The organism is Bacteroidota bacterium (assembly GCA_018816945.1).
Lineage (GTDB): Bacteria > Bacteroidota > Bacteroidia > Bacteroidales.
This window is the reverse complement of record JAHIVC010000015.1, coordinates 1-115,343: the sequence shown is the minus strand read 5'-3', so window position 1 is coordinate 115,343 and position 115,343 is coordinate 1. Positions and strand designations below refer to the sequence as shown.

98 protein-coding genes and 1 tRNA gene (1 of these 99 running past the window's edge) are annotated in these 115,343 nt (G+C 36.2%); 46 read left to right on the top strand and 53 right to left on the bottom strand.

All coding sequences use genetic code 11. The features are described 5' to 3' along the window. Both KKG99_02950 and rseP read left to right on the top strand, forming a co-directional pair. Positions 1-398, top strand: partial view of a 1-deoxy-D-xylulose-5-phosphate reductoisomerase gene (locus tag KKG99_02950; GenBank protein MBU1011940.1) — the final stretch only. Its footprint begins 760 nt before the window's first position; only the last 398 of its 1,158 coding nucleotides appear in the window; its start codon lies beyond the left edge, outside the window; it ends in the stop codon at positions 396-398. An 11-nt stretch (positions 399-409) separates the two neighbouring features. Beyond that, complete coding sequence (rseP, locus tag KKG99_02945) at positions 410-1,735, top strand: RIP metalloprotease RseP (protein MBU1011939.1); 1,326 nt, start codon at positions 410-412, stop codon at positions 1,733-1,735. Here the strand turns inward: rseP and KKG99_02940 are convergent. The 5 genes from KKG99_02940 to KKG99_02920 form a co-directional block, all read right to left on the bottom strand. Continuing rightward, the gene (locus KKG99_02940; protein ID MBU1011938.1) at positions 1,728-2,771 is read right to left on the bottom strand and encodes an ABC transporter ATP-binding protein; all 1,044 of its coding nucleotides are present in this window, start codon (positions 2,769-2,771) and stop codon (positions 1,728-1,730) included. The genes rseP and KKG99_02940 overlap by 8 nt on opposite strands. Beyond that, positions 2,772-3,590 (bottom strand): ABC transporter permease, encoded by an 819-nt coding sequence (locus KKG99_02935; GenBank protein ID MBU1011937.1) that lies wholly within the window; start codon positions 3,588-3,590, stop codon positions 2,772-2,774. Positions 3,591-3,594: 4 nt separating this feature from the next. Further along, positions 3,595-4,845 carry an alginate export family protein gene (locus tag KKG99_02930; protein MBU1011936.1) on the bottom strand — a complete coding sequence of 417 codons (1,251 nt, stop codon included), beginning with the start codon at positions 4,843-4,845 and terminating at the stop codon, positions 3,595-3,597. Between the two features lie 30 nt (positions 4,846-4,875). Beyond that, complete coding sequence (wtpA, locus tag KKG99_02925) at positions 4,876-5,841, bottom strand: tungstate ABC transporter substrate-binding protein WtpA (protein ID MBU1011935.1); 966 nt, start codon at positions 5,839-5,841, stop codon at positions 4,876-4,878. Between the two features lie 157 nt (positions 5,842-5,998). Continuing rightward, complete coding sequence (locus tag KKG99_02920; GenBank protein ID MBU1011934.1) at positions 5,999-6,892, bottom strand: YitT family protein; 894 nt, start codon at positions 6,890-6,892, stop codon at positions 5,999-6,001. A 403-nt stretch (positions 6,893-7,295) separates the two neighbouring features. Here KKG99_02920 and KKG99_02915 point away from each other — a divergent pair, with 403 nt between their 5' ends. The 19 genes from KKG99_02915 to KKG99_02825 all read left to right on the top strand — a co-directional run bounded on the left by KKG99_02915 (position 7,296) and on the right by KKG99_02825 (position 32,633). Continuing rightward, entirely contained in the window at positions 7,296-8,261 is a 966-nt protein-coding gene (locus tag KKG99_02915; GenBank protein MBU1011933.1) for a PorP/SprF family type IX secretion system membrane protein, read from the top strand. An 88-nt stretch (positions 8,262-8,349) separates the two neighbouring features. Beyond that, a complete protein-coding gene (locus tag KKG99_02910) occupies positions 8,350-9,720 on the top strand; it encodes an SUMF1/EgtB/PvdO family nonheme iron enzyme (protein ID MBU1011932.1) in 1,371 nt (456 codons plus the stop codon). 23 nt (positions 9,721-9,743) lie between these two features. Continuing rightward, positions 9,744-10,799: a gliding motility protein GldL gene (gldL, locus tag KKG99_02905; GenBank protein ID MBU1011931.1), complete on the top strand. Its 1,056-nt coding sequence runs from the start codon at positions 9,744-9,746 to the stop codon at positions 10,797-10,799. A gap of 40 nt (positions 10,800-10,839) precedes the next feature. Then, a complete protein-coding gene (gldM, locus tag KKG99_02900; GenBank protein MBU1011930.1) occupies positions 10,840-12,447 on the top strand; it encodes a gliding motility protein GldM in 1,608 nt (535 codons plus the stop codon). Between the two features lies 1 nt (position 12,448). Continuing rightward, positions 12,449-13,294, top strand: a complete 846-nt coding sequence (gene gldN / locus KKG99_02895) for a gliding motility protein GldN (GenBank protein MBU1011929.1) — start codon at positions 12,449-12,451, stop codon at positions 13,292-13,294. A gap of 85 nt (positions 13,295-13,379) precedes the next feature. Next, on the top strand, positions 13,380-15,485 hold the full coding sequence (recG, locus tag KKG99_02890; GenBank protein ID MBU1011928.1) for an ATP-dependent DNA helicase RecG: 2,106 nt from the start codon (positions 13,380-13,382) through the stop codon (positions 15,483-15,485). Positions 15,486-15,648: 163 nt separating this feature from the next. Then, positions 15,649-18,117 carry a phenylalanine--tRNA ligase subunit beta gene (gene pheT, locus KKG99_02885; GenBank protein MBU1011927.1) on the top strand — a complete coding sequence of 823 codons (2,469 nt, stop codon included), beginning with the start codon at positions 15,649-15,651 and terminating at the stop codon, positions 18,115-18,117. Between the two features lie 120 nt (positions 18,118-18,237). Then, positions 18,238-19,458, top strand: a complete 1,221-nt coding sequence (locus KKG99_02880) for a sigma-54 dependent transcriptional regulator (GenBank protein ID MBU1011926.1) — start codon at positions 18,238-18,240, stop codon at positions 19,456-19,458. A gap of 4 nt (positions 19,459-19,462) precedes the next feature. Continuing rightward, entirely contained in the window at positions 19,463-19,975 is a 513-nt protein-coding gene (locus tag KKG99_02875; protein ID MBU1011925.1) for a hypothetical protein, read from the top strand. An 11-nt stretch (positions 19,976-19,986) separates the two neighbouring features. Continuing rightward, positions 19,987-20,745 (top strand): hypothetical protein, encoded by a 759-nt coding sequence (locus KKG99_02870; protein MBU1011924.1) that lies wholly within the window; start codon positions 19,987-19,989, stop codon positions 20,743-20,745. An 18-nt stretch (positions 20,746-20,763) separates the two neighbouring features. Next, entirely contained in the window at positions 20,764-21,114 is a 351-nt protein-coding gene (secG, locus tag KKG99_02865) for a preprotein translocase subunit SecG (GenBank protein ID MBU1011923.1), read from the top strand. A gap of 138 nt (positions 21,115-21,252) precedes the next feature. Further along, positions 21,253-21,531 (top strand): co-chaperone GroES, encoded by a 279-nt coding sequence (locus KKG99_02860; GenBank protein MBU1011922.1) that lies wholly within the window; start codon positions 21,253-21,255, stop codon positions 21,529-21,531. A gap of 25 nt (positions 21,532-21,556) precedes the next feature. Next, positions 21,557-23,200, top strand: coding sequence for a chaperonin GroEL (groL, locus tag KKG99_02855; protein MBU1011921.1), 1,644 nt, complete (start codon positions 21,557-21,559; stop codon positions 23,198-23,200). Positions 23,201-23,457: 257 nt separating this feature from the next. After that, the gene (locus KKG99_02850) at positions 23,458-24,780 is read left to right on the top strand and encodes a hydroxymethylglutaryl-CoA reductase (GenBank protein MBU1011920.1); all 1,323 of its coding nucleotides are present in this window, start codon (positions 23,458-23,460) and stop codon (positions 24,778-24,780) included. 17 nt (positions 24,781-24,797) lie between these two features. Continuing rightward, positions 24,798-25,727 carry a GHMP kinase gene (locus KKG99_02845; protein MBU1011919.1) on the top strand — a complete coding sequence of 310 codons (930 nt, stop codon included), beginning with the start codon at positions 24,798-24,800 and terminating at the stop codon, positions 25,725-25,727. A 3-nt stretch (positions 25,728-25,730) separates the two neighbouring features. Further along, positions 25,731-26,798 (top strand): diphosphomevalonate decarboxylase, encoded by a 1,068-nt coding sequence (gene mvaD, locus KKG99_02840; GenBank protein ID MBU1011918.1) that lies wholly within the window; start codon positions 25,731-25,733, stop codon positions 26,796-26,798. After that, on the top strand, positions 26,788-27,780 hold the full coding sequence (locus KKG99_02835; GenBank protein ID MBU1011917.1) for a mevalonate kinase: 993 nt from the start codon (positions 26,788-26,790) through the stop codon (positions 27,778-27,780). The genes mvaD and KKG99_02835 overlap by 11 nt, the downstream gene beginning before the upstream one ends. 354 nt (positions 27,781-28,134) lie before the next feature. Then, positions 28,135-31,158: a TonB-dependent receptor gene (locus KKG99_02830; GenBank protein MBU1011916.1), complete on the top strand. Its 3,024-nt coding sequence runs from the start codon at positions 28,135-28,137 to the stop codon at positions 31,156-31,158. A 32-nt stretch (positions 31,159-31,190) separates the two neighbouring features. Then, on the top strand, positions 31,191-32,633 hold the full coding sequence (locus tag KKG99_02825) for a RagB/SusD family nutrient uptake outer membrane protein (protein MBU1011915.1): 1,443 nt from the start codon (positions 31,191-31,193) through the stop codon (positions 32,631-32,633). Between the two features lie 73 nt (positions 32,634-32,706). Here KKG99_02825 and KKG99_02820 read toward each other — a convergent pair whose 3' ends face one another. The 17 genes from KKG99_02820 to KKG99_02740 form a co-directional block, all read right to left on the bottom strand. Beyond that, entirely contained in the window at positions 32,707-33,195 is a 489-nt protein-coding gene (locus KKG99_02820) for a histidine phosphatase family protein (protein ID MBU1011914.1), read from the bottom strand. A 5-nt stretch (positions 33,196-33,200) separates the two neighbouring features. Next, positions 33,201-34,427 carry a dipeptidase gene (locus KKG99_02815; GenBank protein MBU1011913.1) on the bottom strand — a complete coding sequence of 409 codons (1,227 nt, stop codon included), beginning with the start codon at positions 34,425-34,427 and terminating at the stop codon, positions 33,201-33,203. A gap of 156 nt (positions 34,428-34,583) precedes the next feature. Beyond that, positions 34,584-35,585, bottom strand: a complete 1,002-nt coding sequence (gene aroF, locus KKG99_02810) for a 3-deoxy-7-phosphoheptulonate synthase (GenBank protein ID MBU1011912.1) — start codon at positions 35,583-35,585, stop codon at positions 34,584-34,586. After that, positions 35,563-36,360, bottom strand: coding sequence for a tryptophan synthase subunit alpha (gene trpA / locus KKG99_02805; protein MBU1011911.1), 798 nt, complete (start codon positions 36,358-36,360; stop codon positions 35,563-35,565). The genes aroF and trpA overlap by 23 nt, the downstream gene beginning before the upstream one ends. 1 nt (position 36,361) lies before the next feature. Further along, positions 36,362-37,537, bottom strand: a complete 1,176-nt coding sequence (trpB, locus tag KKG99_02800; GenBank protein ID MBU1011910.1) for a tryptophan synthase subunit beta — start codon at positions 37,535-37,537, stop codon at positions 36,362-36,364. After that, positions 37,527-38,156 carry a phosphoribosylanthranilate isomerase gene (locus KKG99_02795; GenBank protein ID MBU1011909.1) on the bottom strand — a complete coding sequence of 210 codons (630 nt, stop codon included), beginning with the start codon at positions 38,154-38,156 and terminating at the stop codon, positions 37,527-37,529. The genes trpB and KKG99_02795 overlap by 11 nt, the downstream gene beginning before the upstream one ends. Next, positions 38,153-38,956: an indole-3-glycerol phosphate synthase TrpC gene (trpC, locus tag KKG99_02790; GenBank protein ID MBU1011908.1), complete on the bottom strand. Its 804-nt coding sequence runs from the start codon at positions 38,954-38,956 to the stop codon at positions 38,153-38,155. Before trpC ends, KKG99_02795 begins: the two co-directional genes overlap by 4 nt. Next, on the bottom strand, positions 38,956-39,942 hold the full coding sequence (trpD, locus tag KKG99_02785) for an anthranilate phosphoribosyltransferase (protein MBU1011907.1): 987 nt from the start codon (positions 39,940-39,942) through the stop codon (positions 38,956-38,958). Before trpD ends, trpC begins: the two co-directional genes overlap by 1 nt. Positions 39,943-39,979: 37 nt before the next feature. Further along, positions 39,980-40,540 carry an aminodeoxychorismate/anthranilate synthase component II gene (locus KKG99_02780; protein MBU1011906.1) on the bottom strand — a complete coding sequence of 187 codons (561 nt, stop codon included), beginning with the start codon at positions 40,538-40,540 and terminating at the stop codon, positions 39,980-39,982. After that, on the bottom strand, positions 40,537-41,952 hold the full coding sequence (locus tag KKG99_02775) for an anthranilate synthase component I family protein (protein MBU1011905.1): 1,416 nt from the start codon (positions 41,950-41,952) through the stop codon (positions 40,537-40,539). The genes KKG99_02780 and KKG99_02775 overlap by 4 nt, the downstream gene beginning before the upstream one ends. A gap of 47 nt (positions 41,953-41,999) precedes the next feature. Beyond that, entirely contained in the window at positions 42,000-42,170 is a 171-nt protein-coding gene (locus KKG99_02770; GenBank protein MBU1011904.1) for a hypothetical protein, read from the bottom strand. A gap of 437 nt (positions 42,171-42,607) precedes the next feature. After that, positions 42,608-42,826, bottom strand: a complete 219-nt coding sequence (locus KKG99_02765) for an RNA-binding S4 domain-containing protein (GenBank protein MBU1011903.1) — start codon at positions 42,824-42,826, stop codon at positions 42,608-42,610. Between the two features lie 104 nt (positions 42,827-42,930). Beyond that, positions 42,931-43,362 (bottom strand): hypothetical protein, encoded by a 432-nt coding sequence (locus KKG99_02760; GenBank protein MBU1011902.1) that lies wholly within the window; start codon positions 43,360-43,362, stop codon positions 42,931-42,933. 199 nt (positions 43,363-43,561) lie between these two features. Beyond that, positions 43,562-44,038 carry a flavodoxin domain-containing protein gene (locus KKG99_02755; protein MBU1011901.1) on the bottom strand — a complete coding sequence of 159 codons (477 nt, stop codon included), beginning with the start codon at positions 44,036-44,038 and terminating at the stop codon, positions 43,562-43,564. 55 nt (positions 44,039-44,093) lie between these two features. Further along, entirely contained in the window at positions 44,094-45,380 is a 1,287-nt protein-coding gene (locus tag KKG99_02750) for an aminotransferase class V-fold PLP-dependent enzyme (GenBank protein MBU1011900.1), read from the bottom strand. A gap of 10 nt (positions 45,381-45,390) precedes the next feature. Next, positions 45,391-46,029 carry a DUF1080 domain-containing protein gene (locus KKG99_02745; GenBank protein ID MBU1011899.1) on the bottom strand — a complete coding sequence of 213 codons (639 nt, stop codon included), beginning with the start codon at positions 46,027-46,029 and terminating at the stop codon, positions 45,391-45,393. A gap of 179 nt (positions 46,030-46,208) precedes the next feature. Continuing rightward, on the bottom strand, positions 46,209-47,081 hold the full coding sequence (locus KKG99_02740) for a hypothetical protein (GenBank protein MBU1011898.1): 873 nt from the start codon (positions 47,079-47,081) through the stop codon (positions 46,209-46,211). Positions 47,082-47,353: 272 nt separating this feature from the next. On the opposite strand from KKG99_02740, the gene KKG99_02735 reads away from it, so the two are divergent. Further along, on the top strand, positions 47,354-50,380 hold the full coding sequence (locus tag KKG99_02735; protein ID MBU1011897.1) for a hypothetical protein: 3,027 nt from the start codon (positions 47,354-47,356) through the stop codon (positions 50,378-50,380). Between the two features lie 60 nt (positions 50,381-50,440). Here KKG99_02735 and KKG99_02730 read toward each other — a convergent pair whose 3' ends face one another. Then, a complete protein-coding gene (locus KKG99_02730) occupies positions 50,441-51,226 on the bottom strand; it encodes a PhzF family phenazine biosynthesis protein (GenBank protein MBU1011896.1) in 786 nt (261 codons plus the stop codon). Positions 51,227-51,344: 118 nt separating this feature from the next. On the opposite strand from KKG99_02730, the gene KKG99_02725 reads away from it, so the two are divergent. The 3 genes from KKG99_02725 to KKG99_02715 all read left to right on the top strand — a co-directional run bounded on the left by KKG99_02725 (position 51,345) and on the right by KKG99_02715 (position 54,178). Beyond that, the gene (locus tag KKG99_02725) at positions 51,345-51,893 is read left to right on the top strand and encodes a hypothetical protein (protein MBU1011895.1); all 549 of its coding nucleotides are present in this window, start codon (positions 51,345-51,347) and stop codon (positions 51,891-51,893) included. Positions 51,894-52,157: 264 nt separating this feature from the next. Then, positions 52,158-53,780: an adenine deaminase gene (gene ade, locus KKG99_02720; GenBank protein ID MBU1011894.1), complete on the top strand. Its 1,623-nt coding sequence runs from the start codon at positions 52,158-52,160 to the stop codon at positions 53,778-53,780. A gap of 98 nt (positions 53,781-53,878) precedes the next feature. Continuing rightward, positions 53,879-54,178 carry a metalloregulator ArsR/SmtB family transcription factor gene (locus KKG99_02715; protein ID MBU1011893.1) on the top strand — a complete coding sequence of 100 codons (300 nt, stop codon included), beginning with the start codon at positions 53,879-53,881 and terminating at the stop codon, positions 54,176-54,178. 2 nt (positions 54,179-54,180) lie between these two features. Here KKG99_02715 and KKG99_02710 read toward each other — a convergent pair whose 3' ends face one another. The 3 genes from KKG99_02710 to gpmI all read right to left on the bottom strand — a co-directional run bounded on the left by KKG99_02710 (position 54,181) and on the right by gpmI (position 58,252). Then, on the bottom strand, positions 54,181-55,995 hold the full coding sequence (locus KKG99_02710; GenBank protein ID MBU1011892.1) for an Ig-like domain-containing protein: 1,815 nt from the start codon (positions 55,993-55,995) through the stop codon (positions 54,181-54,183). 94 nt (positions 55,996-56,089) lie between these two features. Beyond that, on the bottom strand, positions 56,090-56,653 hold the full coding sequence (locus tag KKG99_02705; GenBank protein ID MBU1011891.1) for a polysaccharide deacetylase family protein: 564 nt from the start codon (positions 56,651-56,653) through the stop codon (positions 56,090-56,092). Positions 56,654-56,728: 75 nt separating this feature from the next. Further along, positions 56,729-58,252, bottom strand: a complete 1,524-nt coding sequence (gpmI, locus tag KKG99_02700; protein MBU1011890.1) for a 2,3-bisphosphoglycerate-independent phosphoglycerate mutase — start codon at positions 58,250-58,252, stop codon at positions 56,729-56,731. A gap of 90 nt (positions 58,253-58,342) precedes the next feature. On the opposite strand from gpmI, the gene KKG99_02695 reads away from it, so the two are divergent. Continuing rightward, entirely contained in the window at positions 58,343-59,068 is a 726-nt protein-coding gene (locus tag KKG99_02695) for a serine/threonine protein phosphatase (GenBank protein ID MBU1011889.1), read from the top strand. 481 nt (positions 59,069-59,549) lie between these two features. Here KKG99_02695 and KKG99_02690 read toward each other — a convergent pair whose 3' ends face one another. From KKG99_02690 to KKG99_02655, 8 genes are all read right to left on the bottom strand, one after another. Next, the gene (locus tag KKG99_02690) at positions 59,550-59,900 is read right to left on the bottom strand and encodes a hypothetical protein (GenBank protein ID MBU1011888.1); all 351 of its coding nucleotides are present in this window, start codon (positions 59,898-59,900) and stop codon (positions 59,550-59,552) included. A 243-nt stretch (positions 59,901-60,143) separates the two neighbouring features. Continuing rightward, positions 60,144-60,653, bottom strand: a complete 510-nt coding sequence (locus tag KKG99_02685; GenBank protein MBU1011887.1) for a YceI family protein — start codon at positions 60,651-60,653, stop codon at positions 60,144-60,146. A gap of 189 nt (positions 60,654-60,842) precedes the next feature. Further along, positions 60,843-62,165 (bottom strand): M24 family metallopeptidase, encoded by a 1,323-nt coding sequence (locus KKG99_02680; GenBank protein MBU1011886.1) that lies wholly within the window; start codon positions 62,163-62,165, stop codon positions 60,843-60,845. Positions 62,166-62,314: 149 nt separating this feature from the next. Beyond that, complete coding sequence (locus KKG99_02675; GenBank protein ID MBU1011885.1) at positions 62,315-65,164, bottom strand: AsmA family protein; 2,850 nt, start codon at positions 65,162-65,164, stop codon at positions 62,315-62,317. Between the two features lie 177 nt (positions 65,165-65,341). Continuing rightward, on the bottom strand, positions 65,342-66,208 hold the full coding sequence (locus KKG99_02670) for an AraC family transcriptional regulator (protein MBU1011884.1): 867 nt from the start codon (positions 66,206-66,208) through the stop codon (positions 65,342-65,344). Between the two features lie 180 nt (positions 66,209-66,388). Then, positions 66,389-68,545: a methylmalonyl-CoA mutase gene (scpA, locus tag KKG99_02665; protein ID MBU1011883.1), complete on the bottom strand. Its 2,157-nt coding sequence runs from the start codon at positions 68,543-68,545 to the stop codon at positions 66,389-66,391. A 57-nt stretch (positions 68,546-68,602) separates the two neighbouring features. Then, positions 68,603-68,959, bottom strand: a complete 357-nt coding sequence (locus KKG99_02660; protein MBU1011882.1) for a four helix bundle protein — start codon at positions 68,957-68,959, stop codon at positions 68,603-68,605. A 57-nt stretch (positions 68,960-69,016) separates the two neighbouring features. After that, a complete protein-coding gene (locus tag KKG99_02655; GenBank protein MBU1011881.1) occupies positions 69,017-70,882 on the bottom strand; it encodes an acyl-CoA mutase large subunit family protein in 1,866 nt (621 codons plus the stop codon). 183 nt (positions 70,883-71,065) lie between these two features. Here KKG99_02655 and KKG99_02650 point away from each other — a divergent pair, with 183 nt between their 5' ends. After that, positions 71,066-71,554, top strand: a complete 489-nt coding sequence (locus KKG99_02650; protein ID MBU1011880.1) for a thioredoxin family protein — start codon at positions 71,066-71,068, stop codon at positions 71,552-71,554. A 417-nt stretch (positions 71,555-71,971) separates the two neighbouring features. On the opposite strand, the gene KKG99_02645 is transcribed toward KKG99_02650, so the two are convergent. The 3 genes from KKG99_02645 to KKG99_02635 form a co-directional block, all read right to left on the bottom strand. Beyond that, positions 71,972-74,098 carry a S9 family peptidase gene (locus tag KKG99_02645; protein MBU1011879.1) on the bottom strand — a complete coding sequence of 709 codons (2,127 nt, stop codon included), beginning with the start codon at positions 74,096-74,098 and terminating at the stop codon, positions 71,972-71,974. 108 nt (positions 74,099-74,206) lie between these two features. Continuing rightward, positions 74,207-74,566, bottom strand: coding sequence for a cupin (locus tag KKG99_02640; protein MBU1011878.1), 360 nt, complete (start codon positions 74,564-74,566; stop codon positions 74,207-74,209). Position 74,567: 1 nt separating this feature from the next. After that, on the bottom strand, positions 74,568-76,178 hold the full coding sequence (locus tag KKG99_02635) for an AbgT family transporter (GenBank protein MBU1011877.1): 1,611 nt from the start codon (positions 76,176-76,178) through the stop codon (positions 74,568-74,570). Positions 76,179-76,302: 124 nt separating this feature from the next. On the opposite strand from KKG99_02635, the gene KKG99_02630 reads away from it, so the two are divergent. Both KKG99_02630 and KKG99_02625 read left to right on the top strand, forming a co-directional pair. After that, positions 76,303-76,542: a zinc ribbon domain-containing protein gene (locus KKG99_02630; protein MBU1011876.1), complete on the top strand. Its 240-nt coding sequence runs from the start codon at positions 76,303-76,305 to the stop codon at positions 76,540-76,542. Between the two features lie 113 nt (positions 76,543-76,655). Next, a complete protein-coding gene (locus tag KKG99_02625) occupies positions 76,656-77,624 on the top strand; it encodes a DUF4097 domain-containing protein (protein MBU1011875.1) in 969 nt (322 codons plus the stop codon). Positions 77,625-77,834: 210 nt separating this feature from the next. Here the strand turns inward: KKG99_02625 and KKG99_02620 are convergent, their stop codons facing one another. From KKG99_02620 to KKG99_02610, 3 genes are all read right to left on the bottom strand, one after another. Continuing rightward, positions 77,835-80,486: a hypothetical protein gene (locus tag KKG99_02620; protein ID MBU1011874.1), complete on the bottom strand. Its 2,652-nt coding sequence runs from the start codon at positions 80,484-80,486 to the stop codon at positions 77,835-77,837. Between the two features lie 427 nt (positions 80,487-80,913). Continuing rightward, a complete protein-coding gene (locus KKG99_02615; protein MBU1011873.1) occupies positions 80,914-82,515 on the bottom strand; it encodes a C69 family dipeptidase in 1,602 nt (533 codons plus the stop codon). A 15-nt stretch (positions 82,516-82,530) separates the two neighbouring features. Then, entirely contained in the window at positions 82,531-82,980 is a 450-nt protein-coding gene (locus tag KKG99_02610) for a GNAT family N-acetyltransferase (protein ID MBU1011872.1), read from the bottom strand. A gap of 98 nt (positions 82,981-83,078) precedes the next feature. Between KKG99_02610 and KKG99_02605 the strand changes: the two genes are divergently transcribed. Further along, complete coding sequence (locus KKG99_02605) at positions 83,079-84,980, top strand: amidophosphoribosyltransferase (protein ID MBU1011871.1); 1,902 nt, start codon at positions 83,079-83,081, stop codon at positions 84,978-84,980. 85 nt (positions 84,981-85,065) lie between these two features. Here the strand turns inward: KKG99_02605 and KKG99_02600 are convergent, their stop codons facing one another. The 7 genes from KKG99_02600 to KKG99_02570 form a co-directional block, all read right to left on the bottom strand. Further along, a complete protein-coding gene (locus KKG99_02600; protein MBU1011870.1) occupies positions 85,066-85,470 on the bottom strand; it encodes an HIT family protein in 405 nt (134 codons plus the stop codon). A gap of 17 nt (positions 85,471-85,487) precedes the next feature. Further along, on the bottom strand, positions 85,488-85,961 hold the full coding sequence (greA, locus tag KKG99_02595; protein MBU1011869.1) for a transcription elongation factor GreA: 474 nt from the start codon (positions 85,959-85,961) through the stop codon (positions 85,488-85,490). A gap of 200 nt (positions 85,962-86,161) precedes the next feature. Continuing rightward, a complete protein-coding gene (locus tag KKG99_02590; protein MBU1011868.1) occupies positions 86,162-86,641 on the bottom strand; it encodes a hypothetical protein in 480 nt (159 codons plus the stop codon). A 120-nt stretch (positions 86,642-86,761) separates the two neighbouring features. Then, positions 86,762-89,260 (bottom strand): bifunctional UDP-N-acetylmuramoyl-tripeptide:D-alanyl-D-alanine ligase/alanine racemase, encoded by a 2,499-nt coding sequence (locus KKG99_02585; GenBank protein ID MBU1011867.1) that lies wholly within the window; start codon positions 89,258-89,260, stop codon positions 86,762-86,764. 6 nt (positions 89,261-89,266) lie between these two features. After that, entirely contained in the window at positions 89,267-90,346 is a 1,080-nt protein-coding gene (gene pdxA, locus KKG99_02580) for a 4-hydroxythreonine-4-phosphate dehydrogenase PdxA (protein MBU1011866.1), read from the bottom strand. A 135-nt stretch (positions 90,347-90,481) separates the two neighbouring features. After that, a complete protein-coding gene (locus tag KKG99_02575; protein MBU1011865.1) occupies positions 90,482-91,915 on the bottom strand; it encodes a leucyl aminopeptidase family protein in 1,434 nt (477 codons plus the stop codon). Between the two features lie 22 nt (positions 91,916-91,937). Further along, entirely contained in the window at positions 91,938-93,176 is a 1,239-nt protein-coding gene (locus KKG99_02570) for a 3-deoxy-D-manno-octulosonic acid transferase (protein ID MBU1011864.1), read from the bottom strand. 385 nt (positions 93,177-93,561) lie between these two features. Here KKG99_02570 and KKG99_02565 point away from each other — a divergent pair, with 385 nt between their 5' ends. The 5 genes from KKG99_02565 to KKG99_02545 are packed head-to-tail and all read left to right on the top strand — an operon-like array spanning position 93,562 to position 98,853. After that, positions 93,562-94,692, top strand: a complete 1,131-nt coding sequence (locus KKG99_02565; protein MBU1011863.1) for a DegT/DnrJ/EryC1/StrS family aminotransferase — start codon at positions 93,562-93,564, stop codon at positions 94,690-94,692. A gap of 3 nt (positions 94,693-94,695) precedes the next feature. Continuing rightward, positions 94,696-95,271, top strand: coding sequence for an N-acetyltransferase (locus KKG99_02560; GenBank protein MBU1011862.1), 576 nt, complete (start codon positions 94,696-94,698; stop codon positions 95,269-95,271). A 34-nt stretch (positions 95,272-95,305) separates the two neighbouring features. After that, the gene (gene galE, locus KKG99_02555; protein MBU1011861.1) at positions 95,306-96,322 is read left to right on the top strand and encodes a UDP-glucose 4-epimerase GalE; all 1,017 of its coding nucleotides are present in this window, start codon (positions 95,306-95,308) and stop codon (positions 96,320-96,322) included. A gap of 2 nt (positions 96,323-96,324) precedes the next feature. Beyond that, positions 96,325-97,383 carry a dTDP-glucose 4,6-dehydratase gene (gene rfbB, locus KKG99_02550; GenBank protein MBU1011860.1) on the top strand — a complete coding sequence of 353 codons (1,059 nt, stop codon included), beginning with the start codon at positions 96,325-96,327 and terminating at the stop codon, positions 97,381-97,383. A 45-nt stretch (positions 97,384-97,428) separates the two neighbouring features. Beyond that, on the top strand, positions 97,429-98,853 hold the full coding sequence (locus tag KKG99_02545; GenBank protein ID MBU1011859.1) for a B12-binding domain-containing radical SAM protein: 1,425 nt from the start codon (positions 97,429-97,431) through the stop codon (positions 98,851-98,853). Between the two features lie 62 nt (positions 98,854-98,915). Here the strand turns inward: KKG99_02545 and KKG99_02540 are convergent, their stop codons facing one another. Continuing rightward, positions 98,916-99,335 carry an Hsp20/alpha crystallin family protein gene (locus tag KKG99_02540; GenBank protein MBU1011858.1) on the bottom strand — a complete coding sequence of 140 codons (420 nt, stop codon included), beginning with the start codon at positions 99,333-99,335 and terminating at the stop codon, positions 98,916-98,918. A 235-nt stretch (positions 99,336-99,570) separates the two neighbouring features. Between KKG99_02540 and KKG99_02535 the strand changes: the two genes are divergently transcribed. Then, positions 99,571-100,638 carry a flippase-like domain-containing protein gene (locus KKG99_02535; protein MBU1011857.1) on the top strand — a complete coding sequence of 356 codons (1,068 nt, stop codon included), beginning with the start codon at positions 99,571-99,573 and terminating at the stop codon, positions 100,636-100,638. 20 nt (positions 100,639-100,658) lie between these two features. On the opposite strand, the gene KKG99_02530 is transcribed toward KKG99_02535, so the two are convergent. After that, positions 100,659-102,164 carry a glutamine synthetase family protein gene (locus tag KKG99_02530; GenBank protein MBU1011856.1) on the bottom strand — a complete coding sequence of 502 codons (1,506 nt, stop codon included), beginning with the start codon at positions 102,162-102,164 and terminating at the stop codon, positions 100,659-100,661. A gap of 143 nt (positions 102,165-102,307) precedes the next feature. Between KKG99_02530 and KKG99_02525 the strand changes: the two genes are divergently transcribed. Next, positions 102,308-103,366 (top strand): TerC/Alx family metal homeostasis membrane protein, encoded by a 1,059-nt coding sequence (locus KKG99_02525; protein MBU1011855.1) that lies wholly within the window; start codon positions 102,308-102,310, stop codon positions 103,364-103,366. A gap of 3 nt (positions 103,367-103,369) precedes the next feature. Here the strand turns inward: KKG99_02525 and meaB are convergent, their stop codons facing one another. Further along, positions 103,370-104,470: a methylmalonyl Co-A mutase-associated GTPase MeaB gene (gene meaB / locus KKG99_02520; GenBank protein ID MBU1011854.1), complete on the bottom strand. Its 1,101-nt coding sequence runs from the start codon at positions 104,468-104,470 to the stop codon at positions 103,370-103,372. A 174-nt stretch (positions 104,471-104,644) separates the two neighbouring features. Between meaB and KKG99_02515 the strand changes: the two genes are divergently transcribed. The 8 genes from KKG99_02515 to KKG99_02480 all read left to right on the top strand — a co-directional run bounded on the left by KKG99_02515 (position 104,645) and on the right by KKG99_02480 (position 111,286). Then, positions 104,645-104,717 (top strand) — tRNA-Lys (locus KKG99_02515). Positions 104,718-104,988: 271 nt separating this feature from the next. Continuing rightward, entirely contained in the window at positions 104,989-105,174 is a 186-nt protein-coding gene (locus tag KKG99_02510) for a CsbD family protein (GenBank protein ID MBU1011853.1), read from the top strand. A 183-nt stretch (positions 105,175-105,357) separates the two neighbouring features. Continuing rightward, positions 105,358-106,200, top strand: a complete 843-nt coding sequence (locus KKG99_02505; protein ID MBU1011852.1) for an ABC transporter permease — start codon at positions 105,358-105,360, stop codon at positions 106,198-106,200. Next, complete coding sequence (locus KKG99_02500; GenBank protein ID MBU1011851.1) at positions 106,197-106,979, top strand: ATP-binding cassette domain-containing protein; 783 nt, start codon at positions 106,197-106,199, stop codon at positions 106,977-106,979. The genes KKG99_02505 and KKG99_02500 overlap by 4 nt, the downstream gene beginning before the upstream one ends. Positions 106,980-107,016: 37 nt before the next feature. Beyond that, on the top strand, positions 107,017-107,979 hold the full coding sequence (locus KKG99_02495) for an MCE family protein (protein ID MBU1011850.1): 963 nt from the start codon (positions 107,017-107,019) through the stop codon (positions 107,977-107,979). A 68-nt stretch (positions 107,980-108,047) separates the two neighbouring features. Then, complete coding sequence (locus KKG99_02490) at positions 108,048-109,877, top strand: hypothetical protein (protein MBU1011849.1); 1,830 nt, start codon at positions 108,048-108,050, stop codon at positions 109,875-109,877. 122 nt (positions 109,878-109,999) lie between these two features. Next, a complete protein-coding gene (locus tag KKG99_02485; protein ID MBU1011848.1) occupies positions 110,000-110,893 on the top strand; it encodes a YihY/virulence factor BrkB family protein in 894 nt (297 codons plus the stop codon). A gap of 168 nt (positions 110,894-111,061) precedes the next feature. Then, positions 111,062-111,286 (top strand): GlsB/YeaQ/YmgE family stress response membrane protein, encoded by a 225-nt coding sequence (locus tag KKG99_02480; GenBank protein MBU1011847.1) that lies wholly within the window; start codon positions 111,062-111,064, stop codon positions 111,284-111,286. Positions 111,287-111,348: 62 nt separating this feature from the next. Here the strand turns inward: KKG99_02480 and KKG99_02475 are convergent, their stop codons facing one another. From KKG99_02475 to dinB, 3 genes are all read right to left on the bottom strand, one after another. Then, entirely contained in the window at positions 111,349-111,894 is a 546-nt protein-coding gene (locus KKG99_02475) for an FMN-binding protein (GenBank protein ID MBU1011846.1), read from the bottom strand. Further along, positions 111,885-113,066, bottom strand: coding sequence for a hypothetical protein (locus tag KKG99_02470; GenBank protein ID MBU1011845.1), 1,182 nt, complete (start codon positions 113,064-113,066; stop codon positions 111,885-111,887). Before KKG99_02470 ends, KKG99_02475 begins: the two co-directional genes overlap by 10 nt. Positions 113,067-113,270: 204 nt before the next feature. After that, complete coding sequence (gene dinB / locus KKG99_02465; GenBank protein ID MBU1011844.1) at positions 113,271-114,482, bottom strand: DNA polymerase IV; 1,212 nt, start codon at positions 114,480-114,482, stop codon at positions 113,271-113,273. Positions 114,483-114,681: 199 nt separating this feature from the next. Between dinB and KKG99_02460 the strand changes: the two genes are divergently transcribed. Next, a partial coding sequence (locus KKG99_02460; GenBank protein ID MBU1011843.1) for a helix-turn-helix domain-containing protein occupies positions 114,682-115,343 on the top strand: 662 nt, incomplete at its 3' end.

Sequence of the window (115,343 nt, the reverse complement as noted above, 5' to 3'; positions counted from 1 at the left end):
GCTCGATTAAAGCACAAATGGGATTGCCCGACATGAAACTACCTATACAATATGCGCTAACATATCCCGAACGATTTCATTCAAATTTCCCTCGCCTCGATTTTATGATACAGTCTGAATTAACATTTCAACAGCCTGATTTAAAAATTTTTCGTAATCTTGCACTCGCTTTTGATGCATTAAAACAGGGAGGGAATATGCCATGCATACTCAATGCTTCGAATGAAATTTTGGTTTCATTGTTTCTGAAGGATAGAATTGGGTTTTTACAAATGCCCGATATCATTGAAAAATGCATGACTAAAGTAGATTTAATAAAAAATCCTTCATATAGCGATTTGGCAGAAAGTGACAAAATTGCAAGGAAAACAACATTAGAATTAGTGAAAAGCATCTAAAAAAACATTAAATGGACATCCTAATAAAAATATTACAATTATTACTCAGTTTATCAATTCTGGTAATCTTTCATGAATTTGGTCATTTTATCTCCGCAAAAATATTTAAAACAAGGGTTGAAAAATTTTATCTCTTTTTTAATCCTTGGTTTTCGATTTTTAAGTTTAGAAAAGGTGAAACTGAATACGGCATGGGCTGGCTTCCGTTGGGTGGATATGTTAAAATATCAGGAATGATCGACGAATCGATGGATAAGGAAGCCATGAAACTTCCACCTCAGCCGTTCGAGTTCAGATCAAAACCAGCCTGGCAACGACTTATTATTATGTTAGGAGGGGTAACTGTAAACATATTACTGGCAATTGCTATTTATGTAGTGATGCTTGCTTATTGGGGCGAAGAATACCTCCCAACTTCTGAAGCTAACAAATATGGAATCGTTTGTGATTCGATCGCGATAGAAATGGGATTGCAAAATGGAGATAAGTTTCTTTCTATCGACAATGAACCTGTTGAGGATTTTCTAAAAATCCCCATAACATTAATTCTCAATGAAGCCCAATCGGTGCAAGTTGAGCGCGATGGAGAAATTATGAATATTCAAATTCCAAAGGGATTTGTTGGAAAAATGATTAAACGAAAAACAGCAGATTTCCTTTATGTCCGCTTTCCTTATGAAGCAGGAGGATTCATCAAAAATTCTGCAGGACAAGCAGCAGGAATAAAAATTGATGATAAGATTATAGGAATTAATGGTCAAAGCTTTCCCTATTTCGATCAGTTTGCGAATGAACTCAAAAAATACAAAAATCAAATTATTAATATTACTGTAATCCGAGAAGCTGATACACTGGCATTAGAAGTAAATCTCCCTGAATCGGGACAGATTGGGGTTTATGTCAAACCACTTTCTGAATACTTTACATTATCAGAAAAAAAATACAATATCATTAGTGCTGTTCCGGCAGGTATTGCAAAAGCTTATAATGGCATTAGTGATTATTTGAAACAATTAAAATTACTTTTCTCACCTGAAGTTAAAGCTTATGAATCGGTTGGTGGGTTTATTACCATTGGTAGCATTTTCCCAAGTACCTGGGATTGGGAAAATTTTTGGCGACTCACTGCATTTCTTTCAATTATGTTAGCCATTCTGAATGTATTACCTATTCCTGCACTTGATGGTGGCCACGTAATGTTTTTACTTTATGAAATTATTGCCCGCAGAAAGCCTAGTGATAAATTCATGGAATACGCTCAGGTAGTTGGAATGGTTATCCTATTTGCATTGTTGATTTTCGCAAATGGAAATGATATCGTAAAACTTTTTAGATAATTGGAAGGAATTTAATTTTTTCCGGATTAATGCTGGCCCATACCTCATCTCCAATTTTTAATTGAAGAATTTTAAATGCCGGATGATTAATAAACGATGTCAGGTTAATTTCTGAAGCAATACTTATTTCATTTCCTTTAAAATTTGGAATAATGTCTATAATTTGACCCTTAAAAAGATTTGAAATTTTACCAGTTGGTTTTTCCTTGCTAATTTTCACATCCGTACTGTTAAACATAATAAATCCTTCTGAAATTTTTTCCTGAATGGGAATATCCACCAGAATCATATTTTTAATCATTGTTTGGTTTTGGCTGATCATTTTTGATTTAAAGAAATTCCTGATTCCCCTAAAGCGAGCTACAAATTCAGAAACCGGATTTGCAAATACCTCAAATGGATCACCTTGTTGAATGAGTTTGCCATCCTGAAATACAGCAATTTTTTGAGCAAGTGAAATAGCCTCTTCATAATCATGTGTTACATGGATAATGGTTCTCCCCATTCTATTTAGCTTACGTAATAAGGCCCTTAAATCATCCCTCAGTTGCACATCCAAAGAAGAGAATGGTTCATCAAGCAGAAGGCATTTTGGGTCACGAATAAGTGTACGGGCTAATGCCACTCTTTGCGACTCTCCTCCCGACAAAGTGTTTGGTTGCCTATCGAGCAAATGACCAATACTTACAAGTTCGGCTGCTTCTTTTACTTTTTGATGAATGATTTCTTTAGGGTATTTTTTCTTTAAAGAATAAGCAATATTATTAAATACGTTTAGATGCGGAAAAACTGCATGATCCTGAAAAACATATCCTACATTTCTATCCTGAATTTTTTTGCGGGTGATATCTTCTCCATCCAAAAATACTTGTCCAGTATTTGGTTGTTGCATTCCGGCAATACATTCAAGTAGAAGTGATTTCCCAGCTCCCGACAAACCCAGAATCACATAATATTCACCTTTGTGGATATTCAAATTAACATCCCTTAATGAAAATTCGGGGAAAAGAAGTGAGATATTTCTTAATTCAAGCATTTAATTTGCATTATTTTTTAACAAGGTATTTTTTTGATTTTGCTTTGATCTGTTTTGAACTAAGAACCTCAACGCAATGAAAAAGACCAAACAAACCAGAATAAATAATATTGCGACTGGTCTGGCATATTTTAATCCGAATGAGGTGTATCGTTCATAAATCAAAACAGGAGTTATCATAGGATGATAAGCAACTATTACAACTGCTCCAAATTCGCTCAGTCCACGGGCAAACATCATGATAAATCCGGACAAGATATAACGCCATGCCAGCGGTAAAGAGATTGTGAAAAATACACGTACAGAATTGGCACCTAAGTTTTTTGCCGCCTGTTCCAACCGAATTGGTATTGAGCCAAATCCGTCACGAGCTGCATTAATCAAAAAAGGAATGCTCACAAATGCCATTGCCATTGAAATTCCAATAGGATGGCCTACAAAGTCTAACCCAACACTTGAAGCCATTTGCCCAAATACCGAATCTCTGGAAATAAAACCTAATACAGCGATCCCGGCCGCCGAGTGAGGAATTACGATAGGTAAATCGATAATTCCTAACACTAATCGCTTTCCCGTAAATTCCTTTCTGGCAAGTACATAAGCCAACGGAATGGCAAAAATTGCACAAAACAAAGTACCTCCGAATGAAGCCGACAAGGTAAGCCAGATGCTTTTAACAACTTGTTCGTCCTGAGTAGTTTCAAATATTTTTGCAAGCGGAGTATCAAGCAGTAAACCTGCCAAAGGCGCAATAATAAACAGGAGTATGATTGCTCCCAATAAACTCAAAACAAGGCTAAAAGAATCCGTTCGGATCATTCATTTAGTTTTTAAAAAACACTGGTTTAAAGGTAAGCATTGTTACAAAATAATAACCATTTTTTACGGCATCTAAATCACTACCTTTTGCAACAGCCAATGAATTCGTCGCAATCATCATCCCAAAAATATTTGTAATATTAATTTCTGGTGAAATCTTGATCGAACAACTTAGGTCAATTTCCGAACCTAAATAACCATGGTAATCTACTCCTTCATTTTGAAAGTTTTTTGGTGTTTTGAAATAGTGATAATCAAAATTAAGTTCAAGTTTATTATTAATTACAGCAATATACTTAAGATAGATATCAAACAAGCCCATTCCATTGATTGAATTTGAACCGCCAAAATAATCCATCAAACCGTTAAAAGAATGCTTGCTTCCGTATAAAACCTCAAATCCTTTGTCTGATCCTTCAATTATTTTTGGATTTCGGTTTCCAGATTGCAATTCAAATCCTGCCATCAAAGTGCTTTCTTTATTTAGATGATAATAAATATCCAAATTGGCCAGGTATGCATTTACTTTATTCCCATTTTGTTTTTTCCCTGTCTGATAAAAGAAACGTGCATCAACATCCGTTTTTTCAAGTTTTGCCTTAGATATTATTCCTGTTGTTAGTCGTGTATTAATTTGAACGCCGACATCATCCTTTCGCAGTCCTTCAACGATTGTTAAATTCGAAAATGTAAACTTTTGCATTTTACGACTCAACCATAAAATTCCAAGGTTTTTATATTGCTTATTAAATAATAGGTAAGGTGATTGATAATAAATATCGCCGGATTGATTAAAAGCGCCTATCAAATCGAGATCCCAATTTGTGGATTTGTACGATACTTTCATTGCGTCATGCTTTGCCCCAACCTGAAGCCAGTTTGTTGATGCAATCAATCGCTCGTTATCATATTTTAAGACTTGCCTTCCGATTTTAATTTTTATTGATGAAGCTGCATTGAACTCAAGCCAGGCTTCGTGCAATCCAATATTGACTTTATTTGTATTTATTTGCTCCTCTCCCCAAATCCTCACATCCTGAAAAGTAATCTGGGTAGTGTATAATTTTGTTTGATAACTGACACCTAACCTTGTTCTCTGACTGACTAACAAAGCCGGATTTGCATCCATTGGCATCAGATTTTTATAGCCGTCCCTGAATTCAAGTCTTGGGCGTATTTCACCCTCCATTTTAAATTGAGCAAAGGCCAAAATGTTTAACAATATTAAAGCTGTAATCAGATAAGTTTTTTTCATATATCAAAATTGAAAATTAGTTGCTGTGAGTCATTTCTTTAGGGCATATTTTTTTAATGATACCGGGATGTTTTGAAATGAATCACTATATGAAGGAACTATCGATGGTTGTCCATTTTTTTCCATAATTGCCATTCCTTTATCCGATAATAGGAAGTCGACAAATTTTATAGCAGTACTTTTATTAGGTGCATTTGTTGGAATTGTTATTCCATAAACCATTGGCTCACCTATTTGGGTAATAATACTGCCGGGCTCTCTACCGGAAAGGTCGACTGTTACAGATGAATATTCTTCAGTAAATTTGGAAGATTTTAAATTAATTGCATCCGGAAGTGTCAAATATTTTAAACCATGTTGCTCCGCAATTGAACGATAGATAAAGATAAAATCTACCGTATTTGTTTCAAAAAGAGCGAGTAAATCTGTTTCCTTCGGACGAATGTACTGCTGATCTTTGGCCATAAGCTTTGAAGCAAATCCCGGGATATTATAATACTTTTCAGCTAACTTTGCGACTAATACGGTTCTATATCCGCATGGATCTGCATTTGGTTCCGATCTACCATATTTTATTTCATCATTCAATAAGATATTAAACCAGTTTGTTGAATCAATTTTCCGAAACGATTGCTCTTCATCATGATAAACGATCACCATCTCGTTACTGGCAAAATGAATGTTCCAACTTGCATGATCCGGAATTAATAATTGATCGATAACTGTATAATCGGCAGATGCCATTACATCACATTCCTTTTTTAAATCGGTTATTTTGCGCGCACAATCCCTACTCCCGGCTGCTTCAGTCAATATACTTATCTCCGGGTATTCTTTATTAAATAATTCGATCACTTCTTTAAGGGGAACAGACAAACTACCCGCATGAAAAATTATCAGTTTATGATTATTATTAGTCTGTTGTTGCCCACAATTGCTCAGGATCAATAAGAGAATAAAAAAACAACTTATATATTTAATCTTTACATAAATCATCATCTCAACTTAATTAATTATTCGGCAAACCTGAAGAAAACAAATCGCAAACAATATTAATCATTTTACAATTTCAAAAAGTAGAAATATTGAATTTCAGTAACGTTTAAGAATTTATTTTCTTTAAATAAAAGTTTTAAAAAACACAGATTATAGTTTAAAAATCTTGTCTGTCGCTAAGTGATTTAAACCCTTTTCCAAGAATCTCATTTGCGTTTATTACCGTAAGAAACGCTTCCGGATCAGTAGCGTGGATAAAGTCCTGTAAAATTGCCAGTTCCCTTCTGTTTACAACAACATAGATGATGGTTTTCTCCTGTTTATTATACATGCCTTCACCTTTGATATAGGTTCCACCTCTATTTAAATCATTGATGATTTTATCGCGTATCAATTCGTATTTATCGGAAATGATAAGAAGCGTTTTATCATAACTTATTCCCTGTAGCACAACATCCACTACTCTTCCTGTAATAAAAATTACGATCAATGAATACAGGGGGATCTTCCAATCTTTAAAAATGATCAACCCAACAATAACAATTGCCGAATCAACCATAATCAGTAATTGACCAAGGGGTAGCTTTGTATATTTACTAATAATCATTGCTACAATATCCGAACCTCCTGATGTTGCCTTAGCTTTGAAAATTAAGCCAAGCCCGAACCCGATAACGACTCCTCCAAAAATTGAAGACAAAAGTGCGTCATCTTCAACAAGCGGCTCAAAACCATACAAGTAAGTAAGGCCGTCAACAAATGCAGCTGTTAGCACAAAACCAACTACTGTTTTAACACCGAATCGTGGGCCCAATACTTTAATTCCAATTATGGTTAATGGGATGTCGAAAAGTAAAGCCACCAAACCAACTGGTGTACCAAACATATAGTGCAACACAATTGAAATCCCATAAACCCCACCCGGAACAATTTTATATGGAGTAATGAAAAGAACAAAACCTGCAGCAAGGATAAAGGATCCTATGATGATTAAAAAATAATTAATCAACCACTGCTTCGAAAACAGTTTTTCCTTGATAATAAAAGTCATATGTATATTTTTTGATGGGTGAAAAATGGCGACAAAGGTAAAAGTTTTTTAGTTAGAATTTATTCCATCTAAATAAAAGAAATTACCCGACTCATTAATTTTGATACTGAGTCTCCATCGTAAAATCCCTGATATCCAAGACAATATTTCGAACCCGAACATTAAAGTGCATAATTGATCCTATTGATCATACTTTTAATGTTGATAGATCGTTTGAAACAATCAGTAATAAATCGAGGATTTTTAAGATTACCAAGCATTATTTTTGATGTAACCTATCAACCTTGAAACCGTTAAAGCACTTAATTACTAACAATACAAAGTTTATACAATTCATTGGTTTGAATATTTATATTTAGGATTATTACTATTTTCGTTCGTTACAAAACCTTTTTTTGACTAGATGCTTACAATTAGCCGCATAATAATATCAATCACTCTTTTACTTACAATGAGCTTGGCAAATGCGCAACAGGCGTCGATGTTGAGTCAGAATATGTTTTCATTTCCTTTTATAAATCCTGCTTATGCAGCTATTAACGAATCAATATTTGCCACTGCTTTTACCCGACAACAATGGATGGGTTTGAATGATTCTGAAGGAAATCATATAGCTCCAGTCACCTATTTAGTAGCGGTAAATGTCCCATCAGCGTTACTAAAAGGAGGATTGGGACTCAGTGTCTCTGAAGACAAACTTGGGTTTTTTAAAGATGTTTCAGTAAATCTACAGTATGCCTATAAGATTGAATTGAGTCAGGGTATTTTAGGGATTGGTGGACAGTTATCGGTAATTAACCGAAATATTAATTTTGGCAAATTTATAGCTATTGATGAGAATGATCCGGTTATTTCTGGAATCGGTGACAATATAAGCTCACTTTTAGCAGATGTAGGCCTAGGAGCTTTTTATAAAGTTTCCAACAAATATTATTTAGGACTGTCAATGATTAATTTACTTGAAACCAAAGGTGCTTCGTTCTCGGAAACCGGCGCAGGGCAGCCTGTACTTGATCGAACGGCATATTTAACCGGTGGGTATGAGTTTGAAATTCCAAACAAACCAGAGTATCGAATTATCCCTTCAATATTGATAAAGTCAAATTTTTCTTCTACACAAATATCAATTAGCAGTTTGCTGCAATACAATAATAAATTCTGGGGGGGCGTTACTTACAACATGCAGACTGCTGATGCTTTTGCAATTTTATTGGGGATGCAAAATAAAAATTTTAGAATTGGTTATGCTTATGACTTACCTTTGTCTTCAATAAATCCTTTAGGGAGTCACGAGATTATGGTAAGTTATAGTTTTGATATAGATGTTGACAAAAGAAGAGATGCATATCGAAACACAAGATTTTTATAATTAATATTATTAATTTACAGACAGTTATTATTTTAACTAAAATATTAATGTGGATTTTTCGTTTTAGATCAAATACTAAAGATAAAATATGAAAAAAATACTTCTTTTTATAGCGGCACTTATTGTTCTGGTGAGTTGTAGTGACAAGGGGAATGGAGAATTAGTTGGCGTTAATAGAAAATCAGGAACTTTCTATCAGCCCGACCCTTACGGAATGGTATTCGTCCCTCAAGGAAGCTATACCATGGGTGCCGGCGATGAGGATATCACATATGGTCAAGTTATTGAACCTAAAACCGTATCCATCTCTTCATTCTTTATGGATGAAACTGAAATCACAAATAATGAATACCGACAATTTGTAAATTGGGTACGTGACTCAATTGCCAGAAGGATGTTAGGTGATATCAGGCCCGAAGATTATCTGATTGAAGAAGATCCTGAAACAGGCGAAGTATATGATCCTCCATTTTTAAATTGGGACACTGATATTGAATGGCAAAGCAGTGATCAGGAGGTTCGTGATGCCATCGAGAATATTTATTTACCAGAACATGAACGTTATTTCAGAAAAAAACAAATTGATTCAAGAAAACTCAATTACGAATATTATTGGGTCGATTTGCAGGCTGCCGCCCAAAAAGATTTTAGTACACCCGGCAATTATCTGGATGCCAGTTTGGCCAACCGGCCACAAGGGCTTCGCGACCGTTCTGTTTATGTCAAACGAGAATCTATCAATGTTTATCCCGATACTTTAGCATGGATCCATGACTACACCTATTCATTTAACGACCCGCTAACCGAAAGATATTTCTGGCATCCTGCCTATGATCATTATCCTGTAGTTGGAGTAAATTGGCTTCAGGCAAAAGCATTTTGTGTGTGGCGAACCGAATTGTATAATAATAGTGGTGCCGGCAAAAGAAGGGCTTCGGTGGGTGCCGAATTCCGATTGCCAACAGAAGCAGAGTGGGAATGGGCCGCACGAGGAGGAAATGAGCTAAGCCCCTATCCATGGGGAGGACCATATACCCGGAATGAAAAAGGATGTTTTCTTGCAAATTTCAAACCTATCAGAGGTAATTATATTGACGACGGAGGATTAAGAACCATCATTGTTGGCCATTATCCGGCCAATGACTGGGGATTATATGATATGGCTGGGAATGTAGCCGAATGGACCAACAGCGCCTATGATCCTGCATCATATAACTTCTCCTGGGACATGAACCCGAATTATACATATAACGCGAAACCGGATGATTCACCTGCAATGAAAAGAAAAGTAATCAGGGGTGGCTCGTGGAAAGATATCGCTTATTATTTAAGGGTAACAACGCGGGCCTATGAATATCAAGATACAGCTAAATCATATGTAGGTTTCAGAAGTATTCAACCTTACTTAGGTCGTAATAAAGGAGATAATCCGGCAAAAGCATCAAATGTTTATAACTAATTTTAACATAAATACAGATAGAAATGGCAATTATTAATCAATCTTTAAGAACAAAAGGTTATATAGCGGTTAGAGGCAGGTATTTTAAAAAATTCCTAGCTCGAGCATACGGAATAGGTGCATCGGTTGTAATTTTAGGTGCACTTTTTAAAATTAATCATTATGCCTATGCAGATGAAATGTTATTGGTAGGTCTTGGCACTGAAGCCCTAATCTTCCTTTTATCTGCATTCGAACCACCACATGTTGAACCTGACTGGAGTTTAGTATATCCGGAATTAGAAGCTTTTTATATTGGAGATGGGATTGGTAAAAGAACGAAAAAGGAAAACTACACCCAACAACTCGACAATCTTTTAAAAGATGCCAATATCGATGCTCAACTGATTGATAATCTTGCATCAGGGTTGCGTAATTTAAGCGATAATACTTCAAAATTAAAAGATGTAACCAACGCTTCATTTGCAACCAATGAATATGTTGACCGGATGCGTTCCGCAACCTCTTCAATGAGTGATTTATCTGAAACTTATAAAAAAACAGCCAACTCATTAGGTCGCGATGTTCAGGTAAACGATGAATTTTCAGCTAATGTGAAACAAGCATCTTATCAGGTTTCGGAATTGACAAAATCCTACAGTGCAGCAAATGAATCGATAAAAGCCGATATCTCATCGGTTAAAGGATTTTCAGAAACAGTCAGGGATGCCAATGATTCTGCTAAAGGACTTGCAGATAATTACAAAAGATCATCTGAAATTATTTCAAAATCTGCTGATGCACTTGATTTTTCAGATATTGAAGGTTCATTATACAACCAGCAACTGAAAAAGATTTCAGAGACCATGTCTTCTTTAAATAAATTTTACGAGATGCAATTGCAAAGCTCAAACCAACAAGTTGAGTCTTCTGCAAAACTTCATGAAACCATGAATCTGTTCCTGGCTAACCTGAATGAATCAGCCAATGGGATGATTGCATATAAGAAAAACATGGATGAACTTAATCAGAAGATGGCAGCATTAAATAGTGTATATGGTGGCATGTTATCAGCGATGAATCCTAATGCTTCACGTTAACAATTGTTTATCTAGTATTAATTTATATCAATAAACTGATATGGCAGCATATAAGGAAACCCCGAGGCAGAAAATGATCGCGATGATGTATTTGGTGCTTACAGCCCTGTTGGCACTGAATGTTTCAAAGTCGATGTTAGATGCCTTCATCGTTGTTAACGAGAGCATGGAATCGACCATTGGAAATTTTTCAAATAAAATTGAAGATGTTCATGCAGAGTTTAATAAACAATACAAACTTAATCCTAATAAAATAAAACCTTTTTGGGATAAGGCCCAAGAGGTGAGAGCAAATAGTCAGGAATTGATCCAATTTATTGACAGTTTAAAATATGCCCTTATTATTCAATCTGAAAACAAAATTAAAACCGTTGAAGAAGCTAAGAGTACTCCACTGAAAGAGATAAAATCAAAGGATAGTTATACCGAACCAACACGGTTCTTTTTTAAGAATTCGGCAGATGGATCAAAAGGTGCTTCCGGTATGCTCAGAATAAGAATTGATGAATTCAGGAAACAGACCCTTGCATTAATGAACGAACCTGAAGATAGCGACCGCATCGGATTATTAACAAAGGGCCCCTATTACGATGCAGATGGCATGGAGCAAAGCTGGGAACAACATAATTTTTATTATACCATTCTGGCAGCAGACGTTACCATCTTGAACAAATTAATTGGGGAAGTTCAAAATGCCGAATTTGATGTTACCAGTTATCTTTTCTCTTCGGTAACTGCTGAGGATTTTAAATTTGATGACATAACAGCTAAAGTTATTTCTAAAAATTCTTACATTTTGAAAGGTCAGCAATATGAAGCAGAAGTTTTTGTTGCTGCCTACGATACCAAACAAAACCCCGAAGTTTATGTTTTGCAAGGTGTCGATGAAATCAATGAAAGCAATATTAGTCGTGCCAATCAACTTGGAGGTAAAGATGGAGTAGTTAAACTTAATTTTACTAGCAGTGCAGAAGGGACTCATAAATACGCCGGGCTTATCAGGATTGTAAATCCCGAAGGTGATAAAGTTGATTATCCTTTCAAGAGTGAATACATTGTTGGACCTCCTTCATTAACGGTTGCTGCCATAAAGATGAATGTATTTTATATTGGCGTTGACAATCCTGTTTCAATTTCAGTTCCGGGAATGGCCGACGAGCTTATAATTCCAACTATTTCAGCTGGTAAATTGAATAGAAATCCAAATGGGCCTGGTTGGGTTGTTAGAGTAGAGACAGGAACTACAAAAACAGTGATTAGTGCAACTGCAAACTATAATGGTACCCGTTTAAATATGGGAAGCAGCGAATTCAGAGTAAAAAGAGTACCTGATCCGGTTGCTAAAATTGCCCGTCAGAAAGAAGGGTCAATTGATAAAAATACTTTGATAGCTGCGGCTGCCATCATTCCTTCAATGGATGATTTTGAATTTGACTTAAATTTTATAGTCAATTCGTTTACAATGGTAACCATGTTAAACGGTGACTTTGTTCCAAAAACAACTCAGGGCAATCAGTTCTCAGCAGAAATGATTGAAATGATCAGAAACGCAAGAAGAGGACAAAAGTTTTTCTTTGAAAACATTCAAGCTTCAGGACCCGATGGATCAAAAAGAACTTTAAATCCTATCAATTTAACAATTAATTAAGATGAAAAATATTATTTCATTATTCGTTTTAGGTTTCTTACTCACCATTGTTTTACAAATCAATGCGCAAGTAATAAATGAAACACCTGTCGATGGTTTATTTCCCGATGATGGTATCATTGATGTAAAACCTACGCCACTGCCATCAATCCGCATGGCTGATGTAATGTGGCAAAAAAGAATTTGGAGGGTGATTGATTTTCGAGAGAAGATGAATCAGCCTTTTTATTTTCCTGTTGAGGCACATGGAAACTGGAGAAGTTTTTTCCAAATTGTAATCGACGGTCTTAAGGAAGGTGAAATTACGGCTTATGATATTTCTGCCACGGACGAGTTTCTTGCTCCCATCACTTATAATGAGGTGGTTGCCCGTCAAACCAGTGCTGTGAATATGGTATTGTCGCGACCTTATCCTCCTTATGATGAATATGATACTACAATCTACACCACATTTGATCCCAGCAAGGTTATGCAACTAAGAGTTAAAGAAGATTGGTATTTCGACAAACAAAGATCCCAAATGATGGTTAGGGTTATCGGTCTTTGTCCGGTGATGATGGAAGAACGTGACGGCAAAGAAATTCCTCAACCTTTATTCTGGATTTATTTTCCCGAAGCCCGAAATATTTTGGCCAAAGCACAAATGTACAACCGCTTCAACGATGCCGAAAAAAGAACTTATGATGAAATTTTCTGGAAACGGATGTTTTCAAGTTATATCTATAAAGAATCAAATGTTTTCGACCGCCGAATTTCGGAATACGCCGAAGGCATTGATGCACTGTTCGAATCGGAGCGAATTAAAAACGAATTGTTTACCTTCGAGCATCAGCTCTGGGAATTTTAAGAACATACCTAAAAAACTCCTCCATTGAGAGGGGTTTTTTTTTGATAGCTAAATTCATAAATTTGTTTTGTAAAGTTTCCTTTGAATGTCATATAGTTTCCTTGATACCCCAATTGAATACCTGAAAGGTGTAGGCCCTCAAAGAGCCCAATCTTTGAGGCTGGAACTGGCAATTAATACCTTTGGCGACCTATTAAACTTTTACCCGTTTCGTTATATCGATAAGAGTAAAATTTACAAAATCAGGGATATCTCAAACACAAATACCCTCATTCAACTTAAAGGAAAAATTTCCAATATCCAGCAAATTGGCCAACAACGGGCTGCACGCTTAACAGCGATTCTTTCCGACAATAGCGGTTCCATCGAGCTGGTTTGGTTCCGTTCGATCCGATGGATTAAAGAAAGTATCAAAGAAAATAATGAATATATCGTTTTTGGGAAACCTACTTTGTTCAATAACAAATATAATATTGCCCATCCCGAAATTGAGCCTGTTGAAAAAGAAGACGAAGGATTGGGTGAAAGTTTGCAACCTTATTACAATTCAACCGAAAAACTTAAGGCCAAAGGATTAGGAAATAAAGCCATCGGAAACCTTACCAGGAATTTGCTTATCCGGTCTGAGGGTGTTCTTCGCGAAACTTTGACAAAGGAAATCATCAACAATCTGAAATTAATTTCGCATGAAGAAGCCTTACTAAACATCCATTTCCCCAAAAACCCTCAGCTACTTTCGCGAGCACAAAGTCGTTTAAAATTTGAAGAACTATTCTTTATTCAACTAAAACTTTTACGTCATAAAATTAACCGTACACAAAAAATTAAAGGCAATGTATTTACAAATGTTGGTAAATACGTAAATGACTTTTATGCCAATAATCTGCCCTTTGAACTGACGAATGCTCAAAAGCGGGTCATTAAAGAAATTCGTACCGATTTAGGTTCGGGCAAACAAATGAACCGCCTTTTACAAGGGGATGTGGGCAGCGGAAAAACTCTCGTGGCTCTAATGTCGATCCTAATTGCCCTCGACAATGGATTTCAGGCCTGTATTATGGCACCTACTGAAATTCTGGCAACTCAGCATGCTAAGAGCATACAAGCCATGATCAACAAATTGAACATCAAACTTGCACTTTTAACGGGTTCAACAAAAACTGCCGAACGAAAAATAATTCATGAACAATTGCAAAGTGGTGAACTGAATGTGCTCATTGGTACGCATGCTTTAATTGAAGATGCCGTAAAATTTAATAATCTGGGCTTGGTAATTATTGATGAGCAGCATCGTTTTGGCGTGGAGCAACGCGCAAAACTTTGGCGAAAAAACAATGTTCCGCCTCATATTTTAGTGATGACTGCCACTCCTATACCCCGAACTTTAGGAATGACTTTGTACGGTGATCTTGATTTTTCCGTCATTGATGAGCTTCCACCCGGACGAAAAGCCATCAAAACCATCCACCAATATGATTCGGGAAGGTTGAAGCTATTTGGGTTTTTGAAAAAACAAATCAAACAGGGCAATCAGGTTTATATTGTTTATCCCTTAATCAACGAATCGGAAAAACTTGATTTAAAAGATTTAATGGATGGGTACGAAAGTATTAGCCGCGATTTTCCGCTCCCTGAGTATGCCATCAGTATTGTGCATGGCAAAATGAAACCTGCTCAAAAAGAATACGAAATGCGGCGATTCATCAAAGGCGAAACCCAGATCATGGTTTCTACAACTGTAATCGAAGTAGGGATTGATATTCCCAACGCCTCGGTAATGGTCATCGAAAATGCCGAACGTTTTGGCCTGTCGCAGCTTCACCAGTTAAGGGGCAGGGTTGGAAGAGGTGCCGACCAATCGTATTGCATTTTGATGTCGGGTTATAAATTAACTGCCGAGGGCAAAAAAAGGCTTGAAATCATGGTAAACTCAAGCGATGGATTTGAAATTGCCGAAGCCGACCTGAGGCTGAGGGGCCCCGGTGATTTACAAGGAACACAGCAAAGCGGTGTGTTGGATTTAAAAATTGCTGACCTCATTAAAGATGAAAAAATCTTAAAATATGCCCGAAATCTTGCCAATGAAATTCTGGATAAGGACCCTAATTTAGAAACTCCATCGAACAAACCCTTAAAAAATCAACTGATCCAAATGTTTAAGAATAAACCAAACTGGGGCTTAATTAGTTAAAGTTCTGCAGGGTGACACCCCATTCATACTGCCAATAACTTAATTTTAATAAAAATGTCATCTGTTTCTTTTGTTAATGATCTGGTTTCCGATTCATTAAATAATTTCATCCATAAAAAGGAGAAATTCCTTACTTTTACCGACCTAAACAAAATTAATTTCAATGAAGATTTCTTATAACTGGCTTAAACGTTACGTCGACTTTGATATTGAGCCTGAACAATTATCCGTTTTACTTACCGATTGCGGTCTGGAGGTTGAAAGCTTCGAACGAATCCAGTCGGTAAAAGGCGGATTAAAAGGGGTTGTGATTGGTGAGGTAAAAACTAGGATCCAGCACCCAAATGCTGACAAACTATCCTGCACAACTGTTGATATCGGGGGCAAAGAACTTTTATCCATCGTTTGCGGAGCGCCGAATGTTGCCGCAGGTCAGAAAGTACCGGTTGCCACAGTTGGCACCATGATTTACATGGGAAACGAATCATTTGAAATCAAAAAATCAAAAATACGGGGTGAAACTTCCGAAGGGATGATTTGTGCCGAAGATGAACTTGGGCTTGGAACAGAACATGCCGGAATCATGGTTCTCGATCCAAATGCTAAAATTGGTTCACCTGCAAAAGATTATTTTGGAGTTGAGGAAGATTATGTTTTTGATATCGGGCTTACTCCCAATCGAGCCGATGCCACTTCGCATATTGGCGTTGCAAGGGATTTGGTTGCGGTATTAAATAATAATTACCCCGATCATAATTATAAACTTAAAATACCATCGATTGCCGATTTTAAAGTTGATAACGAGACCCGAAAAATCGAAATTGTTGTTGAAGATACTCAGGCTTGTCCCAGATATACAGGCATTACAGTAAGCGGATTAAAAGTAAAACCTTCTCCGGCATGGATGCAAAACCTTTTAAAAACACTCGGGCTGAAACCCATAAATAATGTGGTTGATATCACCAATTTTATATTGTTTGAAACGGGCCAACCACTTCATGCTTTTAATTCAGAAGCTATTCAAGGCAATAAAGTGATCGTTAAAAAACTGAAAGAAGGCACAAAATTTATTACCCTTGACGAGCAGAAACGATCCTTAAATCAAAACGATTTGATGATTTGCAATGCGACCGAAGGCATGTGTATGGCCGGAGTTTACGGAGGATTGGGTTCCGGAATTACTGCCACAACAAGCAATCTGTTTCTTGAAAGTGCTTATTTTGATCCGGCAACCATTCGGAAAACTTCAAAATTTCATGGATTGCAAACCGATGCTTCATTTCGTTTTGAGCGCGGAACTGATCCAAATATGACAGAATATGCATTAAAAAGGGCCTGTCTGTTATTTAAAGAATTGGCTGAGGGACAGATCACTAGTAATGTTGTTGATATATATCCTTCCCCCATCCAAAAATGGACGGTTGAAATCAAATATGCAAATGTTGATCGACTCATTGGTAAATGTATCGACCGATCGGTGATTAAACGCATTTTAGTGAATCTGGGTATCGAAATTATTGATGAAACCGAGCTTGGATTGAATTTGCTCATCCCGACTTACAAAGTGGATGTTACCCGTGAAGCAGATGTCATTGAAGAAATTTTAAGAATTTACGGGTATAATAATATTGAATATTCCGAGAGTCTCAATTCTTCACTTTCTTACAGCGACGAGCAAGACCGTAAAGAACTTTTACAGAATCAAATTTCGGCCTTTTTGTCGGATAACGGGTTTTTTGAAATCATGAATAATTCCTTGATCAATTCAAAATATTTTAAAAAACAGGAAGTATACAAAGCCGAAGAGAACGTAAAAGTTTTAAATCCGGTAAGCGGTGATTTAGATGTATTGCGTCAGAGCCTCCTTTTCGGTGGTCTTGAATCGATTGAATATAATCAGAACCGTAAAAATCCGGATATTAAGTTTTATGAATTCGGACAAATTTATTCAAAATCAAATGCTGAAATCAATTCGGCAAATGCGCTTGATAAATTTCATGAATCAAAACATCTGGCAGTTTTTGTAAGTGGCAAAGTAGCTCCCGAAAATTGGCTGCAAGAATCACGTCAAGTTGATTTTTATTCTTTAAAATTCTTCGTTCATCAAATTCTGAAACGCTTGGATGTTAATCTTTCCAACATTCAGGTTAATGAAAATATCGATGCACTTTTTGAATATGGACAAACCATTCAACTAAACAATAAAGAGATGGTTACCTTCGGTTCCTTATCGAAAAAAATATTGAAACAATTTGACATTAAGCAAAAGGTGTTTTATGCTGATTTCAGCTGGGATCAACTTTCAAAAGCTGTCCGCAAATCCAAGATTCAATTCTGCGAAATTCCAAAATTCCAGGAAGTTCGTCGTGATTTGGCACTCATGCTTCATAAAGAAGTTACATTCGAATCGCTTAAGGACCTTGCTTTTAAAACAGAACGGAAACTTCTAAAATCTGTTTCACTATTCGATATTTATGAAGGCGATAAAATTGAAAAAGGTAAAAAATCATATGCCCTGAGTTTTACTTTACGCGATGAATATCAAACATTGACCGATAAGGTAGTTGACAAAGTCATGAATAAACTAATGCTTGCATTCGAGCAACAATTGAATGCAAGCATCCGAAAATAAATTAAAGGGCTAAACCGTTAAGTTAAAGCATGTTTTTGATTAGGGAATGTTTTTTCCCTAACTTTGCATATCGCGGTGTTCAATCATTATGAGCGTTCATCGAAAGAAATTTTTTAATAAATGGAGATTCAAGCACTAAAACAACGATTCGGGATCATAGGGGTTTCTCCTCTTTTAGACAGGGCAATTGATGTGGCCCGACAGGTTGCTCCTACTGATATCACTGTTTTTATTACGGGTGAAAGTGGCACAGGGAAAGAAGTTTTTCCTCAAATCATCCATCAATTAAGTTCACGTAAACATGGTCCTTACATTGCCGTAAACTGCGGTGCTATTCCTGAAGGCACCATCGACTCAGAATTATTTGGACATGAAAAAGGTTCATTTACGGGTGCACACGAATCGCGCAAAGGATATTTTGAAGTAGTTAACGGTGGCACCATTTTTTTGGATGAAGTCGCTGAACTTCCGCTTTCGACTCAAGTTCGGCTTCTACGCGTTTTGGAAACGGGCGAATTTATGAAAGTCGGTTCTTCAAAAGTGATTAAAACCAATGTACGGGTTGTTGCGGCCACAAATGTTGATGTTCCGAGGGCCATCAACGAAGGAAAATTCCGTCAGGATTTATTTTACCGACTGAACACAGTTCCGATTTTCGTTCCGCCTTTACGTGATCGTAAAGATGATATTTTTCTATTATTCAGGAAATTTGCGGCCGACTTTGCCGAAAAATACAGAATGCCTGCTTTGCAATTGGATGAGGAGGCAGTTACGATTCTGACCAATTACCGCTGGAATGGAAATATTCGCCAATTAAAAAATACCGCAGAACAGATCTCAATCATTGAGAAAGAACATTTTATCAATGCTACAATCCTCCAAAAATATTTACCACACGGTGTTGGAAGTGATTTGCCGGTTCTTTACAAAACAAGCAAGGAAAAGGAAGATTTTTCGGAACGTGATATTTTGTATAAGGTGCTTTTTGATATGAAAAAAGACATCAATGACTTGAAAAAAATAGTACTCGACATTGTTGAAAATGGAGAAATTAGCAGTGCTGAAAATAATGCCAAGCTCATTAAAAAATTATATCAGGATGACAATGATTCGTTTGAATTGAATAAAATTGAAATTCAACAAAGGGTAGATGAAAATATAAATGAACCCATTCAGCATTCAGAGTTAGTCGAAGAATCCTTATCGCTTCAAAAAAGGGAAATTGAAATGATCAGGCAAGCCCTTGAAAAGCACAAAGGAAAAAGAAAAAATGCAGCCGATGAATTGGGGATATCTGAACGTACACTTTACCGAAAAATCAAAGAATATAATATAAAATAGACCGATGCTAAACAAAAACATAACACTTTTGCTTCTAGCTTTTATTGTCTTATCTTTAGGGAGTTGCGGAATATATTCATTCAGCGGGGCATCAATTCCTGCGGAAGCAAAAACCATCAACATTGCTTATTTTGAAAACAAAGCGACCCTTGTAGAACCATCTTTAGGCCAGATCTTAACAGACAAATTAAAAAACCGTTTTTCATCTCAAACGCAATTAAACATAACTGAATCGGGTGGTGATTTGCAAATTGAAGGAACCATAACTGAATATAAAACAGAACCACTGGCGATCCAACCTGACCAAACAGCTGCTTTAAACCGTCTGACTATCACCCTTGAAGTTAACTTTGTAAATTTTTACGATCCTTCAAAAGATTTTAAAAGCAGCAAGATAACCCGTTATGAAGATTATCCAAGTTCAGAAAACTTTGTGGATGTTCAGGATGCATTAATTGATGTTATTGTTGAGGCTCTGGTTGATGACATTTTTAACGCAACTGTTGTAAATTGGTAACATTTCATACGATGAAAAGAGAACAATTTATTGAGTATTTAAACAAGCCATCCAGGCTTAATGCAGAATCTGCAGTTTTACTTCAGCAATTATCAAAGGATTATCCCTATTGTGCTTCCATTGAAACCCTTTTAAGTTTAAATTTTTTCAAAGAGAGGAATATTCAATTCGAATCGCAACTTGGTAAAAATGCTGCAATAGTAGCTGATCGCAAAATGCTTAAAATGCATATTGATCTACTTAGCGATAAACTTGAAAATGTGGAATTTCCGGATGAGTTTATTGAAAAAGTTAAAGATGTACAAGCTGACGTTATCGATAAGGAACTTGACGAAAAAATAAAACGGGATTCGATAAAGATTCAGGAATTGAAAGCCAGAATTGAAAAGAAGTTAGCCGAAATTGAACGTGCAAAAGAAGAAGCTAAGGGCAAACCTATAATTCAAACTGAAACAAAACCAACAATAGAAATAGAAAGATTAAAAGATGAGAACAAATCAAAAAGCCGGGATGAACTCATCAATCAGTTCATTTATACCTCTCCAAGCATAACCCGTCATCAATCTGCATTCTACAATCCTCTTGAATTAGCACAACAAAGTATTGTCGACCAGGAAAATATTGTAAGCGAAACACTCGCCAAAATTTATTACGATCAAGGCTATAAAGTGAAGGCAACTAAAATTTATCGCAAATTAAGCTTGAAATATCCGGAAAAAAGCAGTTACTTTGCAGCCCAAATTGAAAAAATAGAAAAAGAAATTCAATAACCTGAAAAATAAAAAACAATGGGCACATATATTCTAGTATCGGTTCTAATTCTGATCACCTGCATCTTATTGATCTTGGTAGTTCTTGTTCAAAACTCAAAAGGAGGAGGTCTTGCTTCAAACTTTGCAGGATCAAATCAATACATGGGCGTACGCAAAACAGCTGACTTTCTAGAAAAGTCCACCTGGACACTGGCCATTGTATTATTATTTCTGAGCTTATCCACCATATTTGTTATCCCACGATCTACTGAAACACAAAACTTAGTTGATACGGAATTAAGGGACCAGATTAACAATACACAACCAGCTAGTTTGCCGGTTCAAGATTATCAAGCTCCACCACCTCGTGAAGAGGAGAAAAAATAAAAGATTCTTATCTTAAAGAAAATGTCAGATTGTCATAAAAATCTGACATTTTTTTTTGAATATCGACTTGGCACAGAATATGCAAATGACTTTGGACGTATTGAAATAATATTGCAAACATATAAACTAATAAAAAAAATGGGAAAATTAAACATTAAACCTCTGGCAGATAGAGTTATCATCGAGCCTGCTGCTGCTGAAGTAAAAACAGCGGGTGGTATCATCATCCCCAACACAGCAAAAGAAAAGCCTCAAAAAGGTATCGTACTGGCCGTTGGCCCAGGTAAAAAAGATGAACCAATGACCGTTAAAGTAGGTGACAATGTACTTTATGGAAAATACAGTGGAACAGAAATAGTGGTTGAAGGAAAAGACTATTTGATTATGCGCGAATCCGACATCGTTGCTATCGTTTAATTATTAATTTTAAAAATCAGTAAAAATGGCAAAAGATATTTTATATGACCTACCCGCAAGAGATGGGTTAAAAAGAGGTGTTGACGCACTTGCAAATGCAGTTAAGGTTACTTTAGGACCTAAAGGCCGTAACGTTATCATCCAAAAATCATACGGTTCACCCGTTATTACAAAAGATGGTGTTACTGTTGCAAAGGAAATTGACATGAAGGACCCTGTTGAAAACATGGGTGCCCAAATGGTAAAAGAAGTAGCTTCGAAAACCAATGATCAAGCCGGTGACGGCACAACTACCGCTACTGTTTTAGCCCAGGCCATTGTTGCCAAAGGCTTGAAAAATGTTACTGCCGGCGCAAATCCAATGGATTTGAAACGTGGTATTGATAAGGCTGTTATTGAGGTTGTAAAATCTCTTAAACAACAAACCAAACAAATTGGCGACAGTACTGAAAAAATTGAACAAGTTGCATCTATATCGGCTAATAACGATGGTTCCATTGGCAAACTAATTGCTGAGGCGATGAGCAAAGTAAAAAAAGAAGGTGTTATTACCATTGAAGAAGCAAAAGGAATTGAGACCTATGTTGATGTTGTTGAAGGTATGCAATTTGATCGAGGATATATCTCTCCTTACTTTGTAACCAATACAGAAAAAATGGAAGCTGTTTTCGAAGATCCTTACATTTTGATTTATGATAAAAAAATCAGTGTAATGAAAGATTTGCTTCCGATTCTTGAGAAATCAGTTCAAACCGGTCGTGCACTTATTATCATTGCCGAAGATATCGACGGAGAAGCTTTGGCTACATTGGTTGTAAATAAAATCAGAGGCTCATTGAAAGTTGCAGCTGTTAAGGCTCCAGGTTTTGGTGACCGCAGAAAAGAAATGTTGGAAGACATTGCCGTTCTAACAGGAGGAACCGTTATCTCAGAAGAAAAAGGTTATAAATTGGAAGATGCAGATCTTTCATTCCTAGGAGAAGCCGACAAAGTTTCAATTGATAAAGACAACACTACCATCGTTAACGGTAAAGGTGAAAAAATCAATATCGATGGACGGGTAAATCAAATCAAAGCTCAAATCGAAACAACAACTTCCGATTACGACAAAGAAAAACTTCAGGAAAGATTGGCAAAACTTGCCGGTGGTGTTGCAGTTATTTATGTTGGTGCTGCAAGTGAAGTTGAAATGAAAGAGAAAAAAGATCGTTTCGACGATGCATTGAATGCAACCAGAGCGGCTATTGAAGAAGGAATTATTCCAGGTGGGGGTGTTGCTTACTTACGAGCAATCGAATCGATCAGAAACTTAAAAGGTGCTAACGACGACGAAGAAACAGGTATTGCAATTATAATGAGAGCCCTGGAAGAGCCACTTCGCCAAATTGTTGAAAATGCAGGAATGGAAGGATCTGTTGTTGTACAAAAAGTTTCGGAAGGAAAAGGTGATTTTGGTTTCAATGCAAGAACTGATGTTTACGAAAACTTGTATGAAGCAGGTGTTATCGACCCTACTAAAGTAGCACGTATTGCTCTTGAAAACGCAGCATCTATTGCCGGAATGTTACTTACAACCGAATGTGTTTTGGTTGAACATAAAGATGAAAACGCTGCACCTGCTATGCCAATGGGTGGCGGAATGCCAGGCGGTATGGGTGGAATGTACTAACAAACCCCAAAATAAGATAGCAAAAAGCCGTTCAGTTTTTGGGCGGCTTTTTTATGTATCTCCAGAAAATAAAGACTAGTAAAATTTAATACAAATGATATTAGAATGCTATTAACCATAAGCCTTCGAAAATAAGACTGGCATTGAACAATCGAAAAACCTTATTTAGAAACGTTCCATCATTATAATAAAACAATTATCTTTGCATCCGAAAATAAGCATATATATTAAATTAGCATAAAGACAAAAATCAATCTATGTATCTTAACAATACAATCAAAGGATTTTCGAAGCTTACAAAAGATGAAAAATTGGAATTGGTGGCCAGTTATTTCCCGGATTCAAATCTGGCAATAAATGAGCTTAAGACTTTTTGGCATCCCGACAAAAAAACACAAAAACTTTTTGATGAGTTTAGTGAAAATACCATTTCTAATTTCTACATACCATTTGGAATCGTACCCAATATGATGATTAATGCTAAAAATTATATGGTACCTATGGTGATTGAAGAAAGTTCGGTAATTGCAGCTGCATCAAGTAGTGCAAAGTTTTGGGCAGAAAGAGGAGGCTTTAAATCAAAAATAATTGCAACTGAGAAAATTGGACAAGTTCATTTTTTATGGAATGGGAACATTGAAAAATTAAACAAACATTTACCTTCATTAAAGGAAGAACTAATTCAGGGAACCAAACACATTACTTCCCGCATGGATGAAAGAGGCGGTGGAATCACAAATATTGCAATAATTGATCTGACTCCTGAACTAAAAAATTATTATCAGTTAAAAGCAACATTCGAAACTAAAAATTCAATGGGTGCTAATTTTATCAATTCGTGCCTCGAAGAATTTGCGCAGATCTTAAAAAATTACATTTCTAATAATCCTGACTTTAGTCCGGAGGAGAAAGAATGCAATATCATCATTTCGATCCTTTCAAACTATACCCCCAATTGTTTGGTTGAAACTACGGTTGAATGTGAAGTCAAAAGACTGAAAAATGCTGATATAGACATGTTACCCGAGGTATTTGCGCAGAAATTCGAAACAGCAGTTAAAATTGCACATATCGACACTCATCGCGCAACCACTCATAACAAAGGTATTTTTAACGGAATTGATGCCGTAGCTTTAGCAACAGGAAACGATTTTCGGGCAATTGAAGCGTGCGGACATACTTTTGCTGCCCGATCCGGAAAGTACAAAAGTCTTACTGATATTATAATTGACAATAATCATTTCAAATACTCGCTGACAATTCCTTTAGCACTTGGCACAATTGGCGGTTTAACAACATTGCATCCGCTTGCAAAGCGCTCATTACAATTATTGGGAAATCCAAATGCCGAAGATTTAATGATGATTATGGCATCTGCAGGACTGGCGAATAATTTCGGTGCCATCAAATCTTTGGTTACAAAAGGCATTCAGCAGGGCCATATGAAAATGCATTTGTTCAATATCCTGAATCAATATCATGCCACGGAGGTGGAAAAATCAGAAGCAAGAGAATTTTTTAAGGAAGAAAAGGTATCCGTTAAAAAAGTGAGTGACTTTCTGGCAAGCCTTCGACAATAATTACATCTATCGAACCCGTGCAACAAGAATATTTCTATTCGAATGGAAAACTACTCCTGAGTGGCGAGTACCTTGTTCTTTATGGGGCAAAGGCATTGGCTCTTCCATTAAAATTAGGCCAAGATTTGATGGTTGAACATTTTCCAATAAGTGAGCAAAAAACTATTAGATGGAATAGTTTTGAAAACAACAAATTATGGTTTGAAATGGAAGTATGCGTCGATGACTTTTCCATACAAAAAAGATCAGATTTGAAGATTGCCAATCAATTGCTCAATTGCCTTCTACAAGCCAAAAAATTAAATCCTGATTTCCTGAAAGAAGAACAAAATCTCAAGATTCGCACAAATCTTGATTTTAATAAAACATGGGGACTGGGAAGTAGTTCTACCCTTGTGAATAATATTGCTGGTTGGGCTAAAGTCGATCCTTTCAAATTATTAAACCTGACCTTTGGAGGTTCGGGATATGATATCGCTTGTGCATCGGCTGATCAACCTATTTTTTACCAACGAACTGAAAATGAAATCTCCGTTGAAAAAGCTGCGTTTGATCCAATATTTAAAGATTATATATACTTTGCTTATACAGGCCGAAAACAAAATACTTCAAAAAGTGTTGTAGATTTTAGAGAGTTGGATAAACCTTCATCCAACATGATTAGTGAAATATCACAAATGGGTGAAATCATGGCACATACAAGTTCTTTAGATGAATTTAGCAGATGTATTCAATCTCACGAAAATATAATGTCTTCGATTCTGAAACTCAAACCAATAAAACAAGAACGGTTTAAAGATTTTGATGGAGAGATTAAATCGTTGGGAGCCTGGGGTGGAGATTTTATGATGATGGCTTCGAGCAAAAATGATTTTTCATGGATAAAAGCGTATTTTCAAAAGAAGGGATTAAACACTATTTTTAAATATTCTGATATAATTAAATAGCAAATGGATCATTTAACGAAAACGGAAAATTCTGTAAAATGGCAAAGTCCATCAAATATTGCCATCGTTAAATATTGGGGTAAAAAAGGAATTCAAATTCCTATTAATCCATCTATAAGCTTTAGCCTTTCGAATGCTGTTACTGAAACAGAAATAGTTTACACAGCCAAACAAAGTTCTAACGAAGTATCATTAGATTTTTATTTTGAAGGTATTAGAAACCATGCTTTTGAAGATAAGATTTTAAAATATTTAACTCAAATTAAATCCGAATTTAAACTGCTCACGCAATATCATCTCAGCATTAAAAGCAAAAACACTTTTCCACATTCCACCGGAATAGCATCATCGGCATCATCAATGAGCTCAGTGGTATTATGCCTTCTTTCCATTGAACATAAAGAAAAACAACTTTCGAAAGATGAGTTTTTAAAAAAGGCGAGTTACTTTTCACGGCTAGCCTCCGGCAGTGCTTGTCGATCGGTTTATGCAGGGTTTTCTTTATGGGGAAAAACAGGTGCAATTCAATCTTCATCTGACGAATATGCGATTTCTTTATCTGAGATTCATCCTGTTTTTTATGATCTTCAGGATTCGATCCTGATTGTGAGTTCTAAACAGAAAAAAATATCGAGTAGCGCCGGACATCAATTAATGAGCCTCCATCCCTATAAAGAAGCACGAATTGAACAGGCGAATCAACACAGCACCCAATTAATTAACGCATTAAAACTTGGCGATTTTGAATCCTTTATTCGAATTTGCGAAACAGAGGCTCTTAGCCTTCATGCTTTGATGATGACATCAAACCCTTCCTATATGCTGATTGAAGCAAACAGCTTGAAAATTATTGAAAAAATCAGGCATTTCAGAAATGAGAGCGGGTTTGAATTATGCTTCACTTTAGATGCAGGGCCAAATATCCACCTATTATATCCTAAATCAAATAAAGAAGAAATAACCAAATTTATCAAGTCAGAATTATTAGTATATTGTGAGTCGGATAATTGGATAGTTGATGAAATGGGCAAAGGCCCGAAGGAACTGAATAAAGCATATTATGAACGATAAGAGAGAAGTTTTTTACGCCAAAATAATGCTATTTGGCGAATACAGTGTGATTTGCGATTCAATGGGATTGACTATCCCATATGCTCATTTTAAAGGCGAACTAAGTTTTATCAACGAGGATAAATATACCGATCTTGAGTTTGCTTATGAATCGAACCGTCAATTAAAAAAATACAGTTTATATCTTCAAAATTTAATGGATGCCCGAGAATTAATCTTTGAATTTGATTTAGCATCATTTAAAAAAGACATCGGCAAAGGATTATATTTTGAATCGAGCATACCACAAGGATTTGGGATAGGCAGTTCCGGGGCCTTATGCGCGGCCTTGTACAACGAATACGGACAGAACAAAATCCCAAATAGTCGTCACATATCAAAAAAAGAAATTTTAAACTTAAAAAAAATATTGGCACAATTAGAATCCTATTTTCACGGAGTTAGCTCGGGTATTGATCCATTAAATTGTTACTTAAAGCACCCAATCATCATTCATGGAAAAGCTAATCTTTCCACCGTAGGAATTCCTCGAAATAAATATAATGAAAAGGGGGCAATTTTTCTGATAAACACAGGTCAGGCTGGCATGACAGAACCGCTTGTGAAACTGTTTTTCGAGCAATGTAAACAGCATAGTTTTTATAAATCGATAAGAGATGAGATGATCCCGTTTAATAATAATTGCATCAAATCGCTTATTAAAGGGGAAACAAAAGAATTTTTCAAAAATCTTCGGGGCTTATCAAAGTTTTTACTTAAAAACATGGAACCAATGATCCCCGATACTTTTAAGGAAATATGGAATATTGGTTTGGATACTTCCGCATATTACTTAAAATTATGTGGATCAGGTGGAGGTGGATTTCTTCTTGGGTTTACCGAAGATCTTGAAAAAGCAAAATTCGAACTCAGAAAACATAATGTTGAGCTTATACCTGTATATAAAAACGAGAAGCGGATTGTTTCAACGAACAATATCTAAATACTGAAATACTAAACGAGCAATTCAATCTGGCACTCTTTCACAATAAATAATAATACTGTTATAGTTCTGTGCATAGTTTTATTTTACTCCCCTATCAATTTAATCTACTTGGTTATGTAAAACCAATTTTGGTCAGTAATTATTACTTATGGATTATTTAATTATAAATACTGAATTATAATGAAATACCATTATATTAATGGCTACATGAGGTTCTTAATTGAAAAAGTAGTTGCAATTTACTTTTTATTTAATAAATTTGCCTTACAAAAACATCTTCGAAATATCAATAATCATCAACAAACATCAATATATTATCTATTAAATTATTACTAACTTAAAAATCAACCCATGAAAAAAATCTTCTTTTTACTTGCATTTTTTGCATTCGTAGGTTCACAATCCTTGTATGCGCAAAATCGGGTAATTTCAGGAAAAGTTACCTCATCCGAGGATAACTTAGGTATACCCGGAGCAAATATTATTGTTAAAGGGATGCCTACCATTGGAACAACGACTGATGTTCAAGGACAATTCAGTTTAAGTGTTCCACAAAATGCAACTACACTTATTTTTTCCTTCATTGGGATGACAGCACAAGAGATTGAAATTGGAAATCAATCTGTCATAAATGTAGTGTTGAATCCATCAATGGCCAGTCTGGATGAGGTTGTTGTTGTAGGATACGGAACTCAAATTAAACGTGATTTAACAGGTTCCATTGTAAAAGTAAATACAGAAGAGTTGAAAAATATTCCAGTACCTAGCTTTGAAGAAGCAATTCAGGGTAAAACTTCTGGCGTTTTTATTGAGAAATCAAGTGGTAAACTTGGTGAATCAATTAAAATGAGAATTAGGGGGTCATCTTCTGTTTCTGCTGACAATCAGCCATTATATGTCGTTGATGGAATGCCAATTACTGCAACCAGCCAAGGTGTTGGTAATAATCAACCAACAAGCCCATTGGCAGACATTAACTTTGCCGACATAGAATCAATTCAAATTTTAAAGGATGCTTCTGCAGCAGCAATCTATGGTTCAAGAGCCTCAAATGGGGTTGTATTAATTACCACAAAGACAGGAAAATCAGGAAAAACCAATTTCAGCCTCGATTATTCAGTTGGGTTTAGCGAGCCATCAAGATTAAGGGAATGGTTAAACGCTGAAGAATATCTTGATTTATTTACTGAGGCTATTCACCGTTCCCCTGATTATGATCCTAATACTGGATTATTATGGGATTGGTTAGATGTTCCCGGATTATTCAACCGTTACGTTAAAGGATGGGATGGTGGACATGATACTGATTGGCAAAGTCTTGCTTTTCAGAACGCCGGATCACAAAGATTAAATTTTTCCACAAGTGGCGGTAATGAAAAAACTACATTTTATGCAGGTTTTACCTATGATGACCAAACTGGTATTTTATTAAAGAATGATTATAACAAAATTAGTGGAAGAGTTAGCATTGACCATCAAGCTTCTGACAAACTAAAATTTGGCATTACTACAAATACTGTCAGATCTGAAACAAACAGAGTTGCTAACGACAATGCATTTGCTACTCCGCTTCAATTAGTAGCCCTATCACCAATGCAACCAGCTTATGATGAGAATGGAGAATTATTCACAAGAACAATCTATTATAATGGATTAATTTCAGCCAGAGATTCGCATGAAAACACCGTTGTTTTCAGAAATTTCTCTAATGCTTATGCTGCCTATCAAATTACACCTGAACTTTCATTCCGTTCTGAATTTGGATTAGATGTTCTGGAGCAAAGAGAAAATAACTTCTACGGAAGGCTTACTATTGGTTCCGGACCAGCAGGTGAAGGTGAAGCCAGAACTGTTAGGGTCGCAAATTATAATACCAATAACTACTTTTCATACGCAAAAACCATTAATGAAAAGCATGAAATTTCTGCTACAGCCGGTATGTCATTTCAAAAATCCAATACCGATGTTCAATACATCTACGCAATTGGATTCCCAAGTGATGATTTCCAAACATTGGCCAGTGCTACTGAAGTAACTAGTTTTTCAACAACTAAAACTGCTTATAGTTACTTATCCTATTTCCTCCGAGCAAATTATAAATTAAGTGATAAATATTTAGTGGCACTTAGTGGTAGAGTTGACGGTTCTTCTCGTTTCGGTAAGAATGCCAGATATGGTTTCTTCCCAGCAGCTTCAATGGGATGGATTATTTCTAACGAAGATTTCCTTATGGATCAATCCACCATTAGTTTCTTAAAACTAAGAACAAGTATTGGGGTTACAGGAAACTCTGGCATTGGTGATTTCGACCACTTAGGTTTATATCAAGGAGTTAATTATGCTGGCACCCCCGGTATCAGACCAACTCAATTAGAGAGCCCTGATTTGGCTTGGGAAACAACCACACAAATGGACATTGGTATTGATTTCGGGTTATTTGACAACCGTGTAACCGGTGAAATTGATTATTACATCAAAAAAACATCAAACTTATTATTAAACAGAACCCTTCCAGGAACCTCAGGTTTCACCTCCGTAACTGAAAATATTGGAGAACTAAATAATAGAGGATTTGAAGTTGCACTACATTCTAATAATTTAACCGGTGTGATCAAATGGTCAACCGACTTTAATATTGGTTTTAATAATAACGAAATTGTAAATATCAATGGACCTGACATTATTGTTGGCGTTAACCGAGTAAGAGAAGGCGAACCAATGGGCGTTTTTGTAATGACCAAATATGCCGGAGTTGATCCAGACAATGGAGATGCACTTTATTATATTGATGAAACCAGTGACGCTACGACCAATAATTATGGCTCAGCCCAAAAACAAGTTGTTGGTTCACCAAATCCTGATTTTACTGGTGGGATGACTAATACTTTGTCTTATAAAAACTTTGATCTATCCTTTACCTTTAACTTCGTTTATGGTAATATGATATACAATGGTGGGGGTCAATATCAATCAGCTAATGGTGACTGGTGGGATAACCAAACCAAAGATCAATTAAATTTCTGGAGAAACCCAGGAGACATTACAGACGTTCCTGAAGCCAGATTTGCTTCAAGCAACGGAACCAGAGAATCATCCAGATATTTATCAGATGGTTCTTACTTAAGGTTAAGAAATGTAACTTTTGGATATAACTTACCAAAAAGCATAACATCTAAACTTAAACTGGACAGAGTCAGGTTATATGTAACAGGTGTAAACCTCTTAACTATTACGAATTATACAGGATGGGATCCTGAAGTAAATTATACGGGGACCGGAAGAACAACTCAAACCTTTAATATTGCGCAAGGAAATGACTTCTATACTGTTCCTCAGGCTCGTACGATTACTTTTGGTGTAAACGTAGGATTTTAATTATTATCATAAAAAATCTAAAAAAACTAGATATGAAAAACATAAAATATCTCATTTCATTATTTGCAATAATGTTAATGATGGTGGTGGTATCCTGCGACAAGCAACTGGATCTTAAACCACAACAATCAATCGATACAGAAACAGCTCTCGCCACTTCGGCTAGTATTGAAACACTATTGGTAGGTGTTTATCAAAATATGAGAAGTGCAAGTTTATGGGGTGGCAACTTTAACGAATTTAGTGAATTAACTGCCGCAACTACAGATATGCATTTTATTGGATCATATGCTCAACCCGAGGAATTTTTTGATAAAGAAATCATCGCCGATAATACTTACTTACGTGGTAACTGGAATCAAGCATATTATGTTAATAATATGATCAATACAATTTTATCTGGCTTAGAAGTTGTAAATGAGAATATCAGACCAAGAATTGAAGGAGAAGCCAAACTTGCAAGAGGTTGGTTATTGTTTGAAATGACCAGACTTTATGGCAAACAATTTGATTTTACTTCACCTGCAAACAATAATACAAACTTAGGTGTTCCAATAGTACTTACTCCTACGCTTGTTGCTGCTGATGCCATTAATGTAACCAGAAATACTGTTTCGGAATGTTATACACAAGCAATTGCAGATCTTACTGCTGCAAAAACACTCTTAGCACCTTATGGACAAAACGGCACAAATCTATCTACCTATGCCGCAAGTGCTGTTCTTGCAAAAGTTTACCTACAACAAGGTAATTATGCTGCTGCAGCAACTGAAGCAAGCAGGGTAATCGAACAAGGAGGTTATAATCTGATGGCAACCCCAAGACTAGCTCATAACAATGCAGGCAATGTTGCAGAAGATGTTTTTGCATTCCAAAATAACACGGCTAGTAATGTAGGCACACTTGCTGTTATGTATGCCAGCTTAAATGACGCTGGCCGAGGTGATTACGAAATACGTGATGGATTCCTCAATATATTTGAACCGGGTGATTTACGCGGAAGTTATCAAGGGCCGGACGATATGGAAGACTCATATACTCACGCAGATGTAAGTTCCATGTATTATTATGGAGTTGGAGGTATTCTTAACTTTGGTGGAACAAATACGATTAAGTGGGGCAACTACTATACGAACTTGCCAATGATTCGTTTGGCTGAGATGTACTTAACCCGTGCTGAGGCTAATTTTGAAGCCGGAACATCGACCGGAGCAACGCCTCTTGCCGATATCAATAAGATAAGGGGACGTGCAGGACTGACAACTCCACTTACATCAGTCACCCGTGATATCATCAGAATGGAACGTTATAAAGAATTATGTTGGGAAGGATTCAGATTGCATGATTTGAAAAGATGGCATATAAACATTGGGTCGATTAATTACGATTCATGGGCTATAATTATGCCAATACCATTAAATGAATTAGAAGCCAATCCAAACTTACAACCAAATCCCGGTCAGTTAACTCCTTAAGATTAACTGAATCATAAACTAAAAAAGGTGCAGAATTCCTGCACCTTTTTTAGTTTTACTGAACATGAATATCTTAGTTTAAGTGAAGAAGTTCAACTCTTCTCAATGTTTTTGTTACTTCAACAATATATAAATTTCCAAAATTATCATCCTCTATATCTTTATATTTTTCCTTTTCTATCAGTTTATTCACAAAAACAGGAATCGTGTTGCTATGCCCAACAATAAGTACGGTTTTGCCTTCCGTCTCTTTTAAAAATTGTTTAATATCAATTTTAGTAGGATGATAAAGAGTAATTTCCAGATTTTGGCTTTGAGCAGTTGGTTGAGAAGTTGCAATTGTTCTTAAGTAGTCGGTTGAATAAACTGCATCAAACTTGATATCTTTAAAAATTATTGCCCAATTTTCGGCTCGTAAAATTCCCTCCTCTGTCAATTCAGGATTTGGATTATCCACAACTTGCTTTTCAGCATGTCTGATTAAATAATAAGTACTTACCTTTTGCGAAAAAGAACTAGTTATAATCAGCAAAAAGCAAAAGGCTAATATTACTTTTCTCATTTTGTTTAAATTTTATTTTGCGATGCATGATCAATTACTCTTTGCCAGAAATTCAGGAAATTTAATCCCAGAATTTTATCAACATCTTCTGCACTATAACCACGTTTCACTAATCCTACGATCAGATTCGGATAACCCGAAACATCTTTCAACCCTTCGGGCAAACTATCACCCACACCTTCAAAATCAGAACCGATACCCACATGATCAAGCCCAACAAGCTTTACTACATAATCAATATGATCTATTAATTCATCGATACTTGCATATGGATATGGATATTTCTTATAATAATCCCTGTTAAATGTTTCTGCTTCCTCACTCTTGTAGTTTACTCCAGTATTGTGAAGGAATTCATCAAATGCCAGATGGTATTTATCCCGGAAAATATTTGCATCTGGTCTAAGGAACCCCGAACCAAATGGGATCCCAATCACCCCTCCTTTTTCGGCAATCATCCTGATCATTTCATCCGTTAAATTACGCTCAAAACCGGGTGTGTAAAATCTAACACCTGAATGAGTTGCTGCAACCGGGGCTTTTGAAACTCGCATTATTTCATAAAATGAGCTGTCGGATGCATGGGATACATCAATAATCATCCCTATTTTATTCATCTCATTCACCAACTGTTCTCCAAATTCGCTTAATCCATTCCAAATTCTGATTGAGTCGTATGATGAATCGCAGATGTGATTGCATTTGCCATGAACAATGGTGACATACCTTATCCCCCGATCATAAAAATATTTTAAATTATTTAAATCTCCCATCAATGGTGCTCCATTTTCTAATCCCAAAGGAATAGCCATTACCTTGTTTTTAAAATTGATTTTTACATCTGCTGGTGAAAGTGCTTTTGCCAGCTTATTCGCATTTTTTGCAAACAGCTGATCTAAAAGATCGAGCTGATGATTTGCATTTTCCATGGCTTCAACTTTTCCCTCAAGTTCAGGAGAAACATAAACGGCCAAGAATGGTGCATCCAAGCCCCCTTTTTGGGCTTTCAGATAATCAAAATTGCTTGCATTTTCGAGTTTTGAAACATCATCAAACTCCTCAAAAAGCCAATTCGGCAAATCAATGTGAGAGTCGATGATGATCGATTCTTGGGCAATTTTATTGGCCTGCTCTTCAATACTTAATTTTTTATTTTGAGAACATGAAATAAATATGGTGGTTGTGACCAGAACAAATGTAACTTTACGGAAAAGGGTAAGTGCAAATTTCATAACTGATATTTTAGGTTTTTGAATAAGTACGAAATTAAAGAAATTAAGGGTTCTACCTGAACCAAATACCAATAAATCGATCAACTGCTGAATCTTTGCGTTAAATCATTTGCGAAAACAGTTCAACAAAACCCCAATAATAATCCCCAATCACCTCTACGTCAAATCACTTAACATCCTCACTTTAGTGACCAAAGCTTCAAATTCTTCAAAATTCAAGGATTGAAAACCATCGCTGAGCGCATTTTCAGGTTGACGATGAATTTCAAGCATGAGGCCATCCGCACCTGCAGCAATGGCTGCTAATGACATGGGTTCAACAAATCGCCGGATTCCGATTCCATGCGAAGGATCAACGATTACGGGTAGATGCGTTTTTTCTTTTAGGATGGGGACAGCGTTTAAATCCAGGGTATTTCGGTATGCTTTTTCGTAGGTACGAATGCCCCTTTCGCATAAGATCAACCGCTCGTTTCCACTTGAAAAAACATACTCTGCCGATTGCAGCAATTCATCAATACTCCCACTAATTCCGCGTTTGATCAATACGGGCTTATCCACTTCGCCTAAGGCCGAAAGCAGATTAAAGTTTTGGGAATTTCTTGCACCGACCTGAAATATATCAACATAAGGATACATCTGTTCAACCTGGCTTACCTGCATCACCTCCGTAATAATTTTCATCCCTGTTTCACGTGCAACAGCATGAAACCTTTTCAAGGCTTCGAGACCATGCCCCTGAAAGCTATATGGCGAGCTCCTAGGCTTAAATACCCCTCCCCTGATAATTCCTACGCCATTCTTTTTAAGTATGCTTACCATGTCCCTGATCTGATCTTCACTCTCAACAGTACATGGACCGGCCATGATGGTTTTAGATCCATTGTTGATTTTGATTTCATCACCCAAATTAATGGTGGTATCACTCACTTTCCACTTTCTACTTACCAGTTTATAATCTTCATTTACACGATGCACATCTGCCACCCCTTTTAATTGACCAAACATTCGAATATCAACCTCATTCTTACCGATACATATCAGGTAGTTATTTTTCTGTGTCTTCACTTCTGTGGATTGAAAACCCAATTCGTTTATCCTCCTTTTGATCGCTAATTTGCCAGCTTCGGATAGATTATCCGTTAATTGTATGATCATTTTTTAAAATTGATTTGATGTAAGTGTGAATGTTTTGTTCAATTGATCCATCTTCAGAAATTGCTTTTATGAATGAACTCCCAATGATGGCGCCTCTGGTATATTTGCAAGCTTGTAGGTAAGCATTTCTGTTATTGATGTTGAAACCTGTCAATATGGGGTGTTTTAATTCCATCTTTTCGAGTTTTTCAAGAAATGCTGTTGAATCGGAAATTCCGTTTTTCGACCCGGTTGTACTTGCCGAAGAAACCGCATAAATAAAGGCGGTTGAATTTTGATCGATTTCCAAGATCCTGTCCTCGGATGTTTGTGGGGTGATCAGTAAAATATGATGCAACCCATATTGTTCAAATAATTCCTTCAATTCTGATTTGAAAATAGCCAAGGGTAAATCTGGGATGATAAGCCCGGAAATCCCGACCTCCAGACATTTCTTACAAAATTTTTCATTTCCGAATTGAAGTATCGAATTATAATATCCCATCAACAAAAGCGGAATTTTTACAGTTGTTTTAATCTTCAGGAGTTGATCGAAAAGCAGTTTAAGAGTCATCCCATTATCCAATGCTTTTTGTCCACTCTGTTGAATTACCGGGCCATCGGCTAATGGATCGGAATAAGGAATTCCGATTTCCATCAAATCAACACCTGATTTCTCACAATTCATGATGATCTCGCCAGTATCCTTTAATGACAGATATCCGGCTGTTACGTAGATGCTCAGCAAATTCCTTTTGTCAGATTCAAGCAGTGAACTTAGTTTGTTATTTTTCATTTTAATCTTGTATTAAGTCTAACCTTTGATGATATACATCCATGTCTTTATCGCCTCTTCCACTTAAATTCACCACAACAATATCATCTTCTAAGGGCTTAATTTTTTCAAGGGCGGCAAGGGCATGTGCACTTTCAAGGGCAGGAATAATTCCTTCCAATCGGGTTAGTAAATATGCCGATGCCAAAGCTTCTTCATCAGTTGCATTTTTATATTCAACCCTGCCACAATCATTCAAATAGGCGTGAACCGGCCCTACCCCCGGATAATCCAACCCTGCAGAAATGCTGTATGGTTCCACAACTTGTCCGTCCTCAGATTGCATTAAGATGGATTTGCTGCCATGCAAAATGCCGGCACGCCCCAACTTCAAGGTAGCAGCAGTTTTTCCGCTTTCCAATCCGAGACCGGCAGCTTCAACTCCAATCAATTTCACTTTTTCATCTTTCAGAAAAGCATGAAATGCACCTATGGCATTGCTACCACCGCCCACACATGCTAAAATATAATCAGGGCTTTTGAAGAGCTGATTTTTGATTTCAATTCCGATAACCGACTGGAAAAGCCTTACCATTTCAGGATATGGATGAGGTCCAACTACCGAACCAATCAAATAATAGGTATCCTCGGGATGGTTGATCCAATCGCGGATAGCCTCGTTGGTTGCATCTTTCAGGGTTTTTGTACCACTATGTACCGCTCTGACTTCAGCCCCCAACATGCGCATTCGCTTTACATTTGGTGCCTGCCGATCCATGTCGACTGCTCCCATGTAAACAATGCATTCCAGTCCCATTAAAGCGCAAACGGTTGCCGCAGCAACGCCATGTTGTCCTGCTCCCGTTTCAGCAATAATTCTTTTCTTCTTCATTTCATTGGCCAACAAAATCTGACCAATGGCATTGTTTATTTTATGGGCACCCGTATGGCACAAATCTTCTCTCTTCAAGTAGATTTTTGTGTTGTAATGCGCTGACAAACGCTGAGCATAATACAAAGGAGTTGGCCTGCCAACATATTCTTTGAGCAATTTATTAAAATTGCTTTGGAAGGGATGAGTATTGACAAGCTTTTTAAATGCCAGTTTAAGCTCATCAATATTTGGAACAAGCAATTCGGGGATAAAAGCCCCGCCAAATTCCCCATAAAATCCAGTTTCACTTACATTAAAATTCATCTCTAATCCGCTTTATAAAAAGGTTTATCATTGTTACATCTTTTAATCCCGCTTCAATTTCAAAGCGGCTGTTCACATCAATGGCATATAAATATTCACTTTTGATTTTTTTAATTTCATCCAGATCATCTAATGAAATTCCGCCACTTATAAAAAATGGAAGCTTAAGATGATATCGATTTAACAGATCCCACTTAAACTTTTTGCCGGAACCTCCATATTCACTCGTTTTGGTGTCGAATAAAAAGAAATCACAGCAATCGACATAAACTTGTAAATTTCCAAAATCAAAATTTTCATTTATACCAAAAGCTTTAACAACAGCGTACCCAGCATTTTCCAATTTTTCACAAAGCTCAGGGCTTTCATCGCCATGTAACTGAACGGTTGTAATTTGAAATTCACGGCAAATTTGTTTGATCGCATTAAATTCTTCATTTACAAAAATCCCCACTTTTTGTATATTTCCTGAAATTGTTGAAAGCTGCATGGCATTCAAATCGTGAACGGCATATCTTGGTGATTTTTCGTAGAAAATAAACCCCAAATAATCGGGATTTAAATCTGCGACTGCCTGAATATTCTCAGTATACTTCATTCCGCAAACTTTTATTTTCATCCGGCTTCCTCCAGTTTTTTAAGTAATTTGATAAAGGCTGCACATTTCAGGTGCGGATTGGCCGATTGCATAAAATGTTCTCCCATTAAAAAGCCTTTAAATCCATGAGATTTGAGTTGGATAATATTTTTCGGATCGTTGATCCCGCTTTCGCTTACTTTAATAAAATCATTGGGAATAACCTTTGCCAAATCGATAGAAGTTTGGATGTTAACACTAAAATCATTCAGGTTTCGATTATTGACACCTACCAGTTTTGTGAACTCATTTGGATATTTTTGAGCCTGTTCTTTGCTATGAACTTCAAGCAAAACTTCTAATCCCAATGTATTGGCAAAGGCAGCCAGCTGCTTTGTTTCTTCCGGACTCAAAACCGAGGCGATCAAAAGAATGGCATCTGCACCAATGCTTTTGGCTTCGATGATTTGATATTCATCAAAAATAAAATCCTTTCTCAAGATCGGGCAATAGTTGAACTTACGGGCGATGGTCAAATATTCACACGATCCGCCAAAAAAGTTTTGATCGGTCAGAACCGAAATGGCCGAAGCCCCGGCCTGCATATACCCGATGCTGATTTTTTCAATATCTACATATTCGTGAATCATTCCCTTACTCGGTGATTTCCGTTTAATTTCTGCAATGATTCCTGCTTTATCTTCCCTTAAAAGATATTTTGATAACGAAACCATGGGTGTTTGGAAATAAACACTTTTTTCCAATCTTTTTGTTGGGAAGAGTTCTTTCTTCTCCTTTAACTCAATTTTCTTGAATTCAATTATTTTATCCAGTATTGTCATCACTTAATTAAAGTTTTAAAGCAGTTTAAAGCATTACCCGATTCGATTGATTCTCTTGCCATTTGAAAACTATCAGCTAAGGGCAGTTCGGATTTTGCACAATGGATTGCAAATCCGGCATTCGCAACAACCACATTTTTATGGGCTTGAGTTGTATTATTATTTAACACATCCATAAATATTTTGGACGATTCCACAATGGTATCACCCCCATAAATCTCATGAGGTAAAATCGAATTAAGATGAATATCCTGAGGACTTAGGATTTGCTCCTTATCTGCTGAAATTAATTTGAATTTACCCGTTAAAGAAATTTCATCATAACCATCCAACGAATGAATGATATAATACGCATGATCGGTTTGTTGGTATAAATAGTTGTACAAACGAGCCAGTTCGAGCGAATAAACACCAACGATTTGCTTTTTGGGTTTGCTTGGATTTACCATCGGACCCAACATATTGAAAAAGGTTTTAATTCCCAGCTCACGTCGAATTGGAGATACAAATTTCATGGCCGGGTGGAACAAAGGGGCATGTAAAAAGCAAATTCCGGATTCTTCAATTTGCCTTTTTAAAATACTTTCTTCACTTGTAAATTTATACCCGAAATACTCCATTACATTTGAAGAACCGCAACTTGAACTCACCCCATAATTCCCGTGCTTCGAAACTTTGATTCCTGCTCCGGCAACCACAAAAGAAGCCAGTGTTGAAATATTAAAGGTGTTTTTACGATCTCCTCCCGTTCCGCATAAATCAATGGGATCAAATTCTGATAAGTCAATTGACAAACTCAAATCAAGTAGTGCATCTCTGAAACCTGAGAGTTCCTGAACAGTAATACTGCGCATTTGATAAGCTGATAAAAAAGCTGTGACCTGGCTCTGATTATAAATTCCTTCGGCAATATCAGTCAGAATATTTTTAGCCTGAGAATAATCCAAGGTTTGGTGTTCGAATAACTGATTTAAAATATCTTTCATACGTAAATAACTTGTTTTTTTGGTTGTAAAAATTTAATTAATGATTTAGAAAATTTTGAATGATTTGCTTTCCATTGGGGGTCATGATACTTTCGGGATGAAACTGCACGCCCCTCACATCGTATGTTTTATGCTTTAACGCCATGATTTGTCCATTTGCATCGGTAGCGATGGTTTCTAATTCTGAAGGTAAATTTGGATCGACAACCCAGCTGTGATAACGACCTGCCATGAATTTCAGTGGAATTTGCTCGAAAATATAATCATTCATAACAAGCTCAATTTCAGATACTACTCCATGATATACCTGCTCAAGATTAATCAATCTGCCCCCGAAAACTTCGGCAATGGCCTGTTGCCCTAAACAAACGCCAAAAATGCTTTTTCTTGGTGCAAACTCTTTGATAACTTGCTTTAGAAAACCTGCATCATTGGGAACTCCCGGCCCGGGCGATAGTATGATTTTGTCGTACTTGGCAATTTCTTCCAAACGGAATTTGTCGTTTCTAATAACATCTGGGATTACCCCAATTTCTTTAACAAGATGAACCAAATTGTAAGTAAACGAATCGTAATTATCGATGATCAAACAGTTCATATTTCTTCTGCTTTTACAATTGCTGCCCTTACTGCAGCAATCTTGTTATTAACCTCGTTTAATTCATTTTCCTCCTGGCTTTCCACCACAATTCCGGCTCCTGCCTGATAAATCAACTGGTTGTCTTTACTCAGAAAAGAACGGATAATGATGGCATGGTTATAATCTCCGTTCAATCCGATATAGCCAACTGCTCCTCCATAAAACCCACGTGAATGATTTTCATAGCGATCGATCAACTGCATGGCTTTGATTTTTGGGGCTCCACTTAAGGTTCCTGCAGGAAAGGTGTCGGCCGCCAACTGAATGGTATTACTATCTGGATTTATCTTCCCTATTACTTTGCTTACCATGTGTATCACATGCGAATAATATTGGATTTCGCCATAAACTTCAACCTCAACTTCACTTGAATTACGGCTCAAATCGTTTCTGGCCAGATCGACCAACATTACGTGCTCGGAATTTTCCTTCACGTCCAGTTTAAGCTTTTCGGCATAAATCCGGTCTTCTTTTTCCGAATCCTGACGTCGGTATGTCCCTGCAATAGGGTGTATTGCAGCTATGCCATCACGAACCGTTAACTGTGCCTCGGGCGATGAACCGAATATTTTATAATCGCCATAATCAAAATAAAACAAGTAAGGAGAAGGGTTGATGGCCCTTAATGCGCGGTACACATTAAATTCATCACCCCTGAATTTTTGTTTAAATTCCCTTGACAAAACAATTTGGAAAACATCCCCGATCCGGCAATGCATTTTGCCTTTGGAAACCAAATCCATGTATTCCTCATTTGTCAGATTCGCTATTTCCTCTCCATCAATTTTAAATGGGAAGCTTGCATAATTCCTATTTTCGATAAGCTGCTGAACATCTTTAATCGTCATTGCTGAATGAGTATAACCTAGAGGTCGATGGTCAAAAATGTACAGTTCATTTTTAAAATGATCAAATACCAATATAAAACGGAACTGGCTATAAATCATCTCCGGTATTTTCTTGTATGCTATTTCTTTTGCTTCTAGTTTTATATCCTCAAAATACCTGATCGAATCGTAGGCAGTATAGCCGAAAATACCGTTATCGCTAAATGGGAATTTTGATTCTGTTTCTGCGAATTGCGAAACAAAATTCTTAAGCAGTTCGACAACAGTATTCTTTTCATTCAAATTGAATTCGATAATCTGCGTGTTCAGCTGAAATTCATAGGCCCTGTTTCCATCCACCTTAAAGGTAAACTGAGGTTCGCAACAAATGTAACTGTAGTTGTTTTCCTTGCTGTGATAATCCGAACTCTCGAGCAATAATGAATTTGGGAATTGATCTCTCAATTTCAAATAAGTGCTGACCGGTGTAATGGTATCGGCTAGGAGTTTTTTGTAAATTGTGTTAAATTTTATTTTACTCATTTTTTAAATTAATTTAATAGCTATATAAGGATATTTGGAAATTCCTCCTACAATTGAATTTCTGTAAGTGGAGGATAAATATCAATAAATGTCAGTTCGAGCCCGTCGAGAACTGTTCCCAAACTTTTAACCACATCTCGACAAGCTCGATGTGACATTTGCTGCATCCCTAAACTTTCCGACAATATCATTCCATTATTTTTGATTTTAAATTTCACAATCATTTTAAAAAAAAGTCTTGTATCATGAAAAAAAAAGACCCGCCGAAATCGGCAGGTCTTCATTATTTTTTTTGATATTAAATAATAGTCTGTCTATTCAGCACTCACCGAGTATTGAAAGACCACCACCAATTATTTAATACTATATTTTTCATTCTTATCTGTTTTCTGTCGGCAAATGTATGAAAATTATTTTTGTATAAACAAATGAATTTTAAAATTCTTCTCTTTTCTGTTCAATCGTATATTAATTATTATGCAAATTGAGCGGAGTTAGTATGCGACATTCAATGGATATACAATAGAAATACAATCGCAATACTTAAGTTGGAAAATAATCTGTTAGATTTAATATTGAAGCAATGAAATCAATTTTCAATTAGCACAACTTGTCCCGAAAACGTCGTGGATCTTCAAATTATCAAATTGATCACTTAGCCAATCACTACTTCATTCCCGTTAAAAAATACTTTATCACCAACACGCAGTTTGCAACGTTTTCGAAATTCAACCGCTTCATTCACCATTACCTCCCCGGCCTCAATCCGGATTTTGGCTTCTCCACCGGTTTCGACCCAACCCAAAAATTTAAGCAGCTTATTCAGTTCAATGAATTCGTGACCAATCAATTCAAACCTTTCTGTTTTTTTCATTTTGTATAAGTATGCTCATCCGGAATCAAATCTTTTATTCGATCGTCTGAATAAATAATAAGATTAAAATACTTGAGAAATAATCTGGCTGAATTGATATTTTTTTATAAAAAATTAATCTTTTTAATGTCTTTGATATTCAGCCTTACCAAGCTCCCATATTCTTTGCTCTTCCCTTCGATGGTTAGTAAAATGGTTTTTGTTTTAGACCCTTTTTCTTTAAAACTTGTCTTGATCCAAATTTCATCCATCTGGCCGTTTTCCAATGCTACCATTGCTTTACGGAATTGTCCTTTTTTCTTCTTCTCTAATTGGATACTTTTGATCTTGTCAAATTTCAGTTTAAACTCTGCCTTATTCTGAAGACATTGAAATTCAAAACCTCCATAGCCTCTTACTTCTACAAGATGATAACTTTCCCCTTTTAAAGTAGTAATTGTTACTTCATATTGATTGCCCTGAGCTATGGAAATATTTGATAGCGAAATTATAGCAAAGATTGACAACAATGCCGATTTAATTGCGAACTTCCTCATACTATAATATTTAAGATTTATAATTTAAAGGTAATAATTAATTTATGAATAATCAAAATACTTAGTTGGGAGAATCACGGGTATGAAACCCCAAAGTCCCGAACACTCGGGAGAAAAAAATTCAGCAGCAGAGATGCGCGGTATTATACCTTCCGACTTCGTCGGAATTGTTCGATCTCTTATATAAAATCAATCATTTTTAGACAAACTCACCTGCCAATTCCTTAATTTTTTGCTCATCAATTTTGGAAATATTTTCTTTAATCCCTGCTATTTTCTTAACAATCGCTTTCTCCAAAAAATTCATTTTATCGAATAAAAATTCACCACCAATAATTTCATTTTTGATGGAGTGCATCCGTAAAATTTCGGGAAATGCGTTATTAAATTGTTCTATAGCCTTTTCACCTTCTTCCATGCAACATAAAAATAAGGCAATTTCCTTCTTTAGCAAAGATTCCAGATTTGATTCACAAAAGCTTTTCATCCGCCTTTGAATCATACCGGCATGAATTGATCCACCCAGTATTATTTTATTGTATTGTGAAATATCAGGGTTTTTATTGGCCCTTAAATCAATGTGGTGAACTTCCTCACTATTAAGCAGTTTGTGTAACTTCAAAGCAACAGTTTCCGTTGTACCATGCTTGGAAATATAGATAATTGCAATCATCATTAAATTTTTTCGGTTATTTATGGATTACTCTGTATTAAAAGAGCAGATAAATGTATTAATTTAAAGTCGATATATGCTCCAATCCCTTAATTAAATAATCAATATCACTCTTTGTTATATAAATTGCCAGTGAAATTCTCAGGCCATTTAACCCAAAACCTGTCATCGGCCTGGTATCAATACCATAATTATCAAATAATTGCTTCTTAACAAAATTAACATCTTTACCTACAATTTCTAAATTTTGAATCGCAGATGAAAGCTCATCTTTTACCGGAGACTTGAATTTAAATTTTGGATTATCTCCAATTTTTTCCCTTAAATATGCTTTAAGTTCGTACGATCTCCTTTCAATTTTTTCACGCCCTATTGAGTTGTGAAATTCTATTGCTGTTCCCAATCCTAATACATCAGGTAAATTTCGTGTATTATAGTTTTCCAACCTCCGGATAGTAATATCCTTATGTCCATTGGCAACAATGAGTGGCTTTAGTAAATGCTGGCTTACCTTTTTGGCATAAAAGATTCCAATTTCCTTTGGTGAAAATAACCATTTATGCGTACTTGCAGTATAATAATCACAACCCAGGTCTTGCAAATTTACTTGAATCATCCCGGCTGCCTGAGCACCATCAACTGCCACATAAATACCTTTTTGGTGAGCCATTTCACTTACCTCCTTAATTGGTAAAATCATGCCATTTGTGTTTAATAAGTGACAAATTGATATGATCTTCGTTTTTGGAGTAATGGCCTTTCGGTACATTTCAACGATTTCTTCAACTGAATCAGGGAGAATTGGCAATACAATTTGCACTAATTTAATACCCTTCGATTCTTGCCATACCTGCCACGGAATCGTTACGCTTGTATGTTCATGATCAGCCAATATAATTTCGTCACCGGGTTTCAGGTCAAAACTCTTGGCAAGCATATTAAAGCCTTCCGTAGTATTATGGATAAGTGCAATTTCTTCTGGAGATACTGATAATAGCTCAGCAGATTGACTTCTGACTTTTTCTACTTCTTCCTTCCAGCCTCCCCACATGTATTTTGATGGAAATTCATCTAAGGTCGTCCTGAAATTACAACTTGCTTCTCTCACAATTAATGGAGATGGGCCTAATGAACCATTATTAAAATATTTTAATCCTTCTGCAAAAGGAAATTGTTCTTTTACCTGTTCCCAATAACTTTCATCAGACTTTTCTGAAGAAAGAATTGCTGATAAGTTGTCAAATGGCAAACTGCTGACATTCTTGCCAAATGCAGAAAACATTGCTGCTCCAGCAAATCCGGTGATTGAAGCTTTTAAAAAATTTCTTCTTTTAATTTGTGTCATAACAAGAGGCTTATTTTGATTTTTTAATGACAAGATTTTTGAAAGCTCCATCTGAATTATTACCGGCCCACAAGCCAATCCATCCGGTCTTTCGATCACTTAACTGCTCAATTTCCAATGATGCAATCTCAGAATTATTTACATAAACTTTCACTTGAGGGTATACAATTTCAATCTTCGCATGAAACCAATCATTCGGATCAGGTACAGGAATTACAGGATTCTCATATTGTTCAGGAAAATTACTTCGTAAATAACTCCAAGTTTTTTCCGGATGTGAAATATATTGAACAGAATGGCTATTTCTTTCTGGCGATTTAAAATTAAATGGTCTGAAATAGATTCCATCGTATGTCTCTTCATCAAGCCCATGAAAGGCAATGCCCACAAAACTTCTTCCTTGATGATCTGAACCCTTAATATCAAGTTCGATCACTCCATCACCAAAACTCAAATCTTTCACCCAAACAACACCATCCAAAGGTTGAGCATTAAACTGAATTGCATTTTCAGTCTTGTCAAAATTTACTATTCGATTATACACATTCCAGATTTTTTTATTATTTACTGAAGATAAGTCAGGAATTATTTGAGCATTTAAATGTCCGATCAGAACAAATGGCAATAAAAGGAAGACAAATCTTTTCATTAGGTTCATAAGTCTAAGGATTTAGGTTATCTGTAAAGTTCCCTAATTTTTATTTAATCTCCAATAAATCAGCCAAAGATTCACGAGTAATATTTGAAATCATGAATATGCAACAAAAAAAGGGCTATCCAATGAATATGATTGGTTGGCCCTTTGATGTAAGCTATGGAAATGTAAGCTTACTGATTCATTTCATTCTTTAAAAGGATCGTATAAGCAGTGGCCATTTTTTGTGCCATCTCTATCATCGTTTTATTATATTTATCGAGATCAATTTCACCTTTATCCTTTAAGAAATCTGTATCACCAATTAATCCTTTGTTTGTAAGAAACAAGTCTCCCGAATTTTTAAACACGTAGGATTTCTTTCCTTGTCCTGCATTAACCTCATCAAGACCTGACTGAACTTTGATATTAATAAAGTCAAGCGTTGGGGCATTTTTTTTTCCTATTCCAAATTTAAAATTGACGCTCAGTGAAGCTTGGCAATCGGTTTCCATGGCAATTCTGGGAACCATATTATTAATTTTTACAATCGCGCCAATTTTTAAAGTTTCACTGAACATGCCCATTCCTGAAACAGATCGTTTAATCCCTTCCGTGGTCACCGATTTTTTGGTAATTCCTCCCGAATATGCCCTGGTTTTCCTTTCCTCTTTAAGGCCTAAGGCAATATAATTTTCATTATTGAGAAGTACTTCTTTATCTAATACTTCTATTCCGTTATCGGTAAATACTTTCTTAACGATTTCATAGAGTTCATTGGTCAGTGATTCATAGTAATCACCGCCAATTTCAACAGTTTGTGTACGCTTATAGAGTGGGCCGCCACTCCATCTGCTTTCCATCGGGCCGGGAGCTGTTTCTTTGGAGGTGATATATTCTCCATAAAATTCTACAAACATTACTTTTTTCACTCCATTTTTAAGGAGTAATTTTGCATTTAGCTTTGCGAGTTTCTCTGCTTCATTAACACTCATATCATCCTGACATATCCCAGCGAAACTAAGCAGAAAGCTGATGCACATCATGCATAAGATCTTTTTTTTCATTGGTTTCTGGTTTAGGTTAATAAATGATAACTGTAATTAGATAATAGAAATTCCAGGCTATTAAAATAAGCTATAGTATTTTTACAAACTTCGTATGTTCCGATTCTAAATATATAAACTATAATAAATAAATTCAAGGATTATTTTTTACTGTGCTTTTATTTCGTAATTTTTAACCATCAAAAATCACAATATTTAAACTTATGAAAAAATATTTCCTCCTTATCGGTTTATGTATTTCTGTTTTTTCTGTGCACGCTCAAAAGCTCGACATGGATTTATTAAACGATTTAAAACCAAGAAATATTGGTCCTGCTGGAATGAGCGGGCGAGTAACAGCAATTGATGTTAACTTGTCAAACACCAATATTATTTATGCAGGCACTGCTTCAGGCGGATTATGGAAATCAGAAAATGCCGGAACAAATTGGACACCAATTTTTGAAGATAAAAAAGCAGCCTCAATAGGGGCTATTGCTATATTTCAAAAAAATCCCGATATCATTTGGGCAGGAACCGGTGAAGGGAATCCAAGAAACAGTTTAACTGGCGGGTACGGACTTTATAAAAGTGTTAACGGTGGTAGAACCTGGAAGGAAATGGGATTGGAAAACACTCGTCATATTCATCGAATTATCACCCATCCGGAGAACCCGAATATTGTTTATGTCGGAGCAATCGGAAGCCCCTGGGGCCCACATCCTGAAAGAGGAGTTTTTAAAACAACCGATGGTGGAAAAACCTGGGATCAAATTTTATTTACCAACGATCAATCCGGGGTAGCTGATATGGTGATGGATCCTTCAAATCCGGATAAAATATTTGTTGCCATGTGGCAGCATCATCGCCAACCTTGGTTTTTTAAATCAGGCGGTGAAGGCTCCGGACTATACATGACCATTGATGGTGGAGAAAACTGGAAACTACTTTCAGAGGAAGACGGACTTCCTTCGGGAGAGATCGGACGAATCGGGTTAGCCATAAGCAGAAGTAATCCAAAATATATTTACGCATTAGTTGAATCTAAAAAAAATGCCATATACCGATCAACGGATGGTGGTTATAAATGGGAAAAACGAGGGGATAAAAATATTGGTGACCGCCCTTTTTATTATGCTGATTTATTTGTTGATTCAAAAAATGAAAATAGGGTTTACTCATTGTACAGTTTTGTCAATGTGAGTGAAGACGGGGCTTTGACCTTTACCGATCAAACTGCTGAAAGTATCCATAGTGATCATCATGCCTGGTGGATCCATCCTAACGAACCTTCTTTTATGATTGATGGTAACGATGGTGGAATGGCCATTACACATGATATGGGCAAAACCTGGAGATTAATTTCGAATCTTCCTGTCGGTCAGTTCTATCATATCGATGTTGACAATGAACTTCCATATAATATTTATGGTGGGATGCAGGACAATGGATCATGGGTGGGCCCGTCTTACGTTTGGAGCAGACAGGGAATTATCAATAATTATTGGGATTATCTGAATGGCGGGGATGGTTTTGATGCTGTTCCTGTACCCGGAGATGCACGATACTGCTATTCAATGTCACAGCAAGGTCATTTATCAAGAAATGATATTCTGACCGGGGATTCTAAAAATATTCGTCCTGTTCATCCTGAAGGAATTGACGTGCGTTTTAACTGGAATGCAGCCATTGCACAAAATCCATTTGATCAGAATAGCATTTATTTTGGAAGTCAGTTTTTACACAAAAGTAATGACCGTGGAGAGAACTGGGAAATCATTAGTCCTGATTTAAGCACAAACGATCCTGAGAAACAAAAACAACATTTAAGTGGTGGAATAACTTATGATGCCACAGGAGCAGAAAATCATACAACCATCATTTCCATAGCTCCCAGTCCACTTGACGAAAAGGTAATTTGGGTGGGAACAGATGATGGTAATCTGCAACTGACGACTGATGGTGGAGAAACATGGGTCAATGTTTATGGCAAAATTAAAGGTGCCCCGTTAAATGCTTGGATTCCTCAAATTCATCCATCAAAATATAATGCTGCAGAAGCATTTGTTATCGTAAATAATTATCGACAGAATGATTACAGCACTTATGTTTATCATACCAAAGACTATGGTAGAAAATGGGAACAAATTGCTGACAACTCAGAAATATGGGGATATGCACTGAGTTTTGAACAAGACCCAATTGAACCAAAGCTAATGTTTTTAGGTAGTGAAATGGGACTTTATATAAGTATTGATGCCGGAGATAACTGGACTAAATGGACTCATTCTTATCCCACAGTATCTACCATGGATCTGAAAATTCATCCCCGCGAGTATGATTTGGTCATCGGTACCTTCGGTCGATCAATTTGGGTATTGGATGATATTCGACCTTTAAGAAAGCTTGCTCAGGATGGTACAAATATTTTTGAGCAGGAACTGGTTGCATTTGATCTTCCTACCGCAATTATGGCTAAGCCAAAAGTTGCACCTGGATATCCGGTTTGGATGCGACAATATGCCGGTGACTCCTATTATGAAGGCGAAAACAGACCAATGGGGGCAATGATTAGTTTTTTCATCAAAGAAGCAGATGAAAATGAAATGGTAAATATTGATATTATTGATTCTAATAATGACACCATTCGCACATTATCAATAAAGCCAAAAAAAGGGATTAACCGAACATACTGGGGCTTTGATACCAGAGGTTTTAGAATGCCTGGCAGGCCAGCCCCCAAGAATGCAAGAACACAAGGTGGAGGCCCCATCACTTTGCCTGGCACTTATACTTTAAATTTGAAATATAAGGATGCAGAAGCCTCAAGTACCCTGATGGTAAAAGCTGATAATCGGTTAGACATTGATGCGGATGCAATGATTACAAATCGGAAAAATCTTGATCCTTTTATTGCCATGGTTGATGAATTAAATACAGCACTCGATAAACTTAAAGAAATTGAAAAGAAAATTGATATCGTTAACAAACTTATCCCTAAAGAAAGCAGTCCAAACATCGATAGTTTAAAATCGATCGAGAAAGAAATTGGTATCACCATTAAGGAACTGAACGAACTCATGTATGGCCCTAAAGACGTTCAGGGAATTTATAGTAACCCAAAAGAAATTTCAAATAAAATATGGCCAGCATTTTCGGGATTAATGGCAGCAACCAAGCTTAACAGCAACCAAAAATACGCCATAGATCAGGCTGAAAAAGCGATGGCTGAATACACCGGCCAATTAAATAAATTCTTTGACAATGGATGGAAAAAATATCAGGATGCAGTAAAAAAAGCAGAGATCACCATTTTTTAAAAAATAATAGGCGCAGCTACAAATTTAGTTGCGCCTATTATTTTCCTTTATAATACTTAACTAAAATTCAATTTCTCCGATTAAATAAGTAACCGCATGCCCACTTATTTTTACCCGATCACCATCCCAAACACATTCCAATTCACCTTTTCTTTTGGATAATTGCTGTGCCTTTAAAGCAGTTTTATTAAGCTTATTAGCCCAATATGGAGCAAGTGTAGTATGTGCTGAACCTGTAACAGGGTCTTCATCAATTCCAACCTGTGGCGCGAAAAAGCGTGAAACAAAATCAACTATTTCACCTTTGGCACTAACGATGATACCTCGTGCTTTTATCTTGTTCAGTAGCCTAAAATCAGGCTTCAATAACTCTATCGTACTTTGCGCATCAAAGATCAACATATAATCAGTTTTGCCTTTGTACGTTTCAATAGGCTTGCATCCTAAAGCCTTCACCAGTATATCAGGTGTAGCTACTTTCTCTATTTGATCAGCAGGAAAGTCTAATTCTATTTTTTTCCTGTCTTTTCGCACTATTAATATTCCTGATTTTTTGGTGTCAAATTTTATAGTTGAAGATTTATAATGATAATACTTAAAAAGAACATGTGCTGCAGCCAAGGTTGCATGACCGCAAAGATCAACTTCCGTGTTGGGAGTAAACCATCTTATTGCATAATTCTTCCCCTCTTTCACTACAAAAGCGGTTTCTGCCAAATTATTCTCAGCAGCGATTAGCTGCATTGTTGATTCATCCAGCCAATAATCCAAAATGCAAACAGCTGCAGGGTTACCCCGAAAAACCTGATCTGAAAATGCATCAATCTGATAGATTTTAATTTTCATTTCTATTTTTTTAAAAAAGTACTTTTTACTACAATATCTTTTGTTAAATTACAAAAAAAACTGTAAAATCAAATCAGAAAATTTTATCTTCACTCCTAAAACCAAATTAGATTCAATCATGAAAAATGTTAAATATCTCATCCCCTTTATTATTATAATTATGATAACATCAAGTGGTTGTAAGAAATTAGCCAGTTTATTGGATGTTACTTTTAATACGGAATATTCCGTGGAATTAGATGCAATAGTTCTGCCCAAAAATGGGTTAAAACAGACAGAAGGAGTATTTAGTACTTCTGCAACTATTGATCCCAATAGCAATGCCGAATTTTTAAAATACGCCCATAAAATAAAAGATATTGAAATAACTTCCATTTCAGCAAAGGTTTTAAGTATTAGCAAGCCTGTGATCATTGAAACGGCAAGTATTTCTATTTTTTCAGAAACAAAAAATACTTCATGGAATTTCACAAATGAACTTATAAGTTTAGGAAAAGTTTTAACCCTGGGCAATGAATCCAACCAATGGATAAAGGTTCAAGATATTCTAGGTGATAAAAATATATTTACAATCTTCGTTGACGGGCATACAAATGTTGATGATGTAGAATTCACAATTGAGGTTACAATTAATGCCACAATAACTGCTAATCCTTTAGGAAATTAGAAGGTTTGAAAACTTTTTACCATTTTAATCCCTTTAACATAAGTTTATTAGCTTATTCCAATAAAAAATTTAATTTTTTACATGCGACATTTTATCATTAATGGTATAAAGTGATGTAAGACAATTTTACTTATTCTTACATCATAGGTAATTACTAAAAAGGCATTCTGAGGGAGAATGCCTTTTTTCTATTTAGTTCGATTTCCTCACATTCTATCCTTATCCACTTATTTTGTAGATTTGTTACAATCAATAACGAGTAATATGAAAATACTATCAGGGAATATTGTGGATGTCGTTTCACAAAGAATTTTTCAAGGAAAAATATCAATTGAAAGCAACCGCATCATAAACATATCTGAAGAACCGGTTAATGAAACCCAATTTATTTTACCGGGTTTGATTGACGCCCATATCCATATCGAAAGTTCAATGTTATCTCCTTCAGAATTTGCAAGAATAGCAGTTATACATGGCACTGTTGCCACGGTTTCTGATCCTCATGAAATAGCAAATGTCCTTGGAATTGAAGGTGTGGATTACATGATTAAGAATGGAGAGAAGGTTCCCTTTAAATTCTTTTTTGGCGCTCCAAGCTGTGTGCCTGCCACTAGTTTTGAATCTGCCGGAGCTGTTTTGGGTGTTCAGGAAACTGAAGAATTATTAAGTCGTTCTGAAATAAAATACCTTTCTGAAATGATGAACTTTCCAGGTGTGCTTTTTAACGATAAGGAGGTTGTCTCCAAACTATCAATCGCTAAAAAATTTAACAAACCGGTGGATGGTCATGCACCCGGATTAAGCGGTGCCGATCTCAAAAAATATATAAGTGAAGGAATCTCAACCGATCATGAATGCTTTACCGTTGATGAAGGACTTGAAAAAATCAAACTTGGAATGAAAGTGCTGATAAGAGAGGGAAGCGCCGCAAAAAATTTCGATATGCTCATCCCGCTCATCACTGAATATCCTGATCAAATTATGTTTTGCTCTGATGATAAACATCCAAATGATTTATTAAAAGGTCACATAAATCTACTTATTAAGAGAGCAATTGTATTTGGTTACGATCCAATCTTAGTATTGAGAAGTTGTATTTACAACCCCGTGAAACACTATAATTTAGAAGTCGGGTTGTTGCAAAAAAATGATTTGGCAGATCTAATTATTGTTGACAACCTGATCGACTTTAATGTTTTGCAAACCTACATTGACGGGAGTTTAGTAGCAGAGAATGGTAAATCATTTATTAAAGAAGTAATGGATAGTGCCCCAAATCATTTCAAAGCAAAACCTATTAAAACTTCTGATATTGAGATAATGGCTCAAGCTGGCAATATTAAAGTAATAGAAGCCATTGAAGGGCAATTAATTACTAAAAAACTTGAATTTAGCCCTCTTATTAGAAATAATAAAGTAGTGAGTGATACTTCCCGTGATATTTTAAAAATAGTTGTCCTTAACCGTTATGAAGAAAGTGTTCCGTCAGTAGGTTTTATAAAAAACTTTGGATTTAAAGAAGGTGCAATTGCCTCAACAGTGGCTCATGATAGTCATAATATAATTGCGGTAGGCGTAAATGATTCTGAAATTGTCAAAGCCATAAATTTGTTGATTAAAAATAAAGGCGGCATTTCTTTAATCAATACTGATAAAGAAATTTTTTTACCACTTCCGGTTGCAGGGATAATGTCAAATAATAATGGTTTTAAAGTTGCAAAAGATTATGATCAACTCGAACAGGAAGCAAAACTTCTGGGTTCAGGGTTCAAAGCTCCGTTTATGACGCTTTCATTCATGGCATTGCTAGTGATACCCGAACTTAAGTTAAGTGATAAAGGTCTTTTTGATGGCAATAAATTCGTATTTACCTCATTATTTTGCTAGTGTAGCGAACAAACAAAGTTTTCATTTTATGATATATATACATATTTAGTTGGAATTGATGTATATTATTTCATAATTTTGTCAAAAACATTAAAACTATGGGAAACTTATTAATCGACATCAACAAACTAGAAATGGCTGCCAGTAAACTACGTGCAATAGCTCATCCAATGCGAATTGCAATACTAGATTTACTCAACGATAGCCCAAAATTAAGTGTGACTGAAATTTACGAAAAGTTAAAAATTGAACAAGCCTCGGCATCTCACCACTTAAACATCCTAAAAAATAAAGGTGTTTTAGTCTCAAAAAGAGAAGGCAAAAAGATTTTTTATTCTTTGAAAAATATTAGCTTAACTGAAATTATTGAATGCATCAATCGTTGTAACGAAGATTAGCATTATTTCAATTCCCAGTTTTGCTCTGTCAGCCAATTTGCTCTCACGTCAAATTCAGTATTAAATACCAGGATTTTTTCGGCTTGCCTGTGCATCATATAATTACCTGTGTCCCAGCGGCCATTTTTATTCTCATCTAAAATGGCCCTTAATTTATATTTCGCTGGTAAAATGTAGTCGAAGGTGAGAGGTTCATTTGGTTTAACAATTTTCTGTCCAACTACTAAATCTTGAGCATCCATAAGCTGAACTATCCATTGTTGGGTTGTATCGCTAAGTATAGTTTTAATGACAATAGTAGCATATTCTTCCTTTTTACGTGTTTCGAACTCAAGGATGATGCTGTCATTTATTCTGCCCTTAACATCCATCATAGCAGAGTCAGGAATGATAAGTTTGTATTTTACTTTATCATTCAGCACACGATCAAAGGAGAAAATTCTTTTCACTGAATTTGAAAAAACGATTGGAGGCGTTCCAACTAAAGTATCTTCAAACCAACTAACTCCCGAAAAATCATAATTTACCAAAGGATATTCACTTTCAAAAACCAGATTTTTATTTAGACCTATCTTGCCAGCTGAAATATTAGTATTGAAACTCAAGCGTTGAATCTTGGTTGTATCAATCTTTGCATTCGGATTTACCTTATTTAGAACAAAATCCAAAGTATCAAGTATTCTTGAATCGGCTACAAATTCAACTTGAAGTGAATCCGGCATATCAGGATGCACCCAACACAAAATAGTATCATTTGTTCTATTCGTTTCTAATTGATTCCACGATGAGATTGGAAAGAAATTTAAAGGGTTAATCTGGAATTCGCTACATGGGTATTTAAGTCGAAAAGTTATAAGTGAACCCTTTGAAACCGAAGATTCAATGATCTGCTGTGTAGAATCGACCTCAATAAACATAAACAACTCTATTGGTTTATAATTTGGATTGACATTCTGTTGAGGAATTAACGTGTTTGCGGTTGAATCAGAGCCACTGAGTACCTCTCTTTTTGATAATCCAATTTCCGCATCTTTAGCTTTTGGCTTTTCAAATTTGGTACTGTCCATTTTCACTGAGTCAGTTGCTGATTTATAAACCTTTCGCCCTAAAAAAGCAGGTATGATAAGGGTATCTGAAAATGCAATTTCCTCATTGGGCAGATCGTAAAGATAATTGCTGTTTTTATCAGAAAGGGCCACTATCTTATAGGGTATATTTCTTAAATTATTTAATTCAAACTCACCCTCTTTATTCGTTCGTGAAACATATACGGGACGGCTTAAAATTGGAAGTGAATCGTTCGGGATACTATCAACATCCGGAATGTATAATAAAACCGCAACCCCATCTTTGGGTTTCATGTCTGCAGCATCCATCACTTTTCCCTTCACTGCCATTGAGTCCAACAGAGTACCTGTAGAAAAAACATATTCAAAGTTCTTGATTGGGTTCGACTCTGTAATGTCAACAATCGCATCCCCAAAGAAGAAAGTATAGGTTGTACTATCTCTTAATTGCTCATCAATTTCAATTATGACAGATTTGCCTTTTATTTTGATGCGAGGTGTTTTTGATAAAGGAGGCGAAATCATTAACTGATTGGTTAAATTATTTAGCTTAACATATTCGTTGAAACTAACCGCTAATTGCTTGCCATTAAACAGGGTTGAATAATTTGGTGGATCCATTTCAAGAATTCTGGGCGGTGTTTCATCTTTTGGACCTCCTTGTGGAGCAACAGGATTGGCACACTGAGTTACAATAAATGCCAACGAAAGCATAAAAATGATCAGGTATATTTTTTGAAGTGTGTTCAATATTCTTTAAATATATTTACAAAGATGTGAAAAAATCCGTTAGTATTAAGTCGAAATATTATCCGTATCTGATTTAAATCGTCCATCCTGCTAATTATACCAGTTCATCATTAATGGTCGAAAATTCAAATCCTTTTTTTTGATAATAATCCAACACCCTTGGCACAGCATAAAGCATTTGGCTTGAGGCTTTCATACTATCATGAAATACAATGATTGATCCGGCTTTGGTATGTTTTAGCACCGTAGATAAGCATTTTTCCTTGCTTTGCTTTAGGTCAAAATCACGACTTAATACCGACCACATGATAATTTTGAATTTATTTGAAATTAGATTTGCTTGCTCCTTTGTGATCCTCCCATAGGGTGGCCTGAATAGTTTTGAATTAATTATCTCTTGTGTTTTACTTATCGAAGCAATATATTCACCGATTTCTGCTTTTTTCCCGTTCAGGTGATCCCAGGTATGGTTCCCAATCTGATGCCCTTCCTTCCGGATTCGATCAAATAAAATCTTATTCTCCACAACATTTTTACCTAAACAGAAAAACGTTGCTTTTGCTCCATAATCCTTCAAAATATCTAACAGTACATCTGTTATATCAGGGGTTGGGCCATCATCAAATGTGAGATAAATCTTTTTGTCATAGTCAGGCATTTCCCAAATTAACTGCTTGGGATATAAATGCCGAATTAAACCAGTCGTATTAATATGGAGTTTCAACTGATGATCTTATATTAAACTTGAACCGGTCATGTTTGTCGGTTGTTCAATGCCTAGTATCTTTATAATTGTTGGAGCCAAATCAGCTAAAACACCATCTTTGATTACAACATCACCTTCGCCAATTAAAATACATGGCACCGGATTTAATGAATGTGCCGTATTAGGAGTACCATTCTCATTTAATGCATGATCAGCATTCCCATGATCAGCTGTTACAATAATACTATAATCATTAGCCTGTGCTGCTTCAACGGTTTTTTGCAAGCATTTATCGACTGTTGAAGCTGCCTTTAAAATAGCCTCATAAATACCGGTGTGGCCAACCATATCGCCATTGGCATAATTCAAGCAAATAAAATCAAATTTCTGCTTATTCAATTCTACAACGATTTTATCAGCTACTTCAGGAGCACTCATCTCCGGTTGTAAATCATAAGTAGCAACTTTTGGCGATGAAACCATGATTCTCTCTTCATCATCAAATAATGCTTCTCTACCACCTGAAAAGAAGTAAGTGACATGTGCATATTTTTCGGTTTCTGCAATCCTCAATTGCTTTTTCCCATTCTTAGCAAGAACTTCGCCCAAAGTATTAGAAACATCCTGCTTATCATAAATTACCTGAATCCCTTTAAAGCTTTTATCATAATTCGACATGGTATAATACTTCAGGTTTAACTTTTTCATTGATTGCTCCGGAAAATCTTCCTGAGTGAGCGCAATGGTTAATTGTCGTAAACGATCAGTTCTGAAATTAAAACAGATCACCACATCGCCTTCTTTAATTTGTGCAATAGGATTCTGATTTTCATCAACCATTACTATGGGAACAATGAATTCATCTGTCAACCCGTTATCATAAGATTTTTGAATCGAATTTAGAATATCCCTTGATTTCTCTCCTTGTCCCTTAACCATAAGATCATAGCCTTTTTTGATCCTTTCCCATCTTTTATCGCGATCCATCGAATAATATCGGCCAATTAAACTTGCAATTTTAGCAGTTGTACCACTGATGTTTTTTAGTAATGATTCGATAAGACCATATCCGCTTCTGGGATCTGTATCACGACCATCAGTGATTGCATGAATAAAAACCTCTTTTAACCCAAAATCAGAAGCCAATTCGCAAAGTTTATATAAATGCATGTCCAAAGAGTGTACGCCACCATCAGATACCAAACCCACAAAATGGAGTTTTTTCTTTTGGTTAAGCGCATAGCTAAAAGCCTCATTTAACTGCTTATTGCTTTTTATGTCATTTGATTCAATTTCCTTATTAATGCGCACTAAATCGTGATATATTTTTCGACCGGCACCTATGTTCAGGTGACCAACTTCCGAATTCCCCATTTGACCATCCGGTAACCCGACACTCTCACCACATGCTAGCAATTTTGAATTTGGATAATCCTTCATAAGCGAATCAAAAAATGGGGTATCTGCATTATATATCGCATTTGCTTTATCTTTTTTCCCCAATCCCCATCCATCCAGAATGATCAAAATTAAGCGTTTCGTATTCTTCATTATGTAATTCTTTTATTAAATATATTTGTTATCAAAGGTAGAATTTTTACATTTAACTTTAGTATTATTAAACTCTCGGAAGTCTATCTCATGATAAAACAATGGGTCATCCCGGATATTCATGGTTGCGCTCAATCATTGAAGCAATTAATTAAGGTCCAAATTCAGCCCCAAAAACAAGATGAATTGTATTTTCTGGGCGATTACATTGATCGTGGACCAGATTCAAAAGGAGTTATCGATTATTTGATGTCCTTAAAAAATGATGGATACAAAACATCTTATTTGAAAGGAAATCATGAAGAATATTTTTTAAGGGCACTTGATCATGAGCCCTCACGAAAGCAACTTATAAAGTTTGGCCGCAAAAATAGATTTAAAAGTGAATGGTTCGCGCACGGAGGTGATAAATTTATGCAGAGCTTTGGGGAAATTGAGATGAACAAAATCCCAACTTTATATTCAGATTGGATCAAAGGCTTAAAAAATTATATCCTTTTAAAAAAACACATTTTAGTTCATGCAGGATTAAATTTCAAAATTGAAGATCCTTTTGAAGATATATTCGATATGCTTTGGACCCGCGATTTTGATGTTGATCCATTGAAGATTGGCAAGCGCTTGATTATTCACGGGCATGTACCCGTTCACATTGATGTTATTCGTCAATCCATTCAGAATGAAGATACACTGAGTATAAATCTTGATAATGGTGTTTACCTCAAAAACAAAGAAGGATTTGGGAAATTGACAGCTTATGAGTTAAATTCTAAAATGTTGATTATTCAGGATAACCTCGATCAATCACGGGTATGAAACCCCAAAGTCCCGAGAATTCGGGAGAAACAAATTCAGCAGCAGAGCTGCGGGGTATTATACCCTCCGACTACATCGGGATTCGTTCATCTTACAGATTTCAATTCACTATCCCGCATAAACTGCGGGACAGGCTGTTTTTGAAATCTGAGTTTCACGAATAAAAAAAGGATGCAAGCCATTGTGCTTGCATCCCCGAATAAACAACCGTCAGTAAAAATAGTGTTAACCCAAGCTTGAGATAGTTCTTATCTCAATAACATCGAATTATGTAGTGTAATTTTCATTATTTCAATAATCGACGAATGAAATCAGGCAGGCTTAAACTACGACATAAAAGCCATACCTGATTTATTTCTTATTATATCTGACTGATGATCAATTTGTTTACTATTAAATTTCTTAAATACAATTCTGCTATTTGCTTTTTATGCAAAGCAAGTATTCATTTAGGATAGCCTAAACAAAATAATTATGAAATTTATAGTGAAGGAGGGGCCCGTAAGCCGAACTGGTAAGGCCTAACTTCTAGAACGATAGCCACTGCAATTTCCTGCTTTTTAACAAGCGCTGTCGGGAGCAATAAATTGGATAGATCGAAATTATTTGTTAGGGTAAAAAAATCAAGATGATTTGCTGCTTTTGTAATATCGGAAACTTGAAATGTATTCTCTTTGGTTTTGGGTTTTATTGCCGGATAGGCATGATCAGTGAGTTCGGTACCCAAAATTCTGTTCGCATGAAAATTAAGCAATCCCCCTAAAAATACCCAGAATACTGCAAAAGCAATAATTAAAGTAATATTCCGACGGGTTGATTGTTTAGTGAACATAATCCGATCTTTGTAGTACAAATATAGACAAGTCATCCGAATTAGTTGATTGAGATTTGTCAAGCGAAGCTTATGTTTATATCAATACGCAAATATTTGAATAAGCATCTCCTTTAAGCTTTTGTGGAATACAAATAAAAAATCCGGAGTAATTAGTTCCGGATTCTTCATAACAAAACTTTTCATTAATTTTTTCTATGTTAACCCTATGAAGCGTTATACCCTGACTGATAAGATTAATATTTATTTAGTAACCACGATTTCGAGTGTGAAATCATCATAAATTAATTTGTCCCCTAGATTCTGAAAGAATGATTTTGACCTGTATTTTACTTCGTACTTACTTCTGTCTATCGTTAATTTTGCCATCAACTTATCACCCTCTTTTAAAGCATCAAATTCAATTGGATGCGTAATTCCGCGGATTGTCAGGTTTGCCATTAGTTTATATTTGTTTATTGACAAAACAGTGCCTTCGGTTATCTCCAATACCGCCTCGGGAAATTCTTCAACTCCGAAAAAATCAGATGACTTAAGATGGTCAACCAGTTTTTTATTATATCCGGCATCAGTTAAATCAATGTTTTTAATGCTTTGCATATCCACTACAAATTTACCAGAAGTAATTTGATCATGATCCCATTTCAAATTCCCCTCTTTCAAATCAATTGTTCCATAATGCGAACCCCCAACTTTATTTCCAGTCCATTTAATACTGACCTTTTCGCCGGTTATTTGCTGTGATTGTCCCATTAGATTGACTGCGCCAAATACAATCAACGACAGAATGATATATTTAATATTTCTCATTTTCTATACTTTTAAAATTTGTTAATTCTTTTGTTCCTAAATATCATTATTTAGAATGAGTAAAAATAACAAAAATATTCAACCCTTTGAATAAAAGATTGTTAATAAAAAGTTAAAAATGAAATTTAGATTTTACTGTTGTGGATAAATCTTAAAAATCTCTGTTTGACGTCCATTGATATACCTGAAACCATCTTCTGCCCAGAAGCCATCTTCTTCAAGCATGATGCGGATTTCCCGATCCCATTCAGGCAAAAATACTTTCACATTTAACTCGATGGCATAAGCTGTGTTTTCAAACAAGGGGTAATCACCCGTGCCAGGCACACCGTCTTGCTGATCCCACATCCCAAATACTGCTCCGGCCGAATGCCCATACAAACCTAATGGATGAGAATAGATGGATGGATTAATTCCTTCAGCTTTGGCCTGTTTTATTGATGCAAAGAAGATTTCATTCCCAGTCTTCCCGGTAATAAAATTGGAAGTAAATATATCCTGTAAGCGATTGCCTTTAGCCATGGCCGATAGCAAGAATTCAGGCACCTCATCCTCACCTGGTCTTAAAACATAGGCATGCTCCTGTACATCCGAATTCAAACCCAGATATTGGATGCCAACATCGCAATGCAATAAATCTCCGGGTACGATCACTTCTCCACCATTATCCTTTGTGAATACATTTATAAAACTTTCCAATTTAGCATTTGAACGCTGAATATCAATAGTAGGATGGAACCATGTTTCTAAACCCAACGCTGTAATTTTATCCCTAATCCACCATTGTACATCTTCAGTGGTTGTTTTACCCGGTATTATCACTGAATTGGAAAATGCTTCAGCAATAACCTGATGTGTGATTCCAACTAACTGGGTAAAATATTTCATTTCTTTGGGAGTTCGGGTTTCAATCCAGGCGATAGCTAAATTTTCAGCTGAAACTATTTTCGATTGATACTCATCCGGTAAAACCATCATTAATTCATTGTAATCTGTCAAAACCAGTCCGTCAGCAATTCCAGTGTGTTCTGAAAAATTCAGGCCGATTTTTTTAGGGTTTCGCTGCACAATAATATCTCTTAATGCATCCCATTGATTGGAAAACTTATTTTTATCCCATGCTGTTTTTATATGCTTTCCAACATCATAAGTCGAAACGGCTAATCGCTCAGTCAGATTATTTGTTTTATCTCTATAAAAAACCAGCATCGTTCTTCTGCGAGCGGCAAACCATTTGGAGGGTAGCATGCTTCTAATCACAGGATCTTCGTTATATTCACGAGACATGATTATCCACATGTCGATATCCGCACGATCCATTAATTGTGGCAGGAGATTGACCAAACGATCCTCAATCATTTCATCCCTGATTTCAGATCGTTCTTTTTCTAAAAGGATTTGTGCCTGGGTTTGAAGAAACAGAAATGCGAATAGGAAAAGGATTAGGTTTTTCATGAGAGTTGAAGATTAGATTAATTTAAAGGTTTAAAGATAAAAATAAAAGAGAGATAATCTTAAACCGATAATCCATATTATAAGAATCTGTTATGTTCTAACTGCAGGCTGGAAATGATTTAAAACATTTGTAAAACTATTTCTAGAAATTACAATCCTTTCGCTTTTTCGATTAAAGCATCTCCTTCATTCTTTGCTTTATTCTTTAAAATATCGGCTTCAATATTTGCTTTTTGCATTAATTGATCCGTTTTTACAGCAGCCTCTTCTTCAATTTTTACAGCCTTCTTCTCAGCTTCCGAACGAACTATGTCGGCACCCTTTTTAGCAGCTATTTGTAATAACTCATTTTGCCCAGCGGCTTTTTCTTCTATTTTTTTTGCTTCAGTTTCTGCTTCAGATCGTACTTTGTCAGCCAAAATTTTAGCCGACCTTTTAATCTGTGCGGTACTGCTATCTGCAATCGCGATTAATTGTGAAGCTTTTTCATTGGCTAGGGCCATTATTTTATCGGCCTGATCCTGTGCTTTTTGAATTGCTTCCTGTTTAGTCGCATCTATTTTTTCATTTACCTGCTCCTTAACATTTGCTACGATGCTTTGTCCTGCTTTTCCCAAATCAAGGGTGATTTTCGGGTTTGTGATACTTCCGGTAATTGCAGCATTTATATCAATAAAATCAGCCATTTTAAAATCCAAACCTGTACTTTCCGCATTCGAAAGAAGATCGGTTAACACCTGGTTTGCCCCACCAAAATCTGAACGGGGAATTGAAAATTTCAAATTATAATTAATCGCTTGGTCAACTCCATGATACCCGCTGATAGTTGTTGTCGTGTTTTTGATTTTTGTAACAAATGGCTTCACTTCAACCATCCCGTCTTTAATTAAAAAACTCAATACGAGGTCTTTCAAATTAAAAGATTTATAGTCGTCGGATTTCAGCAAGCTGCTAATTTGATTAAAAATAGCCGCATTATTGAGTTGAATGTTTTTGCTGTTGATTTTTCCATTGGCATTGATGGTATTCAAATCAGGCATCAGATTGTTTTTCAATATACAGCTGTAATTATTGATGCTAGCCGAAAATTTCCCCAGACAGTTTTCCGCAATCGGAGCAAGGAGTTTAAAGGTATTAAAATTCTTAAACGTCTTTCCCAGATCGATTTCATTAATCCCCAAACTAAAATTTATTTTAGGATTGGCAATATCGATTGTTTCATAAAATCCATCCATTGTAATGTTTCCGTCAAGCATATTCATCATTACATTTTTCAGCTCAACTTTTGAATCCTTTACGGCAATACTTCCTTTTACATCATTTATTTCAATTTTTTGGTACAAAACTTTTTTAATGGTTGATGAAAGTGTAAAATCAATATTCGCCGGAACTTCAAAAACGCTTACTGGTGAATCCTGCTGATCTTCATCACTATTGGCGGCCATTAATTCATTCAAATCAAGAAGATTTGAGCTAAAAGTGAAATTTCCTTTCAAGGCTTCATCTTTAAAAAAATAAGCCAGATAATTTTCAACTTTCCCTTTCATTTGAAAATCACTTTTCCCGAATTGTGCATCAAATGATTTGAGATCAAGATATTGGGGTTTGAATTCAAGTAAGGCATCGTTTAGGGCTAAACCTTCGGGAAGTGTTGTGCTTTTATAGAAAAGTCCATTAGCCTTAATCTCCCCACTTGCTAAAAAATCGGCATAATTCCCTTCTTCAACTGATGAGATTTTTCCTTTAAAATCAACTGCAGAATTAATGATTCCTTTCAATTCGGTTTCTTTTAATGGAATGATATTTTTAAGGTTCTCCAGATCAATCCTTCCGTTTAACATACCGCTAATATTGGGGTCGCTCATCGGATTTATAACCAACAATTGCGCATCAATGGGGTTACCCGCAAAATCAAGATGCAGTTTTCTGAGATCTATTATCGTGTGGTCCATCACTCCATCCTTATTGTTTATGTTTAAATCAACATTCACGTTTTTAACCGATCCGGGTAGATCGGGGTACTTGAACATTCCTTCATCAATATTTAATGCCACCTCGAAACCCGGCATCTGCTTTTCATTATAAACGCCCTCTATTTTGGCATTTATTCCCATCGTGCCAGTGGCCTCAATATCTTTAAAATTGTTATTGTAAATAGCAGGGATCATCGATAAAAAGCTTTTGAAATCATTTTGTTTTGCAACAATGTCCAATTTTATCGTAATATCTTCAGCCGGCATTTCGATGCTTCCGTTAAAAAGCAGAGCCAAATCATTCAGTAAAATTTCGTTTTGGGTAAAAGTGTATTTTGAATTAGCCAGATCGGTTTCAATTCCGCCCTTCGCTTCTATTTTGGCACTGCTTATATAATTTATTCCGCCATAAGTAAGCGTGAAATCATTTGAAGAAATCTCTGCCCGAAGGTTAGCAATGTCAGCAACCATATCACCCGAAAGAATTCCCTGAATGTCCTTTACTTGGGTAAGTAAGTTCATTTCCTCATCATCATAAACAAATTCGCCGTTATTGATTTTGATCCGCTTTAAATTCAGTTTGAAACTTGAAGCTTCCTGCTCATTGCCGGTGGTTGCCGTACTTTCTTTTGCAATATCCCAGTTCACTTGCCCATTTTTTAAAACCTTGGTTTTAATGGAAAGATGGTCAAGTAAAATAGAACTAATACTCAATTGGTTCGACCCCAAACTGAACAATCCAACCCTCAACTCTAACTTGTTAAATTGCAATAGCGTATCCATCTCAAAATCGCCCAATCCTTTTATGCTCAAATCATGCATAACAAAATTGGCATTAGGAAAAGCTGTGAACAGGCTAAGGCTAAAATCACCAAATTCAACTGTTGCATTAACATTTTTATTGATTTCGATTTTGGCTAATTTGATCAATTTCCCTTTAAATATGATTGGAACGACAAACATCAGAACAACTAAACTAAAAAGAATAATTGCCAGCCACTTAAAAAACTTCTTGAGAAATTTCATGGGTTTCGATTTTTAAAATAGGAAGTATAAAATTACGAAATAACAAAGTACCTGTGGAAGAAATAATACGTAGCACTCTTATAAAGTACAGACATTAGGGATGGCATCCTTTTATTTATGGCTGCCATCCTCCTAATTCTTTGGGGATATCAATTGTCGAAAAATCCTGACCAAGCTCTATTTCAATGGCACATAGATGTGTGTTTTGTAGTTTTCAGGTTTATGTTTTTCGGGATTGTTTAAATACTTTTCAAAACATGGCTTATCTTCTAACTCATAATTTGAAGCAGGTAACCAATTCTTGAAAATATAATTATAAACCTGCTCAAGATTGGTATAAGGACCTTTGTATTTGAAGATGGCATACTTTCCCCCGGCAATGACTTTCACGCCAATGTTTCCCTTTGGTTGAACATCTTTTTTTATAGTCATGCATGCATCATACCGAAGTTTATCACTGTCGGTCACACTGGGGTCATCATGTCCAATTCCAATAGTTTCTAATCCAAACGTAAATAATTTTTCCTGCTTCATGAATTCGCATAATTGATCCCATGCTTTTCCCGCCGAATCAGCATATTTGCCAATTGCTTGAACATAAATTACTTTTTTCTCATTAATTTCTTTAATCTGTGGTTTTAAATTTAGTTCCATAGCCTTACTGTTTAAATGAATAAAATCGAAAGGGATCAAAGCCTTTTTTGTTTCACGGAATTCCACAGGTGTAACGCCGAATCGTTTCTTAAAAGCTTTGTTTAAAGAAGAAGGAACCTCAAATCCAACTTTATATGCAATTTCACTTATCGGGTCGGTACCAAATTCCAATAATTTTGCTGCATAATCCAATCGTAAACGCGTTACAAATGTTCCAAGTGGCTCATTCAGGAATGCCCTAAAAATCCGATGAAAATGAAATACAGAAAAATTTGACATTGCAGCCAGTTTTTCAAGTTCCAGTTTTTCATCCAGATGTTCGCTGATATAAACCAGCACCTTGTTAATGCGCTCCTGATAATCTTTGATGGTTTCTCCTCTTCCTTTCATTGCATAATTTTATCCAAAAATAGGAGATAGTTGTTTGATAGGATTTTCCATTCTTGCTAAGTTACAAAATTTGGCAGTTGGCTTTTAGCTTTTGGCTATTTGCTAACATCTTCTGTCTTTATATAAAAACAGCCCCCAATTTCTTGAGAGCTGCTTATCTTCAATAATATAATTATTAATCTATCTTTTTCTTGAATCAATCAAAATCTCCAGCATCTTAATGCCGGATTCGGAAACCACGGTTCCGGGACCAAAAATAGCAACGGCACCAGCCTTGTATAAAAACTCATAATCCTGAGCAGGGATTACTCCTCCAACAATTACCATGATATCTTCACGACCTAATTTTTTTAGTTCTTTAATTACCTGAGGAACCAAAGTTTTATGTCCGGCGGCTAAACTTGATACGCCCAATATATGCACATCATTTTCAACAGCCTGGCGGGCCGATTCGGCCGGTGTTTGGAACAATGGACCGATGTCCACATCAAATCCCATGTCGGCATAACCTGTTGCCACAACCTTTTCGCCTCGGTCGTGACCATCCTGGCCCATTTTGGCAATCATAATTCGTGGGCGACGACCTTCCAATTCGGCAAACTGATCGGCCATTTCACAGGCTTTTTTGAATTGCCCGTCATCACCCGATTCTGATGAATATACTCCTGAAATTGATCTTATCACGGCTTTATACCTCCCAAATATTTTTTCGCATGCATCTGAAATTTCACCTAACGAAGCCCTTTTCTGAGCTGCATCAACTGCCAAAGCTAATAAATTTCCTTCACCTGTTTCACAAGCTTTAGTAATTGCATTTAAGGCAAGTTCAACTTCTTCATTATTTCGTTCGGCACGTAATTTCTTCAATCTCTTAATTTGCGATAAACGAACCGCCGTATTGTCAACCTCCAAGGTTTCGATGGGATCCTGTTTATCCAATCTATATTTGTTGATCCCAACAATCGTATCTTTTTTTGCATCAATACGTGCTTGTTTTCTTGCAGATGCTTCTTCTATACGCATTTTTGGCAATCCTGTTTCAATCGCTTTTGCCATACCGCCCAACGCTTCAACTTCTTCGATTAGTTCCCACGCCTTATGTGCGATTTCATGGGTTAATTTTTCAACATAATAAGAACCTGCCCAAGGATCGACCGTTTTACAAATATTGGTTTCTTCTTGAATATAAATCTGTGTATTTCGTGCAATACGCGCTGAAGCATCAGTTGGCAAAGCAATGGCCTCATCCAAAGCGTTGGTATGCAATGATTGGGTGTGACCAAGTGCCGCAGCCATTGCTTCGATACAAGTACGTCCCACATTATTGTATGGATCCTGTTCGGTTAAGCTCCAACCTGAAGTCTGGCTGTGGGTTCGAAGTGCCATTGACTTAGGATTTTTTGGATTAAACTGTTTAACAATCTTCGCCCAAAGCATTCGGGCAGCTCTCATTTTGGCTATTTCCATAAAATGATTCATCCCAACAGCCCAGAAAAATGATAGACGAGGGGCGAATGTATCTATGTCCATTCCGGCATTTACCCCTGCCCTCAAATATTCTAATCCGTCGGCCAAGGTATAAGCCAATTCAATATCAGCAGTTGCACCAGCCTCTTGCATGTGGTAACCGGAAATGGAGATCGAATTAAACTTCGGCATATTTTTAGAAGTGTATTCAAAGATATCTGCTATGATTTTCATAGATGGTAAAGGAGGATATATGTAGGTATTACGCACCATAAATTCCTTCAAAATATCATTTTGGATGGTTCCGCTTAATTGATCCAATGGAACGCCTTGCTCCAAGCCTGAAACAATATAAAATGCCAAAACAGGCAAAACCGCACCATTCATGGTCATCGAAACCGACATTTTATCCAAAGGGATTTGATCAAAAAGAATTTTCATATCCAGGATCGAATCGATAGCTACCCCCGCTTTACCAACATCGCCTTCCACCCTTTCATGATCGGAATCATAACCACGGTGAGTGGCCAGGTCGAATGCAACGGATAAGCCTTTTTGACCGGCAGCAAGGTTTCTGCGATAAAATGCATTGGATTCTTCTGCTGTAGAAAATCCCGCATATTGTCGAATGGTCCATGGTCGCATTACGAACATGGTAGAGTATGGCCCACGCAAAAATGGTGCTTTTCCGGCAGCATAATTCAAATGCTCCATGCCCTCCAAATCGGCTTTGGTGAAAGCTGTTTTTATGTCGATTTGCTCAGGAGTTTTCCAATCGTTTGCAATATGGTTTGCTTTTTCCCATCCGCTTGCCGTCATTGATTGTTTTTCCTGACTCTTGATGTTAATTTCTTTATAATTTGGTTTCATGATTTATTTTTTTAGACTCAAGTATCAAGATGCAACCTGCCTGCCGCAGGCAGGGTATCAAGACTTGATCAACGAAACTTTAAATCCATTTATCATTTTTTGTATTTCTTTAATGTCATTTATCAGCGTTTCTCCAGCTTTCGGATTGATGAACTCTAAATCCAAAGCAAGTATAATTTGTGACTCAAGTTCAAAAGCAGATCCGGAGGCGATATCTAGAAACCTACTAAACTCTTTTGATGTCTCTCTGCCAGCTCCTTCAGCAATATTTGAAGAAATTGATATCGCAGATCTTTTAATCTGGGATTCCAAGACAAATTTTTCAACGGTTGGAAAATCAACCGTTGACTGGTAAATCTTCTTTACCAATTCTCTGGACTTCTGCCATACCTTCAATTCTAAAAAATTATGCATCTCTATTGTCTGTTTTCTAGCATCTAACGTCTTGTGTCTTGCGTCTTGTATCTTAGCTCACTTAATCCCCAACTCAGCCTGAAATTGTTTCAACGTTTCCAACACATTCGATTTTACATGAATGAAATGTTGAATGCCTATCGCTTTCAAATCTTCGATAATTTCTTTTGGATATCCGGCTACTACAACGATTTCATCTCCGGAAAGGGCTTTTACTGCCGGTGCCAACGCTGTATATTCTTCATCTGAACTACAAACAACAATGATCTCTGCTTTGGCTGCTTTAGCTGCTTTTACGCCTTCTTCGGCTGATTTAAAACCATTGGTATCCATCACCTCAAAACCTGCACAGGCGAAGAAATTGCTGGCGAAAGTTGCTCTTGCTTTACGCATGCCAACATTTCCATAAGTAAGCATAAATGCCAGGGGACGCTTATTCTCTCTGGCAAACAGATCTGTTTTATAACGTAAGGCTTCAAAAGCCTGGGCACCCCTATAAGGTTTTAGGGTTTTATTCCTCGATTTTTGAGAACTAAAATCAGCGGCTTCAAAGATATCTTCTTCAAGGTTCAACTCCAGTTTTTCATTGAAATTCGGGAATTGGTTGGTCCCCAGAAAAATTTCCCTGCGATTTGCAATATCCTGATCTCGTTTTTGAGCAGTAGCATAAATGGTATCCTGAACAAAACCGGCTTTCAAGGCTTCGATAAAACCACCTTTTTCCTCTGTTGCCAGAAAAATTTTCCATGCTTCCTCAGCAATAGAAGCAGTCAAAGTTTCTATATAATATGAACCTGCTGCAGGATCTGCTACTTTATCTAAATAGGATTCCTCCTTTAATAATAATTGCTGGTTACGGGCAATGCGTTCACCAAATTCACCAGGAGTTTGAAAAGATTCGTCAAACGCATTAACAGTTAATGAATCTGTTCCTCCAATCACCGACGACATAGCCTCGGTAGTTGTACGGAGCATATTTACATAAGGATCATAAACGGTTTTATTCCAGGAGGATGTGGTTGAGTGAACAAACATCTTTGCAACTTCTAAATCTTTTGGATAATAAGCAGCCACCATTTTTGCCCACAACATTCTTGCTGCACGTATTTTTGCAATTTCCATGAAATAATTACCCCCTACTGCAAAATCAAATCTCATTTTCGGGGCAAGTTCATCGATTGAGATTCCTTTTTCTGTAAGTTGATTCAAATATTCGGCAGCAGTAGCCAATGAAAAACCCAATTCTTCAACAGCCGAAGCCCCTGAATTATGAAAAATACTACCATGCACTACCAATGTTCTGAATTTCGGCAGATTACTGGTTAATTCCATGATTTCTTTTGCTTCACGCAAGTCGGCACTCATGCCCGTTAAAACCATATCGGTCAATGGATTGTATGTAATCGAACCCTTCACCTCGCTTAAATTCGCCTTTTTTTCTTTTAGGGCAGCAATGAAATTAGTCAGAACCTCGCTGAAATGAGAAGCACAAATGAGGTTAATTTCTACTACCTCTGGAATTATCCCAATAAGTAAAGCACGGAATTCTTTAACCGATAAAATTTCAGTAAGAATAAACCCGATTGATTCTACCCCTCTGCCGAGCACAAACAATGCTTTTTCGTTGGCTTCCTTTATATCGTCGACAATAATATCCTGACGTATTAACCAGTTATTATTATCGGTCGAATTACCTCTTACATAAGGAAATTCACCCGGGTAAGAACCCATATGCTGAATGTTTTCAAGGTCCTCGGCACGATAATACGGTTTTATCTTAATTCCTTCATTGGTATTCCACACGAGCTTTTTATCGTAATCAGCTCCTTTCAGGTCTTTAATGATGATGTCTTCCCATTCGGAGGTTGATACAGAAGGAAATTCCTGAAATAATTTTTTGGAATTTGTTTCTTTTGAATTCATATTTTTTAGTTCACAATTCTTTAATAATATGTTGTTTCCGTCAAAAATGGCTGCAAAGTTACAATAAAATATTTCCTTAAATCAAAATGCAACCAAAATATTGTTAATTATTTCACAATGATTTTTATCATATTGATAGAATAAAGAATTGTATTAAATTCGCCATGAATAAAAAAGAGAGCTATGAAAAAGCAAATTATACTAACATTGGTGTTTGCAATGACTTTACTATTTGCACAAGCACAGACCGAAAAAGTTTATGATGAAAATGCAGATGCTGCTGCTGATATCAAAAAAGCCGTTGAAATGGCAAAACAAAAAAACAAACATGTATTGATTGTTATTGGAGGCAATTGGTGCCCATGGTGCTTGCGACTGAATAAATTTATTAACGAAGATGCTGAAATAAAAGCTGCACTTTATGATAATTACGAGGTGGTTAAAGTGAACTACGATAAGGAACATACCAATATGCCCGTGCTGTCGAAATTAGAATTTCCTCAAAGATTAGGGTTTCCGGTTATTGTAATTTTAGATCAGGATGGGCAAAGAATCCATACCCAAAATTCTGCTTATCTTGAGCTTGAAAAATCATACGACAAAAAGAAATTGATTGGTTTTTTCAACGACTGGACCGTTACAAAACTTGATGCTTCCAATTATATTAAATAAGTACATCCTTTTATTCGTTAATATTAAGTTTCTCAAGTCATAAGCAACATCCAAAATTGGATTGATGATTATTCGGTTGAAAGAGATTTAGCTTCGCTGAGTTGTGTTTTTTAGACAGTTTAATCGAAATTTGTAATTCCGCCTAGCACGAGAAGTTAAACCCCAAAATGAGAGAAGTCAAAACCCGGAATGAGAGAAGTCAAAACCCGGAATGAGAGAAGTCAAAATCCTTAATGGGAGAAGTCAAAATTCAAGTTGTTCTTGGGATGGCTTCCCAAATGGGAAGCCATCCCTTTTCCTCACTCAGGGTGCATTGAAAAAAGGGCATTGAGTGTTCCGCATTGCTGAACGTATCGAAATGCCCGCCAGATTTAATTTCTCAAAAAAAGGCTCCCAAATTTGGAGCCTTTTTTACTTTTATTTATCTGGAGTTAAATTATCCAACCAGAACTGCTTCTGTAAATTTGTTGAATGAACCCTTTTGTTGCCGCCCCAGCCATGTCGCCCATTTGGATATAACATGAATTGAAAATCTTTTTTCAACTCAGTCAAGGTATCAACAAATTGTATAATATTTTGCATGTGAACATTATCGTCCATGGTTCCGTGAATCATAAATAATTTACCTTTTAAACGATCGGCGAAATTATTTACATTTCCGGCTTCGTACAAATCCTTATTTTTTTCAAGCGTGCCCATATAACGCTCGGTATAAACATTGTCGTACAATCGCCAATCAATAACAGCAGAGCTCCCAAAACCATGCGTAAAGTAATCCGAACCCTTGGTCAAGGCAATAGCGGTCATGTATCCGCCATAACTTCCGCCGGTGATGCCAATCTTAGTTTCATCAACAAAACCTTGTGCAATCAACCATTTTACTGCCACAATATAATCCTGAATATCGATGCTTCCCAAATGACCGTAAAATTCATTCAGGCCCTTTTTGCCAAAATGCCCTGAACCTCGATGGTCAACAGCAAAACGGATAATCCCATTTTCTGTAAGGTAATTCTCTTGCGGATTGGTGTAGCGATTGTTCACATTTTTACTGTCAGGACCCCCATAAATTTGGAACACAACTCCATATTTTTTTGCAGGATCAAATCCTTCGGGTAGCACCCACCAGGCAGGCATGTCAAAACCATCGGGGTTAGGAATGGTAAATATTTCAACTTTAGCTATTTCTCCTTTGGCAGGATCAGCACCTTTATCGGCTCCAAGAAAGCGCACAAATTTACCATCGGCTTTGAATAATTCTCTTCGGGTGGGAGTGCTAATATTGCTATAGGTATCGATAAAATATTGATTGTTTGGCGAAATCATGGCACGGTGTGTTCCAGCTTCTTTGGTCAGTTGCGTTAATTTGCTCCCATCCATATTTACACTAAAAAGATGATTCTCAATTGATTTTTCGCCTGTTCCCATAAAATAAACTACGCCCTTTTTCTCATCTACATTATCAATACCATTTACCCTCCAATTTACATTCGTAATTTGATGAACGAGTTTCCCTTCTAAAGTGTAATGATATAAATTATTCCATCCACTTTTATCACTTCTTACAATAAAACCTGTTCCATCTTTTAAAGAATACAAATCGGTATAAAACTCGATATATTTTTCTTGTTTTTCGTTGTAGATTTCTTTCTTTTCGCCACTAGCCAGATCTACAAGATAAATTTTCAAATTGTTCTGCTCGCGGTTATGGGTTTGATAAAAGAATTTCTTTGAATCATTGGTCCAGACAGGAAATGCAATGTATTTATCTTCATCGCAATTACAATCGAACCAGGTAAGTTTTTTAGTTTCCAGATCAATAACTCCTAATTTTACTTCCGGATTTGGATCACCCACTTTTGGATAACGTGTAAGTTCAAGTTCGCCATGAATTCCATCTGCACGATAAAGCGGAAACATTGGAACTTTAGTGTCATCGAATCTAAGAAATGCAATTTTTTTGCTGTCGGGCGACCACCAAAATGCCTGATGTGCGGTAGCTCTTCCCAAAATTTCTTCCATATAAACCCATGATGAATACCCATTATAAATTACATCGGTTGCATCATTGGTAAGTCGATGTTCAAGCCCTGATTCAATATCTATATAATATAGATCATGATCGCGGGTAAAAGCAATTCTGTTTTCATCAGGAGAAAACTCTGGGGTTACCTCTGCTGATGGATTGTCGGTTAGTGCTTTAAACTTATTTTTAATCCGGGAATAATAATAAAGATTATTATCCTTAATCAATGCAACACTTTTATAGTCTTCGGTAGTTATCGCAGCGCGATCCAAAGTAAAGCCTTCAGGAAGATTCTTTTTAACAACATCTTCATAACTCAGATCTTCAAATAACACAGATTTGCCGGATTTAGCATTTACTTTATACACTTTGGAAACCTTGGCTTCCGTTTTTAATTCCAGATAATTTTCGTCATCCAGCCATTTTAAAATCCTGGGCAGTTCAAGCTGCTGGGCATTTGAAAAATTCGAGATCATTAAAAAGCAAAAGGTGGCGAACAATAAAATAATTCGTTTCATAGGGTTTGGTTTTAATTTGAGAGTAAATTTAGAAATTAAGATTTAGGCACAGGTATAGTTTTGCAAACATTCTACGAAAACATAGAATTGAAATACAAAACAGCAGATTTACTTATCCCTATGCACGGTGTCCGGGGAGAAAGCAGGCAAACAAACTGCAATGTATTCAGCTCCTTCGGTGGGTGTTGAATACTGTACCCACTCTCCTTTTTCAATAATGATGGCCGATCCGGCCTTTACCTCGTAATTTTTGGTTTTAGTTTTAACATTGAGAATCCCTTTTAAAACCACGGTGTATTCGTCAAACTCGGGAGTTTGTCCGGGCTCAACCCATCCTTGTGGGCTTTGCATTCGGGCAATACTTAAATCCTTAGTGTTGGAATTTACCCTGCCGATAAACTCCTGAATGATTTTTGGTTTGTTGCCTGCGGCTTCAATAATTGTTGGAGCCTTGATAAGTTTTGCCATATTAAAATCCGTTTAAATCCATCGTTACTGTAGGTATCAAAAGCAGTAGTCCTAATACTATTAGAATAATCATCAGAGGAGTAACCCATTTCACCCATTTCTCATACGGGATTTTAGCTACTCCTAAAACGCCAATTAAAATTCCGGAGGTTGGGGTAATCATATTGGTAAATCCATCACCAAACTGGTAGGCCATGATGGTGGCCTGTCGGGAAACGCCGATCAGGTCAGAAAATGGAGCCATGATAGGCATGGTTAAAGCAGCCTTTGCTGATCCTGAAGGAATAAATATATTAATTAAATTCTGAATCCCATACATGACGCTAATAGATCCAAACTTACCCAGGTTATTCATGGATTCGGCAACCGAATACAACATGGAATCAATGATCTTCCCATTTTGTAGGATGATGATAATACCTCCTGCTAAGCCAACAACAAAAGCCGCAGATAAAATATCACTAGATCCATCGATAAATAGTTTTACGATTTTGTTCGGGTTGTAATTCATGGCGATTCCACTGGCCAATCCCATCACCAAAAACAAAGTCGAAATTTCCATGATATACCATTGGTAGCCCATTACTCCAATAATAAGATAGAAAATAGTGAAGATCAATAAATGCAGGACAAAAAGCTGGGCCGACTTTCGTAAAGACATCACTCCGCCTAAAGCGAATAAAACAGTTAGAATTGGAATGATTGGCCAATTCAGGCTTGAATCTGCCCCTCCAACACTTAATACCGTCCAGGTATGGGAGAAGCTATAAATTGTCATCACCACTAAAATTCCGATAAAGGTGATCCAGGCTGCTATTGAAGCACGGCTGCTTGCCTCACCGATACCTTCGGCTGCCCTGTCCCTCCACATTTGGTCCTCTTCATAAACCAAAGATTTTTTTGGATTTTTTTTGATTTTAGCTGCATAAGTTAAGATAAATCCTATTCCAACAAAATTGATGACAATCCAACAAAAGAATCGATATTCTAATCCTGAGAATAAAGGTACATCAGACAAACCCTGTGCAATTCCAATGGTAAATGGATTTAGCATGGCACCTGCAAATCCCAATCCTGCCGCAACAAAACAAAGGCACACACCCACAATAGAATCATAGCCCATGCTAATTGCCAAGGGAACGAAAATAATCACAAAGGCGATAGTTTCTTCACTCATCCCAAAAACTGCCCCCAATGTACTAAACATGAGCATAATCATGGTTAATACTATATTATTTACACCAATGGCTTTTATCAGTTTTACATTTTCCAGTTTCTTGGTAAACTCCAAAAAAGACAAGATCGCAATATCAATGGCTTTACTGGCATTCATAATCCAGAAGGATCCACCTATAAGCAGTATAAGTGCGATAATATCAGCTTTATCGACAAACCCATCAAAGATGGATGAAAAGATTTGCCAGGTTTGGGGTTCACTATCGATGTAATGAAATGATCCGGGAACGATCACCGTTTTGCTTGAACCATCCGGTAAAATTTTCTTTTCTCTTTGAAACTCACCGCCCGGAACAAACCAGGTACAAATTGCAGCGATAACGATGATATAAAAAACGATTACGTAGGTGTGCGGAATTCTTTTCTTTTTGAGCATGGTTATTTTTTTAGGTATGCTAAAATAATGAAAAATGATTAATGGTCAATGATTAGTTAAATGTAGATTAATTCTATTTTTGTGAACATTATTCATTAATCATTCAAAAATAATCATTAAAAAAATGTTTGTAATTTTCGGATTTGGCGATAAACATAAAAAGCAATATCAGTTAACAAAAACGGAGCATTGCTATCACTGCAATAATAACTCCCGTTGGTTCATCACCAAAACCACCGATCATTTCTCATTGTTCTTCCTCCCGGTTTTTCCATATAAAACAAAATATTTTTATCATTGTTCAATCTGTAATCATGGTAAGGAAATTTCTGAAGAGCAGTTCGAACAATTAAAAAACGAATAAAAATATTTCCACTTCCGTTTTTATTAAATTTCAGAAAACTAAATATTGATCAGCTTTGGGTGTAACATTTTAGGCCCAAGGGCGTCAAATGATTGTACAAAAAACATATTGATATGAAAAAATTAGTGATTCTAAGTCTATCCTTATTATTATCAGTTACATCAATGATTGCCCAAAACTTTAATTACTCTTTTAAAGAAGTATTTAAGGTAAATGGCGAAACACAGCTAAAACTGGTAACCAGTGATGGATTTATACATTTAACCCCTTACGATGGAAATACGGTTGAGGTCTATTTTATTGTGAAGAAAAACAATCATTTTATCAGAATTGATCGCACTGAACTGGAAAGAGAACTGGATTTAATTGTGGATCAAAGTGGCAATAGAATTGAAATTCGTGTTCGGCATCGCAATCAAAATTGGCGGGATTGGCGAAACCGTCTGGATGTTTCATTCGAAGTATTTGCACCAATAAACACTTTAGGTGATTTACAAACTTCAGATGGAAGCATTGATATTGGTGGTTTTATCGGCGATCAAATTTGCAAGACAAGTGATGGAAATATTGAGGTTTATAATATCGACGGCTCCGTATATGCACATACTTCCGATGGGAATATCAAAGCACGTAAAATTAATGGAGAAACAGATCTCAGCACGAGTGATGGTGATATTACAGCAGTTAGCATTACAGGAAATACATTTTGTAAGACAAGTGATGGTGATATTTACATAGAGAATGTAGAAGGAAGAACCCAGGTTGGAACTTCAGACGGATCGATTGAATTTCATGAATTAAGTGGCTCTTTAAAAGGAAGTACTTCTGATGGAAGCATCAAAGGAGAATTGATCCATTTAAAAGGAGAACTTAAATTAAGCACCAGCGATGGGAACATTGATGTGGTTATACCTGATAATCTTGGGATGGATATTTATCTGAGAGGCGAAAATATTTACACCGAATTTTCAGACTTTTCAGGAAGCAGAGGCAAACATAAAATTGAAGGGCGAGTTAAAGGAGGCGGGATTCCTGTTAGCCTAACTACTTCGGATGGAAGGGTTTCTTTGAAATACAGATAAAAAAGAATCTGATACTATAATTAATATACGAGGGGCTGTCCAAAAAGTCTTTTTAATCAGTCAGATTGAGCTTCCGCCAAAGGCGGATAAATGTCGAAATCTTGATTCTATTGATAACCAAACATCTCAACTTGTTTCGACGATGCTCAACGGACGTCTCGATGTAACTATTTTGAGTAACTCTGTACTTTTTGGATAGCCCCTTGAATGTTACAATTTTGGAAGCAACAAAGAGTTAAACAATAACTTAAAAGCTCCCTGAGTTGAAGCTCTGAATTGAGGATTAAAACCAAACAAAACAAATTGCCCTTTTCCTTTTCCCAACCAAATCAAAGCACTTTTATTTGCCAATAATTCTTCCTTTTCAATGTATCCACTCATAAAAATTCCTTTTTCAGGAAAAGTCCCGATAACTCTTCTATCAGTATCGAAACTTGGAACCGAAGTTTGAAAAACCGGATAACCTCTGAAAAATACCCCTAATTCGGAAGGCATTCCATAAGTTAAGGGATGATCTTGCAGCAAATTTACTTTTACAAGTGAACCGGGGCAATAAAGCCCAGCGTTTTTAAGATCTGCCCCAATTTCCCTAAATGGAAGACGGAAATCCTCTTTTCCTTCTTTGCCTTTATCGATGGATAAAGTTCCATTAAATAATTCTATCGAAGCCTCCCATGATACGATAATACCTCCTGCATCAACAAATTTCATCAACTGATTCAATCCATCTTTCTCCATCCCTTTGGCATATTCTGGCGGATAACTGGACGGTGAATAACTGCCACCAACTGAAGCATATTTACCGGTCATTAAAATAGATTTATTGTTGTTTGGAAAAACAATCACATCAAAATTTTCACTCAGTTTGGCTTTATCAAGTTCATGAGGTTTTAAAACCGAATAATTTACTTTATAAGTATCGAAAACATAGCGGGTCCATCCTGCATCCATATCGTGCATATATGTTTCAATTAAGGCAACTCTTGGATTTTTCAAGATTCTTGCTTTCACATTAGGAATTTCATCCAATAGGGCAGGTTTAACATTTAATCGGTTATATAATTTTACATAGGTGTCGTCTTTTATCGAATTTGAGTGAATCAGGAAACTTCCTTTAGGATATGTTATTCCTTCAAATACATAATTTTCTTCCAGACGTTCAATCTTTGCATTGTTATTTAAAGCAGTAAATGCCATTTTATAACTTTCGTTGCTATTGGCACTAAACAATAAGGCTTTGAAATCCTTAACCTCAACTTTTAAACGTGCATGTTCTTCCGCGAGCAATTCAATTTTATCCATTAAATCAATGAATGAGTTAATTTCATTGGATTGAACTCCGCGATGCAAGGGCAATGACCATGATGTTATATCATAAGGTTCGATGATTTCACCACCCGGGGTATAATGTCGTAATGGAAATTCCTGTGCTTCCAGAACTTCTTTAATGAAGGCACGGAAAGGCTGCGCCAATGGGACCACAAGATCTCCTGCAATATAATTGGTTCCTTCAATGGTCATATTTTTTTTTAATTTATAAACATTCACACCATGCTCATTTAATAGATGTGCCAGATTAACCAGCTCACTGTAATCATGTTGTTTTTGGGGTAAGATATAGTAATAAGGTGCTTCGGTTTTCCCTTTATTTACTTCTGTAATTGCCATGTCATTTCTGAATTCCAGAATTTCTTTTCGATAAGTTGATGCTGTTCTCAAGATAGATTTAGTGGATGATATTTCGTAATCAACAAGATCTCCAAGTCTCCACCATCCACCTGGCCAGGGTTCGGGCATGTTAATGCTTTTTTTGTATTCCGATAAACCTTTCCCTCCTACTGATAGTTCGTTGGGTTCGATAAAAATTGGCGTTGCGGTTTTCGCACTGGCACCTTCAGTTAATAAACCAATCACATTTTTCCACAGGGCAGTTTCGGTAGATCCAGGCCAATACATGTCGAAAATGGTATGTTGGCCAACCCCTTTAAGTCCATCCTTTGTCATGTCTTTTATCAGATTAGAGCCAAACAAACCTACCCAATTCCAGATGCCGGCATCTATATTTTCAGCGATCGGATCGTGCGGCGGAGCGACAAAATACCTAATACCGGTAGAGCCCATTTGGTGCTTTTCGACCAGCACCTGAGGATACCATGTTAAATTGTAAATGGCAGCAATGGCAGCATTATCCGATTGCGAAAGGGTGATAAAATCACGATTATTATCATGACCCACATATTTATGATATACTCCCGGCATTGAACTACCTTCATATTTGGTGCCTTTGTATTTTAGATAGTTTTCGACGATCATATCCATCCCATCAGGATTATGATTTGGAACCATCATGTAAACCGCGTCATCCAACCATTTCAAAACACCTTCTTCTTTACTGGTGATTAATTCATAAGCTATGAGTGGAGATGCTTGGGCCGGACCAACTTCACCTGAGTGCATTGAAAGTGTTCCCAATACGAAAACCTTTCCATTTTTAATCAATTGGGCTCGTTCATTTATTGATAAATCAGCATTCAATGCCAATTTTTTATTAATTTCTTTAAGTTCATCCAACTTTGCAATATTTTCTGCGGAAGAAAGAAAAGCAATATACATTGGTTTTCCCATGGGTGATTTTCCAATGTCAACCAATTTGATTTTATCAGATTGCTCATCAATTTTTTGAAGATAAGAGATTAGTTGTTCATAGGTGAAGAGCATTCTATCTGCTCCGGGTTTAAATCCAAAATAATCTTCCGGATTTGTAATTTTAGAATTTGATTGAGAATAAAGATTTCCACTGAATGCGAAACTCATTATTAATGCGACAACTAACATGCCGACAAGTCTGGTAACATTTTTCATTTTATTTGGTTTTTGAAAATATCTGGTTTGTCAGATACAATAATAATGAAATTAAAGATGCCTAAATCTGAATGAGGTGAATAGTTTTGTTGTAGGAACGGAAATATAGAGGAAGTTCTTAATTGTTTAGATATTTAAACTGTTTATTTATATCAATGAACAGGATGTAAACAAAATTATAAACCACACGATAGTTTACATCCAATGACGGATAAAAATTGATAAGCTAAATACTTCTAGTTCCGCTTAATTTGGCTGGCTGTCGAGAACATTGGAGTCCAGGTCACCTCTTAAAAAGATCGAGATGCCTGCCAAATTATAGTTTTCCAAACATTTTATGTCTGTTCGAGCGCTTGTACTGAGCCAGCCGAAGTATGTCGAGAACAGAATCAGATCAATTCCCACCCGAATAGATGAGCCTCAATGATTAAAATAATTCGTCGTATTTAGTCCAAAGAAAATCCCCAAGATCCCATGCTTTACTTACTACTTTTTCACCATGAAGCATGGTATAATCCGTTAAGAATTTATCAAGAGATCTTGGATCTTTTTTATAGATTTTAACCGCCTCCTGCTCGAAGCTTTGCTGTTTGTCAAAAAGTTCTTTTTGCATGGGTTTCCAAACGGCATCCACATCATGACGCATATCGCCCCAGCGCTGAGAAGCAAGTGTACCTAAGCGATTAAATGCCCACCAGGCACTTTTCATCGTATAACCATTCGGCCTACCCGGAGTTTTATATGATTCGGGCAAATCATTTACTCCGCTATATACCGGAATGTAAATGGAAGTTGCCACATTATCCTGAGCCAGCCATACCACGCCTCCAATATGGTTAGGCAACCAATCACGACATTGAATGATGGTTGCATACATGGTGTACCAACGAGCAATATTCCGTTCGCCTCTCCAGCCCCAGCCACCGTTGATTCTGAACAATTTGTTTTCATCATAAGGCATTTGAGGATTTGCTAATGGAGACTTAACCATATTCCCCTTATCATCAGCAACCTGTAAATCTCTGGTCATGTCAAAAGGCGTTCCTTCATAGGTATCCTGAAAAATAGTAACCAATTTTTCTAAAGTTACCAATTCATCAGGTTTAACTGAAAATGGATAATTTTCGGCATTCGGATCCAATTTTAAAGATGGCGCCAATAAATCAAAAACCCTCCATTCCCTTCTTCTTGAAGCCATGGAAGTTCTGCTTTCCGGAGCATAGGCATAACAAAACCTGAAAGTTTCTTTTTCTGGGTTCCACCAACCATTTGCTTTGGCTACCTCAAAAATATTTTCGGAGGCCATGAAATAATCAGGCTGATTTAAATCAATTTCTTTTATAGTTGAAGCATTTACGTTTACCGAGACATGATCATCTGGCACTCGTTGGGCAACCCAAACTGCTCCTGTTTTTCCCTTACCCGGTCCAACAATTTCGAAATGCCAGACTTCTTTGGTGTCAGCAATGGTCAATGCTTCGCCCGCATCATTCCAACCATATTTTTTAGTCAACTCATCAGCCATTTTTATGGCATCGCGAGCAGTGGTGCATCTTTCAAGCATTAACTGGCATAATCGCTGACAATCAATCAGTCCATTATCAGAAATCAATTCTTCGCGTCCACCAAAAGTAGACTCACCCATTGCGAGCTGTTCGGTATTCATGCAAGGATAAGCAGTATTAATAAACCCATATGTTTCTGAAACCTGTGGGATAGATCCTATTTCTTTATGCTCATAGGTTGGCATTTTAAAATTATCATTGGCCAATCTTTTAAACATAGGTGTAGTGCTTCCTTTCTTATGCTTTTGAGCAGGGATGATATTCATCCATGATCGGGTTCTGTGACTATCGTCAGTATGTGAAGTAATTACCGATCCATCGATGGTGGCTTTTTTCCCAACCGTAATCGAGGTACATCCATCAGGTGTATTTCCTTCCCAATCGCTTTTATCAACTTGTGCATAAATTGAACCCGACAGAAATATCATTGCTGCCAATCCAAATATTGATTTTGTAAATTTCATATAGATTTGATTTTATTATTTCATCCATTCATAAGTATCGTAATGATCACCCGTCATTCCAATTGCCTGATATACTTTCTGAGCTCTTTCGTTTCCGCTATCAACGTACAAACGCATGCCTTTCATCGAATCGTCATTAATTACTCTTTGTTTTATATGCAGGTACATCTCTTTAAAGATTCCAAGTTTGCGGAATTCGGGTTTCACATAAACCGATTGAAACCAAATAATCGTTCCATTTCGCCAATCGCTCCATTCGAATGTGTTTAACATTGAGCCTACAACCTCGCCATTATATTCAGCAACATAGTATTTACCTTTACCAGGGTCATCAAAAACAGCACTCACTCCATTTTGCAATACTTCCAATTCCAGTTCCATTCCTTCCGATTCCATCGCCATGATCAACTGAAAGTCAACAATAAATGGAATATCTGTTTTATTTGCTTCACGAATCTTAATCATAATCTCATTTTAAAAGAGCATAAAAATAAAACTTATTCACGAAGGGCAAAAGCATTTTAATAAATGATTATTTTTGTAGTTCATTAAAATTTGCAATTATGAGTGATGCTATAAAGCATGAATGTGGAATCGCCTTTGTTCGTTTATTGAAACCATTGGAGTTTTATCTGGAAAAATACGGGACCGCTTTCTATGGTTTTAACAAGCTTTATTTGCTGATGCAGAAGCAACACAACCGTGGCCAGGATGGTGCAGGTATTGCAAATATTAAATTTGACATGCCTCCCGGGCATAAATACATCAATCGGATACGCTCAAATTCACCAACTGCACTTAAGGAGATTTTCGGACAGGTCTATGATCAAATGGAACTGATTAAAAAAAGTCATCCTGCACGATTAAACGATATAGGCTGGCTTAAACATAACGTACCTTTCATTAGCGAATTATATATTGGCCACTTACGCTATGGTACCTTTGGTGGAAATACTCCCTCATCACTTCACCCATTCATCAGAAGGAATAACTGGAAAACCCGCAATTTAGCCATTGCCGGGAATTTCAATTTAACCAATATGGATCAATTATTTGCAGAGTTGATCGCCTATGGCCAATCGCCTGTCGAAACTTCCGATACGGTTACCATTTTGGAAAAAATAGGTCATTTTATTGATGAGGAAAATGACAAACTTTATCGGAAATTTAAAAATGACGGACATCTTCAAAAAGACATTTCTGAATTAATTGCCAAAGACCTTGATGTATTAAATGTCTTAGGCCGTGCTTCGCGCGATTGGGATGGGGGTTTTGTAATAACCGGAATGATCGGCCATGGCGATGCTTTTGTAATGCGCGATCCTTCAGGCATCAGACCTGCATTCTTTTATCATGATGATGAAATTGTTATCGCTGCTTCTGAGCGTCCCGTAATTCAAACCGCGTTCAATTTGCAAACCGACCAGATTAAAGAATTACAACCAGGGCATGCACTTATTGTTAAAAAAGATGGCACAACCGGAACTCATCCTTATACTGAGGCTTTGCCTAAAAAAGCTTGTTCGTTCGAACGAATTTATTTTTCAAGGGGTACAGATGAAGATATTTATAAAGAACGAAAAAAACTTGGAAGCTTGCTCACACCAGCTATTTTAAAGGCTGTTGACTACAAACTTGATAAAACGGTTTTTTCCTATATCCCAAATACGGCTTCTGTGGCTTTCAGGGGATTAATGGAGGAAATGGACAATTTCTGCGACGGTATCAAAACTGAAAAGATCCTTCAACTTGGCAAAGATGCGACTCCGGAAAAGCTCAAGGAAATATTTAAGTTAAAACCACAAATTGAAAAAGTAGCCGTAAAAGATTTAAAGCTCAGGACTTTTATCACACAGGATACCCAGCGCGATGATCTGGTAGCGCACGTTTATGATGTGACTTATGGAACGGTGACTAAAGATACTGATAACCTGGTTGTAATTGATGATTCGATTGTTAGGGGAACCACCCTTAAACAAAGTATCCTTCGTATTCTTGACCGATTAAATCCAAAAAAGATCATTGTTGCTTCTTCGGCCCCACAAATTCGTTATCCTGATTGTTATGGCATTGATATGGCGAAACTCAATGATTTTATTGCTTTCAGGGCCGTGATTGAATTATTGGGCGACACCAGGCAAAATCACATCATCAATGAAGTTTATAATAAATGTAAGGCTCAGGATAAGCTCCCAAAGGAACAGGTGGTAAATTATGTTAAAAATATTTACAAACCATTTACAGCCGAACAAATCTCCGAAAAAATAGCTCAAATGCTTACCCATAAAGACTTAAAAGCTAAAGTTCAGGTGATTTATCAAACCATTGAAGATTTGCATGAAGCCATCCCAAATCATTTGGGAGATTGGTATTTTACCGGAAACTACCCGACTCCCGGAGGAAATCGTGTTGTGAACCGATCATTCATTAATTATATTGAAGGACGTAACGAAAGGGCTTATTAAGAAATGATGCCAAGTCTCGACTACATTTCGACAAGCTCAATGCAAGTCTCGACAGAACCTCTTTTTAGTTTCTTTAAAAATTGAATTAATGTTTTGCTGAAAAAGCTGCTAAAATCTTTTTCGCAATTTCAATCATTTGTTCGGGACTGAGTTTTACCTTTTCACTATTAAAATTAATTTCATTACCCTCAATTAATGGGATAAGGTGAATATGGGCATGTGGTACATCCAAACCATAAACAACAACACCTATCCTTTTCGAAGGGATAACCTCTGAAATGGCTTTTGATACTTTTTTGGAGAAAATGTGCAAAGCTCCTAAATACTGATCGTCCAAATCAAAAATATAATCAATTTCTTGCTTCGGAACCACAAGGGTATGACCTTTTGATAAAGGATTAATATCAAGGAAGGCATAAAAATGCTCATCTTCGGCCACTTTATATGAAGGGATTTCACCCTTAATAATTTTGGTAAAAATGGATGCCATAATTTTATATTTTATAATTATCTCGAGATTTCAAGAATTTCAAAAATAATACTGCCTGCAGGAACTGAAATTTGAGCTTGCTCACCTACACTTTTCCCCAACAAACCTTTAGCAATCGGTGAGGTAACGGAGAGTTTGCCACTTTTTAAATCTGCCTCCTTCTCAGGTACAAGTACATAAGACATTTCTGCATTATTTTGCAAATTTCTAAGCCTTACTCTCGATAGGATCAACACTTTTGAATTATCAAGTTTTGATTCGTCAATAATGCGGACATTACTGATCATCTCCTGCAATTTGGAAATTTTTAATTCCAGCATGCCTTGGGCATTTTTTGCAGCATCATATTCCGCATTTTCAGATAAATCGCCCTTGTCCCTTGCTTCCGCAATTTGTTTGGATATTAATGGACGTTCGATCACCATTAGTTGCTCCAACTCATTCTTTAATTTTTGCAACCCTTCCTCTGTATAATACCTAATGTCTGACATAATTTCATTTTTTGTAAGCAGATAAAAAAGACCCTAAACTAAGGTCTTTCTATATAAATAATAAAATTGATGGCATAAATTAACAATACAATTTATGCGCCTTGGCCAACTAAGCCTTGTGTGTCCTCAAAATTTTTGTAAAAACAATAAATCATTGAACTCTTTTTATACTGTAATGATTATTTTTCAATTATGCTACCTTAAATCTTAATATAAGGAGGATTAAGAATCTCAGAATAAATGACTGCTTTTCTCACATCAAATTCACCTCTATCGTTTAATAAATCACCTATCAGATTATTCATCATATCGTCTTCCTCGTGGTATTCAGTTTCGTTTCTTATAACTTGGTTTGGACCTACTTCCTGCTTTGTCCTAAAAGCTGAAACACCTTCGGCTTCAGATTTGTTGAACGAATATTTCTCCACTTCTTCTACAACATCAAGTTCCGAAAATTGACTATCTAAATAATCCTCTTTGCTTTCTTCGACCTCGAAAAGACTCTCAAAATTAAACTTCTCATTTAAAATGGATTCGAATTTACTTTCAGTTTTAGAATAAACCTCATCTGATCTAACTTCGGACTTAGACTCCTGTTTACGTTTCTGCTTTTGGCCTTGGTTATAAATCGAATAAGCTACCCAAGCCACACCAACCAGAACATATATAAAGTCTTCCATTTTAATTCATTAATAGAATACAAAATTACTTAAATTTTTAGTAATTAAATCCAAAACAGCATTAAAGTTATGATTTATTCCGGTAAATGCAACTATTTCGATTAAATATGCAGTTCCCATTTATTCCTGAAAATAAATCCGCTTAACTCTGCGCGAAATCCCGGTCAAAATTTCATAGGGGATGGTTTTGATACTTTCTGCCATTTCCCAAATCGGATAATTCTCGCCAAAAATAATCACTTCATCACCTTCAATAGCTGTAATGTCAGAAATATCGATCATGCACATATCCATGCAAATGTTGCCAATAATGGGAGCAAACTTATCGTTCAACCATAACTTTCCAACCCCATTACCTAAGCTCATGCTTAATCCATCGGCATACCCTACAGGTATAATTGCGATGATCATTTCCTTTTTTGCTTTGCCGGAACGATTATACCCTACAGTTTCGTTAACTTTTATTCGTTTGATTTGTGAAATGGTAGATTTTAAGGTACTCACATTTTCAAGTTCTGCTTGTTCTAACTTATCGGTTGAAATACCATAAAGTCCAATCCCTAATCGTACCATGTCGAATTGGGCATCCGGAAAACGGCTAATTCCGGCTGAGTTAAGAATATGGCAAAGTACCGGATGATCATCGGCATGTGAAATAATCTCCTTGCTCATTTTTTGAAAACGGGAGATTTGCAGTTGCGTAAAATCGTCGAATGCCTTATCCTGACTGCCTGCCAAATGGGAAAAAACGGATTGAAGGTAAATTGATTTATTTTGTTTTAATCGCTCCAACAATTGCGCTATATCATGCTCTTCAAAACCCAAACGATGCATTCCTGTGTCAAGTTTAATATGGATTTTAACTGGTTTATTCGCAGGGATAATATTTTCTCTGATCGATTTTTCGAGCAAACTAAGAATTCGGAAGCTATATATTTCGGGTTCTAAATTGTACTTAATGATGCTGTCAAAACTTTGCCAATCCGGATTCATAACCATGATGGGAGTATTGATTCCGGCTTTACGTAATTCTACGCCTTCATCCGAATAAGCAACCGTCAAATAATCAACATGGTGAAATTGCAAGGCATTGGCTATTTCGAAACTTCCACTACCATAGGAAAAAGCTTTAACCATTGCCATGATTTTAGTCGCCGGATTTTTTAATTTGTTTCGATAAAAATTCAGATTGTTGATGAGTGAATTTAAATTGATTTCCAAAACGGTTTCATGCGCTTTTTGTTGCAAGGCCCTACTAATCTGTTCAAATTCGAAAAACCGGGCCCCTTTTAGCAATATTGTTTCATGGTTGAACGAAGTAAATGGAAATTTATTTAAGAAATCTTCCGTACTTGAAAAGAAATATTTCTCCATTTTAAATCGATCCCTACTATTACTAATGGCATCTCCGATTCCAATTAGTTTTTGAATTCCTTTGCTCTCCAATAATTCCGAGATATAACCATATAAATCCAATTCACTTCGTCCACTTTGAAGCAGATCAGACAGAATTACCGTTCTTTTGGTATGTTGTTTTTGTTGTTTCAGAAAATCCAACGCGATACTTAACGAATTAATATCTGAATTATAACTATCGTTAATGATTGAACAATTGTTAATACCTTCCTTCATCTCCAACCGCATTGCAATTGGAGAAAGCTGTAGCATCCGTTCTGAGATTACGGATTGGTTGTATCCCATGTAAAGCATGACTGCCCAGCAATGAACTGCATTTTCAATGGATGCATCATCGATAAATGGAATCTGTATCTGAATGTCTTTGTCATTGAATTTTCCTGAAATAACTGTAATATTATTTTGTTTTATAACAGAAAGATTATGCAAATCAGCCTCTCCCTTATAACTCCAGGTGAAGGATTTAATCCTGTTCAGGATTTCAGATCGTATAATTACTCCCTGAATTTCTGAATGATCAACACAATAAATTAAAACATCAACCTTTGTAAATAGCTTAAGTTTTTCCCCGGCCTTTTGCTGAAGATTGATGAAGTTTTCATCATGAGCATGACCCACATTTGTAAACAATCCAATATTCGGCTCAATAATTTTACGAAGCTTTTCCATTTCCTCAGTCTCGGAAATTCCGGCTTCAAAAATCGCCAACTCATGCTCATCATTCATTTGCCAAACAGACAATGGCACTCCAATTTGAGAATTATAACTTTTTGGGCTTCTGATAATATTTTTATCTGTTCGCAATAATTGATAAAGCCATTCTTTAATAATTGTCTTCCCATTACTTCCTGTAATGCCAATCACCGGAATATCAAACCTTTTACGATGGAATGCTGTTAAAAACTGCAAAGCATCAAGGGTATTCTTTACCCTTATAAAATTGGCTTCCTTAAATGATTTGATATCATCAGGTAATTTTGTGACCATGAAATGACGAATGCCCTTATCGTAAAGCTCCTTAATATAAAGATGCCCATTGTTCCTTTTACTACTGAGTGCTATGAACATACAACGCACAGGAGATATCAGTCTTCTGCTATCAATCAGAATATCTCTGACAATAGAATCTTTTTCTGTTCCGGGATAAAAATCCCCTTGAACGATCTTTACGATCTCCTTTATTTGATAATCTGAATTTGGCATGGCTGTTTAGTTTGCCGAATTATTAGTTTCTTGTTCGGTTGTTATCAGCGGATTTTTAACTAATTCCTGATGCATTAACCTGTTTTTATAGATTTCAATTCCAAGATAGATGGCACTTATAAAAGACTCACTTGAAGCTAAGTTTTTACCGGCAATATCATAAGCAGTGCCATGCGCCGGAGATGTTCGAACAATTGAAAGTCCTGCGGTATAATTTACACCACTTTCAAATGCCAGGGTTTTAAAAGCAATCAATCCCTGATCGTGATACATGGCCAGCACCCCATCAAAGTTTTTATAGGATTGAGATCCAAAAAATCCATCTGCCGGATAGGGACCATAAGCTAATATATTTTCATCAAACGCCTTCCTGATTGCTGGTAAAATTACCTCTATATCTTCAGTTCCGAGTAATCCTTCATCACCGGCATGCGGATTTAAACCAAGTATGGCAATTTTTGGTTTGCGGATTCCAAAATCAATTTTTAAACTCTCGTTCATGATTTGTACTTTTTCCATAATTAAATCAATGGTTAAAGTAGCAGAAACATCCTTAAGTGGAATATGACCAGTGACAACACCTAGTCTTATACTATCACAAACCATTAACATTAAAGGGGTTTGATTGCCAAAATTCTCAGCTAAATATTCAGTATGTCCCGGAAATTTAAATCCGTTGGATTGAATATTATGTTTATTAATTGGTGCCGTTACCAATATTTGAATATCTTTATTTTTCAAACCTGCAACAGCTTCTTCTAACGATTGCAGTGCAAGTTCCCCTGCATCATTTCTTGATTTGCCCAGTTCAATTTTCACTTCTCTCTCACAGCAATTGATCAAATTTGCTTTCAAGGGGCTTATTTGATCGGCCGACTTAATTATGTTAAAACTAAACTCTTGAAGGTTTATCGCTTTTCGGTGATAAGATGCTGCTCTTGATGACCCATAAACCACGGGGGTGAACAACTCCAAAATACGGGGATCGCGAAACGATTTAATGATAACCTCATATCCAATTCCGTTGATATCTCCATGCGAAATTCCAACCCTGATCACATTTTCTGTTTCCTCAATTTCACTCATTTTTATATTATTTAAAAGGAATTGCAAAGATAATATTTAATTATCTCAACTACTTTTTGGTTTAAGAGATATTAATTTTTTTTGACGCTCCCTCATATTTGAGCAGCCTGTCTAAATACAAAATTATCAGGCAATTTACTTAATTTTATGTTTGATGAAATCGAACAAGAGCCGAACCCCAACACCTGTACCTCCGAGTCCGCGGTAGCTATCCTTTTTATTTAAAAATGCGGTTCCTGCAATATCCAGATGGATGTAAGGATAATCGGTAAAATGAGCTAAGAACTTTCCTGCCGTAATGGCTCCGGCTGTTGGACCTCCAAGATTTTTGATATCGGCTATCGAAGATTTTATTTCCTCATCATATTCTTCCCAAAAGGGAAATTCAACAATGCGTTCATGAACCCGGTACCCGCTTTCCAACAATAATTTCATTTCGTTTTCCGACTTAGTTCCCATGGCTACAGATCCATTATGCCCGATAGCTCGCTGTGCAGCACCTGTTAATGTTGCTAAATCAATGACGAGTTCAGGCTCATATTTTTTTGCGTAAGAAAGGGCATCAGCAAGAATTATTCTGCCTTCAGCGTCCGTATTTAGTACTTCAACACTGGTTCCGTTATGCATATAAATAACATCTCCGCTTACATAAGCATTTCCATCAGGGCGATTATCGGTGGCCGGGATTAAGCCAATAACATATACCGGAAGTTTTGCTTTTGCAATTGCATAGATGGCACCAGTAACGGCTGCTCCGCCTGCCATATCGCATTTCATATCATTCATATGATCTTCCGTTTTAATATTCATCCCACCGGTATCATAAACTACCCCTTTGCCCACAAAAACATAAGGTTTTTGATTCACAACAGTTTCGGGTTTGTATTCAATAATATTAAAAGTCGGGGGATCAATACTCCCTTTATTGACGGCCAATAAACCTCCCATTTTCAGGCTTTCAATCTTCTTTTTATTTAGGACCTCAACCTTTACATTAGTCTCGCTAAAAATTTGTTTAATCTCTTCTGATAACTTTTCAGCGGTTAAATAAGAAACAGGCTCATTGACCAAAGTCCTTGCAATTGCATTTGCTTCGGTTAAAATATTCAATTGCCCGATGCTTTTGGGGTCGATAATATTTGAAATAATTTTAATTTCCGACAGCGCATTTTGCTTTTTTGTCTTTTCTTTGAAATATTTTAAGAATTGATAATTCCCCAACGACATCCCTTCAGCAAAAGGAAGCGCCAAAAGTTCATTCTTGGTGTAATCGAGAACAGAAACACTTGTGAGCTTGTGTATATTGATGACTTCTAATAATTTATCCCCCGATTTTCTGGCATTCTCACTTGTGCTGTTCAAATCTTTTTTCGGATCAATCATTTGGATGAAAATCCAATACGACATTTTATTAAGCTCAACACTTTTAATTTCCTGCTCAAAGCTTTTTTTGATAAATGCGATTTCGCCTTTATTTAAGAGATCCTTTGGCAATTGTTTAAGGTCGGATATTAAGATTACCAAACTACTATTGGTCCCATACTTTTTTGCACAATTAACTTTTATCATTTTTCTCGTTTTATATAAATTCTTAATTTTCTAATAATTCATTCAGGTAATTCAATATTATTTTGGAAGCCCCAACACTTTGATTTACGTAATTCTTATTTGTTTGACAAGCATTCTGATACAGATCCTTAATGACGATCAAATTTGAGAAAATTTCAAGGAGTTCATTACTGTTTTTGATTGAAAAAGCACCTTTCAATTTAATCAAATCATTGGCTTCCTGAAATTTTTGAAACTTAGGCCCAAAAACTACCGGAATACCGAAAGTCACGGGTTCCTGAATATTGTGTAGTCCGGTTTTGAATCCACCGCCAATATAGGCAATAGTTGCGTACTGATATACATGCGCAAGTACCCCAATACTATCGACTATCAAAACGTTGTAATTATCAAGCTCATTTATTTTGGCACTTGAAAGTAATCCTGCTTTCGAGCCGATTTTTTTCTGAATTTGTTCAATTCTGGAAGGATGTACCTCATGTGGAGCGATAATAAATTTTATTTCTGGAAACTTGTTTATGATCGGGATGAGTTGCTCTTCATCTTGAGGCCAGGTACTCCCGGCAACTATCAATTTACTTTCTCCCTTAAATAGATTGATGATTTCAAATTTCAATGGATTCTGTGCCAATTGATATACCCGGTCGAAACGGGTATCACCACAAGTGGTCACCTGATTAATTCCAATATTTTGAAGTAGCTCTTTTGATTCTTCATTCTGAACAAAAAAATGGTCGATATTCTTTAATGCCTTCCTAAACCAACTGCTATAAGATTTGAAAAAGTATTGATCGGGCCTAAAAATGGAAGAAATAAAAATGACCGGGATTCTTTGCTTTTTAAGTTCTGCCAGATAATTAAACCAAAACTCATATTTTACAAAAATTACAAGCTTGGGATTAATAATACTAATAAATTTCTTTGCATTTGAATATGTGTCTAAAGGAAGATAAGTAACAATATCCGCATACTCATAATTTTTTCTTATTTCATAACCTGACGGTGAGAAAAAACTAAGTAAAATCTTATAATTCGGATGCGCTTTTTTGAGGCCTTCTATAATGGGTCGGCCTTGTTCAAATTCGCCAAGTGAAGCACAATGAATCCAGATAATCTCATCTCCTGCCGCAACCGAATATAGTAGCGATTCAAAAACGTTTTTTCTGCCATTTAACCATTTTTTTGCTTTTTTATTTACCAAAGAGGCAATTATAATTGCAAAGTAGAACACTGAAATGAGAAAATTATATAAGAATTTCATCTGTAAATAAATATTATTAAACTTGCCTGCCCTGTCTGCTGACAGGCAGGTGCATACAGCTTGGTCGGATGCCCGCCTGAACGAAAAGATTCGGGCAGGGAGCTTGCATGTGAAATTTTCATCCTTGATCGCGATTTACGAACATGCTCGTTTTATAAAATATTAAATCGCAAAATAGCACTATCAAAGGTATTATAAATTTACCTAATCTTTGCAATTTTAGAAATTACAGAAATTATTCAAGCTACTTTATTAACTAAATATTCATCTAACTTAATTATTTATTCTTCATTTAGTAAATATCCCTAATTTTACACCTTAAAAGACAAACTGAAGGAAATTTTCAATTTTTTCCTTCAATAATAACCTAAAATTAAAAAACAGAATGAAGAAAATTAATATGGTTGACCTGAAGGGTCAGTATGAGAAGATTAAAGGAGAAATTGATGGTGCGATTCATGAAGTGCTTGATACTACTGCGTTTATTAACGGACCAGCCGTTAAAACCTTTCAGTCGAATTTAGAAAAGTATTTAGGAGTTAAGCATGTAATTCCATGCGCCAACGGTACCGATGCATTACAAATTGCAATGATGGCTTTAGGCCTCAAACCGGGTGATGAAGTAATCACAACTTCTTTTACCTTTATTGCCACTGCTGAAGTTATTGCTTTATTAGGACTTACTCCGGTTCTGGTCGACATCGATCCGAACACTTTTAATATCGATCCGGATTCTGTTCGCAAAGCGATAACCACTAAAACCAAGGCGATCGTTCCTGTTCATCTATTCGGACAATGTGCCGATATGGATGCAATCATGGAAATTGCCGCCGAATTTAATTTAAAAGTAATTGAAGATGCTTGTCAGGCTATTGGTGCGGATTATACCTTTAAAAATGGGGAAATCAAGAAAGCCGGAACCATTGGTGAAGTTGGATGTACTTCTTTCTTCCCTTCTAAAAACCTTGGTGCTTATGGTGACGGTGGAGCAATATTTACTAATGATGATGAATTAGCCAATCAGTGCCGAATTATTGCAAATCATGGAATGGTGGTTAGATATTACCACGATTTAATTGGGGTAAACTCAAGACTTGATAGCATTCAGGCGGCTATCTTGAATGTTAAATTGAAATATTTGAATGAATACTCAGAAGCCAGAAATAAAGCTGCTAATGCTTATAACCAGGCGTTCTCTAAGTGCAAGAATTTGCAGGTACCTGCACAATTTGCACAATCAACCCATGTTTTCCATCAATATACTTTGCTCACAAAAAATATTGACAGGGAAGGGCTTCACGAATATTTAGAATCTAAAGGAATCCCTGCTCCAATTTATTACCCGGTGCCGCTTCATTTGCAAAAAGCATATCAGGACCCACGGTATAAAGAAGGTGATTTCCCGGTTACTGAAGATGTTTGCAAAAGAGTATTATCTTTACCTATGCATACTGAAATTGATGACGAACAAATTGCATTTATTACTGAATCTGTATTGGAATTTGTAAATAAATAAAACATGTCAACTGATTTTTTTGCTCACCCAAGCACTGTTATCGACGAAGGCTGCCAAATAGGTGCAGGCACTAAAATCTGGCATTTTTCACACATCATGTCAAATTGTATCCTTGGTGAAAATTGCAATATTGGACAGAACGTTGTTGTTTCCCCAGAAGTGATTTTGGGTAAAAACGTCAAAGTTCAAAATAATGTTTCAATTTATTCAGGGGTGGTTTGTGAGGATGATGTGTTTTTAGGCCCTTCTATGGTTTTTACGAATATTAAAAATCCAAGAAGTGCCATCATAAGGAAGGATCAATACGAAAAGACCTTTATTCGGAAAGGGGCCAGTATTGGCGCAAATGCAACCATTATTTGTGGAATTGAAATGGGTGAATATGCAATGATTGGTGCAGGAGCCGTTGTGACTAAAGATGTCAAACCTTACGCACTGGTTATTGGTAATCCATCAAAGCAAATAGGTTGGGTAAGCGAATATGGGCATCGATTAGTATTTGATGAAAATGGCATTGCCGAATGTGTGGAAAGCAAAAAAAAATATCAACTTCTTGATGATAAGATTTTGAAATTATGAGAGATCAACAATCATCATTAAAAAATAATTATTCATGAAGATACTGGTAACCGGAGGAACAGGTTATATCGGATCGCATACCTGTGTTGAACTTCAACAAAAAGGATACGAAGTGATCATCGTTGACAACCTTTCCAATTCAAACATTAAGGTGCTGGATGCCATTGAAAAAATTAGCGGGATTAAACCGGCTTTCGAAAATTTTGATTTAGCTGATTCGCAAAAAACAGTTGACTTTTTTAAACGAAATTCCGATATTGATGGCATCATCCATTTTGCGGCTTTTAAGGCAGTTGGAGAATCGGTGGATTTACCGCTAAAATATTATCACAACAATCTTTTTTCGTTGGTGAACATTCTACAATCGATGAAAGATAATGGGATTGTGAATCTGGTATTTTCGTCAAGTTGCACGGTTTATGGTCAACCTGAAAAACTTCCTGTGAGTGAAGATGCACCTATCCAAAAAGCAGAATCACCTTACGGAAACACCAAACAAATTTCCGAAGAAATTATTTTTGACACCGTTAAATCATCCAATATAAAAGGCATTGCTTTGCGGTACTTCAATCCAATTGGGGCTCACGAAAGTGCCATCATTGGCGAACTTCCCTTGGGAGTTCCCAACTGTTTGATGCCTTATATTACGCAAACAGCCATCGGTACTCGTCAACAATTGAGCGTGTTTGGCGACGATTATAATACCCCTGACGGAACAGCTATTCGCGACTACATACACATTGTTGATTTGGCAAAAGCGCATGTGATTGCCGTTGAGCGAATGGTTAATCAAAAAATGAAAAAAACATTTGAGTATTTTAATTTAGGAACCGGAAATGGTTATTCGGTGTTGGAGGTAATCAAATCTTTTGAAAAAGTATCAGGACAGAAACTCAATTATAAAATTGTTGGTCGAAGGGCCGGGGATGTTGAGCAAGTTTGGGCCGACACCAATTTTGCAAATGTTGAATTGGGCTGGAAAGCTCAAAAAACATTAGATGAAATGACCCTTTCTGCATGGAAGTGGGAGAAAAAACTAAAAGAAAACTAAGTATGAAGACTATCTTAATTACAGGAGGAGCAGGTTTTATTGGATCGCATCTGGTGCGATTATTCGTAAATAAATATCCTGAGTACAAAATAGTTAATCTTGACAAACTTACCTATGCAGGGAATTTGGCAAATTTAACCGATATCGAAAAAGCTCCGAATTATGAATTCGTTAAAGGCGATATCGTTGACGGCGATTTTATTCAGAAATTGTTTGAAGAAAGAAAATTTGACGGGGTTATCCACCTTGCGGCCGAATCGCATGTTGATCGATCCATTTCAAATCCAATGGAATTTATTTTCACCAATATTGTTGGTACGGTAAATTTGCTAAATGCTGCAAAACATAGCTGGAAAGATCAAATGGAGGGGAAATTATTTTATCACATTTCTACTGATGAGGTTTATGGCTCACTGGGTGAAACAGGGCTTTTCACAGAAACTACCGCTTACGATCCGCATAGTCCATACTCAGCATCCAAGGCAAGTTCCGATCATTTGGTTAGAGCCTATAACGATACTTTTGGGCTTCCAACGGTAATTTCAAATTGTTCGAATAATTATGGTGGTTTTCAGTTTCCTGAAAAATTGATTCCGCTATTCATCCATAACATTAAAAACAATAAACCTTTGCCGGTTTACGGAAAAGGTGAAAATATCCGCGATTGGCTGTATGTTGAAGATCATGCACGTGCTATCGATTTAGTTTTCCATAAAGGAAAAAACGGAGAGACTTATAATATTGGGGGAAATAATGAATGGACCAATATTGATTTGATCAAATTGATGTGTAAAAAAATGGATCAAAAATTGGGTCGTCAAGAAGGAAGCTCAGAAAAATTGATCACTTATGTAAAAGACCGCGCTGGTCATGATTTGCGTTATGCCATCGATTCTTCTAAACTACAAAAAGAGTTGGGCTGGAAACCCAGTTTACAGTTTGAAGAAGGAATAGAAAAAACCATCGACTGGTATCTTGAGAATGAAAATTGGTTGAACAATGTTACTTCGGGATCTTATTTAAAATATTACGAAGAACAATATTCGGAAAATAGATTCTAGTTTTATCTAAATCCGGGATCAACTTTTATTGAAAAACATTTAAAAATGGCTTTAACCAGATTACATCTCTCAAAAAAGTTGAGAATCGGACTAATCAATCCCAACCGAAACTTAAAAGATGCTGCCATTCATCTTGGGTTAGGTTATTTGGCTTCTTATGCCCGGCAACATCATTTGGATTTAGAGTTCAAGTTGTTGGATACCAGAATCGCCCATAGAAAAGATTTCGAGAATTTTTTTAGTCAGGCATACGATCTTTTTGCTTTCACTGCTTCAAGTCAGGTTTTTGACGAAGCCATTGAAATGGCTGAAAAACTAAAACAATCTTATCCCGAAACACCCATTTGTATTGGAGGCAGCCACGCCTCAACTGAAAAAGAAAGATGTTTATCGGGCTATCCTTTTGATTTTGCCATTTATGGCGAAGGTGAACAAACTTTTTCTGAGCTTATCGCTTATTTTAAAGGGGAGAAAGAACTTGAAAGCATCCATGGATTAATCTACAAAAATGAATCGGAAAAAATTTACATCAATACACCCCGATCACTGATTTTAAATATTGATGAAATTCCTTTTCCCGCCTATGATTTGTTTGAGATGAAGAAATATCATCAGCACCGATTGACAACAAGTAGAGGTTGTCCCTATAATTGCGTGTTCTGCAATTCTTCTTCACTATGGACCCATAAATGGCGCAAGCGTTCACCCGAAAATATTTTTGCTGAAATTAGGTTTTTAATCAAGCATTTTGGGCGAAAAACAATCATTTTTAACGACGATAGTTTTAATATTGACGCTAAAAGAGTAATCGAATTTTGTAATTTATTAATTGAGAAAAAACTTGGGATCATCTGGTCAACCTCCATTCGGGTTGATTTGGTTACACAGGAAGTTGCAGATTTGATGTTCAAATCGGGGTGCTACAATGTAAGTGTCGGGATTGAATCGGCTAATGACGAAGTGTTGAAACGGATGAACAAAAATACCACCAGGGAAAAAATTTATGCAGGAATCCAAATGCTTCGCAAAGCCGGGATTGATGTGATGGGGCAATTTATGATCGGCAATCCGGGCGACACTTTGGAAAGCGTAAAAGAATCGATTGAATTTGCCAGAACTTCTAATTTGACCGGCGTTGAATTTTATACAGCCTTGCCTTATCGCGATTCCTTATTATGGGAATTTGTAGAGGAACATGGTAAACTGCTTACCGATGTAGAACCTTATCGATATCACAATTTTCGCCCACGTATTATTTTTGAAACTCCGGAATTTCCTTTTGACGATCGTTTAAAAGCCATTGAACTAGCCGGGAAAAATGGATTTTATCATGCCCTAACTCACGACGAGAAAAATGTGTTGCTTGATAGCGGACGGATCATGGCTCAATCCATTCAAAAGATCATAAAAGGCAAAAGTGGGAATAAACTTTATTTGGGGTTGAGAAAGGTTTATAGAAATTTTAAATAATATGCAAAAAAAGGGGTACTCGCACACTGCGGTAACCCCTTTGCATTAACCTAAACTTTAAATTATGAAATCTGAATTGCTTTCTTCAATTTAGCTTCTTCAATTTTGGGAATAATGATATTCAAAATCCCGTTTTTATAATCTGCTTTAATTTTATCAGCTTCCACTGTTTTAGGCAAAGTAAAAGCTCTGCTAAAACTGTGATAAGCAAATTCTTTTCTTGAAAAGTTTACGTTTTCAGTTTTTACTTCTTTTTCTGCTGAAATTGTTAACAGATTGTCTTCCAAATCAATTTTGATATCGTCTTTTTCTAATCCCGGTACAGCCAAACTCAGCTCAAAATTATCTTCATTTTCAATGATATTGGTTGCTGGTTTTCGGCAATAATTGGCATGATAATCATTGGCTAAAACATCGTTAAACATTACATGATCAAAAAGATTTGTAAATCGTGGCTGGTTGTTAAATTTTATTAAGTTCATTGTTTTTCCTCCTATATTTTAATGTGTAATTTTTTATTTCTTTACCCTTTTTCAAATCCTGTACCATTGCAAATACATTGTAAATAAACGCCATTATGTCATTATTATTTTTAACCAACTGCCTTTGTGGCAGTTTAATTAAAGCCTATTGAGTTAATAGTCTGTGAATATGTTTTTGCAAATTCCATCAACACTTTAGAATCAATGTTTACATTTGCATCTCGAAAAATTAATTATGACTGAGGAAGCACATAGCATATTAAAGCATTTTCATTTCAAAAAAATTATTATGCCGGTAATTATTGGAATGGGAGTAGCTGCTTTTTTGATTTTTCAGGATTTTGATATGCAGGTCTTCAGAGATGCTCATTGGACCTGGATCACTACCTTTTGGATCTTTGTTGCTTTACTATTAATGGCTGTAAGGCATCTTGCTTATATGTACCGGATTCGTCTTTTAACTGATAAACAGCTAAGCTGGAAACGAAGCTATCAGGTAATTATGCTCTGGGAATTTGCATCCTCGATTACGCCATCGGTAGTTGGAGGTTCGGCTGTGGCGCTCTTTATCGTCAACAAAGAAGGAATTAACATGGGTAGAACAACGGCTGTAGTCTTGGTCACTTCTCTCCTCGATGAACTTTTTTATATCCTTTTTGTCCCAATTATCATACTCGTTGTTGGCTACGATAAAATCTTTTTTGGGGATATCGGATTTTCTTTTTTAAATGCGGATTTGGGCATGTTCGGGGTTTTCATAGCCGGATACCTTTTTATCATCTTACTTCAAGCCATCATCGTTTATGGGATTTTTATTAATCCAAGAGGTTTAAAATGGGTGTTGATTCGGTTAACCAAAATACCTTTCTTGAAAAAATGGAAAAGTAAAGCCGTAGATACTGGTAATCAAATCATGGCAACCTCAAAAGAGCTTAAAGGAAAATCACTGCTATTTTGGACCAAGGCATTTATAGCAACCGTGTTTTCCTGGACAGCACGTTTTTGGGTAGTAAATGCGATTATTTTAGGATTTATTGCTGTTAACGACCACCTATTAATTTATGGGCGACAATTGGTAATGTGGGTTATCCTGCTTATCAGTCCGACTCCCGGAGGAAGTGGAGTAGCAGAATATATTTTCACCGATTTCCTTGGAGAATTTATTCCATTGGGACTATCACCAGCGTTGGCTTTACTCTGGAGACTATTAAGCTATTATCCCTACATTATTCTTGGGGCAATTGTATTACCTGGTTGGATACGTAGGGTTTACCAAATAAAAGATGCAGTAAAAGAAAAGTAATTATACTCGTTTGAAGTTGACTATCCGCAATAGAAATACTTATCTACAACTTTCATGATTTTTTCTTCATCTTTTCCCAGCTCAGCTCTTAAATTCTGGTCATTAAATGACTTCAGATATTTAACCATCCAATCAATAGTGTTTTGGGTGAATACACCATCTTTTGTGTAAATTTCAGCTTGCCTTTCTAACTGTAAAGCTGATTCATAGCATGATGCAGGTAATTTAGCAAGCTGATCTAATTTGTCTTTATAATCTTCGTTGAAAATATTAACATCAACATAAGTGTTTTTAGCAACTTCAAGTGCATTCTCCATTTCTAAACCATGACGAACTGCAACTGCAAGCCCCGCCAACAACAAATGAATATCTGCTGACCCGTCAGGACATCTGAACTCTACGGTTTGTTTGTTGCTAAAATCAAATTCAATATCCGGTTCTTGTGGATTGGCATGTTTGATCATGTTATTTTTACCAGACCAGCCTAGCGGAACTCTTACCAGAACTGAACGATTTCGATCGCCCCAGCAAATATTAGTTGGCGCTTCCTGATGAGGTACCAATCTAAAATATGAAGTGGGATTTGTATTTCCGAATGCGGTCAATGATGGGGCTAAGGTTAAATATCCTGCAATTGCTTTTTTGGCCACATCACTCAAACCTCCGCCATCTTTTACCATGGCAGTTTTCCCATCTTTAACTAATTTTGTATGTATGTGCATTCCACTGCCTGCTTTACCAGTAGTGATTTTGGGAGCAAAGGTTAGATCAACACCGTATTGATTTGCCATACTTCGCAATATCCATTTTGCAATGATGAGTTGATCAGCTGCTTCTTCTAATTTAGTAGGCAAAAATTCAATTTCATTCTGTTCATATATTTTATCACCAAGTGTGAAATTACCAACTTCAGCATGTCCGTATTTTATATAACCACCACATTGGGCTATCGCTTTCATTGCATTCTCCCTAAACCCTCCCCATTTTGCGAATGGATATGATTCGTGATACCCTTTTTGATCCTCTGCCTGAAACAAATCTTCCTTATCACTAATAACGTAATATTCCAATTCTCCCATTACTTCAAATGAATATCCGGTTTTTTCAATTAAGGTTTCATGCGCTTTTCGAAGTACATATTCCGGTGAACTCTCAAAAGGCACTCCATCTTTCGTGTAATAAGAACACAAAATATCTACAGTAGGAATTTCGTTAAATGGATTCAAAAAAGCAGTACTATATCGCGGAATAACATACAAATCACTTGATCCGGCTTCCATAAACGAAAACAAACTACTTCCATCAACACGTTCGCCTGCCGTTAGAATAGCATCAAGGTGATGTCGGTCGTTAATAATAAAATTCAAAGTTTTAAGTCGCATATCCCATCCCACATACCTAAAATTCACCATCTCAATATTGTTGTCTTCGATGTATTTAATTAAATCAGCCTTGGTGAAATCTTGGGGGTATTTGTTTAAATACTGAACCAATGGATTTGGATTCATTTCAATAGAATCTCTCATAATCAAATGTTTTTTATAGGTTAAAAACTGGACGGCAAACTTACTAAAATTCAGTGTATAAATTCAGCAAATTGATCAAACATTTTATTTTAATTAAGTATTGATTTCTTTGAGTAATTTTGCTTTCTCATTAATTTTTAAAAATGCACAATCTTAGCGAAGTTTTATTTTTTACGTTTTTTCTTATATTCATTACGACGATTTTAATCATCGATTTGGCGGTATTTAATAAAAAAAGTCATATAATTTCGCTTAAAGAATCTTTGGTCTGGACAGTTTTGTGGGTAGGCCTTGCACTGGGGTTTTATATCTTTATTATTTCGCAAGGAAGTTTAATTCACGGTATTACCGATATAGATCAGCTTAAACAAATTATACAAAATTATCAGCATCCTATTAAAGTTGATGGGATGGGTTTTACTGAGGCTGTTAAACTTTATGAACACAACCTTGGGCTTGAATACCTGACGGGTTATATCATAGAGAAGGCTTTATCTATCGATAATGTTTTTGTGATGATTGTGATTTTTATGGCCTTTGGAGTAAAAAAGATCTATTATCATCGCATTTTATTTTGGGGAATATTTGGTGCCATTGTCATGCGATTTATTTTCATTTTTTCGGCTTCCGCACTTATTCAGGAATTTTCCTGGATATTATATGTGTTCGGAGTGCTGTTGATCTTTAACGGTGTAAAGATGTTTTATACCCGAAACCACAGTGATAAAGTTGATACAGATAAGCATCCGGTTGTACGATTTGCTTCACGATATTTCTCTGTAGCAAAAAATTATGAAGGGCCTCAATTCTTTACTAAAATTGATGGTAAAAAATATATCACCCCTTTATTTCTTGTTTTATTAGTCATTGAGTTCATGGATGTAATTTTTGCAGTTGATTCTGTACCGGCAATTTTTTCGATTACACATGATCCTTATATTGTTTTCTTTTCGAATATTTTTGCTATTATCGGATTGCGGTCCCTATTCTTTTTATTGATGAACGCCATGGGGCATTTCCGCTTTCTGAAAATTGGATTGTCTGTTTTGCTTACATTTATTGGACTTAAGCTATTAGCTCATCATTGGCTTGAGGTAATTGGATTTCAAACAGCACACTCTTTGTATGTCGTTTTGGGGATACTCTCTTTAAGCATCATTTTATCTTTAATAATACCTGAAAAAAAGGTTCTTACAGGATAAACACTACTTCTTCATCAACTCAAAATATTTATCAAGAATTTGCTGAGAAGCAATATATGCACTAAGCTTATTGTTAACGATGTCAGTTTTACAGATTTCCATCAAATCTTTAATTTCTTTTTGATGAAATAAACTATCTCCCAGTTTTTGCATAAGTGTATCCATCATGGTGTGGATAGATTGTTTTTGGCGATTTGCAGCAAAGTAACCGTTTGCCTGAACCTTAGCAATATAATCTGTTATACTGGTCCAAACAATTTCAATCCCCTTATGATTTAATGCGGAACAGGTTTCAACTTTTGGCGACCAGCCTGATTCAGTTAATGGGAACAAATGAAGTGCATTCTCATATTGGACTTTGGCATTTTTTGCTTTCTGTATATTATCGCCATCTGCTTTGTTAATCAAAATCATATCTGCCATTTCCATAATCCCACGCTTGATTCCCTGAAGTTCATCTCCTGCTCCGGCAAGCATCAACAACAGGAAGAAATCAACCATCGAATGAACTGCTGTTTCGGATTGCCCTACTCCGACTGTTTCTATAAATATTGTATCGAAACCTGCTGCTTCGCAAAGAATGATGGTTTCGTTCGTTTTTCGTGCAACGCCACCCAAAGATCCTGATGATGCAGATGGACGAATAAAGGCATTTGGATGATTTGCCAAGTCCTCCATACGGGTTTTGTCTCCCAGGATACTTCCTTTGCTTCGTTGACTGCTAGGGTCAATAGCAAGTACTGCTATTTTCCTGTTTTGCTTAATCAAATACATGCCCAGAGCCTCAATGAAAGTACTCTTTCCAACGCCCGGTACTCCCGTAATTCCTACCCTAACGGATTTCCCCGATAACGGTAAGCATTTTTCGATAATTTCCTGAGCCTTTTTATGATGAGATGGAAGCGAACTTTCGATCAAAGTTATGGCCTTGCTCAGAATCATTATATTACCCTGCTCAATCCCGTCAAAATACTCATCTGCCGAAATTTCATGAATATTTTGCTCTTTTAATTTTTGAACTGCACAATCGTTAATTGATGAAGGCTGCTCAATTCCTTCATTTACATATAAAGCCGAGTTTTTATTTTTGGATTGTTTAGGCATATCGACAGACAATATTTTTAAACAAAGATATCAGAATTATATATAAAAAATGTAATTTTGCCCTGTTTTAAAACCGCTCGTTAGCTCAGTTGCCTGCCAAAGGCAGACAGGGCAGAGCATCCCGACCTTAGTCGGGGAGGGTCGTAGGATAAAAATTGAAATCTTGTATTAATTCTCTCGGTAGCTCAGTTGGCAGAGCAGTTGACTCTTAATCAACGGGTCGTGGGTTCGATTCCCCCCCGGGAGACATTTATAATCAAAAGGTTACAAGCTAATTTAGTTTGTGGCCTTTTTTCATTTGCTCACAATTTTCATCGTTTTCTCTGTTTTAAAACAAAAGGGGGCAATACTTTCAAGTAATTTAATCATACAAAGTGCAATTTATTCGATAATGTGTGAATGATGCAATTCTTTTCTTGAATTGTGTAATAATGTAAGAATTTATTAGATACATCTTTGTAGTATGAAAATATCTTCATGGCTGACCCACCAGTTGTGGGAACTAAAATTGAAATAAAATGAATACAACTGAAGCTAAAGGGAACTGGAAGTACCAAAAAGGCAAACTTATACAGAAATTTGCCATCTTGACAGACGATGACCTGTTATATGCAAAGGGCAAGAAAGAGGAGATGCTTGGAAGACTTCAAATCAAACTTGGAAAAACAAAAGAAGAATTGCACAAGATTATTGAGGCCCTTTAATAATTATAGTTTTGAAAAAATTCGTGCTTTGGACCTGAATTTTCCATAAAAAATAAACTTACATATATCCCGAAAATTGACAGGAATTACCCCTGCCAATAGGAGTTCATCATCTGCCTGAAAAACAAGCTGGCACATACTTAATGAACAAAAATAAATTCATATGTAAGCAAATGGTTTATTATGAAAAAAATTATTCCTATTATTAAAGTAAAAGGATTTGCAACGACCCAAACTAAAAGGCTGAGTGAAAAAACACTGGCAAAAACGCAAATTGCAAGCATTTTTTTTAAAGATGTCGCCGATGTTTTCTTGTTTATTATGGTACTCCTGAAAGAAACATTTTCCCGCAATTTTGAATTTAAGGAATTTTTTCGTCAGTGTTTTAAAATCGGGTATAAATCGTTACCCTTAATTTCAGTTACCGGAGCAATCATGGGTTTGGTACTGACCATTCAATCGCGACCGGTACTTGTTGATTTCGGGGCAGTTACTTTGCTTCCCGGAATGATAGCCGTTTCAATTATCAGGGAAATGGGACCTGTAATAACGGCATTGATATGCGCCGGTAAAATTGGTTCGGGAATGGGTGCAGAATTGGGTTCAATGAAAGTGACCGAACAAATCGAAGCCATGGAAGTATCCTCCATTAATCCTATGCGATTTTTGGTTGTTACAAGGGTGGCAGCAGCAACCCTTATGATTCCATTATTAATTTTATATGCCGATGCACTTGGTATAATTGGAAGTTGGGCAGGTGCGAATATTAAAGGAGATGTATCTTTTACATTATTTTTCTCTCAGGCATTTAGCCATATTGAATTTATTGATTTTTTACCTGCTGTTATAAAATCATTCTTTTTCGGGGCCGTAATCGGATTGGTAGGATGCTATAAAGGTTACACTGCCGGACGGGGAACCGAAGGTGTAGGGATTGCTGCAAATTCAGCCGTGGTTTTAGCATCTCTCTTGGTGATAATTATAGATCTGATTGCCGCACAAATAACCGATATGCTGATATCATGAACACAAAACAAACAGAAACCTTAAATAATGCTCACTTTAATGCAAAAAGTGATAAGCCGGTTATCGAGATAATAAATCTTAGAAAATCATTTGACAATCAGGTTATACTGAAAGATATTTCTTTGAAACTTTTTAATGGCGAAAACCTTGTGGTTCTTGGTAAATCGGGCAGTGGCAAATCCGTTTTAATAAAATGCATTGTTGGATTATTGAATTCTGATGGCGGAACAATCAATGTATTTGAAAATAATGTAACTGGCTTAGGCCGAAAAGAATTGAATGAGTTGCGAAAGAGAATTGGTTTTTTATTTCAAAGTGGAGCCTTGTATGATTCCATGACGGTGAGGCAGAATCTGGAATTTCCATTAAGGAGAATAAAAAAGAATCTGTCTAAAAAAGAGATTGCCGAAAAAGTTAAAGAGGTTTTAGAAAATGTTGGCCTGCCTGATGCATTGGATAAAATGCCATCGCAACTTTCGGGTGGTATGCGAAAAAGAATAAGTCTAGCACGAACCATCGTCGTGGACCCGATGATCATGCTATATGACGAACCTACTACCGGCCTCGATCCGGTAACTTCATATGAAATAAGTTCGCTCATCAATGATGTGCAAAAAAAATATAAAACTTCATCCATCATCATCACACACGATATTGCATGTGCTCGGACGAATGCAAACCGCGTAATTATGTTATTGGATGGTAAAGTCTATCAGGAAGGAAAATTGGAATCGTTTGAAAAGTCATCCGACCCTGTAATTAAATCCTTCTTCAATTGAAAATTGGTAGTTCAACAGTTAATAAAAAGAATGAATCATGGACACACATACAGAGAAATTTAAAGTAAGGTTAGGATTGTTTATTGTTGGAGGATTAACTTTTTTCGTAATTGCCATATTTATCATCGGGAAGCAGCAAAATTTATTTAATCCTGTTTTTAAACTTACAACGACTTTTCACAACGTAAGCGGATTACAAGTAGGAAATAATGTCCGCTTTACCGGAATTAATGTTGGTATTGTTGATAAAATTAAAATTATTAATGATTCAACAGTCAAGGTCGATATGTTGATTAAAAAGGATGTTCAGCAGTTTATTAAATCGGACTGTGAAGTTGCAATCGGATCAGAAGGTCTTATTGGAGACCGTCTGATACTCATTACCTATGGAAGCCCAGATGCTCCTATAGCCAAAGATGAACAGCAGCTTTTATCGGTTGAGCCTGTTGAAACAGATGCTATTATGGCAAGTTTGCAAATAACAGCACGCAATGCCGAAATTATTACGCAACAACTTGCTGAAGTTATGATTAAAGTAAACAGCGGACACGGAACACTCGGGAGATTAATCCAGGATTCAACCATAGCAGAAAATATTAATCAAACCATATTGAGTATTAAAAAAAGCTCTAGTGGATTAGATGAAACAATGGAAGCGGTAAGTCAGGATGTATCTGCCATTATGGGGAGTATTAAGGTAACGACCGGAAATGCAGAAATTTTTTCGCAACACATTGATGAGGTTATGACTAAAATAAACAGCGAAAACGGAAATATAAGCAGATTGATTCAGGATTCAACCCTTGTTGAAAATTTGAGCCAGACTATGTTAAACCTCAAAAACAGCTCCAAAGGATTGGATGAAAACATGGAGGCACTCAAGCATAATTTCTTATTTAGATGGTACTTTAAAAAGAAAGAAAAGGCTGCCGCAAAACATAAAGAAGCAGAAGAACGAATGAAAGCAGACGTACAAAAAAATATGGAAGAAAAGAAATAATATGCCAATGGCCTTATAGAAAACGATGAATATCTTGAATAACGAAAAAGATAAAACTGTTCATGCAAATGTGGTCCAAAAATATTTACATATTTTTTATTATCTCGATTGGCACTTTTGATACTGCTTTTGCACAAGATACCATTGCCAAAACTGATTCAACCAAGCTTTATGGAAATATTGAATCCTATTCCAATCGGAGCAAGTTTAATAAGTTTCTTTATCGCTTGGTTTTTAAACCGGTTGCCCCCATTTCAAAAGATAAGAAAGTTTATAAAAAAGAAATCCAAAAACCATATAGTAGCTTCGAAGGTAAAATTATCAGGCATATTAACATTGAAACACTTGACCCGTTTGGCTATTCGGTTGCTGATACCAATGAAGTCTCCCAAAACTTTTTATTCAAAACCGGGAACAGTCTACATATAAAATCTAAACATATCACCATTCGAAACCTCTTGCTTATCCGACAAAACCAAAAATTTGATTCTTTACTGGTAAAAGAATCTGAACGATTGGTTCGCAGTCAGGTATATGTGCACGATGTCTCGTTTTATGTTAAAGCTGTTTCGAAAAACTCCGATTCGGTCGATGTTTTTATCCGTGAGCTGGATAATTGGAGTATTGCTCCCAATGTTGCTTTATCATCTTCGCGTGTCACGTTTACTATGACCGATAAAAATTTTCTAGGGTTCGGGCATAAATTTAGAAATGAATACACATGGTACCATTCCTCAGGAGATGATGCTTTCAAAACAAATTACTTTATTCCCAACATACGCAATACTTATATCAACGCAAACTTGGATTATGGTACTGATCAATTCAAAAATTTGACCAGAAGTTTTGCAATTGACCGACCATTTTTTTCGCCTTTAGCCAAGTGGGCAGGCGGAGTATATTTTACACAACAACTCCACAATGATTCTATCCGGACAATCGATTCGGTTTTTGTTAAGCAGCGGATAAAATTTAATGCACAAGATTACTGGGCAAGTAATGCCATTCAGATATTTAAAGGTAATACCGAGGAAAACCGGACCACAAATTTAATTTCCGCTGTACGATATTATCGAATTCATTATCTCGAAAAACCAATTGAATCCTTAGACACGCTGAAAACATTCAGTGACGAAAGTTTTTATCTGGCAAGTATAGGCATCTCAACCCGGAAATATGTACAGGATAAATTCATATTTAAATTTGGCTTAATTGAAGATGTACCCATCGGAAAAGTATACAGTATTACGGGTGGTTACCAGATAAAAAATAATTCCGGACGTTTGTATCTTGGTGCGCGTATCTCTTTTGGGAATTATCATCCATGGGGATACCTGAGTTCCAATTTCGAATATGGGGCTTTCTTTCATTCATCAAAAGTTGAACAAGGTGTTTTTACGGCCGGGGTAAATTATTTTACAGAATTATTTGAAATTGGAAAATGGAAATTCAGGCAGTTTGTTAAACCACAACTAACAATTGGTATAAACCGATTTGCTAGCGATAGTCTAACGCTTCAAGATGGTTATGGCCTGGATGGCTTTAATAGCAATTCATTGATTGGTACCAGCCGCCTTTTGTTTACCCTGCAAACACAATCCTATGCACCATGGAAATTCATCGGATTCCGTTTCGGCCCCTATTTCATTTTTTCGATGGGCTTGCTTGGAGATGTGGCAGAAGGATTTAAAAACAGTAGAGTGTATTCACAAATTGGACTTGGCGTATTAATCAAAAATGATTATCTGGTTTTTAATACATTTCAAATATCCATAGCATTTTATCCTTCAATTCCGGGCAACGGTCAAAATATTTTTAAAATGAACTCATTTAGAACATCTGATTTCGGGTATCGGGATTTTGAAATCGGTAAACCGGCAACAGTAATATATCGATAATGTAAAATAGTTTTTATCAAGGGTTATGAAACGACCATTTAATTTTTTAAAAAATCCGAAAAAAGTGAATCAAGATAGAATGTTAGGTTCCATATAACCATTAATAATTAAAAAATTTACCAATGAAAATAAAGAACTCAGCAAATAAGATTGGTTATCTCCTCAAAGAAACCGTAAAAGGGTTTATCGCTGACGACGCTATTAAGTTAAGTGCAGCGTTGTCCTTTTATACCATTTTCTCTTTACCTCCGTTGCTTATTATTATTATAAGCTTAGCAGGATCCTTTTTTGGAACAGAAGCCGTCCAAGGCGAAATATTCGGACAAATCAACGGGTTGATTGGTAACGATGCCGCGCTGCAAATACAGGAAATAATTAAAAATGTAAAACTTTCGAGCAGTAGTGCATTTGCTACTATCGCAGGTGCAATCATTTTATTGATTGGGGCATCGGGTGTGTTCTCAGAAATTCAAGACTCCATCAATTATATATGGGGCATTAAAGCAAAACCTAAACGTGGATTAATAAAATTCCTTAAAAACCGATTGATGTCATTTTCTATGGTCGGCTCTGTAGGATTTTTACTGTTGGTTGGTTTAATTATAAATGCGATAATGGATATTCTTAGTAACAAATTAGCAGCATATTTCCCACAGAACACTATCTATTTATTTTATGCCATCAACCTACTTACCGTTTTCGTTGTTATTACACTTTTATTTACCGTTATTTTTAAAACATTGCCCGATGGGAAAGTGGTCATGCTCGATTGCATCATTGGGGCATCTTATACCGCCTTCCTTTTTATGATTGGCAAAATTGGTATCGGAGCTTATCTCGGAAGTTCCTTAATTGCTTCCTGGTATGGTGCTACTGGTTCCGTTATTTTGATTTTTATGTGGGTATATTATTCCGCCATCATACTATATCTCGGTGCTGAATTCACAAAGATATATGCACACACTCACGGGCAAAAAATAATTCCGTATACCTATTCTATTAGAATTGAAAAATAGTCGCCTGAAAATTGAATATAATGAAAACAAAGCGTTTAGGAAAACAGAAACGTATTGGAATGGGTCAATTTAAAATTGTAAGTTTTTTTCAAACAGTTCTTAAGTGTGGGAATGATGTAATTCTTATAAAAAGATATGTTACATAGACCGAAATAAGGTGGATTACCTTTGAAATTTATTTCTAAATCCCTTTTAGCCAATTTTCAATTTTTGAAAGGTAGAGGATCCGGGGTTAGAGTTAATTTATTGGTCGGAATTGCAGATGCCATTATTGGCGGTTTGTTACCAAGCGAATTAGGCATCCATCTCTCATCCGGATTAATTGGCAGTTTGATCGCAGCGCTGATTGGTACCATCGTTTTATTATTCGTGATCAGTTTATTCAAGAAATGATAAACTAAAAACAAAATAACCCGCTAATATAAAAATCAACGAGTTATTTTGAAAAATCATTATTAAAATACTTTTTGCTCCATTAATAGTTTCACATCCCTGAAAATATGATCAATGCTTTCAGTAATCGAAGCCCCTGAAATTGTTGCACCCGAAATTGCATCAATATTTTTTTTGAATATCAAATGATCAGTAGGTGTTTTTCCGATAAATTGTTGCAGCCATTTTTTTTGAGTAATTTCCACCCCATGTTCTTCCTCGTACACTAACACCCTTACCAAGAGGACTTCGAGACCTTTCCCCAAAAAAATAACATAAGTAAAATCATGAAAGCGACCCATCGCTTTTTCAATAATATAGAATCCATCAAAATCTTCAGCGGTTAATCTAAATATCTGATTACTTTTTAAATTCACACCAGCTTTTTCAAACTGCTCATCAGAAATAGTTAATGGCACTATTTTGAAATCCTTTAGCAACAAATCTTTCTTAATTATTTTATCCAACTTTTGGCTAAAGCCATCTGATTCGCTTGCAAATGCCTGCAAACCCAAAACACTGATTAGCAATATGAAGATTGTCTGATTTAATCTTTGTCTTAAAACCATACGGCAACTCCTGCATTAAATTGTTTTGAATATTTATTTTCGGTTTTGTTTTTAAAAAATCTGAAATCTGATTTTAAAACAACGCCATCTGCAATTTTATATCCTACTCCTGTTATAATCTCCTGAACCGCGTATTTATCGTCTTTAGTTGTATTCTTTTCAACTTTAGACTGTGTGTTCAAATTTTCGTAACGCACAAAGAATGTTAATCCATTAGCAGTTGACTGAGAATTTACCAACACATCATAGGCAGCCTCTGCATAAAATCCATGCATTGCCGACCCTGCATTGCCTCCGGTAAAGGTATTATACTCCATTGTATTTGCTAATCCCCCATAAATTAAAACACTTCTGAATGAAAAACCATTGTTCTCATAACGCAAATCTAATCCGATCACACTTAAATTAATAACGGTTGAATCTGCCATCATCATGAAATTATTATTGTTTTTATCAGCACCATTATACAGTGTAGATTGTGTTTTTCCGAAATATCCAGCCAATCCAAGCTTTAAATGATTTACACCGAAATAATCAAGCTTAAATGATAGGTTTGGTGAACTGATATAGGATTCGGCTCCTTTTTGACGCCCACTTCTTATTCCTGCACCCGATATTTTCGAATTACCGTCATATCCATTTAATCCATTTACAATGTATGCCTGATATTTAAGTCCTATATCAGTGAATTTTCCACTAAATCCTGCACCAATTTCTCTCCATGTTGTTGGGATGATTGAACCGGCTACACTCGGTCTTTCAACACCATTAAATGTAGTTGGCTCATGATATTCGTTAATGATTCCCATCGGAATTAAAATTAAGCCTGCTCTCAATGCCATAAATTCGTTTAATTTATAACGAATAAACGCTTGCTCGACAAAAACTTCTATCACATGTTCAAACTCAAGTTCGGTCACAAAATCAACGCGATCGCTAAACTGATAACCAAATAATAATACCATACGATGTACATCCAGTATGCCATTAGAGCGTATCGCATTATCAAATTTTTGATTAAAATCGATTTGCCCATAGCCTCCAATAGTGAGTTTTCCCTGATTGTGATCCAATAATTTTGTAGCTGCGTTGGCAGGTTCATTAAGTGATTGAGCAAGCATTATATTCAGCATCATAATGCTCGAGAAGAGTAGTAGAATTAGCTTTTTCATTGTTAACTTAGTGCTTGTTTTTATTTAGATTTATTTAATTTAATAACAAATTTAATGTTTTATGGAATTGATTTTTCAAATATTATCATTTTTGCAAATGATATATATCATAATTCTAAATAAGCAATTAGTTGAAATCAATCAAAAAAATTATATAGAGGAGGCATTCTCGTGTTTTTTACTCATTAGAGAGTTAGACTTCACTTACTTGCTCAGAAGTAAAGTTTGTTCTTCTTTATCCTCGATTTGCAAACGCTCTTCGGCAGTTTTTATTCCCACGGCTCTTTTAATTGATTTTTCGCCAAAACGCATTTTAATCCGATCCATAGCCTGATACAGACAGGTCATTTCGGGAGTATCTTCAAACATATTTAATTGCTGCCACCCACCCACTAATCCACTTAACTTAACACCAACTAAACGCAACAACATCCTGCGCTGGTAAAGCCGATCGAACATCTCTAATGCCTCCTTAATTAAAATATGGTCGAAAGTTGTATAAGGAATATGCTTTTGTAAAGTATGTGTATCGAAGTTTGCATACCTAATTTTTACAGTAATAACAGATGCCAGTTTATTCTTTTCGCGCAGTTGAAAAGCAAGTTTTTCAACCATACTAATCAATCTCTGTCTAAGCCAAATTACATCTATGGTATCTGTATTAAAGGTACTTTCAGTCCCTATTGATTTCCGTTCAGAATATGGCTTAACAGGAGTAGGGTCAATTCCATTCGCTTTTCGCCAAATGATAATGCCATTTTTACCCATGACATGCTCCAACATTTCAGGAGGAACTACACTTAATGTTTTTATGGTAGTAATCCCCATTGAGCGAAGCAAATGATAAGCCTTATCGCCTATCATTGGGATTTTTCGAATACTTAAAGGAAATAAAAATGGCAATACCTGACTGGATTGAATCTGCAATAATCCGTTGGGCTTTGCTTCTCCTGTGGCAATTTTCGAAACAGTTTTATTGGTGGACAATCCAAACGAAATTGGCAAGCCCGTTTCATGAATAACTTTTTTTCTGAGCTCAGTTGTCCATTTCAAGTTTCCGAAAAAACGATCCATCCCCGTAATATCAATATAATGCTCATCAATCGAAGCTTTTTCATATAAAGGAGCATTTTCTTCAATAATGCTTGTTACCATCCTGGAATATTTACTATACTGATCCATATCGCCTCTAATCACAATAGCATGCTTACAGAGCATACGTGCTAGTCTCATTGGCATGGCCGAATGAATGCCATATGCCCTTGCTTCATAACTGCAACTTGCAACAACTCCTCTATCCGAAATTCCTCCTATAAGTATAGGTTTTCCTATCAATTTGCTATTTTGCAAACGCTCAACTGACACGAAAAAAGTATCCAGATCCAGATGTACAATCGTACGAGTATCAGCATTCATTTCAAAAAAACCTTGACAATTAAAATTATTGTATTATATTTGATTAGTTTTTAATCTTTTTTATGATTACAATATAATCATTTAGATTAATCATTTACAAATATTAATTTGAAAATAATTTACCTTTAAAATACCTTAAAATAATTTTTGCATAAAACCGGGACAATTAGCACATTTTTGTATTAAATAAGAAAACACAATGAACACATTCGGAAATAACATTAAATTTCTTCGCAAAAGACAAAAGCGCACTCAGGACGACATCGCATTTATCCTTGAGATGAAACGATCAACACTTAGCGGTTATGAAAACGGAGTTGCCCAACCTAGTGTAAACGCACTTATCCGTTTTTCAATGTATTTTAAAGTAGCGATCGACACACTTGTTAAAGTTGATTTAACGACACTTTCAGAGAGTCAACTTTCCCAAATTGAACGAGGTTATGACACATATATCAAAGGAAGTGACATACGTGTTCTTATATCCACTATTGACCAATACAATAATGAAAACATTGAGCTGGTTTCTGAAAAAGCTAAGGCAGGGTACAAAAGTGGGTTTTCGGATCCGGATTATATCCGAGTACTTCCAACATTCCAATTACCATTTTTATCACGTGAAAAAAAATACCGAACATTTCAAATTAGTGGAGATTCCATGTTACCCATACCTGATGAATCTTTTGTAACCGGTGAGTTTGTTTTGGACTGGAATACCATAAGGGATGGCTATCCATACATTATCCTGACCAGAGAAGACGGAATTGTTTTTAAGATTATTGAAAACAAAATTAAAGCTGACAAAAAACTCATTCTTCATTCTTTAAACTCACTTTACGACCCATATGATCTTGATATTAT

Excerpts from the sequence above, each read along its gene's own strand:
- rseP (MBU1011939.1), top strand. The coding sequence starts at position 410 with ATGGACATCCTAATAAAAATATTACAATTATTACTCAGTTTATCAATT.
- KKG99_02940 (MBU1011938.1), bottom strand. The coding sequence starts at position 2,771 with ATGCTTGAATTAAGAAATATCTCACTTCTTTTCCCCGAATTTTCATTA.
- KKG99_02935 (MBU1011937.1), bottom strand. The coding sequence starts at position 3,590 with ATGATCCGAACGGATTCTTTTAGCCTTGTTTTGAGTTTATTGGGAGCA.
- KKG99_02930 (MBU1011936.1), bottom strand. The coding sequence starts at position 4,845 with ATGAAAAAAACTTATCTGATTACAGCTTTAATATTGTTAAACATTTTG.
- wtpA (MBU1011935.1), bottom strand. The coding sequence starts at position 5,841 with ATGATTTATGTAAAGATTAAATATATAAGTTGTTTTTTTATTCTCTTA.
- KKG99_02920 (MBU1011934.1), bottom strand. The coding sequence starts at position 6,892 with ATGACTTTTATTATCAAGGAAAAACTGTTTTCGAAGCAGTGGTTGATT.
- KKG99_02915 (MBU1011933.1), top strand. The coding sequence starts at position 7,296 with ATGCTTACAATTAGCCGCATAATAATATCAATCACTCTTTTACTTACA.
- KKG99_02910 (MBU1011932.1), top strand. The coding sequence starts at position 8,350 with ATGAAAAAAATACTTCTTTTTATAGCGGCACTTATTGTTCTGGTGAGT.
- gldL (MBU1011931.1), top strand. The coding sequence starts at position 9,744 with ATGGCAATTATTAATCAATCTTTAAGAACAAAAGGTTATATAGCGGTT.
- gldM (MBU1011930.1), top strand. The coding sequence starts at position 10,840 with ATGGCAGCATATAAGGAAACCCCGAGGCAGAAAATGATCGCGATGATG.
- gldN (MBU1011929.1), top strand. The coding sequence starts at position 12,449 with ATGAAAAATATTATTTCATTATTCGTTTTAGGTTTCTTACTCACCATT.
- recG (MBU1011928.1), top strand. The coding sequence starts at position 13,380 with ATGTCATATAGTTTCCTTGATACCCCAATTGAATACCTGAAAGGTGTA.
- pheT (MBU1011927.1), top strand. The coding sequence starts at position 15,649 with ATGAAGATTTCTTATAACTGGCTTAAACGTTACGTCGACTTTGATATT.
- KKG99_02880 (MBU1011926.1), top strand. The coding sequence starts at position 18,238 with ATGGAGATTCAAGCACTAAAACAACGATTCGGGATCATAGGGGTTTCT.
- KKG99_02875 (MBU1011925.1), top strand. The coding sequence starts at position 19,463 with ATGCTAAACAAAAACATAACACTTTTGCTTCTAGCTTTTATTGTCTTA.
- KKG99_02870 (MBU1011924.1), top strand. The coding sequence starts at position 19,987 with ATGAAAAGAGAACAATTTATTGAGTATTTAAACAAGCCATCCAGGCTT.
- secG (MBU1011923.1), top strand. The coding sequence starts at position 20,764 with ATGGGCACATATATTCTAGTATCGGTTCTAATTCTGATCACCTGCATC.
- KKG99_02860 (MBU1011922.1), top strand. The coding sequence starts at position 21,253 with ATGGGAAAATTAAACATTAAACCTCTGGCAGATAGAGTTATCATCGAG.
- groL (MBU1011921.1), top strand. The coding sequence starts at position 21,557 with ATGGCAAAAGATATTTTATATGACCTACCCGCAAGAGATGGGTTAAAA.
- KKG99_02850 (MBU1011920.1), top strand. The coding sequence starts at position 23,458 with ATGTATCTTAACAATACAATCAAAGGATTTTCGAAGCTTACAAAAGAT.
- mvaD (MBU1011918.1), top strand. The coding sequence starts at position 25,731 with ATGGATCATTTAACGAAAACGGAAAATTCTGTAAAATGGCAAAGTCCA.
- KKG99_02835 (MBU1011917.1), top strand. The coding sequence starts at position 26,788 with ATGAACGATAAGAGAGAAGTTTTTTACGCCAAAATAATGCTATTTGGC.
- KKG99_02830 (MBU1011916.1), top strand. The coding sequence starts at position 28,135 with ATGAAAAAAATCTTCTTTTTACTTGCATTTTTTGCATTCGTAGGTTCA.
- KKG99_02825 (MBU1011915.1), top strand. The coding sequence starts at position 31,191 with ATGAAAAACATAAAATATCTCATTTCATTATTTGCAATAATGTTAATG.
- KKG99_02820 (MBU1011914.1), bottom strand. The coding sequence starts at position 33,195 with ATGAGAAAAGTAATATTAGCCTTTTGCTTTTTGCTGATTATAACTAGT.
- KKG99_02815 (MBU1011913.1), bottom strand. The coding sequence starts at position 34,427 with ATGAAATTTGCACTTACCCTTTTCCGTAAAGTTACATTTGTTCTGGTC.
- aroF (MBU1011912.1), bottom strand. The coding sequence starts at position 35,585 with ATGATCATACAATTAACGGATAATCTATCCGAAGCTGGCAAATTAGCG.
- trpA (MBU1011911.1), bottom strand. The coding sequence starts at position 36,360 with ATGAAAAATAACAAACTAAGTTCACTGCTTGAATCTGACAAAAGGAAT.
- trpB (MBU1011910.1), bottom strand. The coding sequence starts at position 37,537 with ATGAATTTTAATGTAAGTGAAACTGGATTTTATGGGGAATTTGGCGGG.
- KKG99_02795 (MBU1011909.1), bottom strand. The coding sequence starts at position 38,156 with ATGAAAATAAAAGTTTGCGGAATGAAGTATACTGAGAATATTCAGGCA.
- trpC (MBU1011908.1), bottom strand. The coding sequence starts at position 38,956 with ATGACAATACTGGATAAAATAATTGAATTCAAGAAAATTGAGTTAAAG.
- trpD (MBU1011907.1), bottom strand. The coding sequence starts at position 39,942 with ATGAAAGATATTTTAAATCAGTTATTCGAACACCAAACCTTGGATTAT.
- KKG99_02780 (MBU1011906.1), bottom strand. The coding sequence starts at position 40,540 with ATGAACTGTTTGATCATCGATAATTACGATTCGTTTACTTACAATTTG.
- KKG99_02775 (MBU1011905.1), bottom strand. The coding sequence starts at position 41,952 with ATGAGTAAAATAAAATTTAACACAATTTACAAAAAACTCCTAGCCGAT.
- KKG99_02765 (MBU1011903.1), bottom strand. The coding sequence starts at position 42,826 with ATGAAAAAAACAGAAAGGTTTGAATTGATTGGTCACGAATTCATTGAA.
- KKG99_02760 (MBU1011902.1), bottom strand. The coding sequence starts at position 43,362 with ATGAGGAAGTTCGCAATTAAATCGGCATTGTTGTCAATCTTTGCTATA.
- KKG99_02755 (MBU1011901.1), bottom strand. The coding sequence starts at position 44,038 with ATGATGATTGCAATTATCTATATTTCCAAGCATGGTACAACGGAAACT.
- KKG99_02750 (MBU1011900.1), bottom strand. The coding sequence starts at position 45,380 with ATGACACAAATTAAAAGAAGAAATTTTTTAAAAGCTTCAATCACCGGA.
- KKG99_02745 (MBU1011899.1), bottom strand. The coding sequence starts at position 46,029 with ATGAAAAGATTTGTCTTCCTTTTATTGCCATTTGTTCTGATCGGACAT.
- KKG99_02740 (MBU1011898.1), bottom strand. The coding sequence starts at position 47,081 with ATGAAAAAAAAGATCTTATGCATGATGTGCATCAGCTTTCTGCTTAGT.
- KKG99_02735 (MBU1011897.1), top strand. The coding sequence starts at position 47,354 with ATGGATTTATTAAACGATTTAAAACCAAGAAATATTGGTCCTGCTGGA.
- KKG99_02730 (MBU1011896.1), bottom strand. The coding sequence starts at position 51,226 with ATGAAAATTAAAATCTATCAGATTGATGCATTTTCAGATCAGGTTTTT.
- KKG99_02725 (MBU1011895.1), top strand. The coding sequence starts at position 51,345 with ATGAAAAATGTTAAATATCTCATCCCCTTTATTATTATAATTATGATA.
- ade (MBU1011894.1), top strand. The coding sequence starts at position 52,158 with ATGAAAATACTATCAGGGAATATTGTGGATGTCGTTTCACAAAGAATT.
- KKG99_02715 (MBU1011893.1), top strand. The coding sequence starts at position 53,879 with ATGGGAAACTTATTAATCGACATCAACAAACTAGAAATGGCTGCCAGT.
- KKG99_02705 (MBU1011891.1), bottom strand. The coding sequence starts at position 56,653 with ATGCCTGACTATGACAAAAAGATTTATCTCACATTTGATGATGGCCCA.
- gpmI (MBU1011890.1), bottom strand. The coding sequence starts at position 58,252 with ATGAAGAATACGAAACGCTTAATTTTGATCATTCTGGATGGATGGGGA.
- KKG99_02695 (MBU1011889.1), top strand. The coding sequence starts at position 58,343 with ATGATAAAACAATGGGTCATCCCGGATATTCATGGTTGCGCTCAATCA.
- KKG99_02690 (MBU1011888.1), bottom strand. The coding sequence starts at position 59,900 with ATGTTCACTAAACAATCAACCCGTCGGAATATTACTTTAATTATTGCT.
- KKG99_02685 (MBU1011887.1), bottom strand. The coding sequence starts at position 60,653 with ATGGGACAATCACAGCAAATAACCGGCGAAAAGGTCAGTATTAAATGG.
- KKG99_02680 (MBU1011886.1), bottom strand. The coding sequence starts at position 62,165 with ATGAAAAACCTAATCCTTTTCCTATTCGCATTTCTGTTTCTTCAAACC.
- KKG99_02675 (MBU1011885.1), bottom strand. The coding sequence starts at position 65,164 with ATGAAATTTCTCAAGAAGTTTTTTAAGTGGCTGGCAATTATTCTTTTT.
- KKG99_02670 (MBU1011884.1), bottom strand. The coding sequence starts at position 66,208 with ATGAAAGGAAGAGGAGAAACCATCAAAGATTATCAGGAGCGCATTAAC.
- scpA (MBU1011883.1), bottom strand. The coding sequence starts at position 68,545 with ATGAAACCAAATTATAAAGAAATTAACATCAAGAGTCAGGAAAAACAA.
- KKG99_02660 (MBU1011882.1), bottom strand. The coding sequence starts at position 68,959 with ATGCATAATTTTTTAGAATTGAAGGTATGGCAGAAGTCCAGAGAATTG.
- KKG99_02655 (MBU1011881.1), bottom strand. The coding sequence starts at position 70,882 with ATGAATTCAAAAGAAACAAATTCCAAAAAATTATTTCAGGAATTTCCT.
- KKG99_02650 (MBU1011880.1), top strand. The coding sequence starts at position 71,066 with ATGAAAAAGCAAATTATACTAACATTGGTGTTTGCAATGACTTTACTA.
- KKG99_02645 (MBU1011879.1), bottom strand. The coding sequence starts at position 74,098 with ATGAAACGAATTATTTTATTGTTCGCCACCTTTTGCTTTTTAATGATC.
- KKG99_02640 (MBU1011878.1), bottom strand. The coding sequence starts at position 74,566 with ATGGCAAAACTTATCAAGGCTCCAACAATTATTGAAGCCGCAGGCAAC.
- KKG99_02635 (MBU1011877.1), bottom strand. The coding sequence starts at position 76,178 with ATGCTCAAAAAGAAAAGAATTCCGCACACCTACGTAATCGTTTTTTAT.
- KKG99_02630 (MBU1011876.1), top strand. The coding sequence starts at position 76,303 with ATGTTTGTAATTTTCGGATTTGGCGATAAACATAAAAAGCAATATCAG.
- KKG99_02625 (MBU1011875.1), top strand. The coding sequence starts at position 76,656 with ATGAAAAAATTAGTGATTCTAAGTCTATCCTTATTATTATCAGTTACA.
- KKG99_02620 (MBU1011874.1), bottom strand. The coding sequence starts at position 80,486 with ATGAAAAATGTTACCAGACTTGTCGGCATGTTAGTTGTCGCATTAATA.
- KKG99_02615 (MBU1011873.1), bottom strand. The coding sequence starts at position 82,515 with ATGAAATTTACAAAATCAATATTTGGATTGGCAGCAATGATATTTCTG.
- KKG99_02610 (MBU1011872.1), bottom strand. The coding sequence starts at position 82,980 with ATGATTAAGATTCGTGAAGCAAATAAAACAGATATTCCATTTATTGTT.
- KKG99_02605 (MBU1011871.1), top strand. The coding sequence starts at position 83,079 with ATGAGTGATGCTATAAAGCATGAATGTGGAATCGCCTTTGTTCGTTTA.
- KKG99_02600 (MBU1011870.1), bottom strand. The coding sequence starts at position 85,470 with ATGGCATCCATTTTTACCAAAATTATTAAGGGTGAAATCCCTTCATAT.
- greA (MBU1011869.1), bottom strand. The coding sequence starts at position 85,961 with ATGTCAGACATTAGGTATTATACAGAGGAAGGGTTGCAAAAATTAAAG.
- KKG99_02590 (MBU1011868.1), bottom strand. The coding sequence starts at position 86,641 with ATGGAAGACTTTATATATGTTCTGGTTGGTGTGGCTTGGGTAGCTTAT.
- KKG99_02585 (MBU1011867.1), bottom strand. The coding sequence starts at position 89,260 with ATGCCAAATTCAGATTATCAAATAAAGGAGATCGTAAAGATCGTTCAA.
- pdxA (MBU1011866.1), bottom strand. The coding sequence starts at position 90,346 with ATGAGTGAAATTGAGGAAACAGAAAATGTGATCAGGGTTGGAATTTCG.
- KKG99_02575 (MBU1011865.1), bottom strand. The coding sequence starts at position 91,915 with ATGATAAAAGTTAATTGTGCAAAAAAGTATGGGACCAATAGTAGTTTG.
- KKG99_02570 (MBU1011864.1), bottom strand. The coding sequence starts at position 93,176 with ATGAAATTCTTATATAATTTTCTCATTTCAGTGTTCTACTTTGCAATT.
- KKG99_02565 (MBU1011863.1), top strand. The coding sequence starts at position 93,562 with ATGAAGAAAATTAATATGGTTGACCTGAAGGGTCAGTATGAGAAGATT.
- KKG99_02560 (MBU1011862.1), top strand. The coding sequence starts at position 94,696 with ATGTCAACTGATTTTTTTGCTCACCCAAGCACTGTTATCGACGAAGGC.
- galE (MBU1011861.1), top strand. The coding sequence starts at position 95,306 with ATGAAGATACTGGTAACCGGAGGAACAGGTTATATCGGATCGCATACC.
- rfbB (MBU1011860.1), top strand. The coding sequence starts at position 96,325 with ATGAAGACTATCTTAATTACAGGAGGAGCAGGTTTTATTGGATCGCAT.
- KKG99_02545 (MBU1011859.1), top strand. The coding sequence starts at position 97,429 with ATGGCTTTAACCAGATTACATCTCTCAAAAAAGTTGAGAATCGGACTA.
- KKG99_02540 (MBU1011858.1), bottom strand. The coding sequence starts at position 99,335 with ATGAACTTAATAAAATTTAACAACCAGCCACGATTTACAAATCTTTTT.
- KKG99_02535 (MBU1011857.1), top strand. The coding sequence starts at position 99,571 with ATGACTGAGGAAGCACATAGCATATTAAAGCATTTTCATTTCAAAAAA.
- KKG99_02530 (MBU1011856.1), bottom strand. The coding sequence starts at position 102,164 with ATGAGAGATTCTATTGAAATGAATCCAAATCCATTGGTTCAGTATTTA.
- KKG99_02525 (MBU1011855.1), top strand. The coding sequence starts at position 102,308 with ATGCACAATCTTAGCGAAGTTTTATTTTTTACGTTTTTTCTTATATTC.
- meaB (MBU1011854.1), bottom strand. The coding sequence starts at position 104,470 with ATGCCTAAACAATCCAAAAATAAAAACTCGGCTTTATATGTAAATGAA.
- KKG99_02510 (MBU1011853.1), top strand. The coding sequence starts at position 104,989 with ATGAATACAACTGAAGCTAAAGGGAACTGGAAGTACCAAAAAGGCAAA.
- KKG99_02505 (MBU1011852.1), top strand. The coding sequence starts at position 105,358 with ATGAAAAAAATTATTCCTATTATTAAAGTAAAAGGATTTGCAACGACC.
- KKG99_02500 (MBU1011851.1), top strand. The coding sequence starts at position 106,197 with ATGAACACAAAACAAACAGAAACCTTAAATAATGCTCACTTTAATGCA.
- KKG99_02495 (MBU1011850.1), top strand. The coding sequence starts at position 107,017 with ATGGACACACATACAGAGAAATTTAAAGTAAGGTTAGGATTGTTTATT.
- KKG99_02490 (MBU1011849.1), top strand. The coding sequence starts at position 108,048 with ATGTGGTCCAAAAATATTTACATATTTTTTATTATCTCGATTGGCACT.
- KKG99_02485 (MBU1011848.1), top strand. The coding sequence starts at position 110,000 with ATGAAAATAAAGAACTCAGCAAATAAGATTGGTTATCTCCTCAAAGAA.
- KKG99_02475 (MBU1011846.1), bottom strand. The coding sequence starts at position 111,894 with ATGGTTTTAAGACAAAGATTAAATCAGACAATCTTCATATTGCTAATC.
- KKG99_02470 (MBU1011845.1), bottom strand. The coding sequence starts at position 113,066 with ATGAAAAAGCTAATTCTACTACTCTTCTCGAGCATTATGATGCTGAAT.
- dinB (MBU1011844.1), bottom strand. The coding sequence starts at position 114,482 with ATGAATGCTGATACTCGTACGATTGTACATCTGGATCTGGATACTTTT.